This window comes from Pedobacter sp. AW31-3R (assembly GCF_052180285.1).
In the GTDB taxonomy this organism is placed as follows: domain Bacteria; phylum Bacteroidota; class Bacteroidia; order Sphingobacteriales; family Sphingobacteriaceae; genus Pedobacter.
Map to the genome: position 1 here is coordinate 4,498,376 of NZ_CP197475.1, position 115,343 is coordinate 4,613,718.

At 41.6% G+C, this 115,343-nt stretch carries 89 protein-coding genes and 1 tRNA gene (2 of these 90 running past the window's edge); 33 read left to right on the top strand and 57 right to left on the bottom strand.

All coding sequences use genetic code 11. The features are described from left to right. From ACSBL2_RS18505 to ACSBL2_RS18520, 4 genes are all read right to left on the bottom strand, one after another. Positions 1–730, bottom strand: partial view of an SDR family NAD(P)-dependent oxidoreductase gene (locus ACSBL2_RS18505; protein WP_442588039.1) — the 5' portion only. 71 nt of this gene lie to the left of the window's left edge; only the first 730 of its 801 coding nucleotides appear in the window; it begins with the start codon at positions 728–730; its stop codon lies off the left edge, out of view. Positions 731–810: 80 nt separating this feature from the next. After that, positions 811–1,716 carry a helix-turn-helix domain-containing protein gene (locus ACSBL2_RS18510; protein WP_442588040.1) on the bottom strand — a complete coding sequence of 302 codons (906 nt, stop codon included), beginning with the start codon at positions 1,714–1,716 and terminating at the stop codon, positions 811–813. A gap of 194 nt (positions 1,717–1,910) precedes the next feature. Next, positions 1,911–2,330 carry an ORF6N domain-containing protein gene (locus ACSBL2_RS18515; protein WP_442588041.1) on the bottom strand — a complete coding sequence of 140 codons (420 nt, stop codon included), beginning with the start codon at positions 2,328–2,330 and terminating at the stop codon, positions 1,911–1,913. 51 nt (positions 2,331–2,381) lie between these two features. Continuing rightward, positions 2,382–2,732, bottom strand: coding sequence for a GIY-YIG nuclease family protein (locus ACSBL2_RS18520; protein ID WP_442588042.1), 351 nt, complete (start codon positions 2,730–2,732; stop codon positions 2,382–2,384). A gap of 134 nt (positions 2,733–2,866) precedes the next feature. Between ACSBL2_RS18520 and ACSBL2_RS18525 the strand changes: the two genes are divergently transcribed. After that, positions 2,867–3,643, top strand: a complete 777-nt coding sequence (locus ACSBL2_RS18525) for an XRE family transcriptional regulator (protein ID WP_442588043.1) — start codon at positions 2,867–2,869, stop codon at positions 3,641–3,643. A 71-nt stretch (positions 3,644–3,714) separates the two neighbouring features. Beyond that, positions 3,715–4,107 carry a hypothetical protein gene (locus tag ACSBL2_RS18530; protein ID WP_442588044.1) on the top strand — a complete coding sequence of 131 codons (393 nt, stop codon included), beginning with the start codon at positions 3,715–3,717 and terminating at the stop codon, positions 4,105–4,107. Positions 4,108–4,197: 90 nt separating this feature from the next. On the opposite strand, the gene rplT is transcribed toward ACSBL2_RS18530, so the two are convergent. From rplT to thrS, 4 genes are all read right to left on the bottom strand, one after another. Beyond that, the gene (rplT, locus tag ACSBL2_RS18535; RefSeq protein WP_442588045.1) at positions 4,198–4,542 is read right to left on the bottom strand and encodes a 50S ribosomal protein L20; all 345 of its coding nucleotides are present in this window, start codon (positions 4,540–4,542) and stop codon (positions 4,198–4,200) included. A 74-nt stretch (positions 4,543–4,616) separates the two neighbouring features. Beyond that, positions 4,617–4,817, bottom strand: a complete 201-nt coding sequence (gene rpmI / locus ACSBL2_RS18540) for a 50S ribosomal protein L35 (RefSeq protein WP_041887185.1) — start codon at positions 4,815–4,817, stop codon at positions 4,617–4,619. A 26-nt stretch (positions 4,818–4,843) separates the two neighbouring features. Then, on the bottom strand, positions 4,844–5,413 hold the full coding sequence (gene infC / locus ACSBL2_RS18545; RefSeq protein WP_442588046.1) for a translation initiation factor IF-3: 570 nt from the start codon (positions 5,411–5,413) through the stop codon (positions 4,844–4,846). Between the two features lie 13 nt (positions 5,414–5,426). Further along, positions 5,427–7,352 carry a threonine--tRNA ligase gene (gene thrS, locus ACSBL2_RS18550; protein ID WP_442588047.1) on the bottom strand — a complete coding sequence of 642 codons (1,926 nt, stop codon included), beginning with the start codon at positions 7,350–7,352 and terminating at the stop codon, positions 5,427–5,429. 696 nt (positions 7,353–8,048) lie between these two features. Here thrS and ACSBL2_RS18555 point away from each other — a divergent pair. Continuing rightward, complete coding sequence (locus ACSBL2_RS18555; protein WP_442588048.1) at positions 8,049–8,258, top strand: KTSC domain-containing protein; 210 nt, start codon at positions 8,049–8,051, stop codon at positions 8,256–8,258. Here ACSBL2_RS18555 and ligD read toward each other — a convergent pair whose 3' ends face one another. The 13 genes from ligD to ACSBL2_RS18620 all read right to left on the bottom strand — a co-directional run bounded on the left by ligD (position 8,259) and on the right by ACSBL2_RS18620 (position 34,277). After that, entirely contained in the window at positions 8,259–10,736 is a 2,478-nt protein-coding gene (ligD, locus tag ACSBL2_RS18560) for a DNA ligase D (RefSeq protein WP_442588049.1), read from the bottom strand. Between the two features lie 316 nt (positions 10,737–11,052). Continuing rightward, entirely contained in the window at positions 11,053–12,399 is a 1,347-nt protein-coding gene (gene dgt, locus ACSBL2_RS18565) for a dGTP triphosphohydrolase (RefSeq protein ID WP_442588050.1), read from the bottom strand. A gap of 88 nt (positions 12,400–12,487) precedes the next feature. After that, complete coding sequence (locus ACSBL2_RS18570; RefSeq protein ID WP_442588051.1) at positions 12,488–13,036, bottom strand: GNAT family N-acetyltransferase; 549 nt, start codon at positions 13,034–13,036, stop codon at positions 12,488–12,490. Between the two features lie 88 nt (positions 13,037–13,124). Then, the gene (gene rpiA, locus ACSBL2_RS18575; protein WP_442588052.1) at positions 13,125–13,820 is read right to left on the bottom strand and encodes a ribose-5-phosphate isomerase RpiA; all 696 of its coding nucleotides are present in this window, start codon (positions 13,818–13,820) and stop codon (positions 13,125–13,127) included. A gap of 156 nt (positions 13,821–13,976) precedes the next feature. After that, positions 13,977–14,996, bottom strand: coding sequence for a fatty acid desaturase (locus ACSBL2_RS18580; protein ID WP_442588053.1), 1,020 nt, complete (start codon positions 14,994–14,996; stop codon positions 13,977–13,979). Positions 14,997–15,332: 336 nt separating this feature from the next. Continuing rightward, positions 15,333–17,732: a glycosyl hydrolase family 95 catalytic domain-containing protein gene (locus ACSBL2_RS18585; protein ID WP_442588054.1), complete on the bottom strand. Its 2,400-nt coding sequence runs from the start codon at positions 17,730–17,732 to the stop codon at positions 15,333–15,335. A 53-nt stretch (positions 17,733–17,785) separates the two neighbouring features. Continuing rightward, on the bottom strand, positions 17,786–20,212 hold the full coding sequence (locus tag ACSBL2_RS18590; protein ID WP_442588055.1) for a sugar-binding domain-containing protein: 2,427 nt from the start codon (positions 20,210–20,212) through the stop codon (positions 17,786–17,788). A 183-nt stretch (positions 20,213–20,395) separates the two neighbouring features. Then, entirely contained in the window at positions 20,396–21,283 is an 888-nt protein-coding gene (locus ACSBL2_RS18595; protein WP_442588056.1) for a hypothetical protein, read from the bottom strand. A gap of 26 nt (positions 21,284–21,309) precedes the next feature. Continuing rightward, a complete protein-coding gene (locus ACSBL2_RS18600; RefSeq protein WP_442588057.1) occupies positions 21,310–22,905 on the bottom strand; it encodes a RagB/SusD family nutrient uptake outer membrane protein in 1,596 nt (531 codons plus the stop codon). A 20-nt stretch (positions 22,906–22,925) separates the two neighbouring features. Then, positions 22,926–26,030 (bottom strand): SusC/RagA family TonB-linked outer membrane protein, encoded by a 3,105-nt coding sequence (locus ACSBL2_RS18605; RefSeq protein ID WP_442588058.1) that lies wholly within the window; start codon positions 26,028–26,030, stop codon positions 22,926–22,928. A gap of 79 nt (positions 26,031–26,109) precedes the next feature. Continuing rightward, positions 26,110–28,959, bottom strand: a complete 2,850-nt coding sequence (locus ACSBL2_RS18610) for a glycoside hydrolase family 31 protein (RefSeq protein ID WP_442588059.1) — start codon at positions 28,957–28,959, stop codon at positions 26,110–26,112. A gap of 123 nt (positions 28,960–29,082) precedes the next feature. Then, entirely contained in the window at positions 29,083–33,204 is a 4,122-nt protein-coding gene (locus tag ACSBL2_RS18615) for a two-component regulator propeller domain-containing protein (protein WP_442588060.1), read from the bottom strand. A 215-nt stretch (positions 33,205–33,419) separates the two neighbouring features. Beyond that, positions 33,420–34,277 carry a helix-turn-helix domain-containing protein gene (locus ACSBL2_RS18620; protein WP_442588061.1) on the bottom strand — a complete coding sequence of 286 codons (858 nt, stop codon included), beginning with the start codon at positions 34,275–34,277 and terminating at the stop codon, positions 33,420–33,422. Between the two features lie 108 nt (positions 34,278–34,385). Between ACSBL2_RS18620 and ACSBL2_RS18625 the strand changes: the two genes are divergently transcribed. Beyond that, positions 34,386–35,258, top strand: coding sequence for a 3-keto-disaccharide hydrolase (locus tag ACSBL2_RS18625; RefSeq protein WP_442588062.1), 873 nt, complete (start codon positions 34,386–34,388; stop codon positions 35,256–35,258). Between the two features lie 36 nt (positions 35,259–35,294). On the opposite strand, the gene ACSBL2_RS18630 is transcribed toward ACSBL2_RS18625, so the two are convergent. After that, positions 35,295–36,185 (bottom strand): DMT family transporter, encoded by an 891-nt coding sequence (locus tag ACSBL2_RS18630; protein WP_442588063.1) that lies wholly within the window; start codon positions 36,183–36,185, stop codon positions 35,295–35,297. 94 nt (positions 36,186–36,279) lie between these two features. On the opposite strand from ACSBL2_RS18630, the gene ACSBL2_RS18635 reads away from it, so the two are divergent. Both ACSBL2_RS18635 and ACSBL2_RS18640 read left to right on the top strand, forming a co-directional pair. Beyond that, a complete protein-coding gene (locus tag ACSBL2_RS18635) occupies positions 36,280–37,695 on the top strand; it encodes an aminotransferase-like domain-containing protein (protein WP_442588064.1) in 1,416 nt (471 codons plus the stop codon). 130 nt (positions 37,696–37,825) lie between these two features. Continuing rightward, positions 37,826–38,449, top strand: coding sequence for a flavodoxin family protein (locus ACSBL2_RS18640; RefSeq protein WP_442588065.1), 624 nt, complete (start codon positions 37,826–37,828; stop codon positions 38,447–38,449). A gap of 146 nt (positions 38,450–38,595) precedes the next feature. Here the strand turns inward: ACSBL2_RS18640 and ACSBL2_RS18645 are convergent, their stop codons facing one another. Then, complete coding sequence (locus ACSBL2_RS18645; protein WP_442588066.1) at positions 38,596–39,441, bottom strand: aldo/keto reductase; 846 nt, start codon at positions 39,439–39,441, stop codon at positions 38,596–38,598. 429 nt (positions 39,442–39,870) lie between these two features. Then, entirely contained in the window at positions 39,871–40,767 is an 897-nt protein-coding gene (locus ACSBL2_RS18650; protein ID WP_442588067.1) for a helix-turn-helix domain-containing protein, read from the bottom strand. A 168-nt stretch (positions 40,768–40,935) separates the two neighbouring features. Here ACSBL2_RS18650 and ACSBL2_RS18655 point away from each other — a divergent pair, with 168 nt between their 5' ends. Both ACSBL2_RS18655 and ACSBL2_RS18660 read left to right on the top strand, forming a co-directional pair. Then, positions 40,936–41,919, top strand: a complete 984-nt coding sequence (locus ACSBL2_RS18655; protein WP_442588068.1) for an aldo/keto reductase — start codon at positions 40,936–40,938, stop codon at positions 41,917–41,919. Between the two features lie 29 nt (positions 41,920–41,948). Then, on the top strand, positions 41,949–43,094 hold the full coding sequence (locus ACSBL2_RS18660) for an aldo/keto reductase (protein ID WP_442588069.1): 1,146 nt from the start codon (positions 41,949–41,951) through the stop codon (positions 43,092–43,094). A gap of 137 nt (positions 43,095–43,231) precedes the next feature. Here the strand turns inward: ACSBL2_RS18660 and ACSBL2_RS18665 are convergent, their stop codons facing one another. The 5 genes from ACSBL2_RS18665 to ACSBL2_RS18685 form a co-directional block, all read right to left on the bottom strand. Beyond that, a complete protein-coding gene (locus ACSBL2_RS18665; protein WP_442588070.1) occupies positions 43,232–43,555 on the bottom strand; it encodes a hypothetical protein in 324 nt (107 codons plus the stop codon). Positions 43,556–43,621: 66 nt separating this feature from the next. Further along, positions 43,622–44,308 (bottom strand): ClpP family protease, encoded by a 687-nt coding sequence (locus tag ACSBL2_RS18670; RefSeq protein WP_442588071.1) that lies wholly within the window; start codon positions 44,306–44,308, stop codon positions 43,622–43,624. A gap of 2 nt (positions 44,309–44,310) precedes the next feature. Continuing rightward, positions 44,311–44,571, bottom strand: a complete 261-nt coding sequence (locus ACSBL2_RS18675) for a hypothetical protein (RefSeq protein WP_442588072.1) — start codon at positions 44,569–44,571, stop codon at positions 44,311–44,313. Continuing rightward, positions 44,564–45,106, bottom strand: a complete 543-nt coding sequence (locus ACSBL2_RS18680; RefSeq protein WP_442588073.1) for an RNA polymerase sigma factor — start codon at positions 45,104–45,106, stop codon at positions 44,564–44,566. Before ACSBL2_RS18680 ends, ACSBL2_RS18675 begins: the two co-directional genes overlap by 8 nt. A 90-nt stretch (positions 45,107–45,196) precedes the next feature. Next, positions 45,197–45,736, bottom strand: a complete 540-nt coding sequence (locus tag ACSBL2_RS18685) for a Crp/Fnr family transcriptional regulator (protein WP_442588074.1) — start codon at positions 45,734–45,736, stop codon at positions 45,197–45,199. A gap of 214 nt (positions 45,737–45,950) precedes the next feature. Here ACSBL2_RS18685 and ACSBL2_RS18690 point away from each other — a divergent pair, with 214 nt between their 5' ends. Further along, positions 45,951–46,739: a type 1 glutamine amidotransferase domain-containing protein gene (locus tag ACSBL2_RS18690; RefSeq protein ID WP_442588075.1), complete on the top strand. Its 789-nt coding sequence runs from the start codon at positions 45,951–45,953 to the stop codon at positions 46,737–46,739. A 463-nt stretch (positions 46,740–47,202) separates the two neighbouring features. Continuing rightward, positions 47,203–48,339, top strand: coding sequence for a DUF4932 domain-containing protein (locus ACSBL2_RS18695; protein ID WP_442588076.1), 1,137 nt, complete (start codon positions 47,203–47,205; stop codon positions 48,337–48,339). Positions 48,340–48,415: 76 nt separating this feature from the next. Here ACSBL2_RS18695 and ACSBL2_RS18700 read toward each other — a convergent pair whose 3' ends face one another. After that, positions 48,416–49,990, bottom strand: coding sequence for a Na+/H+ antiporter (locus ACSBL2_RS18700; RefSeq protein WP_442588077.1), 1,575 nt, complete (start codon positions 49,988–49,990; stop codon positions 48,416–48,418). 291 nt (positions 49,991–50,281) lie between these two features. On the opposite strand from ACSBL2_RS18700, the gene ACSBL2_RS18705 reads away from it, so the two are divergent. Further along, positions 50,282–51,694, top strand: a complete 1,413-nt coding sequence (locus tag ACSBL2_RS18705; RefSeq protein ID WP_442588078.1) for an NAD-dependent succinate-semialdehyde dehydrogenase — start codon at positions 50,282–50,284, stop codon at positions 51,692–51,694. A 181-nt stretch (positions 51,695–51,875) separates the two neighbouring features. On the opposite strand, the gene ACSBL2_RS18710 is transcribed toward ACSBL2_RS18705, so the two are convergent. The 5 genes from ACSBL2_RS18710 to ACSBL2_RS18730 all read right to left on the bottom strand — a co-directional run bounded on the left by ACSBL2_RS18710 (position 51,876) and on the right by ACSBL2_RS18730 (position 58,284). Beyond that, the gene (locus ACSBL2_RS18710; protein ID WP_442588079.1) at positions 51,876–52,244 is read right to left on the bottom strand and encodes a YccF domain-containing protein; all 369 of its coding nucleotides are present in this window, start codon (positions 52,242–52,244) and stop codon (positions 51,876–51,878) included. A 100-nt stretch (positions 52,245–52,344) separates the two neighbouring features. After that, on the bottom strand, positions 52,345–53,301 hold the full coding sequence (locus ACSBL2_RS18715) for a hypothetical protein (protein ID WP_442588080.1): 957 nt from the start codon (positions 53,299–53,301) through the stop codon (positions 52,345–52,347). 194 nt (positions 53,302–53,495) lie between these two features. Then, positions 53,496–56,525: a TonB-dependent receptor gene (locus ACSBL2_RS18720; protein ID WP_442588081.1), complete on the bottom strand. Its 3,030-nt coding sequence runs from the start codon at positions 56,523–56,525 to the stop codon at positions 53,496–53,498. 120 nt (positions 56,526–56,645) lie between these two features. Beyond that, entirely contained in the window at positions 56,646–57,539 is an 894-nt protein-coding gene (locus ACSBL2_RS18725) for a FecR family protein (RefSeq protein WP_442588082.1), read from the bottom strand. Positions 57,540–57,693: 154 nt separating this feature from the next. Continuing rightward, positions 57,694–58,284, bottom strand: coding sequence for an RNA polymerase sigma factor (locus ACSBL2_RS18730; protein WP_442588083.1), 591 nt, complete (start codon positions 58,282–58,284; stop codon positions 57,694–57,696). A gap of 201 nt (positions 58,285–58,485) precedes the next feature. Between ACSBL2_RS18730 and ACSBL2_RS18735 the strand changes: the two genes are divergently transcribed. Then, positions 58,486–60,399 (top strand): DUF4153 domain-containing protein, encoded by a 1,914-nt coding sequence (locus ACSBL2_RS18735; protein ID WP_442588084.1) that lies wholly within the window; start codon positions 58,486–58,488, stop codon positions 60,397–60,399. 164 nt (positions 60,400–60,563) lie between these two features. Here the strand turns inward: ACSBL2_RS18735 and ACSBL2_RS18740 are convergent, their stop codons facing one another. From ACSBL2_RS18740 to ACSBL2_RS18760, 5 genes are all read right to left on the bottom strand, one after another. Continuing rightward, on the bottom strand, positions 60,564–62,099 hold the full coding sequence (locus ACSBL2_RS18740; protein WP_442587581.1) for an IS1182 family transposase: 1,536 nt from the start codon (positions 62,097–62,099) through the stop codon (positions 60,564–60,566). Positions 62,100–62,322: 223 nt separating this feature from the next. Then, complete coding sequence (locus tag ACSBL2_RS18745; RefSeq protein WP_442588085.1) at positions 62,323–64,878, bottom strand: adenosylcobalamin-dependent ribonucleoside-diphosphate reductase; 2,556 nt, start codon at positions 64,876–64,878, stop codon at positions 62,323–62,325. A gap of 243 nt (positions 64,879–65,121) precedes the next feature. Next, the gene (locus ACSBL2_RS18750) at positions 65,122–66,279 is read right to left on the bottom strand and encodes a DUF3095 family protein (RefSeq protein ID WP_442588086.1); all 1,158 of its coding nucleotides are present in this window, start codon (positions 66,277–66,279) and stop codon (positions 65,122–65,124) included. 40 nt (positions 66,280–66,319) lie between these two features. Next, entirely contained in the window at positions 66,320–67,501 is a 1,182-nt protein-coding gene (locus tag ACSBL2_RS18755) for a DUF418 domain-containing protein (protein WP_442588087.1), read from the bottom strand. A 138-nt stretch (positions 67,502–67,639) separates the two neighbouring features. Beyond that, positions 67,640–68,287 (bottom strand): Pr6Pr family membrane protein, encoded by a 648-nt coding sequence (locus ACSBL2_RS18760; protein WP_442588088.1) that lies wholly within the window; start codon positions 68,285–68,287, stop codon positions 67,640–67,642. 161 nt (positions 68,288–68,448) lie between these two features. On the opposite strand from ACSBL2_RS18760, the gene ACSBL2_RS18765 reads away from it, so the two are divergent. Then, positions 68,449–69,234, top strand: coding sequence for a DUF2625 domain-containing protein (locus ACSBL2_RS18765; RefSeq protein WP_442588089.1), 786 nt, complete (start codon positions 68,449–68,451; stop codon positions 69,232–69,234). Positions 69,235–69,354: 120 nt separating this feature from the next. After that, positions 69,355–72,063 carry a PAS domain S-box protein gene (locus tag ACSBL2_RS18770; protein ID WP_442588090.1) on the top strand — a complete coding sequence of 903 codons (2,709 nt, stop codon included), beginning with the start codon at positions 69,355–69,357 and terminating at the stop codon, positions 72,061–72,063. A gap of 37 nt (positions 72,064–72,100) precedes the next feature. Here the strand turns inward: ACSBL2_RS18770 and ACSBL2_RS18775 are convergent, their stop codons facing one another. Next, positions 72,101–72,886 (bottom strand): SDR family oxidoreductase, encoded by a 786-nt coding sequence (locus ACSBL2_RS18775; RefSeq protein WP_442588091.1) that lies wholly within the window; start codon positions 72,884–72,886, stop codon positions 72,101–72,103. 356 nt (positions 72,887–73,242) lie between these two features. Here ACSBL2_RS18775 and ACSBL2_RS18780 point away from each other — a divergent pair, with 356 nt between their 5' ends. The 5 genes from ACSBL2_RS18780 (at position 73,243) to ACSBL2_RS18800 (ending at position 79,410) form a co-directional block, all read left to right on the top strand. Next, positions 73,243–74,268 carry a substrate-binding domain-containing protein gene (locus ACSBL2_RS18780; RefSeq protein WP_442588092.1) on the top strand — a complete coding sequence of 342 codons (1,026 nt, stop codon included), beginning with the start codon at positions 73,243–73,245 and terminating at the stop codon, positions 74,266–74,268. A gap of 260 nt (positions 74,269–74,528) precedes the next feature. Continuing rightward, positions 74,529–74,602: transfer RNA gene (locus tag ACSBL2_RS18785), tRNA-Pro, on the top strand. A 244-nt stretch (positions 74,603–74,846) separates the two neighbouring features. Further along, positions 74,847–76,031 carry a S41 family peptidase gene (locus ACSBL2_RS18790; RefSeq protein WP_442588093.1) on the top strand — a complete coding sequence of 395 codons (1,185 nt, stop codon included), beginning with the start codon at positions 74,847–74,849 and terminating at the stop codon, positions 76,029–76,031. Between the two features lie 36 nt (positions 76,032–76,067). After that, positions 76,068–76,763, top strand: a complete 696-nt coding sequence (locus ACSBL2_RS18795; RefSeq protein ID WP_442588094.1) for a porin family protein — start codon at positions 76,068–76,070, stop codon at positions 76,761–76,763. A 1,108-nt stretch (positions 76,764–77,871) separates the two neighbouring features. Continuing rightward, positions 77,872–79,410: an MAC/perforin domain-containing protein gene (locus tag ACSBL2_RS18800; protein ID WP_442588095.1), complete on the top strand. Its 1,539-nt coding sequence runs from the start codon at positions 77,872–77,874 to the stop codon at positions 79,408–79,410. 341 nt (positions 79,411–79,751) lie between these two features. On the opposite strand, the gene ACSBL2_RS18805 is transcribed toward ACSBL2_RS18800, so the two are convergent. The 13 genes from ACSBL2_RS18805 to ACSBL2_RS18865 all read right to left on the bottom strand — a co-directional run bounded on the left by ACSBL2_RS18805 (position 79,752) and on the right by ACSBL2_RS18865 (position 95,113). Continuing rightward, positions 79,752–80,492, bottom strand: coding sequence for a hypothetical protein (locus ACSBL2_RS18805; RefSeq protein WP_442588096.1), 741 nt, complete (start codon positions 80,490–80,492; stop codon positions 79,752–79,754). Positions 80,493–80,511: 19 nt separating this feature from the next. Beyond that, positions 80,512–80,979: a hypothetical protein gene (locus ACSBL2_RS18810; protein WP_442588097.1), complete on the bottom strand. Its 468-nt coding sequence runs from the start codon at positions 80,977–80,979 to the stop codon at positions 80,512–80,514. A gap of 839 nt (positions 80,980–81,818) precedes the next feature. Then, positions 81,819–83,207, bottom strand: a complete 1,389-nt coding sequence (locus ACSBL2_RS18815; RefSeq protein WP_442588098.1) for a tetratricopeptide repeat protein — start codon at positions 83,205–83,207, stop codon at positions 81,819–81,821. A 238-nt stretch (positions 83,208–83,445) separates the two neighbouring features. Beyond that, complete coding sequence (locus ACSBL2_RS18820; RefSeq protein WP_442588099.1) at positions 83,446–84,033, bottom strand: hypothetical protein; 588 nt, start codon at positions 84,031–84,033, stop codon at positions 83,446–83,448. Beyond that, a complete protein-coding gene (locus tag ACSBL2_RS18825; RefSeq protein WP_442588100.1) occupies positions 84,030–84,734 on the bottom strand; it encodes a hypothetical protein in 705 nt (234 codons plus the stop codon). The genes ACSBL2_RS18820 and ACSBL2_RS18825 overlap by 4 nt, the downstream gene beginning before the upstream one ends. Positions 84,735–84,786: 52 nt before the next feature. Continuing rightward, positions 84,787–85,656, bottom strand: a complete 870-nt coding sequence (locus tag ACSBL2_RS18830; protein ID WP_442588101.1) for a hypothetical protein — start codon at positions 85,654–85,656, stop codon at positions 84,787–84,789. A gap of 184 nt (positions 85,657–85,840) precedes the next feature. After that, a complete protein-coding gene (locus ACSBL2_RS18835) occupies positions 85,841–86,413 on the bottom strand; it encodes a hypothetical protein (protein ID WP_442588102.1) in 573 nt (190 codons plus the stop codon). A gap of 440 nt (positions 86,414–86,853) precedes the next feature. Continuing rightward, on the bottom strand, positions 86,854–87,972 hold the full coding sequence (locus ACSBL2_RS18840; protein WP_442588103.1) for an XAC2610-related protein: 1,119 nt from the start codon (positions 87,970–87,972) through the stop codon (positions 86,854–86,856). A gap of 31 nt (positions 87,973–88,003) precedes the next feature. Beyond that, complete coding sequence (locus ACSBL2_RS18845; protein WP_442588104.1) at positions 88,004–88,438, bottom strand: hypothetical protein; 435 nt, start codon at positions 88,436–88,438, stop codon at positions 88,004–88,006. 172 nt (positions 88,439–88,610) lie between these two features. After that, positions 88,611–90,581: a sensor histidine kinase gene (locus ACSBL2_RS18850; protein WP_442588105.1), complete on the bottom strand. Its 1,971-nt coding sequence runs from the start codon at positions 90,579–90,581 to the stop codon at positions 88,611–88,613. After that, positions 90,581–91,333, bottom strand: coding sequence for a LytR/AlgR family response regulator transcription factor (locus tag ACSBL2_RS18855; RefSeq protein ID WP_442588106.1), 753 nt, complete (start codon positions 91,331–91,333; stop codon positions 90,581–90,583). The genes ACSBL2_RS18850 and ACSBL2_RS18855 overlap by 1 nt, the downstream gene beginning before the upstream one ends. Before the next feature lie 112 nt (positions 91,334–91,445). Further along, positions 91,446–92,651, bottom strand: coding sequence for a hypothetical protein (locus tag ACSBL2_RS18860; RefSeq protein ID WP_442588107.1), 1,206 nt, complete (start codon positions 92,649–92,651; stop codon positions 91,446–91,448). A gap of 290 nt (positions 92,652–92,941) precedes the next feature. Further along, entirely contained in the window at positions 92,942–95,113 is a 2,172-nt protein-coding gene (locus ACSBL2_RS18865) for an ATP-dependent helicase (protein WP_442588108.1), read from the bottom strand. 231 nt (positions 95,114–95,344) lie between these two features. Here ACSBL2_RS18865 and ACSBL2_RS18870 point away from each other — a divergent pair, with 231 nt between their 5' ends. The 8 genes from ACSBL2_RS18870 to ACSBL2_RS18905 all read left to right on the top strand — a co-directional run bounded on the left by ACSBL2_RS18870 (position 95,345) and on the right by ACSBL2_RS18905 (position 103,896). Continuing rightward, positions 95,345–95,707, top strand: a complete 363-nt coding sequence (locus tag ACSBL2_RS18870; RefSeq protein ID WP_442588109.1) for a VOC family protein — start codon at positions 95,345–95,347, stop codon at positions 95,705–95,707. 130 nt (positions 95,708–95,837) lie between these two features. Next, the gene (locus ACSBL2_RS18875; RefSeq protein ID WP_442588110.1) at positions 95,838–96,302 is read left to right on the top strand and encodes a MarR family winged helix-turn-helix transcriptional regulator; all 465 of its coding nucleotides are present in this window, start codon (positions 95,838–95,840) and stop codon (positions 96,300–96,302) included. A 236-nt stretch (positions 96,303–96,538) separates the two neighbouring features. Beyond that, positions 96,539–98,212 (top strand): glycoside hydrolase family 43 protein, encoded by a 1,674-nt coding sequence (locus ACSBL2_RS18880; RefSeq protein ID WP_442588111.1) that lies wholly within the window; start codon positions 96,539–96,541, stop codon positions 98,210–98,212. 594 nt (positions 98,213–98,806) lie between these two features. After that, positions 98,807–100,552: a circadian clock protein KaiC gene (kaiC, locus tag ACSBL2_RS18885; protein ID WP_442588112.1), complete on the top strand. Its 1,746-nt coding sequence runs from the start codon at positions 98,807–98,809 to the stop codon at positions 100,550–100,552. 1 nt (position 100,553) lies between these two features. Next, on the top strand, positions 100,554–100,841 hold the full coding sequence (locus ACSBL2_RS18890) for a circadian clock KaiB family protein (protein ID WP_442588113.1): 288 nt from the start codon (positions 100,554–100,556) through the stop codon (positions 100,839–100,841). Continuing rightward, on the top strand, positions 100,842–101,165 hold the full coding sequence (locus ACSBL2_RS18895; RefSeq protein WP_442588114.1) for a circadian clock KaiB family protein: 324 nt from the start codon (positions 100,842–100,844) through the stop codon (positions 101,163–101,165). 13 nt (positions 101,166–101,178) lie between these two features. Next, positions 101,179–102,894 (top strand): PAS domain-containing sensor histidine kinase, encoded by a 1,716-nt coding sequence (locus ACSBL2_RS18900; protein WP_442588115.1) that lies wholly within the window; start codon positions 101,179–101,181, stop codon positions 102,892–102,894. A gap of 288 nt (positions 102,895–103,182) precedes the next feature. Next, positions 103,183–103,896, top strand: a complete 714-nt coding sequence (locus ACSBL2_RS18905; protein ID WP_442588116.1) for a hypothetical protein — start codon at positions 103,183–103,185, stop codon at positions 103,894–103,896. A 415-nt stretch (positions 103,897–104,311) separates the two neighbouring features. On the opposite strand, the gene ACSBL2_RS18910 is transcribed toward ACSBL2_RS18905, so the two are convergent. Both ACSBL2_RS18910 and ACSBL2_RS18915 read right to left on the bottom strand, forming a co-directional pair. Next, the gene (locus tag ACSBL2_RS18910) at positions 104,312–105,130 is read right to left on the bottom strand and encodes a hypothetical protein (RefSeq protein WP_442588117.1); all 819 of its coding nucleotides are present in this window, start codon (positions 105,128–105,130) and stop codon (positions 104,312–104,314) included. 264 nt (positions 105,131–105,394) lie between these two features. After that, on the bottom strand, positions 105,395–106,564 hold the full coding sequence (locus tag ACSBL2_RS18915) for an ATP-binding protein (RefSeq protein ID WP_442588118.1): 1,170 nt from the start codon (positions 106,562–106,564) through the stop codon (positions 105,395–105,397). Between the two features lie 921 nt (positions 106,565–107,485). Here ACSBL2_RS18915 and ACSBL2_RS18920 point away from each other — a divergent pair. The 5 genes from ACSBL2_RS18920 to ACSBL2_RS18940 all read left to right on the top strand — a co-directional run bounded on the left by ACSBL2_RS18920 (position 107,486) and on the right by ACSBL2_RS18940 (position 114,484). Beyond that, positions 107,486–108,127, top strand: a complete 642-nt coding sequence (locus tag ACSBL2_RS18920) for a DUF6266 family protein (RefSeq protein ID WP_442588119.1) — start codon at positions 107,486–107,488, stop codon at positions 108,125–108,127. A 211-nt stretch (positions 108,128–108,338) separates the two neighbouring features. Further along, positions 108,339–109,238 carry an SDR family oxidoreductase gene (locus ACSBL2_RS18925; protein WP_442588120.1) on the top strand — a complete coding sequence of 300 codons (900 nt, stop codon included), beginning with the start codon at positions 108,339–108,341 and terminating at the stop codon, positions 109,236–109,238. 204 nt (positions 109,239–109,442) lie between these two features. Further along, positions 109,443–110,468, top strand: a complete 1,026-nt coding sequence (locus tag ACSBL2_RS18930; RefSeq protein ID WP_442588121.1) for a sensor histidine kinase — start codon at positions 109,443–109,445, stop codon at positions 110,466–110,468. After that, positions 110,465–111,157, top strand: a complete 693-nt coding sequence (locus tag ACSBL2_RS18935) for a LytR/AlgR family response regulator transcription factor (RefSeq protein ID WP_442588123.1) — start codon at positions 110,465–110,467, stop codon at positions 111,155–111,157. The genes ACSBL2_RS18930 and ACSBL2_RS18935 overlap by 4 nt, the downstream gene beginning before the upstream one ends. A 267-nt stretch (positions 111,158–111,424) precedes the next feature. Then, positions 111,425–114,484, top strand: coding sequence for a beta-L-arabinofuranosidase domain-containing protein (locus ACSBL2_RS18940; protein WP_442588124.1), 3,060 nt, complete (start codon positions 111,425–111,427; stop codon positions 114,482–114,484). Positions 114,485–114,580: 96 nt separating this feature from the next. Here the strand turns inward: ACSBL2_RS18940 and ACSBL2_RS18945 are convergent, their stop codons facing one another. Continuing rightward, entirely contained in the window at positions 114,581–114,763 is a 183-nt protein-coding gene (locus ACSBL2_RS18945) for a hypothetical protein (protein ID WP_442588125.1), read from the bottom strand. A gap of 88 nt (positions 114,764–114,851) precedes the next feature. On the opposite strand from ACSBL2_RS18945, the gene ACSBL2_RS18950 reads away from it, so the two are divergent. Beyond that, a protein-coding gene (locus tag ACSBL2_RS18950) for a rhamnogalacturonan acetylesterase (RefSeq protein WP_442588126.1) crosses the window boundary here: on the top strand, positions 114,852–115,343 show its 5' portion. 315 nt of this gene lie beyond the right edge of the window; 492 of the gene's 807 nt are visible here — the first part of the coding sequence; it begins with the start codon at positions 114,852–114,854; the stop codon falls past the right edge of the window.

Below are 115,343 nucleotides of genomic sequence, written 5' to 3' on the forward strand. Positions count from 1 at the left end.
AGGCAACTACACTTCCGATATCATCCGGCTGCCCGATACGGCCCAATGCAGTAATGCTACCGATATGTTCCTGCACCTGTTGGTTTTCTTTCAGTGCCCCGCCTCCAAAATCAGTTGCAATTGCCCCTGGAGCGACTACATTCACCCGTATTTTTCTGCCTCCAAGTTCCTTTGCCTGATACTTGGTCAGCGTTTCTATAGCCCCTTTCATCGCAGCATAAGCTGCATATCCCGGCATTGAAAACCTAGCCAGTCCCGTGGAGATGTTAACAATCCCACCACCATCGGCCAGCAATGGCAATGCTTTCTGCGTCAGGAAGAAAACACCTTTAAACTGAATGTTCATCAATGTATCAAACTGTTCTTCTGTAGTCTCAGCAAATAAACTATTGATTCCAATCCCAGCATTGTTAACCAGGTAATCAAAACTGTCCCTTCCGAATGTTTCGGCCAAAACAAACGATACCCGCTCAAAAAAGGCAGCAAAACTTTTTGTATTTCCTGCATCCAGTTGCAGAGCTACTGCCTGCTGCCCCAGCTGTTTAATAGCTGAGACCACTTCTTCAGCTTCTTCCTTTTGATTGTGATAAGTCAACAGTATCGCTACGCCTTTTTTGGCAAGGCTAATCGCCATATTTTTCCCGAGTCCCCGGCTTCCACCGGTAACCAATGCGATCTTATATTGTCCTTTTTCATTTGCTGTGAATTCCATCATGTTTTCTCTTTTCATATTGTCGTACAAATATGGGACAGAAAAGAACAAGGCAGTTTGCAAACATCAATCCATTGTTTGTAAAATTCAATCACAGCTCAGGAACGGAATGCAAGTGGGGAAAGAGAAGCTTCTTTCCTGAAGAAGTTGGAGAAATGGGCTACTTCCTCAAATCCCAGACAATAGGCTATTTCCGAAACACTCCAGTCTGTCTGCTTTAAAAGAATTTTAGCTTCCTGGATAATCCTGGAGCTGATGAGGGCAGTAGTGGTTTTTCCTGTATGCTCTTTGAGTATTTTATTCAGGTGATTGACATGAACAGATAGGGTCCCGGCATAATCTTTTGCAGTCCTCAACCTGAGCTTCTGATGTGGAGATTCAACAGGAAACTGTCTTTCCAATAATTCTATAAACAATGACGACACCCTTGCCGAAGCAGTATGCTTTGGATATAAAGCAGTTGCAGGCTGAAGTTTCTGCCCGTAATGGATAAGCTCCAGTACATAGTTCCGCAAGAGATCATATTTATAGACATAATCAGAAGACATTTCCTTCATCATCTTCTTAAATACGGCTGCAATTTCCATATGCTGTTCCTCAGAAATCTGGAAGATGGGATACCCACCGGCTTTAAAAATGGGAAGGTCGTCAGGAACGACACCACTCTTTGTCTGCGCAAGGAATTCGTCGGTAAAAATACAGAAAAACCCACCCTGATCCCTATCGTATGGAAGCCAGTGATAAGGAACTTTCGGACTCGCATATAACAGGCCATTCCTCTCAATTTCAATAACTTTATCAGCATATTCTGCCCTGTTGTGTCCGGCGATGAGACTAATTTTATAATATGCCCTTCTGTTATAGGGCATAATAGGTTTATCTCCGTGCCTGGCAATAAGCTCACCGACATCAAAAACATTGAAATGGCCTATTTCCTTGCTGATGTTTTCAGGAACCAATTCGGAAGTTTCCTTATAAAACTCTTCTACAGAAGTAACATTCATAATGTAATAGATTTGCAAAAATCAAATATACACAATTATGCGAACAGGGAATAACCTGGGGGTAAGCAACAGTAATCACCAACCAATAGCATAACACCACAGTCAGGATATCTTGATAGAATCAAAGAGCATAGGTTATTTTTTGCGCTACAAGCATTTCTGTAGTCGAAAAAATTGCACTAATACTCCATTCTTCATTCCAGGCTGATATCGGGATAATGATCGAGTATCTGCCTGATGTGGTAAAAAATGCGTATCACCCTGCAGTTTATTTTGTCTATGTGGTCGCTGGCAATGATGCTGGCCAGCATTGGAATTGCTTTTTCTGTAAAGGCCATACGGACAGTTCTGCCGTTCAGTCTTCTTTTCAGGGCATAATTCTGCTTATATAAGAAATTGAAATCATCAGCATTCAGCGCAAAGATCAGGTCTTCAGCAAAATGGCCGGGGTTCGTCATCACCTCCCCTACCAGCTGATGTGGGGCGATGTGGTATAAACCCGCAAGATCCACATCGATCATGACTTTCTGTCCCCTAACCACATAAATGCAATTCATAATCATTTCATCAGTGATCAATTTATCTTCTCCAATGCTCCCATTCATATTGGTCATCTTCTTTTTAAGAAACATATTCTTTATACACCTCCTGCGGTCAAGGCTTACTCAGGACATGATATTTAAAAACATCTTCACCTGATTCGAGATAGGACGATTAATGGTAATATGCTCAAAGTCCAGTCCGATGGTCAGGTCTACCCAGTCAGGGTTACAGGAACGCACCAGGCGTTCCTTCTGCATTCTTGTAAATCTGCTGACCAGTTTAAAGCGGCTGAGTGCCTGGCTCTCCATTTTAAACTCCTCAAAATAGACCAGACGGGTCAACTGCTGTCCACTATCAAAAAATAAACTTGGCATCTGTTTATAGAATTCAAGTGTCTTAATTAAATCGGAGCTCATGCCCACATGTAAACTCTTACGGTTCCTGTCAGTTACGATGTACACAAATTTTTTCATTGCTTTCAGCTTAAATGGTTACCACTAATTAAATTAGTATATATTTTGGTATAACAAATTAATATTACTAACTTTATTGGTACAATAATACTAACTATTTTAGTAAAAACAAATAATTATATAAAATATATTTTATGTCTAATATATCCGCTAATCTTAAATACCTGAGAAAGAAAAAAGGCCATACACAGCAACAATTTGCTGATTTAATGGGCATTAAACGATCATTGGTTGGTGCATATGAAGAGGACCGTGCCGAACCAAAATACGAATTACTAAAGAAAATAGCAGAATACTACGAATTGACCATGGATGAATTTATCAATGAAGTGATCAACGACAAGTGGAAACCGAAGTTAAAAAGCCAGGGTTCAAATCTCAGGATACTGAGCATCTCGGTAGATCAGGAGAATAATGAAAATATAGAAATGGTTCCGGTGAAGGCAAGTGCTGGTTACCTCAATGGATTTTCCGATCCGGAATATATCAGGGAGCTTCCAAAATTTCAATTGCCACTGCCCACCTTAAAACAAGGTACTTTCAGGGCTTTTGAAATTGTAGGTGATTCCATGTTGCCTATCCAGCCGGGAAGTGTGATCATAGGAGAATATATGGACAACTGGAATGATGTGAAAACTGGGGAGACCTATGTAGTTGTCAGTAAAAATGAAGGTGTAGTCTATAAGAGGGCTGGTAACCGTTTCAAAGAGAATAAGGATTTAAAGCTTGTATCTGACAATAAAATGTACGATCCTTACCTGGTACCTGCTGACGATATCCTTGAAATCTGGAGAGCCAAGGCCTATATCAGTTCAACCCTGCCCGATCCTACCCCAGAACCGACTATTGAAACGCTGACCAATATGATGTCGCAAATGCAGAAGTCATTGTCACAGCTCAATAAAAATTAACATAATTTTAACACTATGACTTTAAACTGTTTGTATCTTTTATCATCTATATCACCAAATAACAAAGAAATATGAAAAAGTTACTATTGACATTGGCCATTGTAGCAGCAGGACTTACTGCTACTTTCGCTCAGGACGGAGCTAAAGCAAAACTTACAGCAGAACAAAAAGCACAAAAAAATACGGATAAACTCCAGCAGGAATTATCCTTGACTGCAGATCAGAAACAGAAGATCTATGCAATAGAGCTCGACAAGGCAAAGAAAACTGAAGAATGGCACAAACAGTCGAAAGATGCCAGAAAAAATGCAAAGGCCCAGCATGATTCCTTTAAAAAAGAAACAGCTGCAAAGGTGGACAAAGTATTAAATGCCGAACAAAAGAAAAAACTGGATGCTTTCCAGGCAGAGAAAAAAGCAAAGAAGGACAAACATAAAGGACATAAAAAAGCAGATAAAGTATAACCGGAATAGGTTATACTTTTATAGCCGAGACCATAAGTACAGCGCAAAAAAAAGGGAGCCATAAGCTCCCCTTTTTTTTGTTATCTATTTCTATTTAACTGTATCAATTACTGCTTTGAAAGCTTCTGGATGATTCATAGCTAAGTCAGCTAAAACTTTACGGTTTAAACCGATGTTTTTGCCTGCTAATTTACCAATCAGCTGAGAGTAAGAAATACCATGTTGACGAGCTCCAGCGTTGATACGTTGAATCCATAATCCACGGAATTCTCTTTTCTTAACTTTACGGTCACGGTATGCATATTGCAAACCTTTTTCAACCGTATTTTTAGCTACAGTGAATACTTTACTTCTTGATCCCCAATAGCCTTTGGCTAAATTTAGGACTTTTTTCCTTCTTCTTCTCGAAGCTACTGCGTTTACCGAACGTGGCATAGTGTTGTTGTTTTTTGATAAACGGTGTTGCGTATTTCAGCAATCTTACTACCGGGTACCTGGTTAAAAATTAATTATTTACCGATTGCTAGCATACGTTTAACGTTGCCCATGTCAGCGGCAGACACCATACTAGTGTGGCCCAAATTACGCTTACGTTTAGTAGACATTTTTGTTAAAATGTGACTTTTGTATGCGTTTTTTCTTGCGATTTTACCTGTTCCAGTAAGCGAAAAACGCTTTTTAGCACTGGAATTGGTTTTCATTTTTGGCATAACCTGTTTTTATTTATGTAATTTATTTATTTTTTCACAACTTTTGGAGCCAGCGTTAAAAACATACGCTTACCTTCCAACTTAGGTAACAATTCAACCTTACCTATATCTTCCAGAGCCTGCGCAAACTTAAGTAAAAGGATCTCACCTTGTTCTTTATAAACAATTGCGCGACCTTTAAAGTGAACGTAAGCCCTTACTTTTTCTCCATTTTCCAGGAAACTCTGCGCATGTTTCAGCTTAAACTGAAAATCATGGTCATTCGTATTAGGCCCGAAACGGATCTCTTTAATTACTGTCTGCTTAGCGTTTGCCTTAATCTCTTTTTGCTTTTTCTTTTGTTCGTAAACAAACTTGCTATAATCGATTATTCTACAAACCGGAGGCACTGCATTTGGAGATATCTCCACAAGATCCAGTTCCAGTTCATCCGCAAGGGCTAAAGCTTTTGCCAAAGGATAAATCCCCGGTTCAACATTATCTCCAGCCAACCGGACTTCCTGAGCCCTGATAAACTGGTTAATATTATGTTCTGCTTCTTTTTTCTTAAAAGGAGGACGTGGTCCCCTATTAAATCCTGGTCTGCCTAATGCCAAATTTATATACTATTTAAACTGTTATTTCTTTAATTAATAATTCACTAAACGCTTCCAGCGTCATTTCGCCTAAATCTCCCTCTCCATGTTTCCGTACTGACAACTTGCCTTCCGCCATCTCTTTTTCACCGATTACCAGCATATAAGGAATCTTTTTCACTTCAGCGTCCCTGATTTTCCTTCCTATCTTTTCATCACGGAAATCAATCAAACCGCGAATATCGGAATTATTTAGTTCATCTGAAACTTTTTTAGCATATTCCTCATATTTTTCTGAGATCGGAAGAATGATAAATTGCTCAGGAGAAAGCCATAATGGGAAATTACCTGCACAATGCTCTATTAAAACAGCGACAAAGCGCTCCAATGAACCAAATGGTGCACGGTGGATCATTACCGGACGGTGTTTCAGATTGTCACTCCCCGTGTACTCCAATTCAAATCTCTCCGGCAAATTGTAATCCACCTGGATAGTTCCCAACTGCCATTTCCTTCCTAAGGCATCCTTTACCATGAAATCTAGCTTTGGCCCATAAAATGCAGCCTCACCCAATTCCACTACAGTTGGCAATCCTTTTTCTGCCGCAGCTTCAATAATTGCATCTTCAGCAAGTTTCCAGTTTTCATCAGAACCTATGTACTTCGACTTGTTCTCCGGATCCCTTAAGGAAACCTGTGCAGTATAGTTTTCAAAACCAAGGGATTTAAATACATAAAGCACCAGGTCAATTACCTTTTTGAATTCTTCTTTTACCTGGTCAGGCCTGCAGAACAAGTGGGCATCATCCTGGGTAAAGCCCCTTACTCTGGTCAACCCATGTAGTTCACCACTTTGTTCATAACGGTAGACGGTACCAAACTCAGCGAAACGCAAAGGAAGGTCTTTGTAAGAACGGGGTTTTACTTTATAAATTTCACAATGGTGAGGGCAGTTCATCGGTTTCAACAGAAACTCTTCCCCTTCCTGTGGTGTTTTTATCGACTGAAAAGAATCTTTACCATATTTCTCCCAGTGGCCTGAAGTGATGTACAGATTTTTATGTCCAATATGGGGAGTGATCACCTGCTCATAACCAGCTTTGGATTGTGCCTTGGTCAGGAAGTTGACCAAACGCTCACGCAAAGCTGTTCCTTTAGGCAACCACAGTGGCAAGCCCATACCTACCTTTTCAGAAAAGGCAAACAATTCCAGCTCTTTACCCAGTTTCCTGTGGTCACGTTTTTTTGCTTCCTCAATCATCAGCAGGTATTCAGAAAGCTCACTTGCTTTCGGAAAGGTCACGCCATAGATACGGGTAAGCTGCTTTTTAGTTTCATCCCCTCTCCAGTACGCTCCGGCAACATTCATCAATTTCACTGCTTTCACAAATCCGGTGTTCGGAATATGCGGGCCGCGGCATAAATCTGTGAATTCTCCCTGCGAATAGAAAGTGATTTTACCATCTTCCAGACCATCAATCAGGTCCAGTTTATATTCATCACCTTTCTCAGTGAAATAGGTCAATGCCTCTGCTTTTGAAACGCTTTCCCTTACAAAAACCTCTTTTTTCTTTGCAAGTTCTATGATCTTGTTTTCAATGGCTTTGAAGTCATCTGAAGAAAATTCATGGTCACCGAAATCTACATCATAATAAAATCCTGTTTCAATGGCAGGACCTATCCCGAATTTCGTTCCAGGATATAAAGCCTCCAATGCCTCGGCCATAATGTGTGCCGAAGAGTGCCAAAAGGTGGCTTTACCCGCTTGGTCATTCCAGGTCAGTAATTTTACCGCAGCATCAGTTTCAATCGGGCGGCTGGAATCCCAAACCTCTCCGTTAACTTCGGCAGCCAATACGTTACGTGCTAATCCCTCAGAAATTGAAAGGGCAATTTGATGTGCAGTAGTCCCCTTTTCATACGGGCGGACAGAGCCATCAGGAAGTGTAATGTTAATCATCTACAACTATGATTTATATGTGAATTAAAAAATTTTTATGTTCCAATCAATACAAATGATTTTTCCAGTTCACAAAGGTAAGTTTTTAAGCTGCATTTCAGGAAAGAATTTTAAAAATGGGAAGATCGTCACAGTTCAAATGAGCGGACAGCTATCATACTGACTTTTGGAGAGCTTGCGTCCATTCGCTGGCCTATTTTCCCCATGCTAAATGATGCTATTAAATCCACTCTTTTACAAAGAGCAGGCTTTCACAGCACCAATCCATTTTCTTTAGAGCCAGACAGAAATATTAAATATATAAATTATAACTACAAACATCAATCGTAAATTATATTTTAATTCAACAAAAACCAACCATACCTACTTGGTGAACAGCTCCTAAAGTTGTACAGGATGGAATTTCATTCAGATAGACCTATACGCTGCATGTCCATTTTTTCAGAAAAAAGCTACATAGAAGGTCTATCCATCATGCATTTATGGGACATCCATCATGCGGTATAGAGGAATGAATTATCCTTTACCACCCACCCTAAAAACAAAAACAATTGTGCCATAAAGGAGAAGTATCCTTAACCAATAGGTAACAGCAATTCTATTTGGATTTTAAGAAAAGGAATAGGTATTTTAGATGCAATTTTTTTAAAACTAATTCCCGGATAGGGAGTTATCAAACAATTTTAGCTTCAACTTATGCCATTAGTAGTAATAGACGAATTCAGTTATGATCACGATGCGTTCGAACTGACAATTAAGTTTTCAACAGGGAAAGTATACGTCTACAAGGAGGTTCCTGAGGAAACCTTTTTCGCTTTACAAAATGCAGGATCAAAAGGAAAATACTTCAGCTTTTATATCAAAGACAAATATAAAGGGGTCAAAGAAAAAGTGCTGAAAGCATGATCATATGCTTTCAGCACTTTTCCATAACTTCAGGCCCCTGATGAGGTTATTTTTTGTTCCAAGGATATCCTTCCATAAATCCCCTTTCTTTTCCATACGCCCTGCCATGTTAAAAATTGTATAATCCTTAAGGCTCAGGTGACTATTTACTTCATCCCATTCCAAAGGTGCTGAAACAGTGGCACCGCGCTTTGGACGAAGGGAATAAGGAGCAACGATGGTCTGTCCTCTTCTGTTTTGCAGGTAATCCAGATAAATTTTATGCTTTCTTTTCGAGGGACTACGCTCCAGACTTGTTGTTCCAGGATGTTCGGAATGGACAATCTGCCCCAGGTAATGAATAAAATCTTTAGCAACATCATAGTCATTGGAGGTACCAATCGGAATAAAGATATGCAGCCCTTTGGAACCTGAGGTTTTGATGAAGCCCTGAATCTTCATCTTGTCGAGCACAGCCTTTATCGTCTGCGCCACAGCAATCACCTCCCTAAAGTCAATATCATGCGGATCAAGATCCATTACCGCAAATAACGGACGTTCAGGTTTTTTATAGGTACTGATCCATGGATTGATTTCAATACAACCCAAATTAGCCATCCAGAGCAATGTAGCCTTATCATTGCAGATCAGATAGTCAATATTTTTATCAGTACTATCAGAAAACAGGGGAGCCGACTTAATCCATGAAGGAACTTTTTTCAAATCAAGATCTTTCTGGAAGAATCCAGGTGCATCTGCACCATCAGGGTGCCTATTTAAAGAAAGCGGACGGTGATGTAAATGCGGCAAAATATAGTCAGCCATTTCATCATAATACCGGATCATCTGCCCCTTGGTTATATTTTCCTCTTTCCAGTAGATCTTGCTGAGGTTTGTCAGTTTAACCTTACGTTTTCCAAAAACCTCCACCTTTTCTTTGAGTTCCGGCGCTGTGCTCTCCCCATCCTTCAGTACATCAAGGTCCTCTTTTACCACTTCTTCATTTTTCTTATCGATCCTTAATCCCTTAAATACGGGATGTCTCAAATTTCCATCAGCAGTCCATTCTGCGTAAGTAACCTCGCAGACCAATACAGGTTTTATCCAGGTCACGTTCTCTTCTTTACGAATGGCTGCCTTAACCGGCTTGTGACTGGTTTCTAAAGGAACCATAACCTGATGAACCGATTTAAGGGTAGCCGCATTAAATCCTGTACCACAATTGCCAATATACACAAGTTCAGATCCTTCATATATTCCAAGTACAAGTGCCCCGAAATAACGCCGGCTTCCCTGAGGGGATAAGTAACCTAAAATCACCGCCTCCTGGCTATGCTGAAATTTAAATTTAAGCCAGCTTCCGGAACGGGCATTACCCTGATAAGTACTTTTTCCATTCTTGGCGATGATACCTTCCCATCCCTCCTTTTCTGCTCTTTCATACAAAGCTTTTCCCTCTTCCCTGACATGGGTACTAAAGATCAGCAGATCGCTCTTTAAACCCTCCAGAACTTTCTCCAGCAGATCTTTCCTTTTGAACAGTTCCATCCCACAGAGATCATGTCCGTTTAAACTTAACAGGTCAAAAACATAGAATTTAATAGCCATCTTCTTTTCCAGCACATCATAATTTTGGAGCTGCTGGAAATAGCTTTTTCCATTTTTATCTTCCACCACCAGTTCACCATCCAGGACAGCGTCGATGCAAAGCTCTTTTAATGCTGTTGTGATTTGTTTGTAAGTATCACTGAAATCTATACCATTTCTCGAAATCAAGGCAGCTTCACCCTTTGCTGAAATATAGGCAAGTGCCCGGTAACCATCCAATTTTTTCTCATAGACCCATTCCGGATCATCAAAGATTTTATCGCTGAGTCTGGTCAACATGGGTGTATATCCATATACCGGCTCTTCCTGCTGAATTTCCTTTACCGCCTGTTTCTTAAAATCCAGCCCTTCCTTTTTAATTTTTGCAGAAACCTGGTCTTCAGCGGTGTAAATACTGCTGACAGCGAAATCATCCTTGTGCTTAATTAGTAGCCATGCATGATCTTCAGCATTTTTAAGCCGCACCAGGGCAAACTCACCTCTTAATACTTTACCATGCAGGCTGAATTTAAGATTACCGGCCAGCAAACCTTTCTTCAGGTCTTTTTCGGTTCCCCCATCAATTGCCTCATAAGTTCCCTCATCAAAAATATGTACTACACCACCACCGTACTCGCCGGCAGGTATAGTGCCTTCAAAGGAACGATAGTCATAGGGGTGATCCTCAACCATCATGGCTAAACGCTTGTCTTTTGGATTTAAGGAAGGTCCCTTCGGTACAGCCCAGCTTTTGAGCACACCATCCATTTCCAGCCGGAAATCATAATGCAACCTGGAAGCATGGTGCCGCTGTACCACAAATTTTAGCTTACCCTTCTCTTTGTTTTTTCCTGATTTTGGCTCAGCAGTCTTATCAAAGTCGCGTTTTTTGACATATTTATCCAGGCTCATAAGCAGTTGTTTTAGATCTCTTTGAGAAATTCACAACAATGAATACTGCCAAAAGTTTTACCCGCGTATTTTGTAGCCAGGAATGCGAACAGGTTCTATTAATTCAATATTTTCCGCCATCCCTTTAAACTTGTTTACCCTCTTTTCCGGTTTCAGACCGGAAAATTACACCTAAGGAAGATTTCAAAGGCAAGGAATGTTCAGCAACATGACTAACACCATTTTCCTTTTCAGTTAGTCTCTGAGAATATTATATTCGTTTAAATATAAATACGAGCGGTATTCATCCCCGGAGCAGCCGATAAAATCCTGAATACTAATTGATAGAAGGAAAGGAAATCCCCTTGATTTTGCTATACAATTCTACAGCATATAAATCCGTCATACCCGAAACAAAATCCAGCACGCTCTGAATTCTGGAATAAGTATCTTCTTTGTCCGTATGGAATTGCGAAGGAATCAACTGCACCAGCTTTTTATAATAATGGGTATTGTTGAACAGCAAAGCAGGAATGAATTCCTCTAGCAAACCTGCCATGACTTTATATCCTGCAACTTCTTTATGGATCACCGAGGCATAGTTGTAGATTTTCTGCACAGAAATTGTTTCAATCCTCTTCCAGGCAGTCAGGTATTTTTCAGGAAGGGCATCTGTCAGGCTCTGGTTATAATTTCCAGCCAATATTTCCTGCTGTGCCTCATAAAAGATCCTGGAACACTCCATGGTTAGGGTGTTGATGGCCTTTGCACGCATTAGGCTAACTTTTGCATCGTCATCAGCCTCATCTTTTTCCAATCTTGCATCGATGTGAGGATCATTGCATAGGGGAAACAACAATTCCCGTACTTCAGGAAAGGTCAGGATTTTTAAGCGGTGTGCATCTTCAAGGTCAATAATATTGTAACAGATATCATCTGCAGCCTCCACAAGATAAGTGAGCGGATGGCGTTTGTAGATTAAAGGATCATTGCTTTCCTTTTCAATTTTAAGTTCATCTGCAATCTGTCTGTAGGTATCCTGTTCAGATTGGAAGAACCCATATTTTTTCCTGTGCAGGATTCCTTTTTGTTTTCCGGCAATTGATGCACAGGGGTATTTCCCGATAGCAGCAATAGTAGAATATGTCAGAGAAAATGCCCCCAATCCCTTTCCTTTGAAAGGATGGGTTAAAATCCTGATCGCATTTGCATTTCCTTCGAAATTGATGAGGTCCTTCCACTGACTTTCCGTCACTTCTTTCTCATATACTTTACCATCACCATCCGTAAAGTATCTGGAGATCGCTGCTTCGCCGGAATGCCCGAATGCGGGATTACCCAGGTCATGCGCCAGACAGGCGGCAGCAACAATATTACCGACTTCACTGATCAGGGGGATATCCTGATCCAATGAAGGGTTATCTTTTTTGTATTGATTGTAAAATATACGTCCCAATGAGCGGCCAACGCTCGCTACTTCAAGACTATGCGTTAACCTGTTATGAACAAAAACACTTCCCGGTAAAGGAAATACCTGGGTTTTATTCTGTAGCCTCCTGAAAGGGGATGAAAAGATGAGCCTGTCATAATCCCGTTGGAACTGTGACCTTGCACTGTCGTCGTCTGTATAAATTCCAGTATCACTTCCCCAGCGTCTTGCAGACAATAAAGACTTCCATTCCATTTCGATCAGATATTTTTTTTAAAAGATTAATGCGATTTATGTGGCAATATAGCGAATTCAGCTAATTCAATCGGACTGGATTCCTATTCTATCTGTTAATCAATGAATAAACTTCTGCATCCAGAAAGCGACCTTCGAAAAAACTACTTTCTTTAAAATGGCCTTCTTTTACAAAATTGTGTCTCAGGAGCACATTTGCCGAAGCACGGTTTTCAGGATCAATAATAGCTTCCAGGGAATGAAACTTAAGCGTATGGAAGGCATAATCTACCACCAGTCCCACAGCCTCATTCATTATTCCCCGGCCATGAAACGCTGGATTCAGGATATATCCCAGTTCAGTCCTGAAATTCGCAGGCTGCATCCGTATCAAACAGATCATGCCGATCAGCACATTATCCTTTTTCAGTGTAATGGCCCAATTGATCCCCTCATTGTCCCTCAGCCCTTTATTCACCACGTCAATAAAATCCAATGCATCATGCCTGGTCTTAGCGAGCGGACGCGGAATATATTTCATAATCTCAGCACTCGACCTTAGGGCAAAAACCTCATTTACATCCTTCGGAGTAATTTGCCTGAGGTACAACCGTTTCGATTCTAAGCAAGGAAATGGATTAAAACTGATTTTGAGCATTGATAAGGATTAAACTGGAATAATTGAAAAATTAAACAGAGGCAATCAACGAATTAAAACAGAAATAATTAATTTCTGCTCAGCTTCCTTAACTTCTGTTAAAAGTTACCGTTTCATTTCCTTTACCCATAATCACTACCGATGCCATATTGACGAATAGCCCATGCGCAAGAATACCTTCAATCTGATTCAGGTTTTCTGATAACACTTCCGGATGGGTGATGAATCCAAAATCAGCATCAATAATATAATTGTGGTTGTCAGTAATAAATGGGGTACCGTTTTTCATTCTTACTTCTCCCAGGCCGTTCAGCTTGCGGAGTTCCTGTTTTACATAATTCAAGGCCATAGGAACAACTTCTACCGGAACTTTAAACTTACCCAGCCGTTCCACCTGCTTGGCAGAATCGGCTATGATCACCTCCTTTTTGGTTAAACAGGCAATAATCTTCTCCCGGAAATGGGCACCGCCACCACCTTTGATTAAGTTTAAGTCACCATCAAATTCGTCGGCACCATCAATAGTAATATCAATGACACTTACCTCATCCATATCCAGCAATGCTATTCCCAGGGAAGCAGCCAGTTTCGCCGTATGTTCTGATGTAGGTACACATTTGATCATTAAACCATTTTTCACCAACTCTGCCACAGCTTCAATGGCAAAAAAGGCAGTAGACCCCGTACCTAAACCTACAACATCATTATTTTTAATGTATTTAACGGCTTCCAGGGCTGCGATCTTTTTTTCAAGATCTTTGATATCGAGCGATTGCGTTTCCAAAATTCTTAAGTTTATCTAAAATAGTATGGCACCAGCAGCATCATTGCTGATAAATTATAATGCCCTAAAATTAATAAAAATAACAATAATGCAGGGATTAGTGAACCATTATTTCTTCAGCAAATGGAAGGCTATAACAAAGGCTCTAGGTAAGATTTATGGTTTTTTATTCACATGCTCATTATAGAATTCATTTTTAGAATCCCTGTAGGCTGTTACCGGCCCCAGTTTATACATCAGGTGTATATAATACCAGGCGATGTCAATCTGGTGTGGAAGGAATCCTGTCCTGGCACTTTTCGGAAACAGGTGGTGATTGTTGTGCCATTCCCCGGCAACAAATCCGGGCCATAACTGATTAATTGACATATCATCCCGGTTGTAATCACAATGGTCACGCCTCATATCCTTGCCCTTGCCATGACCTTCATAATTAAAGGTCCTGACACCAACTGCCCAGATCCCTGCGGCACCAAACAATGTACAGGCTAATCCATGTCCCCCGATCAAATAAAAAGCAGCATACCAGAATCCCCAGTTCAACACAGTAGACAAAATAGTCCTCATCGGATTGGCTATTGAACCCCATTCCAGGTATTGCGCATAAGTATTCGGGGTCACCCCAGTATGTTTCATCAAGCGTGTTGCACGGTAATAATCCTTTTCGGAAAGATCCTTCGCAATAGGCTGGTGATTCACATCCGCCAGGAAGCAATATAAAAATCCGCCAAATGCATTGTAAGGATCCCCCGGAGTATCCGATTTTGCATGATGTACATGGTGGGAAACCACATATATTTCTTCCGGGATCATAGAAATCGTCAGGTTCTGTGTAAAAAAGCGCCAGAATTTATTTCTGAAAGTATAAGCACCATGTGTACAATACCGGTGGTGCCAGATCGTACCATGGGTTCCCATCACAATCATACTGTATAAAAATGCAGCAATCAGCAATGGCCAGCTGAAATAATAGAAAAGAAAAAGGCAAAGCATCGGAATCGTGAGGATGACTTTAAGCCAGCTAAATAAGGGAAGCCAGTTTTTACGTGACCTGAAGATGTTCAAACGCGAAAAAAATTCAGTAAAAATCTGCTTTGCAGTAGGTTTGGCGAGTTCTCCATTTGCATCCTTCCAGCCATATGCAGGAGGATCGAGAACCACGTCTAGAAATGTCATAAAAATGCAATTATTATTATTCTGTGAATGTACATTATTTATCGCAACTATTGTAGCCTAAAATAAAATTTAACATACTCATAATAGCATTAAACAGAATATTATATTATCAAATAAATTGTTGAAGTATAAAACCTCCCCATTTCCCATACGAATTAAACAAAACACAGATTCCTCTATCACACCGCTTATAGCTGGACCGTCGATAAATTACAGTTTATGCAAATACCAAGTTCTGTAAAAACCAATAGTGGCTAAACCGGTATTAAAATTCTCCGGCAAACCGGCCGGATGTACCTGATCTGGTATAACTGGCTGGTTTTGTTTTCAGCTTATTCAGCGTGATAAGGTTAGTTTTTTCGGTTCATTCGCTTTCAGGACTGCTTTGAGGATTGAATTTCCACAATGCAACTCCACTTTTTGCGGAACCGGGGAAATTAATTCCAATTCAACACTTTTATCATCCCATTTCAGCTTATTTACTGTGATTTGTCCCCTTAGCAATAGTCCGCTTATCGTTCCTTCATGCCATTCTGCAGGTAAAGCGGGTAATACATAAATGGATTCCCCTGCTGAAAAACACAATAACTGGGTAATCAGATATGGAAGTCCGCCACTGATATCTGTATTAAACATCTCTTTTACATTATGAAAGGATCCCATTCCCTTAGACCAGTAAGTTGAGGCCAGCCAATTGGTCAGTTCAGCAGCTTTTACAGCATCTCCAAGATGTGCCGCAGCAGTTCCCAGCTGCACCAATCCGAAGGCCATTTCTCCCCCTCCTTCCGCCTGTCGGAAAGCCATTTTTTTATCCAATAATACTCCGGCAGCTTTCCGCAGTACCTGGTCATTCTTAAATTCCGGCTCCAGTCCATCGTATAGTGCATATAACTGGGAAGCATGTCGATGGCCATAATTATCCTCCAATCCCGGCCATATCCATTCCTTTAATGCGCCATCTGCATTAACTTCATAGGCCGGCATTTTCTTCAGCATTTGTTCCCACTGCCTTATTTTCAATTGATCCACCTTCAATACCTTCGCTGCTGCAATACAGTTCCGTAGCAACTGACTGGCAATCATCACATCCATCGTAGCATTAATTGTAGCCTGTGAATTGATTCCTTTGGGATTATTCTCCGGGGAATAAGAAGGAATAAATAAAAGTTTGCCATTCTCTCCGGTTTTTAGAAAATCTTCATAAAACAAGGCTGCTTCTTTCATAAAAGGATACGCGTGTTCTGCGAGAAACTTTCGGTCACCGGTGTATAAATAATAATCATTGAAATAGTTGGCCGTCCATCCTGCAGCACCAGTCCAGTAAGTCAGGCACCAGGTTTCACCAAAATCAGTCTCTACTCCCCTGGTGGTTACCTGTGCCGGAATATGGATACCGCGGGCTCCAAAAAGCTGCCTGGCCTCTTGGCGGTAATCGGCCATCAGGTTTTCATGAAAACTGAAAAAACCTTTCATCAGTTCCGGTGTATTTCCGGGCATCAGGATGGATATGGCCGTGGGCAGGTTTCCGTCGAGTGTGAAACCTCCGCTCCAGGGGGTTGTCCAGGTTCCCGACCATAATCCCTGCAGGTTTGGCGGTAACACCCCCGTTGAACTGATGATATTGTATCGTCCTGCATCAAAAACCCTTTCTATCAATGCAAGGCTTACCTTTTTATTCCCCAACTGGATCAGGGATTCATTGTTCATCCTTCTCTCTTCTTCCTTGGCCCGAAGATCCAGTTTTACCCTATTAAAAAGCTCCCCATGGATACGCACATGGCGTCTCAGCAATTCGTCATAGGAGGCCGGATGCAGTAGGTTCAAGTCTTTTCCCAAACTCGTTAAGACGGGATCTGCTGTGCTGTAGGAAGCTTTTATTTTAATCAGGAGCAATACTTCATCTGCGTCAGTGATAACCAGGCTCCCCTGGTCAACCTGATGCGTTCCTCCTTTTTGGTATAGCCTGGCCAGCCCTGCATATCCCGTAAGCCCCCCTTCATACACATGGTTGAATGCCGCAGAAAAGGTTAAGCCCTCAGCTTCCGCAGCCGCATGCATTTCCTTCATCCCATCTTTCACAAATTTGGATTGCAACCATTCCACCGGCCTTTGGGAAAACCGTAATACACTGTTTATTTTGTTATCCCCTTTAATGGATAAAACAATCACGCTATCTGCCCGGGAGACAAATACCTTTCTTTCGAAGCTCCCCTGCTGGTCAGTCCAATTCACGATGGCCTCTCCCGTCTCGAAGTTCAGTGCACGCTGATATGCCCTGATATCACCAGCCGTCTGTGAAATCTTTAAATCAAATGCCGGAATAAATGGATCCCTGATATCATCATATCCCTGGTCTTTTCTCAACCGGGCAGGAATAGCAGCTGCTTCGGGATATTTTCCTTCCATTAAAGTCTTCCTGATCCGGGTAAGTTCAGACTCCTGTTCAAATCGTTTGCCCGATCTTTTCTGAGGCATAAACAATTGCGAATGGCTCAGCAACAGCGTTTCGTCATAGGGCTGACCAATGACCATGGCACCCATGGTCCCATTGCCGCTCAGCAAGGAATGTTCCCAGGTTTCGGCCGGATGCCAGCTCGTAAAACCATGTGCCGGCCGGCTAAATGTTGTTTGCTGTGACTTCACAGCATTGATGTTCAGCAATTGCAGACAAAGGACAGAACAAAGGGAATAGATCAGTATTTTAACCATACGGAAGAATAGTTTGGAGTTGCGCATTAAGCTGGATAAATTTTAATAAAAGTTTATGGGTAAGCGAGCGTAACCCTTGATTACGGCTGCTGTTCAAGCGTTATTGTTGCAGGCTCCAATCCTTCGCTACTCGCCGTTAAGCTCAGCTTCGACGGATGTTTTCCTGCCCTGATAATGGCTAATGCCAATCCATTGAATGCCTCATGTGATGTTCCTTTAAATGATTCATGACTGACCGGACTCCCATTATCCAATCCTTCAATTCGCGCATCGCCTGTCAGCTTAAAACTGATCAGTGATTTCGCATCAGGAATCAGGTTCCCTTCCTGGTCTGTAACCTTAACAGTAACAAAAGAAAGGTCTTTTCCATCGGCATTAATTATGCTCCGGTCGGCATTCAGCACCAATCTGGCCGCATTTCCTGCTGTTTTAACCTGCTGTTCCAAAACTGTTTTTCCATCCTTACGGGAAACCGCTTTCAACACACCGGGCACATACTTCAGCCGCCAGCTGATTTTCATGTCCTGTCCCCGCTTACTTTTCTTACCCATGGAAACTCCGTTTACATACAGCTCGACTTCATCTGCCTGACTGTAGTAAGCCCATACATCTACCTCCTGCCCCTCTTTCCAGTTCCAATGCGGGAAAATATGCAGCACAGGTTCATTGGCCCACACACTTCGGTACAAATGGTAGACATCCTTAGGAAAACCAGCCAGATCAATGATTCCGAAATATGAACTTCGTGCAGGCCATACATATGGCGTAGGTTCTCCCAGATAGTCAAAGCCTGTCCATACAAAAATACCGGATACTGCCGGATTAAATTCAGCAGCCTGAAGCGTATGTTCATGAGTAGATCCCCAGGGCGACTGGCAGTTGTCATAGGCAGAACAGCTGAAATCAGCATTTCCCGTTAGCAGTGGTTTATCCCATGCCGTAGGCCATATCCTGATGCTGTCGGAAGGCATATCATAATGTCCCCTGGTTTGCAATGCTGAAGTTGTCTCTGTTGCAATTAACTTTTTACCGGGATAAGTGCGGTTAAAGTCCTTCCATTTGTCGTGGTTATAATTATAGCCGATGAGGTCCATTGCACCGGATTGGATCAGGTTATTGTACAGGTTCACATCATTGTTTCCTGTAGTAATGGCACGTGTCGTATCCAGATTTTTCACGATCCGGCTGAGTTCCCTTGCAATCACACGGCCTGTCGTATCGGCACCTGTACCCCATTGCTCCTGAATTTCATTCCCTATACTCCAAACAAATACCGAAGGGTGATTGCGGTCACGCAGAATCTGGTCTTCCAGGTCTTTTTGGTGCCATTTGTCCCAGTCCAGGTGATAGTCAAAATCATTTTTCTTCTTCACCCACATATCGAAAGCTTCATCCATCACGAGGAAACCCATGCGGTCGCATAAGTCCAATAAGGCTGATGCCGGTGGGTTGTGGGAAGTCCGAAGCGCATTGCAGCCCATGGCCTTGAGTATCTCCAGTTGTCTTTCCGCCGCACGTACATTAAAAGCTGCACCCAATGCTCCAAGGTCATGGTGATTGCATACCCCACGGATCTTAAGCGACTCCCCATTCAGGAAAAATCCGCTTTCAGCATCAAAACTGAAGTTACGCAATCCTACCGTAGTCGCATATTGATCTTCAACTTTATCTTTCAGGACAATCCGGGTAATTACAGTATACAAATAAGGATTGACGGGCGACCATAATTGGGGTTTTTCTATCTTCATTTCATCACTGACCAGCATATCGCCAGTGAGGCCAACTTTTTTAGCAGATGAAGCGACCAATTTGTTATTCCTGTCATAAATCATCGTTTTCACGGTCGCCTGCTGAAAGATTTTCCCTCCATATTTGATATTCACCTTAATGTTTACTTTCGCAAAACTTTCGTTAACAAAAGGTGTAGTGACAAACGTCCCCCACTGGTCCACATGTGTCTTCCCGGTAGTAACCAGTTTCACCTCTCTGTAAATACCGGAACCACTGTACCATCTTGAATTCGGCTGTTTTGAATTGTCTACTTTTACCGCAATTGTATTTTTACCTCCATAATTCAGGTAGGGCGACAATTCATAACGGAAGGAAATATATCCATTGGGACGTTTCCCTAAAAAATGCCCGTTAATCCAGACTTCACTATTCCGGTACACCCCGTCAAAATCTATGGCCAGGTATTTGCCTTTTGAACTTTTAGGGATGACAAAATCTTTACGGTACCAGCCTATACCTCCGGGCAAAGCCCCCCCTCCGAATGTTGCGGGATGATCCTTGCTGAAATTTCCTTCAATGCTCCAGTCGTGAGGAAGGTCGAGCACCCGCCAGTCTTTATCTGCATAACTGACTTGAGCAGCACCCGGCTTGTCTCCCAATGAAAACTTCCAGTTGTCGTTGAAATCCTGTACGAGACGAGGATTCTGCTGTGCGCAGACATCAATCTGTACACAGGAAATAAAAAGTAATAGCTTAAAAAATTGGGATAGTTTCATCAGTATATCTTTGTTTTTATTTGAATTCAAGAACCCTCAAACCCGGTTCTCCAACTGAGCGGTACGCCCATGAGAGGATGTTTATCAGCATATTTTAGATATGAAGAAACCTGCATTCCGTATCGTAAACACTTACCCTTCTGCAGGCTCCTTAATATCTGACAGTTTGAATCGTACTGTTCCTTATTTTTTAACAATAAAATTATATACCAGCTTACATTTGCCCTCACCATCTACATCCTTATCCCTGGTTACGGCAAGCTGCATCTTATCTTCTGTGAGAGACATAATCGTATAATTTGTCCAGTCACTGATTCCTGTAATACCATTTTTAAGCGGTTTATAACCACGAAGGATGGTACCATTATTTATCGTCAGTGTCTTGGCAGCAGCATTCAATATATAAGTCCCCCTATTTACGATGCCATTTTCCATCAGTTTCACCGCAGTAAATGAAGCGGAGCCTTTTAAACTAAAAGTCATTACTCCATAATCGCCTTTGGTCATGTTAGGTTTATCACCACCGTACATATCATTCAAACCCGCTTCCCAAGCCCAGCAGTCTGAGCCATAACATCCTTTATCACCTCCCAGCAGCCAGCCGTTACTTGTACCGTAAAAATACATAGGCCCATTAAATGAGGTTCCCTCAGTATCCAGTACCCAGCTTTTTTCATTGCCTGGCCCTCCGGAAATAGCGATCCATAATTCGTCGTTCACGTAATTCAGATTATCCGCTGTCACCTTTACCACAACAGAATCCATTTCTACCAATGACCCTCCGGAAGAAACAGTCAGTTTAACCACATGGTCTCCTGCAAAAGCAAAATGAACCGTATCTGTCATTTTATTGGAGGTACCAACCTCAAAATCCCAATAAGATAAAGTTGCGGGAGTGGTATTCTTAATAATCACGGTATTCCCTCCGGGATCAATCGCATAATCCTGGGTAACGGAATAGGTAATCTGAGATTTATTCAGCACGGTGCCCAAGCTATGCTCCGACTTTTTACAGGTGATAAACACCATAGGTATCACCAGTATTGCACATATTTTTTTATATAAATTCATCACTTTAAATATTAAATAATGGATAACTACCAGCCTGCATTTTGCTTCAGGGTATTATTTGATAAGGTAATCTGTGTATTCGGGATTTGCTGCAAACCTTTGGTACTGATAATATTGGAGGCTGAAATTGTTTTCGTCGTACTCACTCCGCCATTCAATACCGTAGTTGTTTGTGCTATCGTTTGTGCAGCAGTATTAATTCCCTGGCGCAGCAGGTCATAATAACGCAGACCTTCGAAAGCAAACTCCAGCCGGCGTTCCTCCATAATATTGGCCTGGCTGACCGGTCTGGTTACAAAAGCATCTCCAAAAGCCCTTTTTCTAACCAGGTCAAAATAGTTTTGTGCATTGGCACTCCCCAATTCTGCCGCCATCAGCAGTACATCTGCATAACGGATCACCACATAGTCCTGAAACTGACCGATCTGAAAATCTATATTCCCATAAAGACTTTCAGGCATAGGATGTCCGTCCTTATCTACCATGGGACTATATTTTTTCACATAATACCCTGTATATTCCCTTTGTTTAGACTGGCTGGTAAAAGCCAAACCTTCATCAACAATAGATGTAATTGAAGCCGTACGACGGGTATCATTGGCTGTATAAGCATTCCACAACCTTGGGTTTACAGTTTCAGCCCCCCATCCATTACCATATGGATAAATGGATTGTTCCCTAAGCCCAACCATAATCATCCAATAGTTCCCATCCTGATTGCCATTATAATCACTCGTAGAAGTGTATCTGATAGAAAAAATAGTTTCCGGATTCCGTTCGCCGGCATACAGTTCTACAGAGGCAGCAGGCCATAATTTAGAGAAATCAGCTAAAAGTGAGTATCCGCCATTATTGATAATATCTTCCTGATAGGCCAGTGCTTCAGCTTTGGTCACTGAACCTGCAAGGTCTGTCGCACTATAATATCCGGTATAAAAAAGAAATACTCTCCCAATCAAAGCTTCTGCAGCATATTTCGTCACCCTGCCAAAAGTACCTGCGGGCTGTGCGGCATAGTTTGTGGCGGCAAGGTTCGCGGCGGCAAACTTCAAATCATCACCAATGACTTTATATACTGCTGCAGGATCTGCCTGCGGAATATTCTCTGTAGATGGTGCAGTCAGTAAAGGGATATTCCCCCATAACCTTACCATATCGAAAAGGAGATAGGCACGGATAAACCGGGTTTCAGCTTCATAAGTTGCCCGAAGTTGCGTGTCATTTCCCCATTCCACCTGATCCAGTTTGCTCAACAGCATATTACAGCGGTAAAGCGCTTTATAATAGGCGATCCAGTTTGCAGCATACAGGTCCTGATCTGAGGGTGAGCGCGACCGGTCAAATTCATCAATCATCTGATAACCAAATCCATCGGCATTACCAGTACCCCCAAAAGTATTGTCAGACATGACCTCAGAAGCCACGGGTAAAGATACGCCGCTGGCCCAAATGATCTGCATTCCGTCATAACACCCAACCAGGGCAGTATAAATCTGAGAGGGTGTTTTATAGAAATTCTCTTCTGTTGGCGTAGTTAAAGCCTCAGTATCGAGATAACTTTTTTTGCATGCCCCTAAACACAAAAGAGACAGCGCTATGCTTAGTATTTTTATAGCTTTCATAATTTTCTAGATCAGGAGGGTTAAAATTTCAGATTCAGGCCCAGCATAAAAGTCCTTGGACGCGGATAATAGCCAAGATCAACACCGGAAGAAAAGGTTTCAGTGCCATACCCAATTTCAGGATCCATGCCATCATATTTAGTAAAGGTGTACAGGTTTAATGCTGCTGCATACAGCCTTACTTGTTTAAAATATCCCTTTTTAATGATCCTGCTAAAGTCATATCCGACAGTCACATTGCTGATCCGCAGGTAATCTCCATCCTGAATATATAAGTCAGAGAAAGTGGTGTAGTTACGGTTGTCATTGGTTACCCGTGGGACGGTATTCGAAGTACCTTCCCCATACCACCTGTCCAGGATTGCAGTGGTATAATTTCCATACTGGTTCGCCTGATTCCTGTAGGATTGTACAATTTTGTTTCCGGCAACTCCAGAGGCTACGGCAGAGAAATCCCAGCCTTTATAACTACCGGAAAGTGTGATCCCGAAGTTGTATTTAGGATTTGGATTGCCAATATTCGTCTTATCATTGGCATTGATGACCCCATCATCGTTCAGGTCTATAAAAATCACATCTCCAGGTTGGGCAGTAGGTTGTATGACTGTGCCGTTTGAGGATTTGTAATTGGCTATCTGCGCTTCATTCTGAAATACGCCACCTGTTTTCAATCCCCAGAAATAACCAATAGGAAAGCCATTTTGAGCACGGTAGAACTCTGTTGCGTTGTCATAAAGGACAGCATTTTCCCCATGGATAATTCCATCTTCTGTTGGAATAGCCCCTACAGTGTTCTTGTTATACGATCCATTCAGGCCTACATTATAATTAAATTCACCTATTTTGTTTTTGTAGCTCAGGGCCAGCTCCAGCCCTTCATTCACTACACTTCCTCCATTGATATAAGGTGCATCAGCACCTGCAGTAGCAAGTATCGGTGCCAGGATAATCCAGTCTTTGGTTGTTTTCTTATAGTAATCGAAGTTAACGCCAATCTTTCCTTTAAACAACAAAGCATCGAAGCCCAAGTCTGTTTGTTCTGAAGTTTCCCATTTCAGGTTACTGTTACTTATTCTGCTTGGATAGGCCCCTGCGGTGAGTGTCCCTTCATCGGTTCCAAAAATATAGTTGGTATTTTTTATGGTAATCGGAGAAAGGAATTGGTTAGCGGCGACATTCTGATTTCCAACCTGTCCCCAGCTCGCCCTGATCTTTAACTGATCCAGCCAGTCTTCCTGTCCTGCCATAAAATCTTCATTGGTGACCACCCATCCGGCAGAAACAGAAGGAAAATATCCCCAACGGTTCTCTGCTGAAAAATTAGATGACCCATCTGCCCTGAAAGTAACATTCAACAGATATTTTTCTTTATAATTGTAATTGATCCTGCCAAAATAAGAAAGCCTCCGGTCAGGATCATAAGCTGCTCCCGAAATACTGATCCCTTCAGAATCCTTGTTGGTGGCATTGTCTAACCAGGCATGGTCAAAATCATCAAAGAACAAATTGGTATTGGTACCCGATAATGAGGAACCGTCTTCTTTATAGGCAGACATCCCCGCCAGTACTTCGAAAGAATGATTTTCTTTCAGTTTGAAGCTATAGCTCAGTAAATTGTCCCAAATCAGCGACTGGCTCTTATTCATACTCTGGGTGGCCTTGGATACCCGGTTATAAGCATATGCCGATAATTCATAGATCGGTGAAAAAGCACGGTAATCACCCGAATAATAGTTGAGTCCCAGACTTGTCCTGAATTTCAGGTTCTTCACCGGCTCAATGATGGCGTAGATATCGCCCAAAAGCCGCTGGTTAGTACTTTTATTCTGTGTGGTATACACCATTGATGCATAAGGGTTAGCCTGCCCGGCATTAAAAGCATCATTTGTGCTGTTATGGAAATTACCATCAGCATCATAAACCGGCATCATCGGATGGGTATTAAAAGCAGCACGCAAGGTATTGCTGTACTGGTCACCCACACTTACACCATTACTTTTAATATCTGTATAGGTTAAATGCTGACCAATTTTAATGATTTCCTTATAGAAATTATGCTCGGAATTCAGTCTGAAACTGTAACGCTTGTAATTGGAAAAATCTGCCCCCCCAACCACACCTTCCTGTCCTGTATATGACAGTCCCATAGAGTAAACAGAAGCTTCTGAAGCGCCTGAAGCACCCAGCGAGTAATTCTGGGTAATGGCATTCTTTACCAGCATCTCATCGATCCAGTTTGTTCCTTCACCCAAGGCGTCTACCTGCGCCCTGGTAAATATCGGTGCACCTCCACTGTTAATTGCCGCTTCATTTATAATCGATGCATATTCGGTAGCATTAAGCAGCTCCACCTGTCTGGCTACACTTTGTATACCGGTATAAGCATCAAAAGTAATTTGTGAAGACTGTCCCCTTTTCCCTGTCCTTGTCGTTACCAAAACCACGCCATTTGCTGCCTGTGAACCATAAATGGCTGCAGAAGCCGCATCTTTCAATACGTCAATCGACTCAATATCCGCTGTATTCAGATAAGAGATATCATCTGTCAGCACCCCATCCACTACATAGAGCGGGCTGGAATTATTGATAGTTCCCAGACCCCGGATCGTTACTTTGATCCCCTCTCCGGGCTGGCCTGAGGTGGAGGCAATCTGCACTCCCGGTGTTTGTCCCTGTAATCCCTGTAAAGCATTCGTGGTACTCTGTTTCTGCAGTTCATCTCCTTTCACCTGAACCGTTGCTCCGGTGACAAGTTTCTTTTTCTGCACCCCATAGCCCACCACCACCACTTCATCGAGCCGGCGGTCTTCCTCGGCCAAAGTGACATTAAAGACATTCCCTGCAGTCACCGGAACTTCTTTTGTGACATAACCGATAGAACTGATCTGGAGGATATCACCTGTAGCTGCCGTCACTGCAAATGCCCCCTCATTATTCGTCCCTGTACCTCCCGTTTTACCTTTCACCTTGACCACTGCCCCTGGTATGGGCTGTCCATCGGCAAGCCCTGTAACCTTTCCGGTAATCTGCCTTTGCTGTGCAAACAGGGACTGACTAAAAACAAGCAGTGAGAAAAACACCAGTAGCATGATGCTTTCTTTTTTAATACTAAAATTCCTTTTCATGCCGTTCATACGTTTTAATAAATATTAGACTCATCATATTTGGATTTTTATTTGGTTACAATTCTTGACACTGGCAGCTTTACAGCCTCAAGACCAGCTCCTTGCCTGAATAATCAAGCGTATACTTTGTATTTTGCGCAAAGTTGAATGCTTTGGCCGACTTGGGTGTGATCACGATCACCCTGATGGTCCTGCTTTGCAGCATGCCTTTGAAGCTGCCTTTACGGTCCGCTATAGTTAAGGTTTTTGTACCCTCTGCGTAACTGAAATCTATCGTAGAAAAAGCCCCCTTTTCATAGTTATAGTTTGTGCCTTCATCCTCATACAGGGAAAAGGCAGCATCCTTACCGGTGTAGACAAAAAGAGTAAGCGGATCGGCAGGTTTCTCCGAAGTATATTGTAATTCGGGACCTGTCGGGATAATAGAACCCTCTTTTACATAAACAGGCATTTTCTCATAGGTTGCCGGAGCAATAATCTCCTGTCCCCCTTTAAAATACTTACCCGTATACAGGTCATACCAGCCTTGTCCCGCAGGAAGATAGACTTTTCTGGTTCTTTCTTTATACGTGTAAACCGGATTAATCAGCAGGGAAGGCCCAAAAAGGAACTCATCATTCAGGTTCAGGGCTTTCAGGTCTTCCGGGAAATCCATCACCAGACCACGCATTATGGTATAATCTTTCTGATAAGATGCCCCTGCCAGGGAATAGATATATGGCATCAACCGGTATCTCAGCCGATTATAATACAACATACTTTTATAAGCCGGATGATTTTCCGGTGCAATGTTGTAGACTTCACGGTACGGAAATTGTCCATGCACCCTAAACAAAGGCACAAAAGTGCCAAACTGGTACCATCTGGTATTCAGCTCCCTCCATTCATCCAATGCGGAATCATACCCTTCAGCGTATCTTTTTTCTACAGAAAACCCTCCGATATCCATCGTCCAGTAGGGCATTCCTGAAAGGGAGAAATTAATTCCCGCAGCAATCTGGTTTTTCATATCATCCCAGCGCGAGGCAATGTCACCACTCCATGCTGCTGCGGCATACCGTTGCAGACCTGCATAGGCAGAGCGGGTTAAAATAAATACCCTGTCCACCGGATTCACCCTGCGTTGTCCTTCATATACACCTTTGGCATTCTGTAAAGGGAAGGCATTAAACCAGGTCGTCGATGAACCTTCATAGGTCGGTGTCATGAGTTCTTTTCTGATCTCTACAGGAAGGTTTGAATGCATATCCGGTTCAGTTGCATCCATCCACCAGGCATCAATTCCCTTGCTGTACAAACGTTTATTCATCAGGTTCCAGAAATCAGTTCTTGCTGAAGGGTTAAATGCATCATAAAACGTATTGGAATACCCTTTGCCAATCCAGTCCAGGCGACCATCGGCAATATTTCTTTTATAAAGGAATTTTTTCTTGTCAAATTCATCATAGATATCAAAACCTTTATTGAACTTTGGCCATACCGAAATCATCAGGTTTACATGTTGCGCATGTAATGATTTGATCATTTCTTCTGGAGTGGCAAAACGGGCCGGGTCGAACTGCTGACTTCCCCACTCCGGTTCTTTCCAGTAGGACCAGTCGAGCACAATATTATCAAGGGGAATCTTACGGTCACGGAATTCTTTTACAGTAGTTAAAATATCATCCTGTGTTTTATAGCGTTCACGACTTTGCCAGAAGCCCATAGCCCATTTCGGCATCAGCACGGCTTTTCCTGTCACGGTACGGTATCCGCCAATCACCTGGTCAGCATTTTCACCAGATATAAAATAGTAGTTCACTGCTGCGCCGGATTCAGAGCTCAATGCAAATGTGTTCTTCATTTCTTCAGGTACCGGCGACAAACAGGTTAATCCCAGATAAGATTCCCCACCATCGGGCAGCCATTCCATTTTTACCTTTACCTTTTTGTCTTTTTCAAGCTGTAAATCAAGTATGGCAGAACCTGGATTCCAAGCCTGACGCCAGTAATCTGCAACCAGTTTCCCGTCAAACCAGATCTTTATATAACCTGCATACTTCAACTGCAACTGATACAAACCGGCAAGGCTACTGGATACCGCTCCCTCATAGGTGACTATAGCATCCGCCATATTAACTCCTGCAGGAAATTTATGCTGGTCGGTCAACCAGTTTTGTGAGATATCAGATACCGGCTGTGTAAATAGTACCTTTTCTGAGGCGGATTTTTGTGCATAGGTGGCGCTCAGCCATCCTTCATTATTGGTATTGGAAAACAGGCGTAAGGCCGACAGGGGCTGGTAATCTCTCAGGTCACCCGCACGTGTAATGGCATAGTTATCCCACAGAATGCCATATCCTTTACTCGACAATAAAAAAGGAACACCAATTTCAGTATTGTACTGAATCAGGTCTACCCTGCGTCCCTTATAATTTACCAATCCCTGCTGGTGCTGGCCCAATCCATAAAAAGCTTCATCCTTGCCGGCATTGAAAACCTGCGATACCTTATAGGAAGCTTCCCCATTATAAACTTCCGGAACCAGTGCAGGGTAAGGGACTTTACTTTGCGACAGGATCATGTGGCCATTCAGGTCGCGGTAGGTGATCAAACCGGTTTCCGGTGAAACTTCTACTTTCAGCGCAGCCGTTGTTAACACCACAAGATCATGGTCCGTAATGGCGGTAAAGGGCGTATTGCTGAACTGACTGACAGACATCAGGCTCCTGTCTGCAGGGAAATCTTCCGTCGCCACCGCAGTGACATGGATAATGCGGTCGCTCACCGGCTGAAGCCTTATTTTTTTAATTCCGGTAACTGAATTGTGTACAGGAATATCTATTCCTGAATCTGATTTAAGGAAACTTTCTTTTTGCTGTCCGCTGACTTCGAAGCAGCACAAAAGGCCACAAAAAAAGATCAGGGAGCTCACCCTCATTTTACGCATAGAGATATAATTTATATTCGGTTGGATTTTTAATAAAAGTATCAGGAAAGCAAAAAATGCAGGGCATTCAAATGATAACAATTGGGTACCAATATGTTAACAAAAACGCCCTGATTTAGTCTGTCAAGAGTTTTTTCCGGATTTTGAAAGGATGTAGGCCGATGGAAGCATATCAAATTCCTGCTTGAAATACTTACTGAAATGTTTCGGATTACTGAAACCTACGGCATAGGCCACCTGTGCAATAGTCATCTGGGATTTCAGCAATAGTGGTTTTGCCTTATGGAGCCGGTAAGACCGGATATAGGCTATGGGTGATTTTCCCGTCAGGGGAAGGATTTTCTTATACAGCCCCACCCTGCTCATATTCATGTCACTGCTCAGCTGGTCAACCGAATAGTCTGAATCCGACAAATGTTTTTCGATATGCACAGAAAGCTGCCTGATAAACTTATCGTCGACCGATTCAATTTCAGTCTCCGATGGCTTAAAGGCGATGTGTTTCTGGTAGGTCTTTTTGGATAAGGCCTGTTGCTGCAACAGGTTCCTGATTTTAGACAACAGGATTTCGAAGTTAAAAGGCTTCGTCATGTAATCATTGGCGCCGGTCTCCAATCCTGTAAGCTGCTGCTCCTCATTTGTCAATGCAGTTAAAAGAATAACAGGAAGGTGTGCCGTACGCTTATCCGATTTAATTTTCCGGCACAGCTCCATGCCGTCCATTTCGGGCATACTGACATCGCTGACCACAAGGTCAGGATGCTGGGAAAGGATCTTCTGCCATCCTTCTTTCCCGTCTCCTGCCTCGGCAATATGATAATAGGCTTTCAGGTTGTCCTTTAGATAAAAACGAAAGTCTTCATTGTCTTCCACCAGTATGACCACAGGTTTTTTATACTGTATCTTTGCATCGGTTTCTTCACCATAAATCAGTTCCTCTGTACTTGCCGGAAGCTTCTTTAATGGCATCTCCAGGTTACTCTGGGACTCTTCTGCCAGCACCAGGGTAACGCTGAAGGTACTGCCTTGATTCACCACGCTAGTTACGGATATCGTTCCCCCATGAAGTTTAACGAATTCTTTTGTGATGGACAACCCGATACCACTTCCCTGGTTCAGCATAGAACTGGGGAGATCACTCTGGTAAAAAGTGTCGAATACTTTTTCCAGCTTTTCAGGATCAATTCCTATACCTGTATCACTCACCTGCAACATCAGTATGGTGTCTGCCCCTTCATGTTTCGCTGTGCGGAGACTAACTTTTACGCTCCCCCCCGCAAGGGTGAATTTGAAAGAATTAGAAAGCAGGTTAAACAGGATACGTTCCACTTTATCGTGATCGAAAGAAGTCACCAGGTTTGCCCGGTCTGTTTCGAAGTTGAAGCTGATATTTTTGCGTTCTGCCACGTCACTGAAAGAAAGGGAGAGTTCCTTGATAAACAGAATGATATCCCCTTTCTGGGCATGAAGTTTTAATTCCTGTACTTCCATCCTTCGGAAGTCCAACAGTTGATTAACCAGGTTCAACAATCTCCTTCCATTCCTCTGGATCATCTGGAGCTGCGGCTTTTCTTCCTTTCCTGCCTGCCGGATCAATTTTTCAAGTGGGGTAATAATGAGCGATAAGGGTGTCCTGAATTCATGGCTCACATTGGTGAGGAATTTGATCTTCAGCAAATCCAGTTCGTGTACCCGTTTTGTCTGGATACGCTCCTGTTCCAATGACAGTTTCTTTTTGATCCGCTGGATTCCCCGGTGCCTGATGAGCAACAGGATTCCGGCGACAGAGAGGAAATAAAAAAGATAGGCAGTGCCGGTGCGCCACAAGGGGGGAGAAATCGTAATCAAAAGGGAGGTTTCATTATTTACCCAGTTCCCGGAAGCATTAGTAGACATCACTTTAAACGTATACCTGCCCGGATCAATATTGGTATAGGTAGCACGGCGGATATCTCCCTGCATTTCCTGCCAGTGCGTGTCAAACCCAACCAGCTTGTACCTGTATTTTATCTTCTGTGGATTAAAATAATTGAGTGCCGCAAATTCTATAGTCAGCGCATTCTGGTAATATTGCAAATCCAGGTACCTGGTAAAAGAAAGGGCTTTGTCCAGCAATACCCGGCCATTCACAGCTTCCCCTATGCCTACACTTTTGTTCGCAATCTGGAGGTCTGTGAAAACAATTACCGGTTTACTGTCATCCGTATGGATCTGTGCCGGATTGAACAGATTAAATCCATTCGCCCCTCCGAACAGCAATTCCCCATTCTTTAATTTGTACCCCGCATTCGCATTAAATGCAGCATCCTGCAAACCATCATGCTGGTCATATTTTCTGAAGGTATAGGAAAAATCCTTCTTTCCCCTCTTAACAATAATGGTGAACAGACCATTGGCCGTACTCAGCCACAAATTCCTGCTGTTGTCTTCTACAATCTTTAAAGTGGATTTTTCCTTAAGGCCATCTTTGGGTTCAAAATTCCTGAACTGGCCGGTTGCCGGATTCAGGCGGCTGAGCCCATCTTTGGTGGCTACCCAGATGAATCCGTAACTATCTTCCATCACATCGTAAACAATATTATTAATCAAGGAATTGGCCACACCAGGTTGGTTTTGATAATGAATAAAACGGCCACTCCATTCCATCTTGTCAATACCGTCGGATGTGCCGATCCAGATATTCCCCTTTTTGTCTTCCGTTAAAGAAGAAATGAAATTTGAGCGCACACTGTTATTGACGTCAGACTTATGGTGAATGAAAGTGTGGGTATTACGGTCAAGCTGGTCCAGTCCCCCGCTAAGTGTAGCCACCCACAACCTTCCCCTGCTATCTTCCATGATATCCCACACCCTGTCATCGGCGAGGCTGGATAGATCTTTGTTACTGTGTTTATAATGACGGAAATTCTGCCCGTCGAAACAATCCAGTCCGCCATAATAGGTACCAATCCACAATCTCTTTTGCCGGTCAAAAAATAAGCTTACAATAATATCATTACTCAGGCTGTTCGGATTGGAAGGCAAATGCTGGTATCTTTTAAAAATTCCTGTTTTACGGTCCAGATAAAACAGTCCCCCTCCATTGGTTCCTATCCAGATATTGCCCTTATCATCTTCAGCGAATCTGTTGATATCATTATAAACCAGACCATTGACCTGCTTGCTTTCATATCGGTAAACAGGAAACTTGATGATTTTTTCATGGTAATAGCTGATTCCTTTTTTAAATGTCCCAGCCCAAATAATCCCGGAATAATCTTTATACAAGCTGATAATACTATTTTGTCCACTACTCTGGAGATTGTCTTCCTGATTGATCAAGTACCTGATGCTAAAATCCTTTTTATTGAGCAGGTTAATCCCACCGTGGTCTGTACCTATCCAGATTAGTCCGTCTGCATCCTGTACAATGCCAGTGATGAGATTACTGTTTAATCCCCCGCTGCTTTTACCGATCACACGTTTCTGCCCGGTTGCGGTGGCATAAAAATAAAGCATCCCCTGATTGCTCATGGTGTAAATCCAGATATCTGTATGGTCATCAATAAATATTCTGAATTCCTCGCTTTCCTCGGGTTTCGATTGTCTGAAGGCAAGGATGCGTTTCCTGACAGCACCTGATTTCGGGTTGAGCATTTCAATGGTTTTATCCAGATGAATGATCCATATATTTCCATGAGGATCTGTCTGAATAGCAGATACGGGTGCTTTGGCTAAGGAGAATTTGTTTTTACCATCACATTTAAAATGTGTGGTTTTCCTGCTTCTGATATCATACCTGAACACACCATCTCCTACCGCATTAAACCAGAAGTTTCCATCACGATCTGTCAAAATACTTTTAATGGTACCGCTATTGATATTCAATGTCTTCAGGTAGCCCTTGACTTCCCTGCTGAAAGTCTCCGTCTCCTGGTTATAAATATTTGCACCGCTTCTTGTCTGCAGATATAATTTATGTCCCGGTAATTCGAAAACCTCAGTAATAAAATTATCGCTCACAGAATTTGTGTCACGGGGATCATGCTTAAAGATTTTAATGGCATAGCCGTCATAGCGGTTTAATCCGGAAAGCGTACCAAACCACAGGAATCCCCTGGAATCTTTAAAAATTGTATTGATCTGATTATGTGAAAGTCCGTCAGAAACATTAATCCTGGAAAACTGTATCTGGTTTTGCTGTGCAACGGCTAAAAATGAGATAAAAAAGAAGACAGGCAAGACAAAATATTTTCTTCGCAGCATCAGGATCTATATTTGGTTATGATCATCTATAAACATCATGTGCAATCACAGCCATGTGTAAACAGACAATCTAAATTACAATATTTTTGTTAGAATTAACAAATCTATTTAACCAGATTATATCTTTTAAGGAATGGATTGAAGAAAGCAGGATGGAGTAAGTAGCTTCTCTATTTTGCAATCCCAATCTGCCTCAAGCAAGCATCAGCCAGATGTCAATGGCAGGGGTGCTGCGTATTGTTTTTTTTCCTAAAAGCAGTTGGGGTAATTCCTGTATACTTCCTGAACTGTTTGCACAGATGACTTTCATCAGCATAATTAAATTCATAAGCAATATCAGTGAGGGTTAATTTGCTATGGGTCAATCTTGATTCAATCAGATTGATTTTAAATTTTGTGATGTACAGTTTTAGGGATTCGCCTGTCTGGCGTTTAAAAAAGAGACTGATATATGCAGGGGAATAATTGAATAGGCTTGCGAGGTGTTTGATACTCAGTTTTTCCGGATAAAAAATATGCTGTTTGATATACATTAAAATCCGATCAATCGACTCTTTGGGAATTGCAACCGGACTTCCCTGGGTAAACAGGTTCCTGGCCAGTATCACCAGCATGGTACGGAGGATACTGTCTTTAACAATCTCATAATACTGGGAACGCTCATTTTCGCCTTCGGCTTCCAGAACCATCAACAGCTGATGGAGCTTTTCCTTTTCTTTCTGGTCTTCTACGATAGATCCGCGGCTTTGTGAGGAGGTATGGAGAAGGGTATGGATTACTGGTCTCCAGGGCCGGTCCTGATTCCCTTCTATCTGACGATGCTGAGATTCATTGAAACGAACAAAGGAAAACTCTGTCTGCCGCAAAATATCAAAATGATGAAAATCCTCTGGCCCCAATAGAAATACATCTCCTTTATCGTAAGGAAAAGCATTTCCATTGATATGGTGGGTGCCGTTACCCTTCAGGATAAAAATGATTTCAAAATAAGTGTGCTTATGGACGGAATGTACCCATTCATCCGCAACAAAATGGTAAATGCTAAAAGGGGTATGCATTAAAAATCGTCTCATCAGTCGTAAATCTACCGATAAATGATGGATTTATACCATAATAAGATATCAATACTGATCTATTTTTGTCTTATAGAATTTGAAAAACAAATAAAAAAACTTACCTGTATGAAACGGTTATTTATCAACTTTTCAGCCTTTAGCATATTATTATCGCTATTATCGCTGAGCCCTGCCAGGGAATGGACACCATTATTGGATAAAAATCTCTCTAAATGGGAGACCTACCTGAGTTATGCACACCGGGAAGATTATAATGGAAATATACCTAAAGATGCTTCAGGAAGTCCTATTGCACCTTTAGGATACAATAAGGATCCCCAACAAGTTTTTTCCGTTTTAAATGAGCCGGAAGGACCGGTATTACGGATCAGCGGAGAGACTTATGGCTGTATCTTTACCCGCAGCTCCTTTAAAAATTATCACCTTAAACTTCAGGTGAAATGGGGGACTCAAAAATATACTCCAAGAAAGAATAAACTAAAGGATTCAGGTATACTTTACCATTCCAATGGGGAAGCAGGTGCTGAATACTGGCGTTCATGGATGCTTTCACAGGAATTTCAGGTGATGGAAGGACACATGGGCGATTTCTGGTGTCAGGCCGATGGAATGATAGACATCCGTTCTTTCCCTTCTGAAGGAATGATGAACAATGTGGCCGATGAGACACAGCCCTTCGTCACTTTCAAAAAAGGTGGAGATTTCTTTTGCATGAGATCTGAGAATCATGAACTTCCTTCCAATGAATGGAATACACTAGAGCTGATCTGTTATGAAGGAAAAAGCCTGCATATCGTCAATGGCCATGTGGTTATGGTGCTGAAAAATTCCCGTTACAAGGATCCAGCTGGTAAAGAAATAACAATGGATAGTGGAAAGATACAATTGCAGAGTGAGGGGGCAGAAGTATTTTATAAAAACATACTTATACAACCCCTACCAGCCATGCCAGCGGAATATACAGAACTGTTCAAGTAGAAAAATCAGGTCTTCAAGACAGTGAAGACCTGATTTTTACCTGGCAAACCTTTTTGTTCCTGCCACACAAAGAATGACACCTGTTGTGATGGCCATCATCCCCGGAGTAACCGCTTCGTGGAGAAAAGTCGTAGCCAGTACCAGTCCCAGGATAGGCTGTAATAATTGCAACTGGCCAATTCTGGCGATTCCCCCTTGTGCCAGTCCCCTGTACCAGAATATAAACCCGATAAACATGCTAAATAAACTGATATAGGCCAAGCCTGCCCAGGCCGTTACACTAACTTCCGTAAATGATTCCGGAAGAAGTAAAAATGTCAAAACCCCCATCATGGGCAACGACAACACCAGGGCCCAGGAAATCACCTGCCAGCCCCCCATAGTTTTTGACAGTTTCGCACCTTCAGCATATCCAAGTCCACAGACAATGATAGCCAGTAATAGGAGGATATCACCAACCGGACTAGAGGAAAGCCCCTGGGCAATAGCATAACCGACTACCAGAAGACTGCCTGCTATTGAAAAAAACCAAAATACCTGAGGGGGACGCTCTCCACCACGGATCACAGCGAATACTGCCGTTACCAGAGGTAACAACCCCATAAAAACCATACCGTGTGCTGAAGTTGTATATTGTAAGGCCATTGCAGATAATAAGGGAAATCCAATCACACAACCCAGTGCAACAATAATCAAAGACCTAAGATACTGTTGCTTTGGTCTTTTTTCCCTGTAAAACAACAGTACACAGAGTGCAAGCAGCCCCGCAATGGTTGCTCGTGATACCGTTAGGAACAGGGGATGAAAAGCCGATACTGCCAGCTTTGTCGCCGGCAAGGAACCGCTAAATATAACAATGCCTATACATCCATTCATCCAGCCACCTGAGTGTTCATTTACTGGTCTGGTTATTTCCCTCTGTTTCATTACATTTTAAATTGTTGCACAAAATTAAAGTACAACAACGAAGGACTACAGTACCAGTTTTATATATTTGGACAGACACAGTTGTAGAATTCAGATGGAAAAGGTATATATCTATAGTGAAATAGCGGGTAAGCTTGCTAGTCAGATCAGGAATGGAATCTTAAAGCCCGGAGAGAAATTGCCCTCTGTAAGGATGTTATGCCAGCAACACCACATCAGCATGAGTACTGCGAAACGGATATTTCTGGAACTGGAAGCACAGTCTTTAATTGAAGCAAAACCGCAGTCCGGTTTTTTCGTCAGTAAGCAGCTTTATCTGAAACTACCGCTTTCAGAAGTGAGTCGCCCCTCACTCACGGCTAAGGACAATGAACCGGATGAACTGATCACCAGAGTCTATTCCAATATGGGGCGTGAGGACCTGACACTTTTTTCCATTGGCGTGCCCTCAGGAAATTTACTCCCTATGGCAAAACTAAAAAAAGAGATTGTGCTTGCCACACGCTCCCTTAAAGAAGGAGGAACTGAATATGAACCTTTACAGGGCAACCTGAACCTGCGAAGGATGATTGCCACAAGATCATTGGCATGGGGTGGCAATCTGGATGAAAATGACCTGATCACCACCAGCGGGGGGATGAATGCACTTTCCTTTTGCCTGATGGCCCTGGGGAAACCTGGCGACACCATTGCATTGGAAAGCCCTTGTTATCCGGGCATCCTGCAACTAGCCGTAAGTCTGGGATTCAAAGTACTGGAACTTCCCACCCACCCGATCACCGGAATAGAAATGGAGGATTTCAGGAAATTGATTCCTAAAATCAACCTTTGCCTGTTAGTTCCAAATTTCAATACCCCTTTAGGCAGCTGTATGCCCGATGCACATAAAAAAGAGGTAGTCTCGCTCCTGGCCGAACAGAATATTCCACTTATCGAGGATGATATATATGGCGACCTTTATTTTGGTTCACACCGACCGAAATGCTGCAAATCTTTCGATGTGGAAGGCAACGTCCTGTGGTGCAGTTCCATTTCAAAAACCCTCGCACCAGGGTATCGTGTCGGCTGGATCGCTCCAGGCAAGTACAAAGACAAATTGCTGAAGCTGAAATTGGTTCATTCCATTTCTTCTCCCTCTATTATTCATGAAGCAGTGGGCAATTTCTTGAAAAGTGGAAGGTATGAAAACCATCTCCGCTACCTGCGCAGCACTTTGATGAGCAATTACCAAAATTATGTCAATGCCATAGCCGGATATTTTCCGGAAGGTACAAAAACGAGCAGACCGCAAGGTGGACTGGCGCTTTGGGTAGAATTTAACAAAGAGATGGATACCACAAAATTGTACGACCTGGCCATCAGGCAGCAGATCAGCATTGCCCCTGGCCGTATGTTTACCTTACAGGATCAGTTTGAAAACTGTATGAGACTGTGTATTGGCCTGCCCTGGACAGCTCATATTGAATTCAAGCTGAGACAACTGGGAAACCTGGCAAAGATGATCCAATAGTCGTGTCAAATCTTAACTACTGAGCTTATGCTTCCCATTTCAGTAACATTGGTAGGAACTGCAGTAATTGGTATAACGATCACTCAGTAAACATTGCCGAAATTTGCAAGAGAAACCTATACGCAGCAACATGAAAAGAACAACATCCCTTACCGTATTGACAATTGTCATGATGGGCTTTATGACTTCCTGTTTAAAGGCTCAGCCTACTGCTCCTGCAATGAAAGCTCCAACAGAAAAAATATTGATCGTATATCTGTCACGCACTAAAAATACCAAAGCAGTTGCCGAAATGATCAGAAGTTATGTAGGCGGTAATCTGGTCGAACTGGAATTGCAAAATCCTTACCCGGAAAACTACAAGCAAATTGTTGATCAGGTTGCAAAAGAGAATAGCACCACTGAGCTCCCTCTCTTAAAAACCAAAATTTCGGCTATTGAACAATACGATAAAATATTTGTAGGATTCCCAACCTGGGGAATGGAGTTACCTCCTCCTATGAAATCGTTTCTTAAACATTCCGCTTTAAAAGGTAAAACTGTGATCCCATTCAATACAAATGCAGGTTATGGAATTGGGAACAGTTTCAACACGTTAAAAAAGTTATGTCCCGGCAGTAAGGTGCTCGATGGATTTACGACAAAGGGTGGAATTGAAAGAGATGGAATACTGTTTGTAATGAAAGATGGCAGGGCAGTTGAGGTTAAAGCCGAAGTGCAGGAATGGCTGAAGAAAATTGGAATGCTCAATTAGCCTATAACAACCATTCAGAATTCTATATAGCAAAATGCCGGTGACAGAATCACCGGCATTTTGTGATTACAACAGTCTTTCAATTGACAAGCAGGACTTCTTGACACGCTGTTATATTTCTCGTCTGTTACCCTTTTTAACCAGATTCAAATTTTACGTTCCCCAAGCCATTTCACCATCGCCGGATCCCGGTGGTCAAAGAAACTGCTTTCCTTGGTATCCAAGCTTTGGATAGCCTCCATATCTTCTGTACTCAGTTCGAAATCGAAGATATCGATGTTCTCCATCATCCTTTCTTTACGTACTGTTTTAGGAATGGCAACTACTCCTCTTTGTATAAGCCATCCGAGGATAACCTGGGCAATTGATTTATTGTGTTTTGCGGCAATTGAGGCCAGCAACTCGTTATGAAAGATATTGTTCTTTCCCTCTGCAAATGGCCCCCAGCTTTCTATCTGCACATTATTCTCTACTAAAAAACTTTGAGTTTCGGTTTGCTGATGAAAAGGGTGCGTTTCAATCTGGTTTACAGCAGGCACAATTTCATGATGGATAATCAGGTCCGTTAACCTGTCGGGCTGAAAATTACTAACACCAATCGCTCTCACCTTACCCTCTTTGTAAAGCTCTTCCATGGCCCGCCATTCACCATATACATCCCCATAAGGCTGATGGATCAGGTAAAGGTCAAGATAATCCAACTGCAGTTTTTGCAGGGAGTTTTCAAATGCCTTTTTAGTTCCTTCATATCCATCAGACTGGATCCATAATTTTGTGGTGATAAATAATTCTTCCCTTGACACTCCACTACGTTTGATGGCTCTGCCTACAGCTTCTTCATTCATATAAGCAGCGGCAGTATCAATAAGCCTATATCCGGCGCTGATGGCATCTACGACACTTCTTTCGCACTCATCCAGATCCGTTACCTGGAATACACCAAAGCCAAGCAAAGGCATTTCTATTCCATTATTCAATTTTATTTTCTTCATCAGTTATTGTTTTTTAAATGTCTTCAAACTGCCTTCGGCGGTTTTCATTGATTGTTTTTCAGTTTATTTATTGTTTTCAATAAGTTTTCAAGAGCTCGGTTATTATTGCTTCTGCATTCAAATTATCGCAGGGGGGGTATCGCTGATGATGCTGTCATCAGCATTTTCTAAGGCTTTGTGACGCATCCCCTATTTATGGTAAACCTTGAATTTTCCCATTCAATTTTAACAGGTCAAATTTATTATGCTGCTGCCCGGCGCGTATGACAAAAGTCCTATGATTTCCTCAGGAAAAAGGTAGATGAATTACGGATTTTGCTACCAAGATTACTGATCTCGCCAGTCTGTGAATTTATTGAACAAAGTTGTGCTGAACTGGAATCCGGTAAGTGATTTCCACAGACAGGATGGCTGATTTGATCAGCATAATCAGTTCAATGCGCGGTACTCATTTGGAGAATACCCTACATGCTGTTTAAAAGAGCGGCTAAAATGCTGCGGATATTTGAACCCCAATTCATAGGCAATTTCACTCAACGACCTGGTCACATCAAAAATCTTCTCTTTTGCAAGATCCATAATTTTCAGCTGGATGTACTCCTGTGCAGATTTACCGGTTTCTTTCTTGATCAAATCACCGAAATAATTTGCCGACAGGTTTAGCTGATCAGCACAGTACGAGACAGAGGGCAAACCCAGCTCCTTTGGCTTATCCGAACTGAAATAATCATTCAGCAATTCCTCAAACTTTTGCAGAATACCCTTATTGGCATTGTCGCGCGTAATAAACTGACGGTCATAAAAACGTACGCAATAGTTGAGCAGCAGTTCAATAGTACTTACAATCAAAGTCTTGCTGTGTTTATCAATACCGCGTTCCAATTCATACCTGATCTTGGCATAGCAGTCAAATATGATCTTTTGTTCAGCTTCAGATAAATGGAGTGCCTCGTGTACTTCATACGAAAAGAAATTATAATCAGCCATGTGGCGCCCAAGAGAGGTTCCCCTGAGCAGATCGGGATGGAAGACCAGGGCCTCCCCTTTGGGTTGATAAAACTCACCGTTGTTCTCCACGCCAATCACCTGACCGGGACCGACAAATACCAATGTGCCCTCCTCATAATCGTAATAATTACACCCATAATGCAGGTCACCGCATTTGATTTCCTTTAAGAAGACGGCATAAAAACCATAATTAGACTTGCGGTTTAATCTTTTATCGGCCTTTGAAAGATCGACAATATTTACCAGCGGGTGCAGGGTGGTATTGTTATTTAAGGCACTGTATTGCCCCACCGAATCGATCATCATTACATTTTCCATATGATTTCCCTTTATCTTATTCAAAGATACCATTTCCAGGATCTTTCCTCCTTCATGAATCCCTCAATCAGTTATAATGGTATATATTCCTGTAATCCGTATAACAAACAGGCAAAATATACACCTGACATTTGTATAATCAATGAATAAGATTAAAAACGTATCACGATGAAAAATAGAATATTAGGAAATAGCGGACTTGAAGTATCTGCAATGGGTTTAGGCTGTATGGGGATGAGTTTTGGCTATGGTCCCGCTGGCGACAAAAAAGAAATGATTGCACTCTTACATGCAGCTGTTGAAAAAGGAATTACCTTCTTTGATACGGCCGAAGCGTACGGCCCTTTTACCAATGAAGAATTACTGGGTGAAGCACTGGCGCCTTTCCGGAATAAGGTCGTTATTGCCACTAAATTTGGTTTTCCTCAGGGCAATACCAACCTGGGACTCGACAGTCGCCCGGAGAACATCAGGGCAGTTGCTGAAGCTTCACTGAAAAGACTGAAAATTGATGCGATAGATCTGTTTTACCAGCATCGTGTGGATCCTGGTGTTCCCATGGAAGATGTAGCCGGAACGGTGAAGGACCTGATCAGTGAAGGTAAGGTTAAACATTTCGGATTATCTGAAGCTGGAGTAGACAGCATCCGTAAAGCCCATGCCGTACAACCGGTAACAGCTGTACAGAGTGAATATTCTTTATGGTGGAGAGAACCTGAACAGGCATTGCTCCCAGCACTGGAAGAGCTCGGCATTGGTTTCGTTCCTTTCAGTCCCCTGGGTAAAGGTTTCCTGACTGGAAAAATTGATGAAAAGACGGAATTTGATCAAACAGACTTCCGCAATATTGTACCCCGTTTTTCAGAAGAAAACCGCAAAGCCAACCAGGTAATGGTCGATTTGCTTACTAAAATAGCTGCAGATAAAAATGCCACTCCGGCACAGATTGCCCTGGCCTGGTTATTCGCCCAAAAACCCTGGATTACGCCAATCCCCGGCACAACAAAACTGCATCGCCTGGAAGAAAACATCGGTTCCGTAGACCTTATACTGAGCAGCACCGACTTACAGCAGATCGAAGATGCTGCTTCACTGATTCACATACAGGGTGCACGTTATCCAGAGCATCTACAAAAAAGAGTAGGCAATTAGACCATAAAATAACCTGTAAACCGAAAGATATGGAAATACAAGACCACAATGATCAGCAACATTCCGGATCATCAAACCGAAGAAACTTCCTGAAAACAGGGGCAACACTTGGAGCAGCAATCATCGCTGCACCGGTACTGGGGAATAGCACAACCTTTGTACCCCCATCTGCTGTTGATTCCAACAAGAAAAGAACATTAGGTTCCGGAAAAAACAGTCTGGAAGTATCCGCCTTAGGTCTGGGATGTATGGGCATGAGTTATCACCGCAGCTTTATCCCCGATAGAAAAGCAATGGTTACTTTAATTCGTACCGCAAAAGATTTGGGTGTGAGCTTTTTTGATACGGCAGAAGCCTATGGTCCATTTGTCAACGAAGAATTGGTTGGTCAGGCCCTTCAGCCTTTTCGTAAGGAAATTGTCCTGGTGACAAAATTCGGATTCAGGGAAGGCAAAACAACTTTAGGTCTGGATAGCCATCCGGCGAGCATCAGAAAGGCTGTGGAACAGTCGCTGAAGAGGCTGAATACCGACTACATCGATTTGCTGTACCAGCACCGGGTGGATCCGGCTATCCCCATTGAAGATGTTGCAGGGACAGTGAAAGACCTGATCAGTGAAGGTAAGGTTAAACATTTCGGCATGAGTGAAGCAAAAAGTGAATCCATTCGCAAAGCACATGCTGTCCAGCCCTTAACAGCTTTGCAGAGTGAGTATTCCCTGGTGACCCGTCAGCCAGAAAATGATGTCATTAAAGTTTGCGAAGAATTAGGGATTGGTTTTGTACCCTATAGTCCACTCAGCAGGGGACTGATCACCGGATATATCAATGAACGCACAAAATATAACCCTGCAAATGATAACCGGTCGACTTTACCACGTTACCGCAAAGAAGCCATTATCGCCAACTGGCCTCTTATTGATATCTTAAAGGAATTTGGTGACCACAGGGGCTTAACCGTTGCACAGGTTGCACTGGCCTGGCTGTTGGCACAGCAACCTTTTATTGTTCCGATTCCTGGTACAACCAAGCTTGCCCATTTACAGGAAAATATGTGGGCCGCCAACTATACGTTCACCGCTGAAGAATTACAAAAACTGACAGCAGAGGTGTCCCGGATCAAAATTGTGGGCGACAGGTATACCGGGGAGCAGGTAAAACAGACAAATAATTAAAAAATACTTGCTGAGGGCTTCAGTAAATTGAAAAATGAAGCGATTCAACTGCATCATTTAAAAGCTTCGACATGACTTAAAAATCGGTCATAAACCTCAGCAGGCTGTCTCCTACCAACGAGACAGCCTGCTGAGGTTTATGATTGCTTCACCGCCATCACACAAACACCACTGACAGAAGCGATTCCGCTTCCAAGAGGAGTGTAATTATAAGTAATTCCATTTTCGGCATAACTGTATGATACGCCGTTATGAAACACATGATGGAGTGCAGCAGTATTCATTGTACGGGTTCCCTGCCACAAATCCATCATTAAATCATTTACCGCTTCCACTTTAAATTCAACACCCCGGTAGATGCACATGGGTACTGGTGCTGACATCACCAGAGCCCGCAGGTCACGCTGAGACTGACTGGCAACCAACCGGTTAATTTCGCGTTCACAAACATCCGTTGCCATGACCAGAATCCCCGTTGTCCGACTACCATGAGTCGATATGGGCGTATAGCTATAATCCATAAAATCTTAATCCATATCCCCCAACACCTCGTCCACCATTCCCTGTTCTTTAGCTTCGGGCCCGGTCATCCAATAATCCCGGTCGGATGCTTTGTGAACCCAATCGTAAGTCTGGCCACTATGCTTAGCGATAATTTTATACAGGTCCTGCCTCACCTTTATCACCTGCTGAGCGGTAATTTCAATATCTGCGGAAACACCCTGAACCCCACCGGAAGGCTGGTGAATCATCACCCTTGAATGCTGCAGCGCAGCACGCTTTCCTGCTTTGCCCGCACAAAGTAAAACAGCACTCATGGAACAGGCCATACCGATACAAACGGTGCCCACATCGGGTGTAATCAGTTGCATCGTATCATAAATCCCCATCCCAGAATATACATCACCTCCAGGCGAATTGATATAAAGCTGAATATCCTTTTTAGCATCTACTGATTGCAGGAAAAGCAGTTGCGCCTGAATGATATTGGCCATTCGATCTGCAACCGGTTCACCTAAAAATATAATCCGGTCCATCATCAAACGGGAAAATACATCCATTTGTGCTACATTAAGCTGGCGCTCTTCAGTAATATAAGGCGTCATATTTTTCGGGATATGCAGGGTGCGCCCCAGGTATCTATCCACATGCTGGCTCCCTATACGGTGATGCTTAACAGCATATTTTCTAAATTCGTTATCACGTATATCCATAATTAATGCTTTTTAAAAAAGTTAGCCATGCGTTGCATAAAACCCTGATATTGAGGTTGAGTAGTTAAAGTATCCTGTACCGCCATAATCTCTGCCCTTATCTGTTGGCGGCTATATTTCCTGATCATGGCATAGGTTTCCTGTTGATACTGCACATCCTCCATTAAGTCACTATTCAATAACACCTTAGCTTGAAACAATAAGGCATCATCAGGCGCCAGCCGGCCAAAAAGATAATCGTCTATAGCTTTAATGTTATTCAATGAAGTCCGCATAGTGTAATGAATTTTGTTTAACTGTTTCCCTGACTTTTTCCAGGCATTTGTATTTTGCAACCGTTGCGGAATGCGTACCAGAATAGCCAAATAGCTTGGTGACTGTAGTTACCGGCAAGTGATCGTAATAATAAGCCTTCAGTAATTCCATGCATTTCTTGCCTGCAGTTTCCAGATAATGCAATATTTTGCCGGTTACAGGCCCTTCTTCAGGCATAACTTCAATGTCGAAATCATCCAGAGGCTGGTTTTGAATACTAGCCTTATAACGCTGTAACCATAGTTTTTTGGCAATCCCCAATAAATAGGCCTGCTCGTGGAGAATGGTTTCAGCCGGTCCTGAGCTAACTTTCTCGTAATAAATAACGAGCGTGTCCTGAAAAATATCCTGTGCTTCCTCAAAGCTACCGCCCATTCGTGCGATATGCCTTGCAACGCCAGGAAAGGCCTTTTTATAAAGCGCAATGAAGAAAGCTTCACGCAGTCCAGCCCTTGACAATGTGTGGTGATCCTTTGCTATCATAAGTGTTTATTATCAGGTGCATCAAATACACGAAATATCACCCATGAAATTGCAAAATATTTTAAAAAAGCGATAGCGTAAAAGGCAATCCTACAAACTTAGCCGGCTTAAGGTTTCCCTGGTTACGCCCAGATAGGCGGCAATCAGGGATTTTGGCACCCGCTGGAAAAGCGTAGGGTATTGTGCAAACAGCTGTTTATACCTGGAATGCGCATCATTTTTTAATAGTGCCATGACCCTTTTCTGCAGGTTAATGAATCCGGATGTCGTTTTTAAACTAAAGAAAGTTTCAAATTTATGGAGTTCAGCAGATAATTTCTGACGATCAGCAATGCTCAATACCAGTAACACGGTGTCTTCCAGACATGCTATAGAAAATTCGGCAGGTTCATGGCTGTGCAACGCATTATAATCCGATACCCACCAGTTTTCCATAGCAAACTGCAGGATATACTCTTTGCCATGATCATCCATCACAGAGGTTTTTAACAAGCCCTTAACTACAAAATATTCAGTGGTCACCAGATCTCCGGGATGACAGATAATCGCATGTTTCCTAAACTTCCTGACCTTAAAATGTGATGCGATATAGCCGAACTCTTCGTCTGTCAGTTCAACCATTTCGTTCATGTGTTTTTTTAACTCTTCATACATTAAGCTTGCATTCTATTCAGGAGATCTATTCATTCAGCAATTCATAAGCGTATATCAAATCAGGCTCCATGGTATTCATCTCATCAAATCAAAGACATCGCTGTGATGTAGGTCACTCGAAACCTGTGCGGTATGTCCTATCAAAGCGAAGGCCTTACACAGACCTTTGTCAGAAATAAATATTAAAACCATGAAATCAAAATTCAACTCCCTGCTGTTATTATTCGCTGTGATTGCCTTACCAGCATTCAGCCAGGCTAACAAAATTACAAATTTAAAAACTAAAAATATGAAGTCTAAAAAAGTGCTTATTGTCGTAACTTCCTTTGAAGATGTTGCCCCAGGAAAGAAAACAGGGATCTGGCTGGAAGAATTTACCACTCCTTATTATATTTTTAAAGAAAAAGGTATAGAGATGACCATTGCCTCACCAAATGGGGGTATTGTACCTATAGACCAGAAAAGTCTGCTGCCGGATTTTACCACTCCATCTACTACAAAGTTCTTAGCCGATGCTGCTGCCCGGGAAAGACTTCAAACCAGTGTGGAACTTTCAACTGTAAATGCTGCAGATTATGATGCCGTTTTTTATCCCGGCGGACATGGCCCGATGTGGGATCTTCCAAATAATTCCTACTCTATCGCCTTGATCAATACTTTCTATGAAAGTGGCAAGCCGGTTGCGCTGGTATGTCACGCCCCGGCTGCATTGCAAAATGTAAAAACAGCGGATGGTGAATACCTGATCAAAGGAAAAACAGTTTCAGGATTCACCAACAGTGAAGAAAAAACCGGACAGTCAGAGGATATGGCTCCTTTCCTGCTGGAAGATATGCTGAAAGAAAGAGGTGCTAAATATCAAAAAGGAGCAGACTGGGCTGCATTTGCAGTTCAGGATGGCGTATTGATCACAGGTCAGAACCCGGCATCAGCAGCGCTGGTAGCTGAAAAAATCCTTAATGCCCTGGGCGTTAAATAATACCTGATGACCAGCATCGACCTTTAATAGTTTATATACCTATTGGGTGTTAGCATTAGAAAAAAGACCTGTTGTTCCTTGCGGAAACAACAGGTCTTTTTTTGTGCATAGCTGAAAGCATGTCAGACTCATAAAAAAAATCAACAGTTCAGCTAATTTCATCAGAAATCACACAAAACAATACCTACTTATATAATTATTCTAAAGAAATACCTTCAATCCCCAAAAATCTATCTGAATTTAAACGTATGGACTTCTATAAAATCAAATATCCCATTAAGATCCACCACAAAGTTCAAATAACTCCTTTTTCTTCTAAAAACAAAATGTATCTTGTGGTGATTTAACCAAAACACAAATAGGACTGCATCTTTTTCATCAGTTGATAAGAGAAAGTGATCTTATTGAAGAAATATTCTGTTCAACACTACAAACAAAGCCACAAAAAACAAATATATAGCTAATGAAAAGAACCATATTATCCATTCTGTTATTCTCTGCTTCCACACTTTTATTCGCTCAGGACGGGCAAGTCAATTTCACAGAAAAATTCAAAAAGGAACATCAGGGTAAACACAAAATTGAAATCCATGAACTGAAAGAATTGATCCATATTATGATTGCCATAACTAAAACCGGGCAGGAAAATGATGATATGGTCCAGCAGAAAGGAAAATATTATCAGGATGTGTTAACGCATTTCAAAAAATATGAAAATGAGCAAATTATCAAAACCTTCGATTCGCTCATGATAAAAAGTCCGCTCAATTACGTCTATCTCACCGGCAACGCGATCAGTTATGATCTGAAAGACAATCAAATGGTCGCCAGCGATGTCTATATTTTTCCGGCACAACAAGTCTCCTCTAATGAGGCCATTACCGAAAATCCGGTGACTACCTATAAAAAGGAAATTGAGGAATTCGCTCAAAAATCAAACTTCAGGGAATTTTACAGCCTTCAAAAGCCATTTTATAACACACTGATTGAAGATTATGAGAAAAATGCAAATGTGGGTAAACAATGGAAATGGCTGGAAAAGAACTTCAAAACAAAAGTCAACAGTTACCTGATCCTCTGCTCTCCATTAATCAACGGACTAAATTATACAGAAGGCTACACGAATAATAAATTCAAACTGATTCAAATGGTCCTTCCTCCATTGGAAGACAATCCCAAACGCACAAAAAAATTAAATGACGCCTTTAATACCAGAGGAATGTTCACGGAGATTGACCACAACTACACCGGCACTCCAAGTGAGCATTACGAAAAAGAAATCAATGCTTCACTTGCAAACAGGGAAAAATGGGTGAACCCAAAAACCGAAGGAACACAGTATTATTCAAATCCAAAAGCAGTTTTTAATGAATACATGACCTATGCGGTTTTTGTGCTGTACTGCGAGTCCATTTACAAGGATGATCAGGAACTATTGGGTCAGGTCCGTGATGAAGTAAACAGTGTCATGAGCAATCAAAGAGGCTTTATAAAGATGAAAGAATTCAACACTTATTTAGCCGGACTGCACCAACAACATAAAAAGAAAAAAATAGACGACCTGTATCCGGAACTGCTGGAATGGTGCGCCAAACAATAACTAAACATCGTGTAATACAACACTATCCAGGCGTATTGCTGACCTCCGCATCCTTGCGGAGGTCAGCAATACGCTTTTAGACTGAACGGAGTTTTTCCTCCTCCAGATCGAGCGTAAGCAGGTTCTTACGGATAATATCTTCATCCAGCAGTTGTTCATTTCTATTCTTCGCCAACAGCCAGTTTCGTTGTTCCTCTAACAGGTCCTGGTAAATCCTTCTCAATTCTTCTGAAATTGCCACATCCTGGGTATCAAGTAACTTTTGTTCCCATTTCAGTACCATCTGTTGAAGAACCGGCTGCCCGACAAGCGCTTCACTATGATTTTCTTTCAGGTAATGCAGCACATGTGCGGCAAGTTCCTTTTTCAGCTGCTGGTCAGCCTCCTCTTCCGATAAAAGTTGATCCGGATCCGATAACTTCATCTTCCTGATCAGGACAGGTAAAGTAAGTCCCTGCAACAATAAAGTAAGAAGGATCACAATGAAAGTGATGAATAAAATCAGGTTCCGCTGGGGGAATTCGCGGCCATCAGACAATTGCACCGGAATAGAAAGCGCAGCAGCAAGGGAAACTACGCCCCGCATTCCAGCCCAGCCCAACACAGTGGGGCCTTTTATACCCGGATTTCGTGTGCTCGCCACAGTGATAAAGTTACGGGCAATCAGGGTGACAACAACGGCTCCATAAGCCGATAATAAGCGACCAAAAATCAGTACTCCGGTAATCAATACCCCATATCCGATTGCGGCAGGTAGTCCTACCCCACCCAGGCCCTCCATGATTTCAGGAAGCTCAAGGCCAATCAGCATAAACACCAATCCATTCAGCACAAAACAAAAGCTTTCCCATACGTTCGATCCGCGAAGGCGTGAACTGCTGCTCAGAAAGAGATGACGCTTATTCGACAGATACAGTCCACCGCACACCACCGCCAGCACGCCTGAACTGTGCAGTTCCTCTGCCGCGATGTACATCAGGTAGGGAGCAACGATGGTCAGCACAATATCCATATTTGAATTCGTAGGGAGATATTTGTGCATTTTCATAAAAATCAGACCTATCAGCACACCTATCCCAACACCACCGACCAGCATCCAGGCAAAACTTCCTAAAGCCTCAACCCATACAAACTGTCCCGTAGCCAGGGCGATTAGTGCAAAACGAAAAATAATCAGTGAAGAAGCATCATTCAACAAACTCTCCCCTTCCAGAATGGAATGCATAAACCTGGGGATCTTTACAAATTTTAGAATGGCACCTGCACTCACGGCATCCGGAGGGGAAACAATTGCCCCCAGCAGCAGGCCAAGTACCAAGGAAAAACCGGGGATAAAATAATTGGCAACAAAGGCTACCGAAAATGCGGTCAGGAAAACCACGATAAAAGCAAAACTACCGATGATCCGTCGCCAGCGCCATAATTCCTTCCAGGAGATATCCCAGGAAGCCTGGTATAACAATGGCGGCAGAAAAATGATAAAAATGAATTCCGGATCGACCTTGGTAACCGGAACGAAAGGGATAAAACTAATGAGCAGTCCACCCAGTACCAGGAGTATCGGGTAAGCAACCCTGATCTTCTCTGCCAGCATGATGAGCATGATAATAATGACAATGAGAATCAGATAAAAAGGAAAGTATTCGAGCATATTTAAATTTTATTTGTGTGCAGCTGATGTAGATCAGGACAAAACTCCGGGTCTTCCCATCGGAACCAATCCATTTTAAATTTAGCAAATCCGACCCCATTCTCCTAATGGTACATTGGCAAACCTTTTAACTCCAGAAAGTTCCGGTTCCAATTTACAATATAACAGTGTAATGACACACCATTTTCTATAGCTATACGTTTTACACTATAACTTCATCATACTTTCCGATATAAACTACCTTTCAGTAAGTATGATGGAAATTTTAATCTAATTACTAAAAATAAGATTATGGAAATTGTTTCAGAAAAGAAAAAATCGACTATTAAATCGATAAACCCCTTTGACAACAGCTTAAACAAAGAGTTTGAGGTATTTACAAAAGAAGAAGTGAACGAACGCTTAGATCTCGCCACGGATGCTTTCCGGTCCTGGAAAAAGACTTCGTTCAGCGAGCGGGCAGACTTATTGCATAAAGTCGCGAATATTTTCAGGGAACGAAAGGAGGAACTTGCGAAACTTGCAAGTTTAGAAATGGGAAAAAAAGTGAAAGAAGCAGTAGCTGAAGTAGAACTCAGCGCGAATATATTTGACTACTACGCGGATAAAGGAGCAGAATTTTTAGCAGATAAGGAACTGGAAACACCGGAAGGAAAAGCTTTCCTAAGTTATGAACCATTGGGGGTACTGCTGAGTGTTCAGCCCTGGAACTTCCCTTTTTATCAGGTCACACGTTCTGCTGCACCAAATATTATGGCAGGAAATACAATGGTATTGAAGCATGCCTCCATTGTGCCGCAATGTGCAGCAATTGTAGAAGAGATATTCCTGGAAGCAGGTGCACCGAAAGGGGTATACCAGAATCTATTTCTGCCCGGTGCCAGCGTGACTGACCTGGTATCGGATGAAAGGGTTAAAGCAGTAACCCTTACTGGAAGTGAGCCAGCAGGTGCAAGTATTGCCGCAGCCGCAGGTAAGAACATTAAAAAATCAACCCTTGAATTGGGGGGAAGTGATCCCTTTATTGTACTGGATGATGTGGACGTAGACCAGGTAGCCACTGCCGCTGTTTATGGAAGGATGTGGAACGCCGGACAAGTGTGTACTTCTGCAAAAAGGATCATTGTGCATGAGCGCATTGCGGACGCATTTTTAGCAAGGGTGAAAGACCTGATGGGGAAACTGAAAGTCGGAAATCCATTGGATGAATCGACGGATGTGGCTCCATTAAGCAGTGAAAAAGCAGCAGAAGAGGTCGTGAGACAAGTTGATCAGGCTGTCAGCGATGGCGCAACACTGGAATTGGGTGGAAAACGCGTAGCAGGTACTGCCGGAGCATTTGTTGAACCTACCCTGCTTACCCATATTAAAAAAGGAAACTCTGCCTACAGTGACGAAATCTTCGGTCCGGTATTCATGTTTTACGTGGTGAAGGATGATGAAGAAGCCGTTGCCCTGGCAAACGATACGGAGTTCGGCCTTGGAGGTTCTGTATTTAGTCAGGATGAACAGCGGGCTGTAGCTATAGCCAGACAAATTGATACAGGAATGGTGTATATTAATCACATGACCGGAATATCACCGGAATTACCTTTCGGAGGGACTAAAAAATCAGGTTATGGACGCGAACAATCCCCAGCAGGAATCTATGAATTCGTGAATCCGAAACTTATACGGATTACCAGCATCGATAAACCTTATTAGGAGATGAGCATCAGCAAAAAGAGGAAATCCGAACAGATTTCCTCTTTTTGTTTTTATACACTTTTCTATGAAAAGTTCTTTGCTAACGAACGACCTCTTAATGCAGTCCCAATACGATCTCCCATTGAACGCTTTTTGTTTTGGATGCTTTTTGCTTGGAATACTTTTTCTCTGCAAAAGATTAACTTATCGACTTCCCGAATGGCGAGAATGCCAGATTCATTAGCTTAAAGTGCTGCATTCCAAACGGAATACCTACAATCGTCAGACAGAAAAGGATACCAAACAGCAGGTGGGTCAACACAATCCAGAATCCACCAAAGATCAGCCAGATGATATTCATCACAGTCGACAGGCAACCTGTATTTGAAGCGATATCTGTAATTTTTACACCAAATGGTGCCAGTCCAACTACAGCAAACTTAATACATTGTATACCAAAAGGAATTCCCACGATGGTCAGACACAGGATTAAACCTCCAATGAGATACTCAAAAAAGATAAATATTCCTCCAAATACGATCCAGATAATGTTGCCTATAAAGTTCATTTCAAAAATTTAAAGTAAGACGAACAAACTGTCAATTCGTTACAGAAATTCTTGCTTCGTCTACATAAAGAAATTCTTTTCCTATGCCATTACGCCGTATTTACCTGCTGCTTTTACTGCTATATTCACTGATATAAGGTTTCTCTGCCGATTTTCTTTTGATCTCCGTGCTGGTAAAAAAACCTGTTCCATCCGGTTTAAAACAGATCCCTTCACTTTGGTTTTCTTTGAGATGAGGAATTTTTGAGGGAGCCGCAGCCATTGCTTCAGCAACAGAGACCTCCGCTTTTTTCTCCCACAAATAAATTGCTGAGCGGGACCGCAAGATGATCCTGGCTCCATCCCTGGAAATATCGCCCCCGGTGATTTTCTCAAACGGCATACGCAACATCGGCTGCGCCACCACCACATCAGACGTACTCCAGTTCAGTTTATACAAGGTTGCACCCGATGTTTCCTTACTGACTATCCAGATATCGGAACTGTTGTGGTCAACCAGGATAGTTTCCGCATTCACCGGACCATTCGGATAGACAATTTTCATCTGCTGGGGCACAACTTTAATATCTTTCCCAGGAAACATAGGTTCAGGGAACCTGAAAATCTGGACCTCCTCATATTTACGGCCATTGTCGCCAATATTTGCCACATAAATATAAGACGTAGAGTCTACAGCCGACCTGGCAACAGAGATATCCTCCCAGTCACGATTCTCCAGCCCTTCAAGCCAGATACTGCCCGTGTTTTTACCCAGCGTATTGATGATGCTGATCTTATTCGTACACTTACTGTCTTCATGGGTATATAAAAGACCCGGATGATTTACACTAAATGCCAGACCTGAAGATTCCATAAGGGAAGTATCTTCCAGTGCAAATATTGCAGGCACACTATCCACATAACTGTTACTGTCCTGCAAACCGCTGAGTTGATAGGTGACAACAGTAGTTTTTTCTGGTATCCGCTCTTCTTTTTTGGTCTTGCATGCTGTAAAACACATGGCTATACATAAATAACCTATTATACTTTTAGTATATATTTCTCTTGTAATTTTCATGTTTATCTAATTTGTTGTAAAGAGGATGAAGTTTTCATGAGGCAGTCGCACCAGTGTGCTATAAAAATCATGATGTTTCCTTCGTTTATTATTTTATTAAAATGGTGGGGCTTTCCTCAGGTATTTACGTTGCTGTGCATGGTAACTGATAAGCCCCACCTGTTCCTTTTGTTTTTATCAATTCCCTGATCCTTCTAGAATGCGGAATACCTGAATCCGATATTTCCCCACACTCCGTAATTCCGGTCATTGTCTGGTCGCCCATCCCTGTATCTCGTAGAAATCGGGGCATTAGTCAGGTTATTGAGTCCTGCAAAGACAGAAAACTTTTTATAGATCTTTTGCGAAGCGGAAAAGTCAAGCTGTGTACGTCCGTTTTCCATACTATCTTCAGCAGGTGTATTCCCTACAGATCTCACATAGGTACCATAAAAGTTGGCGGCAATCCTGCCGGAGAAACCATACTTCTGATAAGAGATAGCAATATTCCCCGAACTCGGACGGGCATCCGGCAATGCTACTTTACGTCCCTCATCTACATTTGGGGTACGCATTTCCGACCACACGCGCGTATAGTTTGCATATATTCCAAGTCCGTTCAAAGCACCGGGAAGGAAAGTAAACTGTTGCTGCCATGCAAACTCAAGGCCATAGACCGTTGCATTTTTACCATTCCTTGGTGTCTCAATGGTGTATCCATCCCACTCCCCGCCAATCTGATCTACCTTTTCCTTGTAGACTTTATTCTTTACATCTTTATAGAAGAATCCGGCCGACAGGAGTCCCACCGACTGAAAATAATGTTCAGCCATCAGGTCATAATTATTGGTAAAAGCCTGTGTCAGGTCGGGGTTTCCCCTTTTGATATTTCCATTATCTTCACGCACTTCTTCCCATGGTACCAGGTCAAAATATCCGGGGCGGGACAGGGAACGTGTTGCCGCAGCCCTCAGGTTGGTTCTTTTGGTTAGCGCATAACGCAGGTTCACACTTGGCAGGAAACCGTCAAAATCCTTATCAGCATGAACATTGATGGCATCCACATATACATCATCAGGTCCCAGGACCAGCATATTTCCGGTATACTTTAATCCCGTTCTTTCGTATCGAACTCCTGCAACCATTTCCAGCGCACCAACATTCCAGGTGGCCATCATATACGCTGCCTTTAAAGTCTCGGTACCTTCATAAGTATCAGGTGTAGAATTACGGATACTCCCCGTTTCATCAATTTCGAATGCTGCAGGATGCTGTAACCGGTAATTATTCAGCGAAAGCGCATCTGGAAAAAGGCTTAGTCCATAGCTGTCATGGAAAAAGTCAGAGCGGCTGAAGGGAGAAACAAAATTGGTAAGGGTCAGTTTATCCACTGCCGCATACTCATCTTCGCCACGGTTCCTGTTCGTCGACTTATGTCTGAAACGTCCTCCTACCTGGAAATATCCCTGATCTTTAGAGAAAATACGGAAAGGATACTTAAAATTCAGCTTCGCATTCCAGTCTTCATCTTCCGCTTCATCCCTCCGGTCACGCAGGTACTTGTAGGCAAACAACTCAGGATCCATCACCCCAGCTTTATCAAAAGCAATCTGAGGGGCTTCAGGATTCCCCAGATCAATATCCCCGGCAAGTTTCTTCTGTTCAAAGACAGTCCTTACATCTTTCTTACTCTTAAAAAATCCACCGGCATAACTCACATCATAATCCATTTGCAACCTTCCCAGGAACTTCTTTCCACCCGTTGAGAACATCATGGTATTACGGGCACTCTCCCTGTACCAGCCATTGCCTTCAAGGGTGATATTCTCTGCACGGTCGTGTGTCGTATAATCTTTTATGGAATAATTCAGGTTATGCTGCTGCTGAACATCCAGGTAGCCATTATAACTTCCTCTCAGATAGAACAATTCATTCTCTCTGGGATAAAAATTCAATTCTGCCTGCACACCAAAATTGCGGAGTTTCAAATCTGTCGCTTCCAGCTCAATACCTTTTAGTAAAGTATACAGCTCCTCATCGCCAAGCGCACTGCCGTACGACTTCTTGATCCTGTCCTCACCACGACCGGATTTACTATAATTTCCACCCACAATAAATCCCCATTTATCTTTCCTCGCCCCATAGGTAAGTCCCCCGTCAAAACTGCCCTTGGATGACATCATATTGTATCCTCCTGAACTTCTGATATCGAGAAACTGCGATTGTCCCGGCGGTGTCTTGGTGACGATATTAATCGTTCCTGCAGTACCATCCGCATCCATATCCGGGGTCAGTGTTTTCACCACTTCAATACGGTCTACCGTAGCCGCAAGGATCCCGTTTAAGTCGACCGTTCTGTAGCGTGGTTCAGTTGAAGGCACCCTGTTTCCATTGATCGTCACCGATCCGTCTTCAGCCTCCAGCCCCCTCATAATTACAGCCTGGGGGCGACCATAAGAATAGGCCATCGTTAAACCGGGAACACGTTGCAGGGATTCCCCTACAGTCAGATCAGGAAAACGTTCAATCTGTTCCTGCGACAACACATACTTCATATTCGTCGCTTCCTTCATCACACTCAGGGCGGTCGCTTCTCCACGCCGCATTCCAGTCACCGTAACCCCTGCCAATGCCTTGGTATTCGGGCTCAGCTCAATCCGGAGCGGTTGCAATTGCACACCTTCCAGTAAGGCAACGCTGATCTTCTGCTTTTCAAAGCCCATATAAGAAACAACAATTTCATAATTGCCATATTCCACGGGCGGAAAACTGAAAGATCCGCGTTCGTCAGTCGTAGTCACCAAAGAAGCAGGTTTCAGCTGTACACTGGCAAAAGGCAACTGATGACCTTCCCCATCCAGCACACGACCGGAAATCACTCTCGGGGCCTGTGTCTGTTGTTTTGACTTCTGATAAAGGACAATCCCTTTTCCCTGGATCACAAAATCTACTTCTTCCTTTTCCAGAAGGATTCGTAATGCCTGCGGAAGGGTCACATTCTTCAGGTTCAGCACCCTGGATTTCCGGCCTGCCTTAAACAGATCGGACTGATACTCCAGCGCATAATTGTTATCCTGTGCCAGTTTGCTAAGCTCTTCTTTCAGGCTTTGGCCGGAAGTCACCACATTGATGACAGCGGCCTGTTGGGCCCTGGTACTGTTCGGGAGCATTACATGGAATGCAGTTAAAAAGGCCAGCATAGAGATATAATGCCTGGCGACTCTGATTTTAAATAAAAAAAGCATAATTTTGATTGGATATCAATTAATTGATTTGGTAAACATTTATTCTTTACGCCCTGTTAGAGCAGGGCGTAATTTTATTTGAGGGGTTATTTGGTAATTTATTTATTCTTATTTATCTTCTCAGTCGGCTGATGCTTTAACATAAATGGTATCTGCTTTACGCGACATTTGCATTTCTCCCATCAGTTCCAGCTTACCTATCGCTTCCTGTAAGGTTATTTTATCCAGCTGAACCGTATAATTACGGGTAAGTTCCACACGTTTACTCACTTCAAATTTCACCCGATGAACCCGCTCCAGATCGGCAAGGATCTTTGAAAGCGGCTGGTCCAGGTAATGGTAAACCCCGGAAGTCCAGGAATCACTTTCAGCGGCTACAACTTTCTGCACATTCAGCCTCGCCTTTTCAGAAATCATAGACACCATATAACCGGGGGTAATGATCCTGCCCGACTCACTCTGGCGGCTAGCCACCATCACCTTTCCGGTTTTTACCCTGACTTCCTCCTTCTCATTCCTATAGGCACGAATATTAAAAGAGGTTCCCAAAACTTTAATGCTTAACATCTTTGTTGTTGCAACAAAAGGAACCTGTGGATTTCTGGCGACTTTAAAAAATACCTCTCCATGATCCAGAAAAACCTTACGGCGTTTTTTCCAGCCGTCAGTGGCAATTCCAACCCGCGTATCGGCATTTAACTGCAACACAGAACCATCAGCCAGTGTAACCGATTTCTGTTCCCCGGCCCGGGTCTGATAGTACTGGTAACCGGCTGAAGGATCCGCTGAAAGAAAATAAAAACTGACACTGCACAGCACAGCAACCAATGCCGCCGCAGCACTATAGCTGTACAGGCGTATCCTTCGTTGCCGCTGTTTCGATGCCAGGGCATGCCGCTCAAGGTTTTGCCAGATCGAATTCCTGAGTTCATGCCTTTTATGGCTGTCCTCAAGTTCAGGTATAAAAATATCGTTCTCCTGAAAACTTCCTGATGTATGCTCGCTTTTCTCCATTCTCATCTATTTCTTGTTCGGCTGCTTCCTGCAGCACACCATGAAGTGGCAGAAAATCCGGAAAGGTACTTTAAGCCAGTGTTAAGTCTACATTAAATTAGCAGCACAACAAAAGGCAAGGGATATTCCTTCGGTAAACAGCGCAGCAAGCGCATTAAAAAAACAGGAACAGGATGAAACCTGCAAAAGTATCCATATTCAGTATAGCCTCTTTCAATCGCTGGCGTGCAGCATGAAGATTATTTTTTACCGTCTGTTCAGAAATATTCAATTCTGCGGCCATTTCCCTGATTGCGGGACCTTTGTCACGGAACAATTCAATGCATTTGCGCATCGTTTCAGGCATCTTCCCTATCGTCTCCCGGATACAGGCTTCGGTCTCCCTGGACGCAATCAGTTCATCCGTATACGCTATACCCGATAATTCCAGGTGCAGCTCATCATCTAAAGACACCGGGATCTTATCTCCCTGTCTCCTGAAATAATTATTCACCTGATTTCGGGCCATCCCATACATATAGGCATCGAGCGACTTCACCTTCAGCTGCCGGCGTTTATCCCAAACGGCAATAAATAAATCCTGCAGGATATCTTTTGTCAGATCCGAATCGAGTACACGGCTATAGATTTTCCGGTAAAGGACAGGCCAGTATTGATCAAACAACTGCTCATAGGCTGCTATATCCCCATCAGACAGCTTATTTAATAAGATATGTTCACTGGCGTTCGAATCAGTCTGATACATCAACACAAAGTTAATTCACTCAGGTTAATTCGGTATTAAGCCTGAAGATTTGTAAAACGCAGCTAAAGAGGAATACATAACACCTGGATCTTTCCGGGATTCCAGACATATCACGCCCGTCATTTATCACAATGGTATAGAATTAGAGCGAAATACTATTTTATGATTAATTTTAAATAAATTCGTTAAAACTGATTGCATATGGCATTCCCATCATTACAAAGTTTATTATCAAGTACCCGCTACGTAGGGAAACGTTTTCCTTTCGAAATCCTGTTTGCCCTTGCAGGCACGATAGCTGCAAGTATCAATGTAGAAGTCAAAAACATTGAACCAGTGATGGAAAACTGGTGTATACGGGTGATGATGGTAGCCAACCTGGGTGTACTCCTCAGTATGGCTGCTACGCTCTATCTGGAAAGTAAGGGGGAGAAAAATTCAGGGAAGCTGATCTTTAAAATGGTCACTGCCATAGCTGCAGCTTCACTGATATTCCTGATCAATCCGATGGAACACCAGGCAGATGCCATGCGTTTTTTACTATTGTGCCTGGCCTCACACCTGCTTGTTGCCTTTACGGCATTCCTCAATCGCGGTACCATACAGGGCTTCTGGCAATTTAACAAAACACTCTTCTTACGGATCACCACCAGCGCATTGTACAGTGTGGTCCTCTTCCTCGGACTTGCAGCTGCAATAGGCGCCATGAACCTCTTGTTCAACTTTGATTTTAAATACGATACCTTTCTGATCCTCTTCATCTGGATAGCAGGGATGTTCAACACCATATTCTTCCTTGCCGGCGTCCCCCAGGACCTGCCGGCGCTCGACAAAGATTTCAGCTATCCCAAGGGACTTAAGATTTTCACCCAATATGTATTGATTCCATTGGCTACGGTATACGTAGCGATCTTATTGGCCTATGAGATCAAAATACTGATCCAGTGGAACCTGCCAAAAGGATATGTATCCAACCTCATTTTGGGCTATGCCGTGTTCGGCATTCTTTCCCTGTTGCTGGTCTTCCCCATTCGCGAACAGGAAGAAAACAAATGGATAAAAACCTTTGCCAACAGCTTTTATTTTTTAATGCTGCCCCTGCTTGCCCTGTTATTTTTAGCGGTAGGCACCCGGATATTCAGTTACGGCATTACCGAATCCAGGTATTTCCTGATCCTCCTTGCGGTCTGGTTACTGTTTATCTCCGTCTATTTTCTGCTTTCACGCAAACAGAACATCAAAGTCATCCCTGTTACCCTCTGTATCCTTGCATTGCTTTCTGTGTATGGTCCGCAAAGTGCTGAGTCGGTCGCAATCCTTTCCCAGAAAAGAATCCTCGTCAAGCAATTTAAAAAACATCGTGCCTTCAGCAATGGAAAGCTAAGCAAAGTAAAGAACCTCAGTAAAAAAGATGGCGAACGTGCTATTGCAACAGTAGATTACCTGGTCAGAAAATACGATCTGGAGGTTTTGCAACCCTATATCGACAAGGACCTGGAGAAGGTGAAAGACTCCTTAAAGAAAATATCAAAGAATAAATACAACCACGACAGATTTGACCGCTACCTGTTCCAGGAAGAAAAACTAAAATGGATGGAGCGTCATCTGGGTTTGGAAAAATTCGCCTATCCCGGTCTACCCAATATACAAGATCCCGAAAATACTTATTACAGGATTGGCACGCAGCAGGAGAATGCAGTGAGCGTGAAAGGATATGACATCATCGTGCAGGGAATATATTACAATAATGAGCTGACCAAAAGCAACATAGAACAGGTAACAATCAAACAGTATTATCAAAATGGCTCACTGGTAGTGGAGATCAATGGCGAACGGATCCGCTACGACCTGAAAAAACTACTGTCCGATCTCATTACAAATCACAAAAATGCGGCTGCCTACAAAGGTCAGCCGGATAAAGATCAGCTGAATACTGGTCCTAAATACGATTATATTTTTCCCAGGTCAATGATGAGTATGACTAAAAACACGAAGAACTTTAGTGTGACCTATACCATAAATTCTTTAAACGGAACCATTTATACGGGTGCAGATCAGGCTAAAACAAGTCTAAGTCAGGTGGATGGTATTTTATTGATCAGGAAAAACAAGTAACCAGAAAAGACAACACCTCAATATATACAAAAAGGAAGAGGCTGTATCAAATTAGATGATGCAGCCTTTTTTATTTTAATAAGTTTTGTACCATCTCTGGACACCAACGCGTTCATTTGCATTTTAGTCATCTGATTTTGAAAAAGGTCAATGAAACAGCTCTTTTAGGCTGCTTTTTTTCTGATATTTTGTGCAATTGCGAGTAAGCCCCATTCGATGGCCACTTTTTCCTTTCCACGGAGCCTAAAGCGGCGGAACCCGTGGTTCTGTTTGATATTTCCGAAGACAGGTTCTACATCATAACATCGTTTCTTTCGCCGCTGTATTCCTTCTTCGCTGTTCAGCTTTTCGAATGCGTTTTGCTTAAGCCTGTTCAGGTTTTCATTGATTTCAATGATGCGGTTCTCTTTTGATTTATGGCAAACTGCTCTCATAGGACAGTTTTCACAATTCCTTGCCTGGTATCTTTTAAGGGTTTGCTTAAAGCCTGTTGTCGTCTTTTTTGTGTAAGACCCGATTGACAGCATTTGCTGGCCCATTGGGCAGATATAACAATCCTGCTGCTGGTTATAAAAAAGCTTGTCTGCCCCAAAAGGAGATTTGCTGTTGTACTTACCCTTCTGCTGTTTATCGAACATGCCATATTTCACAAAAGCCTCAACTTTCTGATCTTCCAGCAGTTGGTAGTTTTCCTCAGAACCATAGCCTGCATCTGCTGTAAGTTTCTTTGGTGCTTTTCCAAAGCTGCTTACGTGTTGTTCCAGGTGGATCTTCAGGGTAGTCGTGTCGGTTGGGTTGGGATGTATCGTGTAATTGACGATAAACTGGTTAGAGGTAGATATCTGTACATTATAGCCGGGCTTCAGCTGTCCGTTTTTCATGTGGTCTTCTTTCATCCGCATGAAAGTAGCATCTGTATCTGTCTTGCTATAACTGTTTCTCTCGCCCAAAATAGCCTCCTGAGCTTCATATCTGGCTATATTCTGCGGATAATTTTTAGTTACATAATTTAGCTTATCCTTCACTTTCTTGTCTATATCTTTCCGCCCGGCAAGCTTTTCATTCAGCTGCTCTACAGCTTGCTTTACCTTCTCACTATCAATCTGTTTAAAATCAGGCGGCTCAGGCATCTTGTCTTCATCACTGGCCACCTGTTGCGCATATTCCCAAATGTGGGTCAGCTGCTTTTTCATTTTTTCCTTATTGGTCTGAATGGATTTCTTCCAGACAAAAGTGTACCTGTTGGCACTAGCTTCGATCTTAGTCCCGTCGGTATTGATTTCCTCAATGCTTAATAAGCCTTCAGCGGCAAGTAGTTTTACCACATCCTCAAATACACTGCGAAGGGCATGTTTCAGGCGTACACCCCGGAAACGGTTGATGGTATTGTGATCTGGGTAGCTCATGGAGCTCAGCCACATAAAGTAGATGCTTTCACGGCAAGCGGCAGCCAGCTTACGGCTCGAATAGATATTGGTGAGATAACCATAAACCAGAACTTTAAGCAAAAGTTGGGGATGATAGCTGGAACTGCCTTTAATGTGGTAGGCTTTTAGAAGAGGTTCTATACTAATCTTATTAATCACCTCATTTACAACTCTAACAGGATGGGAATCAGGAATTAATTCATCAAGAGTGGGCGGGATGGCAAGAATCTGCTGTTGGTTATAGGGCTTAAATACGGGTTCTCTGATTGCCATATCTAGTGTGTTTTAATACATTAAATATATGAAAATCAAATAATTGTGTCAATAGTGCTGCGAAAAAATGTTATAAAAAATAAGCAGAGACAGAAGCTATAAATAAAAAAAGAGGCTGATCATGATTTATGATACAGCCTCTTCCTTTTTTAATCATTTAGTATTTGCTGGTCTTCAGACTTTAAACAATCCTGACCATGATGAAACGACAGGCAGCATTACCTTATCCGCATTTGGAAGATCCGCAATCTTTGCAGGTCAGGCAGCCTTCCTGATAATGCAGGTTTGTGGAAGAGCAATTCTGACATTGTTGTTTTTTCGCTTCCGTACCGTCAGGAACATAACGTTTCAATGCACGTGCCACCCCATTTTTCCAGGTATTGATAGATTCATCCAATTGCAGGCTATTGATCAGATCAACCACCTTTTCTATAGGCATCCCATGTCGCAGTGTACTGGAAATCAGCTTCGCATAGTTCCAGTATTCAGGATTGAACTTATAAGACAAGCCTTCAATAGTGGTCTTATGCCCGCGTTTATTTTTATATTGAAAATCGTAACGTGAGCCACCATCAGCATCTCTATTTTTAATAATAGCCCCATCATTCACCCATCTTGGGATCAGGATGCCATCCTCATCATCAGCAAAACCTGTAAAAATCTCATAGGGTTTACCTTCAATCAATCCGATAAATGCAATCCATTTGTCCTTACTGTTCTGAAAACGTACAACATCCGCTTCCAGCACTGCCGGTCTGGTGGTGGGGAAGATCAGCTGACTTTCCTCAGTTTCTTCTTCCGTCTTCGTCTCTGTATTCGCGATCAGTACACCGGAACGGGAACCATCACGGTACACAGTTACCCCTTTGCAGCCCGACATCCAGGCTTCCATGTACAATTCGCCTACTACTTCTTCCGTCACATCGGCAGGCATATTAATCGTAACACTAATGGAATGGTCGATCCATTTTTGGATGCGGCCCTGCATCTTCACCTTTTTCAGGTAATCGACATCATTGGAAGTGGATTTATAATAAGGAGACTGTATAATCAGTTCATCCAATTCCTTTTGGGAATAATTTTTCGTAGTATCAAATCCGTTCACCTCCATCCATTGTTTAAAACGGTGGTGGAATACCACATATTCTTCCCATGAATCACCTACTTCATCCACAAAATCCACACGCACATCTTTATCACCGGGATTCACTTTTCTTCTCCTTTTATACACCGGCATAAACACCGGTTCAATTCCTGAACTCGTTTGTGACATCAGGCTTGTCGTTCCTGTTGGTGCGATCGTCAGTAAGGCTATATTTCTCCGTCCATATTCCAGCATATCATAATACAACTCCGGATCTGCTTCTTTCAGGCGCAGGATAAAGGGATTATTTTTCTCACGCTCTGCATCAAAAATAGTGAAGGCACCCCTTTCCTTTGCTGTTTTTACAGAAGCCCGGTAAGCCTCCACAGCAATCGTTTTATGGATTTCAACGGCAAAATCTGCCCCTTCATCACTGCCGTAACGCAGGCCCAGTGCAGCCAGCATATCTCCTTCGGCAGTAATGCCTATTCCGGTCCTTCTGCCTTCATTTGCTTTAGTCTGGATATTCAGCCAGAGGTTTTTCTCTGTGCGTTTCAATTCCTCACCTTCGGGATCTTCATCAATCTTCAGTAAAATGGCATCAATCTTCTCCAGTTCCAGGTCGATGATATCATCCATGATGCGCTGTGAAGCATGGATATGCGCTTTAAAAAGCTCCCAGTTAAAGTAAGCTTCCTGAGTAAACGGCTGTTCCACATAAGAAAACAGGTTAATGGCCAATAAACGGCAGGAATCGTACGGGCAAAGGGGAATCTCACCGCAAGGATTTGTCGACACCGTTTTGTAGCCCAGGTCTGCATAACAATCCGGCACAGATTCCCGGATAATGGTATCCCAGAACAAAATTCCCGGTTCGGCAGAACGCCATGCATTATGCACAATCTTTTTCCATAAGGCAGTCGGTTCAATATCTTTTTTGTACAGGGGCGATTTACTGTCGATCGGGTACTGTTGCCTGTAGGATTCTCCGGACTGTACGGCTTTCATAAACTCATCATCAATCCGTACAGAAACATTTGCACCGGTAACTTTTCCCTGTTCCATTTTTGCATCAATGAAGTCTTCCGAATCAGGGTGTTTGATGGCCACCGACAGCATCAGGGCTCCTCTCCTGCCATCCTGTGCCACTTCGCGGGTAGAATTGGAAAAGCGCTCCATAAAAGGAACAATACCTGTGGAAGTCAGTGCCGAATTTTTAACCGGCGAACCTTTGGGACGGATATGGGAAAGGTCATGACCAACCCCGCCCCGTCTTTTCATCAGCTGCACCTGCTCCTGATCAATTTTCATGATCCCTCCATATGAATCTGAATCGCCCTCATTACCGATCACAAAGCAATTGGAAAGTGAGGCAATCTGATAGGGATTACCGATGCCTGTCATAGGGCTTCCCTGGGGGATAATATATTTAAAATTTCTGATCAGCTCAAAAACCTCCTGTTCTGACAAGGGATTGGGATAGCGCTGTTCAATTCTTGATATCTCTTCTGCTATCCGGTGGTGCATGTCATCCGGTGTCCCTTCATAGATTATCCCATAGGAATCTTTAAGGGCATACTTGTTCACCCAGACCCGCGCCGCAAGATCATCTCCCTTAAAATAAGCTAATGATTGCTGGTAGGCCTGATCCGATGTGTAGGTTGTTTTTGTTTCCGCTGATTCATTAATTTCCATAGTAAATTTCTGTGTTTTAAATAAGGGCGTGTGTGAACTCAAAAGTACAAATTTGTAAATCAAGCACACCAAAAGAATTGTAAAGTTTCAAAAAATAAAACACAAAAATCTAATTTACAGCTATTTATTTTTTAAAAACAATCAAATTGTTTACAAATTAAAACAACAATAAAAAACTCACAAACAGATAAATGAGCAAGTTGTTTTAAAAAAATCAACAATTTAAGGTTAAATAAAAAAGAATTACAGACGGGAGATCAACTTGGATTTCAACATCGCAGCGGCCTGCGTATACCCTCCTTCAGATCCGTCAACAAAATGGATATGACCATCTTCCAAATCACGTACATAACAGGACATCACGGCATCTTTACTCACATGAAACCCATAGCAGATCTCTCCTTTGGCTTCAAGCGTATCCAACACTTTACACAGTCTGCCGCGTTGTAAAGAATTACCTGAAATCACAGTATTGATCTTTCCATCAATCACGAGGGTATCCGACATTTCCACCAGGCGGTCAAGGTAGTCTTTCCCCTTTCTGGTGCTGAAATAAATAAATCCATACAGGTTTGTCAGCCAGGTCCTGATCAATTCGAAAAGCCTGATCTTTCCCATTTTGGCGCGCATTTCGAGACTAAGCCTATTAAAAGTAGTATTCAGCCTGAGCTTGGCTACAGAAATAGGCTGTCTCTTCTGCGGGCTTCCATAAATATCATCAATATACCGGATTGCTTTGCTGAATGCAATGTATTGCGGCACACGTTCTCCGGCAATAATCAGGAGCGTAACAATCTCATGGCTATTTTCAGGGGGCTCAATCTTATCCCAGCGGCATTGCATACCACTCAGGTCCAGTTCATCAGTTGCGCCCACCTCTAAATTAAACAGGTAATCCTCCGCCTTGATCAGCTTCTCCGCATAATTCAGTCCATTTCCCAGTATTACCGGAATGAAAAAAGCGTCGGACACCCTGAATTTACTGATCTGCAGCTGATACTCCTGCGCATAGATCGCGGCTACCGGCAATGTACCTACACGAAGTTCCAGCCCGAAATTATCCATTGTACTCTGCCTGTACAAGAGCAGCGCAGGCATCACCTTTTCCATCACAGCGGGAGGAACAATAAAGGTAGCTCCGTCCCCACCAAAAAAGAAAGGCACAGTGATCCCTGCTTTAAATGACAGATTCAATACCGTGACTATACTTCCGGTAGCAATAAGATTGACCGATTCATGAAGCCCGTTTAAGACAGCGTGTGTAGATCCTTTGATATCTGTAATGATCACATGCCAGTCAGCCGGGACAGTGCGGAACACATCCGGTTTGATCAGCAGATCAGCAAGTGCCAGGCGACTTGCAGAGAGCTCATTATAAAACTGATCGCTGTTAACGGACATAAGTAAATGTAACGAATTATCTCCGATATTTTATCAGCTGTTATTTCTTCTTGTCAAACCAGGTAGCCCTGAACCATAGCTCTTCCAGCGGGCCTCTTTTATGGCCTTTAGCCCAGTAGGTACTTAAAATACCCAGCAAAATAGCAAGTAAAATCCCTATGACCAGGCTGAACGTAGCACCGGTATATTGGTACAAGGCAAAACCAAATCCGTAATAAAGGGTAGAACCCAGGACAGATTGCAGGATATAATTCGACAAACTCATCCGCCCTATCGCTGAAAACACATCCAGTGCACGATGAAGGGCAGCAGTTTGATACAGCAGGTAAAAACCGGCGATCAGAACCGTCATAAAGGAAATATTCGTCCATGATGTCTCAATAGTGGTAAACGGACGAAGAACTGCCTCACTTTTAATAAACGAAGCCGCATTTTCTTTAACCACATACAATACAGCGAACGATATCGCTGACACCATCAGTGTTTTCGTCCAGAAGCGTTTATTCTCTGGGGAATCAGCAAACAATTTCTTCCTTCCGGTAAGCATCCCGAAAATAAACAGGGAAAGAATATGAAAGAAGCGTCCATTTTCCCAGGACCAGAACACACAGGCCAATTTCCCATTCAGCAGGTTACCTTTTACCGTGGCAAGGAAAGAACTGCCCTTAATATATTCGTCCATCCTGCCAAAATACGTCCATGATGCAGGATCACTTAACTTCACACCAGGATCCAGCTGCAATCCATGTATCACATTCCACCATTCCAAAGGCTGGAGCAACAGGATAATCGCGATGTACAGAAGGGCACGGTCGCTCAGCTTTGCCAGGGGAATAATCAGAAAGCCCACCAGTGCATAAATAGTGAGGATATCCCCCTGATAAAACATGGAATTAATGGCTCCGAAGAACAGCAGCAACACCAATCTCCAGGCAAACCTGCCCCTGAAGTCTTCGCCCTTTTCCATCCGGGAGTTCAGCTGAATATAAAATGTCAACCCGAACAACAGGGCAAAAATTCCGTACGACTTACCGGCAAAAAGGAAGAACAGGCTATCCCATATTTTTTTATCCAGACTCAACAGCCATTCCGGTAAATGCGGCGGCAGAAAATACACGTCAAAATGTTCAAGATTATGCAGGAGCATAATAGAAACCAGCGCAAAGCCTCTCAGCGCATCAACAACATGTAATCTGGTTTTACCGGCAACAGGGTTCATCATCTAACTATTTTATGGATTCAAAAGACCATCACATGAAGATCAGCACCTGCAATACTAAATATAATTTTAATTTACAGAAATGATCTTACACACAAATTTCAACAATTCCTGAACAGGAAACAGCCAGAAAAAAAAGGCTTAAGCAAGGCTTTCATCCCTTTTCAATACACGATTGATGGTGATAAAAACTGCGCTGATCACCATAAAAACAAGAAGAACCAGCAGGGAATTGATGAATACCTGCTGATAGCCAATTTTAGCAGCATCAACAAAAGGATAAGGATAGTAGCCGGTAAAATATCCCCTGATCAAACTGTAAAATAAATACACCAGCGGAAACAGAGCCCAGGGAAAGACCCGCTTCCAGGGAATAAGCTGCTTCTTCACAAAGAAAAGCCAGAATAAAAGATACAACACCGGACTGGCAGTATGCAACAGATAATCGGCCAGTTTAAAAAGTCCTTCAGGCTTCCATAACCCTTTAAGAACAAAGGCATAAACCAATCCGACGATATTAATATAGACATTGATCGCTGTCAACACCGATGTCCTGGAGAAGAACCGCCCCCAGGAAGTCCCGGGAAGGATCAGGATGGAACTGAACGCCACTGCAATCAGCAAATTGGTCTGAATGGTAAAATAACTTAGCACCTGTACGATAGCCCCAGCTAAAGACCGCCCTTCTGCCATGTCTTTTCCGATAGAGATATAAAACTGCAAGCCAAGCGCGAACCACAACATCAATGCGGTCAGGGACAGGTAAATTAATTTTAGCTTACTTTTCATAGGATACAGTGTTTACCTGAGTAAAATATACGCGCTTATCTTCCTTCAGGTAAGTTAATGATTTTGTTTGTAATCATTTCATCTCTATTTTTTATTTCCACGATCAAATCGATGATTTTTTAATTTATCATTCTATATTTGAGAAACATTAGTAATTATCCATGAAAAGCATCATCAAATTCCTCTCTTTAGTTGGCTTAGCACTACTTACTTCAGGCACTTTTGCACAAAATAAAATGGTGAGCCTGGATGAATTGATTAACAAGACCGATCCGGCATGGCCATTGGTAAAAAAATGGATCGATGCTGCAAAAAATAAGATTGAGGTGCTTCCTGTAGATTCAGCGAAAGCCAAAGAAGCATTGTACAACATGCAGGTTTCCACCTATTCCACACTGGGTGCAATTATTTACAATACTGGTGGTATCATGATCGACAACGGCTGGGTAAGGATTTTAGGATCTGGAAGTGAAAGATTAAACCGTAATGTTCCGGAGTGGAACAGAGGAAAAACGATCAAAGACTATGGCGACAGACCGGGTTATGTACTCATCGCTGACGATGCTGTAGGCGGCTTTTTCGCCATTAACTATGGTGCTTTTGGTGATGATTTAAAGAACGTATACTACCTGGCTCCGAATAGCCTGAACTGGGAGCCTCTGGGTGCTGGTTATGGAGAATTTATCCTTTTCTGTTTTGACAGTAACCTGAATGACTTTTACAAAGGCCTGAGATGGACTTCCTGGGATCAGTTTATTTCCAGCCTGGATGGAAATAGCTCTTACAGCTTCCGTCCATATCTGTGGAAAAAAGAAGGAGCTGATATCAATAAGTGTACAAGAAAATTAGTGCCAACAGAAGTACTATTCAAGTTTAATATCCTTAAACAGCAAGAGCTTAGTTTAATTCCACCGGTGGAAACACCTCAACCTGCAGAACGTAACTAACCAGCTTACCCACAAGCATAACAGAATATTAATCATCAATTGTCCCAAAAATTTTAACGCTTAAAATATTAATCGCAAATTTGGCAATACATCGAATCGTGAATCTATAAATTCTCCTGAATGAGTCTTCCATTGCCTTTTTTATCCAACGAGCAACTTTTAGAAGTATTTAATTTAACAAAAACAGCAACGGCCATCCATATAACCGAAGATGCAATCATACAAAGCGCCAATGATGCCATGTTACGCATCTGGGACAAAGATAGGAGTATCATCGGCAAAACGCTCGAAGATGCACTGCCTGAACTCAAAGGACAACCCTTCATCGAAATGTTCAAAAGGGTCTGGAATGAAGGATTAACCCTTTCCGGAACGGACACCGCTGCAGATTTAATCGTTGACGGAGTTTTACAAACCTTTTATTTCGATTTTGAATACAGGGCCATAAAAGATGCAGAAGGCAAGACCATCTGTATCATGCACACCGCTACAGACATTACGGAGCGTCACCTGAACAGGGATCGTCTGGAAAAAGCCAGGGAAAAGGAAGAAGCCCTGCACCGGGAAAAAGAACTCAATGAACAGCTTGCCGCGGCAAATGAAGAATTAAGTGCGCTGAATGAAGAATACCAGATTACCCTGGAAAAACTAAATATACTCAACACCGAACTGGAAGACAGGGTTTACAGACGTACCCAGGCACTAGCTGACGGAATGGAACGCGAGCAAACCATGAATGAGGAGCTGTTGGCATCCAACGAAGAGCTGATTGCTGTAAACGAACAACTATCGGTCACCATAACCGAAATGAACCGGTTACAGGTAAGCCTGCAACTCACCAACAAAGAACTGTTGTACAGTGAACAGAAACTGGACGACATCTTAAATCAGCAGCCATCGCCGGTTGTCGTATTGCGGGGTCCCGATCAGGTCATTGAATTTACCAACCAGGCCCTCCTCTCCTTCTGGAATAAAGAGGAGGAGGAAGTGATCGGTAAACCGATATTACAGGTATTCCCGGAATTAAAGAGCCAGCCTTATCCCGAGCAATGGAAGCATGTGCTGGAAACTGGGGAATCCATTACCAACAAAGAAAAACCTGTTATCTTTCATAAAGCCAATGGTCCCCGATTATACTATGTAGACTATTACTACCAACCACTGATGGATGTGGAAGGGCTAAGAACGGGTGTTCTTGTTACCGTTATCGATGTCACCCATAAAGTTGATGCCCGGAAACAACTGGAACAAAACCAACTCAGCTTACAGGACCTGAACAACGAGCTGTCCACTATAAACGAGGAAATGACCGCTTCCAATGAGGAGCTGATGGCGACAAATGAAGAACTTGCCATCGCACAGGGAAACCTGCTGAGGTATATCGGGGAACTTGCAGAAAGCGAAGCCAGGTTCCGTTCATTAGTGGAACAGGCACCAGTAGCCATCAATATATTTCAGGGACGCGAACTGATCATCGACATTGCCAATCAAAAGATGTTTGAAATATGGGGAAAAACGAAAGAAGTCATAGGCAATCCGCTTGCGGAAGCCATGCCTGAACTTGACGGACAGCCTTTCTTACAGATCCTGGATGATGTAATCACCACTGGTCACACTTTCTATGGAAATGAGGTCAAAGCCTATATTGAACGCCAGGGAGAAATGGTCGAAAGTTATCTCAACCTGATTTATCAACCCATCAGAGACAAAGACGGGACTGTTACTGGCATTATGCAGGTGGCGAATGAAATTACTGAGCAGGTAAAGATCAAACACGAACTTCAAAAGACAGAAGAAATGATGCGCCTGGCCATAGATGCGGCTAAACTAGGTGCATGGCATCTTGACCCGGTAACCAAATCACTGAAGTATAACCCCATGCTGGCGAAGCTCATTGGTTATGAGGAGGAAGAACCTTTGACCTACGAAAAATCCCTGACCCACATTACTGACGACTATCGTCAGATCATCAGCGAAGAAATAGAGAAAGCTATTTCCAATGGCGGTGATTATGACATGACCTATTCGCAACACCGTTTTAACGACGGGGAACTGATCTGGCTCAGGTCCTTAGGGAAAATAAGCAAGGATGAGCATGGCGAACATACCCTGTTTTCTGGTTTCATGATGGACATTACTGAAATGAAAAAGGATGAACAGCGTAAAAATGACTTCATCGGGATGGTGAGCCATGAGCTGAAAACACCCTTAACTTCACTTAGTGGATACATACAGATCCTGCAATCCAAGGCCAGGAAAAATGAAGATAGCTTCGCATCGAATGCCTTAAGTGTAGCAGAAAAGCAAATCAGGAAAATGACCAGCATGATCAACGGTTTCCTGAACATCTCGCGCCTGGAATCGGGCAAGATTACACTCAACAAAACTTCCTTCCGCCTGGATGAGCTGGTTATCGTTACCGCGGAAGAAATATCGAGTCTGGAATCCAGTCACCAGATCAATTTTGCGGTTAATGAGCCGATAGAAGTCTTCGCCGATCCGGATAAGATCAGCAATGTCATCTCAAACCTGTTGAGTAACGCAATAAAATATGCGCCCAATGATAAAGATATTGACCTGAGGTGTGAAATTATTGATGGCATGGCACAAATCAGCATTAAAGACCGGGGAATGGGAATCGGACAAGAGGATCTGCAAAAGCTGTTTGAACGTTTCTACCGTGTAGAAAACAACAGTACAATTTCAGGATTTGGAATCGGCCTTTATTTAAGTGCTGAAATTATCCAGCGACATGCCGGTAAAATCTGGGTCGAAAGCGAATTAGGTAAAGGATCTACTTTTTATTTCAGCATCCCTTTACCCAATTGATATTTCTCCGGGATTTAAGGAGGCCCGGCACTTGCTGTCAGACCGTAGGTGTACGTCCTCCGTCGACAGGAATACTGGTTCCATTGACATAAGAAGCCGCCGGAGAAGCAAGAAAAGCAATCACATTGGCAACTTCTTCCGGCTGTCCGAATCTCTTCAGTGGCACTGTGGCCGTCATTTTTTCTGCCGCAGCTTCCTCATCTATCTGTTGACTGGAGGCTGAAGCCTGGATAAGACTTTTTAACCGGCCGGTTGCTGTTAAACCTGGCAATACGTTATTGATGGTGATGCCGAAAGATCCGATTTCATTTGAAAGTGTTTTTGACCAGGAAGCAACCGCAGCCCTAATGGTATTCGACACACCGAGATCAGATAATGGCGTACGTACTGAGGTGGAAATGATATTGATGATACGGCCATACCCTGCCTTTTTCATCCCTGGCAGGACTGCGTTGACCAGAATATGGTTACAGACCAGGTGCTGGCTGAAGGCCTGCTCAAACTGATCTGTCGAAGCAGCTATAATCGGACCTCCTTTTGGGCCACCCGTGTTATTGATTAAAACATGTACTGTATGGGTTGAAATAATCTCCTGTATGGCTTGCTGAACCGACTGTACATCAGAAAAATCAGCTACCTGGTAACTGTGCTGCTGACCAGCGTTTGTATCTAATTGTCCCAGCGCATCCTGAAGACGGGTTTCATCCCTTGCAATGAGAATGCAGTTTGCCCCTGATCCAGCCAGGACTTTTGCCGCTGCGAATCCTATTCCCTGTGAACTGCCGCAGATCACAGCTGTTCTGTCCCTTAGTGATATATCCATTTCCGTTTATTTAATAAATTACCAGTAACCGAAGTTACCGGTAATTTATTAAATTCAATAGTGGAAAGGTTTACCAATGGCCATGACCGCGATGATGACCATGTCCATGACCGCGTCCATGTCCTCTTCCCGGTCTACCTTCCTGCACTAAGCAAGAGCTGAGTAATGATACTGCCACGAGCAATAGCATTAAATTTCTGAATGTTTTCATTTGTGATGATTTAAAGTGTTTAATAACCTAACACCCTATAGACCCCATGGAGCGGGAAAGGATTAAAGCAGTTCTTAAACAAATTCTAATCCTTTTTAGAATCTGTATTTTGTGTATATTTAAATTTGTAAGAAGCTGTTTAGCTATGATGAACTATGTGAGCAAGTTTAGTATTGATGAATACGCTATCACGCCAAAATATATCCAGTTAATCAACTTTGTGCTTCAGGGTATGCAATCGGCCCAGATTAAAAAAGGTGATGTATTGCCCTCCATCAATGAACTTAGTCTTTACCTCGATACCCCAAGAAATACAGTAGAGCGGGCTTACAAGGAACTCAAAAAAATGGGACTGGTGAAGTCTATTGCCGGGAAAGGATATTTTATCATTGAAACCAACTATGATCAGCCACTGAAGGTGATGTTGTTGTTTAATAAGCTGAGTGTACATAAAAAGGCTATTTATGATGCATTTTCTGCTACTTTGGGGAATGATGCAGCTATAGATTTTTATATTTACCACAACGATTACCAGGTGTTCAAGCGGTTATTACAGGAAAAATCCAGTGCCTATTCCAAATGTTTGATTATCCCCTATTTTTCAGATTTTAAGGAAAAAGCTTATCGGCTGATCGACGCGATGCCGAAAAATAAACTGATCCTGCTCGATTATCTGGTGGATAGTGTGAAGGGTACTTTCGGAGCTGTTTATGAAGATTTTGAAGCGGATATTTTCTCTGCGCTGGAACAGTTGATGGCGTCATTGAAAAAGTACCATACCCTCATTATTATTTTCAGGAAAAATGGCTGCCGAACTGCACAGATCCTGGCCGGATTTACACGTTTCTGTGAGCTTTATGCATTCCAGTATAGAGTCATCGATTGTATGGAGCAGGAAGATATTGAATCCGGTTTCGCCTATATCAATGTGGAAGAGGACGACCTGGTGGACCTGGTTCAGAGAATCCTGGAGAAGGATTTTAAGGTTGGCCGCGATGTCGGCGTGATTTCTTACCACGATACGCCCCTGAAAAAGATTATTCTGGATGGGATAACGACGATTTCTACGGATTTTAGGATGATGGGAGAAAAAGCAGCAGAAATGGTGATGAGTAATTCTACAGCCCAGATTCAGGTGCCCTTTAGTGTCACCCTGAGAAATTCTTTGTAGGGAATATTCGGTCGGCATTATGACGAATGTATCTTATTCCATACAAACTGCGGAATATATTGAAGCGTTAGCCATATTTTTCACAAAAAAATCATTCCTTAATCAACAGATTTTTAGACAATTATAAAAGCAAAAGAATTGATTGCATTAAAAATGAGCAGTAAAAAATAAAATATATTTGCAGATATAAATAAATAGTGTACTTTTGCAATCCCAACAACGGGATAGATTAATTTTTAATTTAAAACGTTGGTCAAGTTCGGGGTGTAGCGTAGCCCGGTATCGCGCCTGCTTTGGGAGCAGGAGGTCGTAGGTTCGAATCCTGCCACCCCGACTTAAAGACTTTTAAAAGTCATTAAAACCCCTTTAATTGTATGGTTAAAGGGGTTTTTTATGTCAATCCAATTGGTCCAAAAAAGCGATCAAGACGGATCAAGCGGAATTCAAGACCTATTTTGTCACCACCTTAACCACCACAATTGAAGAACCAATTCTACCGGAATCTCCATTTGGTAAACATTGATTATTGTACTACTATATTTAGTAGTTTTACGCTATTAAATGCTGTGATAAATACTATGAAGAAAACTAAAATTCAACCCGACACATTCTTTCTGCCGGGTTATTGCAGGAACATACTCATCATTCTGGTTTCAATATTGGCTCTTTCCTGTAAAAAACAAGCTCCGGTGAACCTTGATGAAAATCCCGATAACTTCAGCAAAATATTTGTCCAATTTTGGGATAAAATGAATAACCAATATGTTTACTGGGATAAAGATAATACAGACTGGGATGCTATTTACAAACAATACAAACCCTTGTTTGATAATTTGAGTAACAGCAACAGTGATAAACTAAAAGCGGTAACGTATTTTAGAGAAATAACCAGCAATTTGATCGACAATCACTTTCGCATTAGGTTTAACGAGCCGGTGATTGCCAGCTTTACCATTAATCCAGCTACGGATAGGAAATCCAAAACAAGTAATTTTCACAGTAGGTTTAATTACGATGATGTTGTAAAAACATATTTGGATAATGGTTATTTAAGTGGAGATGGTACTGCAGTTATTGAAAATACGGTAATAAAGGCTACATCAGGCACCATAAACAATAACTTACTTTATTTCCATTGCAATTTATTTGCACTGAAACAATCATACGAATCAAACGATGGCAATAAGGTAAAACAAATTTTAGACTATTTCTTTGCACAGCTTAAAAGAACATCGAATCCAATTAAGGGAATTATACTCGATCTAAGGAATAATACAGGCGGCAATATTATAGACTTAAACTTTTTTGCCGGTAAACTCGCTCCTAAAGATATTACCTTTGGTTACACCAGAAGTAAAAGCGGATTGGGTAAACTTGATTATTTACCCTGGCTGGAAGCAAGATTAAAGCACGATACGGATTATTCGGTTAATGTACCCATTATATTACTTGGCGATAATTTTTCCGCATCCCTGTCTGAAATCACCATTATTGCATTAAGGAACAATAAAAACATCCTGATTGGCGAACAAACTTATGGTGCAACAGGCCCATTATCTGATACAGAAATTTTTAATTCGGGTAGTTTCAGCATTGGCAATTTTATGGAAGTAACTACTTCGACTACCGAATTTAAAGGGCTTAACGATACTTTTTATGAAAACGTTGGAATTAAACCCGATATCGTTTCTCCATTTAACCTGAGAGAATTATTGATTGGTAAAGATCCCCAGTTGGAGCTCGCCATCAGCCAAATAAAGTAAAATATTTTTGAACCAAAACCGTCCATCAGACTTTACATGAATATTAAAAAACAAATTTATCTCATCTGCATCGTTTCTATTCTTTATACCCTCAAAGCGAATGCCCAGTTTAGTCTTGGTTTTGATGCCGGTATAACATACAACAAATTAGATTATAAAATTAACAACAGCAACTTAAAGCTCCAGGAACGGAGTGGGTACATGGCCAGTGTTGTTGTAAGTTATAAATTAAATGAATGGTTTAGTGCCGAAGGTACTCCTGGTGTTATCCAAAAAAACTATGCGGTTAGCAATATCAATGGCCTTAATCAGCAGAGCAATAATACCTACCTGCAACTTCCGCTTGGTATAAACTACAACTTAAAAATTATAAAAAGACTAAAAGCCGCTGCAGTTATAGGTGGGTATTATGCCTATTGGATGAGCAGCAAGATTAATGGCATTGCACCTAATGTATTCGAACTTTCTAACAATGCCAATGGCGATGAAGTAATTAAACTGGAAAATATTAACTACACCTATCAGTTTAACGGAGCAAAAGATAAGCGATCAGAATTTGGATGGATGGGGCAAATAGCTCTGGACTATAAAATCATGAAAAACCTTTCGGTTTTAATAAAAGGACATTTCTACCAGTCGATAAGCGATCAACAAAAGAAAATAACCGAGCTGCAAACACCAAGGTATAACCAAACAATTGCTGCCACAGCAGGGTTAATGTATGATTTTTAGCAAGACAAGCTTTAAATCCAATGTATTTTAGCAGACTATTTTTTAAGTTGTATTAAGAATTGTTATGCTTAGACTAAACTCTTATTCGTTGTATGCCCCGAGAAATCCTTTATCAGCAATTGATCAATCATATAGTTGTTATAGCCACCGTGATTCTATTGCTTAACCGCAGTAGCTACAGCCAAAATAATATAGAATATATAGATGTACTTTATAGTGCTGAAAATGCTTTTGCAGGTGTTTAAGAAGACGCATCGAGATAATTAGATTGGATTTGAGGATGAAAGGGCGGGGTAAATTTAAATTCTTCCCCAATTCTGCTGGTGATGTTGGATTAAGTACTAGTCTCTTTCTAAGCAATTCAAAGCTTGCTTTGCCGTACATTAGTCTTGATACCTGCATTTCTTTAAACTATTTTCTTAGTGCACTTCCTTCAGGGTCGAGCAATAGACCTGTGATCTTTCTGGGATGTAGGTTTACGAGAATATTTCCCTATCTATCCCTTTTCTTGTGAGCCCACTCATCTACTCCAATTGCAGCTAAAGTTTGCTGTTCTGGGATTTGTTCTTTGTAGATTAGCCTTAACAAAGTGGTATCACTAATTGAAATCGAAAGTTGTTTACAAAGCTGTTCGGCTGGCTTACCTCCTGCATGTAGCGCAAGGTCCAACAGTTCATGCGAGATTTCAGTAACAATGGGATAGGCGAAATCTCGCAGACCGTAAGATTGTGGACTGGAGCATGGACAGTAGCATGTTTCAAGATCTTGAAGACAAAAATGATATACCATTCCAAGTTTAAAACTACAGCTCAGGCTCAGGATAAACTGGAGATATTCGATTATAAGGTGCGGTAGAACAGAAAGAGAAGGCATTCAGCATTGGACTATAACACTCCCGAAAAAGCCGAACAAATCCTGGTTAAGGAAAAACAGCAGCTGCATATAAATGCCTGTACTTTTCTATTGCGATGCTATATTTATTAATTCTATAATTTAAGTATCCACCTTAACAATCTATATATCCTTGCTTGTAAGCTAAATATAACTTAACGATAACAAATAGTTGTGATTTTGATTTTTTATTGGTTTTTTTGTTAAAAAAAATTATATGAATAACAATTACAAAACTAAAGTGATTTGCTTATTGTGTCTTTTTGCAACTTTATTCAGCAATTGTAAAAAAAGCGAACTTACGGAAGGCGGAAGTGTAATAACCAATCGTAATGGTTCTGCATATGCTGGCGACAAAAAATATCATGTATTGGGTGCGGGTTATGATGTAACCGGAAGGTTAGCATCCTCTGAATCTTCAAGGCTACAAGTGATAGATGTTGAAAAGTATATCAGTGAAAATCCAGGATTATATCTTCCTAATGAGGATGTACTTGATTATTATGAATTTTCATCTGGTGAAAACGTCTCAAGCTATTCAGATAAATTAAGCCAGGTGTATAAAGCAACATCGGAGTTTGGTTTATTAAAAATAAAGGTATTTAAAGCAGAAATCAATGCATCGTTTGCCAAAAAAGATAGTGCTTCATCTAAATATGTATATTCTACGATTAGAAAAATGATAAAGCAAAAGTCAATGAAGATTTTTTTCACAAAAGATGATATCATAAATAATTACCTGACCAATACGTTTAAATCAGATGTGGCTACATTACCAGCAACTGAATTAATCAAACGCTATGGTACCCATGTATTGACCGATATTGAGCTGGGGGCAAGATTTGATATGAACTACCAGGCCCAAACGAATAGTAATAAACGTGAAGAAGCTGCCGCAGCAGGTGCCAATATTAGCATGGGCAAAATTTTCAGCTTAAATGCGAATGTCAATGTTAACCGGGTAGAAGCCAGTTCAAATTTTAACCAGACGTTATATTATAATTCAGTTGGTGGAGATGGTACCAAAGGTTTGATTGATGAAGTAAATTTGGATAACAGTGCACCTAAATTAAGTATTAGTAATTGGCAGAGCTCGTGTACTAAAGACAATGCTGCTTTAATAAAAATTGGTGAAGATGGATTAATTCCGCTCGAAGATTTAATAGCTGACCCTGTAAGGAAGCAACAGATCAAGGAAGCCATTTTGCAATATTATAAAGATAATCAATTCAAGTCATTCGATGATTTGAGTAAGACATTTCCTGCCGATTGGGCATCAAGAGCATTATTAATGCCGTATGGTAAACCGACAAATGCAATTTGTACCAGCTTGCAACCCATATTAACTTCCAATGGAAACAATACGATCTCCTCTCCAAATGGTAAGTATAGGTTTGTTCTGCAGGGTGATGGTAATTTGGTGCTGTATAATTCGGCGAATGTAGGATTATGGAATAGCAAGACCAATTCAACAGCATCTGGTTGGGTTTATAAATTATATTATGCATTGGATGGTAATTTGATCATTAAAAAGGTTTCAGCTACCGGTACTGAACAAGATATTTGGGCTGCATATACCGAGGCGCGTGGAGGAACTGTTGGGGCAGAAAATGCGAACAGGGCTTATATGGTCGTACAGGATGATGGAAATGTAGCACTATATTACAGTGATTACAATGGGGCGCAATATTCGTTAGAATACTCAACAGCTACTGCTGGAGGAAAAATGAGTTCAAGACAAGGGAGCTTTAAGTAATTGTAGTCTTAATAATATGTTTTTGGAGCCATAGGTTATCAACCGCTATAGCTCATGTCAAGATGCACTCAAGTGTTAGCTTACAAACCAGCCAAACAAATTGTTTGGCTGGTTTTTTCAAGTCAAATTAACTTCAATACATTATTCAGTACCGGATGATGATCATGATAAGGTTTCCAGCGTATTCAACGCTTAATATGAATATAGGGAATCCCACCAGACTTACCTCCTGGAAGGTCGCCTGCATTTCCAGTCCCTCCACCAGTACCTAGAATTTGTCCTGTTGTAACTGTGGTGCCCCTACAGTAATCCAATTTGAAATACTACTGAGTTCAATTAGTTTACATTGCCATCTTAGCTAAATAATCAGTCAGAATATCATCGGTCAAAGTCGCCAAACTAAGCAGTTTAACCGGTTTTATCTTACTCCAGACTGTCTTGGGTTTGTTCGTTTCTTCAGAAAACACATTTCCTCCGGAAGTACTTTTCTTTTTGAGCGTAGAAAAATTAATGCTTGCTGAAGATTCCTCACCACTAGAGCGGTGCATACTGTAATAATCATAACCAATCAACTCAAACTTCTGATTCTGATACCTGAAAGAATAAGTATCTGTGGTTACTTCCCATCCACCACAACTGTAAAAATATTTATAGTTTATTTTAAGCAGCCCCTTATCAATAGTTACACCCTCACTTTCCAGTAACGGATCAAGAAGACAAGCACTTACGGTATCATTCTGCATGGGGATAAAAGCAATATTCTTCACCGCCAAATCATACTTTCCTTTTGCGTTTTTAAATACTACGATCAGCATTCTTGGATTAAAGTTTAGCGTATCATCTCCCATCCTGCCCTCCTCCTTAGTCCTTATGTTTTTCAGACTTGTATTCTGGATCACTATAGCCTCATCTGCAATACCATCTTTATTTAAATCGCCTTTGCTATTTGATATCATCTTCCAGCCCTTTGGGATGAATGATTTTATAGCAGTGCCTGAAACCGGAATAACAGGATCATCACTCTGCGCAAATAAATGAGAACTGATAGCACAAAACAGGATAAAGAATAAGTATGTCTTCATAAAATGTAACTTTTGTTGATTAAAAAAACCAGTCGCCCCCATAGCCAAATAAAACCGATACAATCAGCAGGATGATCAAATAAGCAGCAATCTGTTTCAGTAATTTAAACCTGGTCTGCCTGTTCAAAATGTAAAAATTTAAAACCATAAATATCAATGCAGCAATAATACCTGATGGGATACCCAACCAAACCGCAATAAAAGCTGCATAAGGCACAAGAGGATAGGCAACATAAAAAAAGACAGCGCCAACTATTGAACTTAAAACAAGAAATAGAATTCCTTTGAAGAAATACCTCCCCATGAGTCCAAACATCATCAGGAATAGTGCCAGCGCCAAGGAAGAATAAGTATACACGAACTCTTCTAAAAAGCTGTTCCGGCGATACTCTATTGGAAAAATGAAGCAAACGCTAATCAGAAATAGTATAACTCCTGCAATCAGGGGAACTTTCCTTCTGTTCTGTAAATTTTTTAATATGATCATATTTTCCATTTGCCAATTGCAAGTTAATAAGCCAGACGAACTGTACAATACATTAATTTTTCCTCCATGGTTTTATTTGTTTCACTATGCCAGGCGGTCGCCAAATTCAGCGTCCGCTTTTATAACAGTAAAGAACCGGCTTGCAAGAAAAAAATTCCTGTTGTTAACCGCTTGTTCATCTTAAAAGCCCTCCCAAGGAGGTTTTGTTTTTTAATGCTGATAACGCTTTGTGATCAAACCGCTTGCAGATCATATGTGAAAATAAACAAAAAATAATCACGCAAACGATGAGTGGTAAATAAGTCGTTATAAACACATAATACCAGATCTCCTGGTCTGAAAACGTACTCCATCCTGCTACCCGATTCCTAAATTCCCAATAATTGATGAACAACCAATATATCATCATGATCAGGGTCAGAACAATCACATGCATCCTGCTGCCTACATTATACCGATTAAAAAGTAAAACCAATAGGGTAATACCTACCATTGGATAAAGACATAACCACTCCAAATAATCAATTGGAGAACTGCTTAGGTCTACCGATGACAACGCATCTGGCGAAGCCCAAATCACTTCCATACTGGTGCTCGGGATGATCAGCAAGTTGATGTAAAAGATTCTTTTTATCATTTTAATTGGTTCAATAACACTTGCGCCCCATCCATCTATAATTGGTAAAGCAGGACTTGCCTATCTAATTGATAACCGTTAGTGTCTATTACGATGAGTACTAAGAATAAATATTTCATATCCACAGGTTTCTAATGATGATTTTTTAAACAGTATCCTGGTGGTGATTTTAATCAATTGATTATCTTATCGTTCTGCTTTTTTATAAATGGCAACCTGCTAACAGCGATGCTTCCACCTCTATCCCCATGTTTTTTGCTTTAATTAAATCCAGGCAATAATCTTGATCAGCCAACAGCTTTTTAAGCTGCCCCCTCACATAGTATGAAAAACCTATTGTACCATCCAGACTTATCCCCCTATTGCAATCTTCTACAGCTGCGCGCAGCGTTGGTGCTACTTTTTGCGGTGATGCTCCGGCTTTTAACACCAAATGGTTTTGAAATGATTCTTTAGCCAATCTGGCGCCAACCATAGTTGTTGATTTCTGAACTTTTTCCAAAAGGCTTACCTTAGCTATAGCCCTATTGATATAAGATACCGCATACTTTTTATTGATCTGTATACTCTGGTTGAAATCAGTCAGCGCCAGCTCGTATTTGTTAATTTCCATGTAGATTTCTCCCCTTCTGTTAAAATAAGTTTCTTTATCCAAACCAGCGGGCAGATCCGGAACAAGAGCAATCGCCTCATTAATATCCATTAATGCCTCATCAAACTGCCGGGCATAGATTTTACATGCTGCATCACTATAATAAATAGCAGCTACAGATGCATTATAGTAAGTCAGCAGTTCTTGCCTGTTTGCCGCTGCAAAGCGCGGATTTTTCTCAAACTCAACTAATAATCCCCGCTTATTTGCCAACGCAGGTTTATAATTTGCTTCCGCATTTTTATAATCCTTCAGGGCCAGGTAAGTATTTCCTTTAAATGATAAAATCATAGCATTATCCGGGAATTTGAGTAAACCCGAGGAATAAATAGCCAAAGCTTTATCATATTGTTTTAAGTTATAAAATGCTACACCACGCTGATAATAGTAGCTGGCCTTGCTGGCATCGCAAAAATCCAGCATTGCCTCTTCAATTCTTTTTAACAATTGAGGATCATGATTTCCTTGCTGTTGAACCAGCATTTTCGCTTTCGTATAATCCTGGCAGGAGGCATCCATATTTTCCAGTTCAAAATAAATTTCAGCCCTGTTACAATAAACCAGAACATCACTGGAATCTGCAATCACCGCTTTATCCAGATAGATTAAAGCCTGCTTAAAATCAGATTTACTGGCATAAATACGACCGATATTTAAATAACAACGGGCACAAGCCGGATTGACCACCAATGCTTCACGGTAATATTTCTCACCAAGTTCCAGATGGTTAACCTGCAGGTACCGGAAGCCGGTTAACCGCAATAACATTTCGTTTTTCGGCTCCTTTTTCACCTCCCTTTCCAGATAGGGGATGATTTCTTCCAGCCTGCCGGCCTGAGCTAAGGAGTCTACCTTTATTTCGTATACTGTTTTGCTTTGCCCAAAAAGGCGGACAGATATCAAAAGAAGAATTACATAAAGGGTGATCTTGAAATTCATCAGTATATAATTGTTTTTTAAAAGTGATGAAGCTATCATAAGCTTATTCATTACGGTTTTTGTAAGCAGTGAGTTGATGATAGTTTCCTCAGTAAATATTTGTTTTCTAAAGGGCACGAAGCTATCATAGGATAAAATTTCTAATTCAATATACCGCGAATCATGTTCCTATTTCCTGCACTTAATTAAACGCAAAGGTATATTGATGATTTGCCGGTAGCCCTTTATTATCCGCATATTAAAAATCCGATTCAAAAGGGACAAAATCCTGGAGTCTGGGTAATGGGCGGATCAGCCTTTTATCTCTCCTGTTCATGGTAACTTCCCCGGTATCATAACGTTCTTCTTTATAGTGCCGGATGCCGGTAGAGAGGTTAAAATCATCCAAAAACATCGTACCAATTCCATCAGAGCTCCTCTGGGTATATCCAATCAGTTCAAAATTCCCATGCTGATACCTGAATTTGTGAAATAACATACCTCTGCTGAGCTGATTATTGATCGTCAGCACATTATTGTTCACCGTAACTTGTTCAAAGTCGATCTCCGGCCTTAACCCCGTCTTACCATTGGGAAACTGCGCCGCAATAAGCTTGTCCGAAGATGCGATCAACCTGTATTTACCATTTTGCAGGCGAAAGAACACTTCCAGACGGAAAGGACCGGTATCGGCTACCGTATCCTGTGTTACCCGAACCAGATCTGGCAAACCGTCCTTATTCAAATCCCCTTTCGCTTCCCCTATTAATACGGTAAAAGGATTTTTGTGGGTCTGGGCCTTTATATTAACCGCAGCTAACAATAGTATAATAAGATACTTCTTCATTCTGTATTTGCTTTATAATAGCTGAATATTTTCTCCACCTTGTCATCAGTCTTATGGGTACGGCAAGCCTTTATGATAAAAGTTTTATCATTTAACCACCTGACCTCCTCAATGGCAAAACTATCCGTCTCAAAACTGAGTTTTTCTTTAAGTAACTGGCCAGATTTACCCTTCCTGTCTACCTGTAACAAACCTATAAAACAGCTATCCCCATCATACAGCCGGTTATAATAGTAGATGAGATAGCTGCCATCTGCGGAAGGGATGGGTGCTTCCACCGCACCGTCCCCAATAGAAATGATCGTGTAATAATTGGCAGTCAGGCTATCCACCAATCCCAGTGTACCGAAACCCAAATTATCCGACATGGTATTTTCCGTGATAGCATACATTTTAAGCCTGGAATAGTAGCCAAGATATTCATAACCATCAAAATCATTTTGCTCCTGATTGATCCTCTTTAAGCTTATATTTCTGTTTTTAACAGGGAGCGTGAAATGTGTTTCGCTTTGCTGGATTTTAACCTTCTCCAGTCCATTTGCTGTTTTGCAAAGATCATATTCGGCTGCACTACTCTGCGTAAATTTGATCTTCGGCAGTTTTGCAAACTTTGCAATATACCCCACCTCATTACTTTTACCCAATTGCGCAACCACAGGCATCGAAAATACCATCAAAATAAATAAAAGTAATTTTCTCATCCTCCCGGTAATTAATTATAATCCTATTATTCAACCCATTGGTTTCAGCGCCTTAATAATAAACTATCGTTCTTTTGATCAGTTGATTATCCGTCACCTCAGATTTCCCATTGCTTACAGTGATATATTTTTTTGTTTTTTCAACCCAGTTGCCATGATCATCATATTGATAAGTACAATTCATCTCTCCCCCGTCTTTATAGGTAGTTTTTAAGATATCCCCTTGGGCATTGTACACATAGATATCTTCTGCATCCTGGTTTTGATCCGTCCTGCTTTCCCTGATCAATTGGTTTTTATCATTATAGGTACTCCTGACCATTCGGTAAGGTTGGTTTCCCTCATCATAATCAGTTTCTTTAACCTGGTTGTTACGATTGTCGAATTCCTTTACGGTGCGATAAGAAAGTATAAACTTTCCTGTATTTTCATCAAACCTGTACACAGTTTCAGTCTGATCCTTGCCATAACTGTAAATGGTATAAAAACAGCTATTATTTAACACTTCATTACCATCTTCAATGATCTTTATCTCTTGTTTTTCGAGTTTTCCATCCCCATTATAACTGAAAACTACCTCTTTGTTCTTGACCCCTCCTCTTAAAACACTGAATTTCTCCATTTTACGCTGCTTACCATTCTCGTAATGGTACAGGCTCGATAAATTGACTGTTTCTTTACCGGTTTCCTGGTCTACGACAATGATAGATTCCTTAAGCAGGTTACCTTTTCCATCATACTCGTTAAGCACGTCCTTGCCAAAACCGTAACTCCTTTCATTTTTGATTGTGTGGATATCATAGTATATAATTTTCTCCGATTTGATCACGCCACTTTTTGTTTGGGCCTGTAAAGTTTTATTCTGCTGGCAAGAAAAAACACTCAAATTCAAAACCATGATTAACATATAAGTCGATTTCATTTTCATTGCTGTTTATGAGCGTTGTGCCCGTACTCGTTTTACCTGTGTATCTTATTATTTGTTATTTGTTAGACAGGGCCTGTTAAGTTGATAGTACACAATTTCGCAACTACAATGTGGAACCATCCTACTGCCAAATGCGATTTGGCAACACTGCGGCAACTACACCGTAGGCCCTGGCAACTCAATTTGCTTTGATCGTATACGGTTCTACCTTTTTGACATACTCATCACTGAAACCATCGGTTTCGAGAGATATTTCCTCTCTTTTTATAAAGGATAGATTTCCGTATCCAGTCAAATTGTAAACCGTTGTCATGATAGTAGGAAAATGATAATCAAACCTTTTGAAGGTAATGATCAGCGTCTTATCATTTACCAGGTAAGTACCTTCAGTTTCTATTTTATGATCCGCATTTCTTATTTTTTTAGGAAAGGTAAGTTCAAGGTTTTTCTTGCCATTACGGTTGATGGAATAAAGCGCATATTCTTCCCCGGTAGCTTTACGATCGTAATCCATCATTTTTTTTAGGGCAGTCACCACCTGTGGTGCGTCGGGATCTTCAGTAGGAATTTTGGGTTCTACCGTGGCTTTCCTGATATCTTTTTTATACAACTGATAATTAGTCCCACCAATCACTATCCTTTTAACCAGCAAACCATATGGCCCCGCTTTTTTAGCTGGCTCAATTTTTCCCTGGGCAGCAAGCAAACTGGCGCTAAAGATCAGGAAGAGTACGGGCATATATGTTTTCATGAGTAAATATTTGTTTTCTATCGGTTATGAAGCGATCATGTCATAACTGTTTTTCTCTTACTCCTAAGTAACAACCTTAAATAACCATTTTTTGGCGTAATGATAATTCGCCTGCGGGCAATGTAAATTTGTTCAAACTGCGTTATTATTCGCAGCCTACCTTACGGGATAAATACCACCGGGCCCGCAATATGAGCAGGAATAGATCGGTCAAAAAGAAAAATTTCCCATCTGTCACCAAATCATTATCTTTTATTTTCTATGTCGTTTCGGGAACCCCGGTAAGTACAGCTTCACTCTTCATCTGCTGCATACAGGAGGTCATTCCACCGAATGATAAAAAAACGTAGAAGAGTTTGATGTACTTGTTCATCGTTTCGAAATAGTATGCTTATGATCGCTTCATCAAAGACAATTACAGGCCAATAAAATCAAGATTTTCATTTCTGTTTCAACAACTTTTCAATTCTATTGTTCAGCTCTCCTGCATCACTATCAAATTTATCTTCAAAGCTTTCTCCTATTTGCCGGATTGTATGGTCAGCTGATATTTTATAAATGCTGTAATGATTAGTCCCTGCATAACCATAAGACACAATGACCTGATGCAGCTTATCGTATTGCGGATTAACTATCTTTTCAAAGTCCCTAACTTTGTGCAGCGTTTTTGTGTTCGGATTAACCAGGTACAGGTAGTAAAATTCGTTGGAACCGCGGCTACCGGTAGTAGAAAAAATGAGTAAATCCTTGGTACCATCGCCATTAAAATCTTCCTCATTCACCGTACTCTTCGGCTGGTTGATCACAATGTTTTCCTTCCAGATAGTTTGGGTACCCCGTACAGTCTGCCGTAAAAAGTAAATGGTACTCTTCCCGGTTAAGGGGTTATGTTTTATAGACACCACATCACTTTTATCGCTTAATGGATAATAGTTTGTCCAGACAACATGAGGATCAGGTTCTGAAACCGATGCTGTTCGTTTACTCTTTTCCTCCCCGTAAATCGCAGCACACTTCTCCATGTAACGGTAGACAATCTCATCATTAAAACTATCCAGGTAAGTCGCCGGAAAGACCATTTTTCTTTTGATCACAGGGATTTTTATCAGCTTAGAAAGCTCCTCATCATAATAACTCCACATCCCTTCGTACTGGTTTTTAAGTAAGTCTACACTGGATTCGCCGCTTCCATCGTTATTAGCCGGACCAAACTCATACCGGTCCATCGCCACCAGCTGGATTTTTTTAGCGGCCTGATTATATTGAAAGTCTGCATGATATCCAGATCGCATCGATGGAACAAAATAGGTAAAACCCTGTCCCGACTCCCTGATCCCCGCATGTAGCTCTTCAAATGCAAGTTCAAGGCTTTTTATGTTCTTAAATTTTTGCGTGGACAACCTGCACCGGATTTCTGCCTTTACACGATCAAAAATCACGGTGTCCCTTACCTGATCGTGGTCTAGGTCTATTCTTAAAGTATCATTTTCATTGAATTCCTGGGCACACGCCGCCTGGAAATAGAATATACCCATCAGGAATACTAACTGCTTCATCATATCCTATGCATTAAAATTTGAATTTTCTCCATTAACAATCATTATTCGAATAATGTGTCTGCTCTATATAATCATCCATCTCTGCTTTCTGTTTTCCTGTTAACACTTGTTTTTTCAAGAAAACTTTAAGCTGGGTTCTGCCATCCGGACTAATCCAAATCCCTTCAAGGGTATCGGCAGACTGTTTTAAGATCATCACGCCGGTAAACCGAAATTCAGTCATGCAGAAGTTGCCTTTCTTATTTTCGTCTATCCTCAGTTCAATCCAGTTTTTACCCTTACCATATTGATAAATACCAGTATATAAAAAACCCGTTTCCCCACCGCAGGGATTGGGTTCCTGTTTTAAATACATTCTTACAGACCTATTGTTTACCGTACCACTGTAAAGTGTGCTAACTACCTCCTGAGCAGTCAAAGAAAGAGAGCTGGTTAAGCCCAAAAAGAAAATAATTAAGAATTTCATAAGTTATCTTTTAAATACATGATCAAAAATGTCCAAATCGCTGAAGCATAAATACCTGTTAAACTTCAGCACAATACTAAAATACATTTCGTAAAAGCTATATATTAATATGATTACTATCCGTAAGAACAGGATCTGGAAGTGATCCTGTCTGGCTATTATCCGCAGCTCTTTACTCTGTAGCAGACCCTGTATAGGCCGACTTTACCGGAACCTTAATGGTGACTAAAGTGCCATTATGCTCATCAATTTTAATCTCAATTCCGGCAGCAGAACCACTTTCTTTGGCCAGAATAGCCAGCCGCTCTTTACTGATGGTGGTCGACAAAGATTTGTGTGCTGCAGGATCATTAAATTCAGTAATTCCCCTGCCGCTGTCTTTGATCCTCACTACAAGCAGGTCATCCACCAGATCAAAGTCAACCCTGATCATTCCGTTTTTTCCATTCGGATGAATACCATGTAAAATTGCATTTTCTACAAAAGGCTGTATCAGCATTGGAGGTACACAGATACCATCAATATCATGTTCTTCGTTGATATGAACCTGATAGGAAAAAGCATCATCATAACGCATCTGCTGTAAACTGAGGTAGTTGTTCAGGGTATCAATCTCTTCACTTAGTTTAACTGTGCTCTCCCTGGAAGATTCCAGGCTGCTCCGCAGCAACCTGCCAAATTGGTGCAGGTATTTTAAGGCTTTTGCATTCTCATTAAAACGGATAAAACTCTGCAGGGCAGACAGGGTATTAAAGATAAAATGGGGTTCCATTTGCGTACGCAGCAAACGCTGCTCCAGCTGTATTTTTTCAGTTTCAGCTTTAAACTTCCTTTGCCGCTGGATAAAATACAGTAAAAGGGCCACAGCAATAGCCAATAAAAAAGCCAGCAAACTTACCGTAAGCCACAAGCGGTTACGCTGCAGTTTTGTTTCCGATAAAACCACCGTCTCATTGAGGTGGTTAATGGATTTATCCTTCGCCTGCAACTGAAAAAGCGCAGCCATTTCGGCAATAGCCCTGGCATTCTCTGTCTCATAAAGGAATTTTGTACGCTGTGACAATACATTTTGTTCTTTTTCTGCTTCGGCATAACGCCTGGTTGCAAAAAGGTAATCCAACCGGTTTTGATTATACAGGATTAAACTTTCATCATCAATATTAGCGGGGTATTTCTTTGCAAAACCTTCACTTTGCTGCAAGTAAAACCGGGTGCTGTCCAGCTGTTTTAACTCCATAAAAACACCGGCAAGGTCTACATAACTCACATACAAGTTACCGGTACGGATACTGCTGGCTAAGGCGCCGTTTTCATCTGCATCTGCCAGATCCAGCGCCAACCTTTTGCGGCTATAAATTAAGGCAGAATCCTTTAGTTTAACTTTGATAAAGTAGGCGGCTTTTCTATCATAAACAAACCTCTTCTTTTCATCATCTGGGAACTCATTACTTATCTTTTCCATCTTTTTGATATAATGGTAAAGCGAATCTGAATTTTGACCGGAGGAAGAGTAACACCAGGCCAGCTGGCTGTAGGCCCTAAAAGCATCTTTAGGGTTGTTCTCCAGATCCGGCAGCAAAGCCATAGCCTTGCGGTTTAGCATAAATGCAATGTCGAACTGCCTTAACTGTGTGCAGGACTGCGCGGCAGAGAAATAAACGGTTATCTTTTGCTTGGGACTGAGGGTTAAACTGGTATCTGCGCTTAACATTTGAGCCGCCTTGTTATAATAGTAATTTTCCTGGTGAAGTTTCTGCTCTAAATGTGCCACATTTCCCAGACCGCTATAGAGCTGTACCTTTTCTTCACCATAACCCTCTTCGTTTTCCATGAATAGCCAGGCCAGCTGCATATGGTATTTGATGGAGTCCAGCTCGTTCATCGCATAAAATACACCAGCAATGTTATAGTGAATTTTAGAGAGCAGAACAGAGTCTGACCCAATTTTTGGATTACGCAATTGATTCCTCCAAAAACTGAGTTTGGCTTCCAAATCCGTGTTCTGGCTTTGTTTTTTCGACGCCTCTTTAAGCACCAGCAGCATTTTCTCCCTGTTGCTCACCTTGCTGTCCTTAATTTTCTCCTTACAGCAGAACAAGGTACAACTGCAAAGCATCAGCAAAATGACAACGCCAGACCTCATTAATCGATATGGTTGAAATGTTGGTGGATATAATCTTTTCTTCTGCTGGACACCGGAATTTCTGTTTGATCTTTCAATACGATTGTTCCGGATCTCAGGAATTTATCTACATATAACACATTAACCAGGTAAGATTGGTGCGGGCGCAGGAACCATTTTTCAGGCAGCAGTTCATCGTAAAACTTCAGCGGTTTAGAGATCATCACCCGGCGTCCTTCCGTTAGGAAAAACCTGGTATAACCACCTTCACTCTGGCAATAGATAATTTCCTTGAGCTGCAGCACCTGCACATATTCCAGGGTATGTAAAACGATACGGCTTTCCAAATCACTTTCCCTGTGTGTAGCCTGTGATTTTAGAATAGATATTTGCTGTTGCTGCTGCAAAAGTCCATTCACACCTTCTCCCGCAATTTTAGCCAGTGCTTCTTTAAACTCATTTTCTTCCAGTGGCTTTAACAGATAATCCAGTGCCCCAAATTTTATCGCTTTCACTGCAAAATGATTGTAAGCAGTGATAAAGATAATCCTGAAATTGATTTCATCCAGCTGGTTCAGAATATCAAATGCTGTACCGTCCGTCAGCTGGATATCCATTAAAATCAACGCTGGTCTGGTGGCTTTAATCAGGATCAAACTTTCCGATACACTGGTTGCAGAACCCAAAAAGTTAAATCCTTCTTCCTGTGCCAGCAACCATTCTATTTCTTTACGAACTGCGGGTTCGTCCTCTATGATTAAAGTTCTTATCATCCGGCATTCATTGGTTTAACAGGTAGCTAAACATCGTTATTTTTTTTGACTCTTTAATCCTGAGAAAAACAAAAACCTGTTTTAAGCCCAGGCTTTAATCAACAGGTAAAACCTATGGTTTCTCTTTCTTGTGTTTGATGATATAGAATTCTTGTGCATTCACACGGAGCAGACTGAAGTTGAGTTGTTCAGACTGGTAGTAATCCAGCCGCCTTTCCTGGCAATCCCCGTAAAGATCTCCTTCAGTATAAGTGCTGTTTAACTTAAACAACAGCATTTCATTGTTACTTTTCAATTCGTAGTACTTCATTCCATTATACCTCAGGGTATCACTATTCCTGCAATGAAATTCACTACTTTTCTCAAAATACACCATTTTTAAATTTGAATCCTCTTTCAATGAATCTATCACCCAATCATCCTGGAGCTGGATGTTATTCTTGTTTTTCCTTTCCCTCTCGCCATTAAAAATCCAGGTAATGACTTCTTTTCCGTCGTAATCCGTAAACAGCCCATCCTGAGCAATAAGCGGATAAAAGTTATCATTTGTGAGCTCATTGTCTTCAATTTTTTCAATGATATCCCCATCCTTATTTAACCTCCAGATCATTTGAACTGGTTTTTGCTTATCGTTACTGCGATGGTTTGACATAATAATCACCTGATGAGCATTCGGAAGCAGATATGGTTGCTCCAGGTGGGTATACTCGCTGGTTTCCAATAAGCGTGTAATTTGATTATTCGCAGAGAATGGTAGCTCATCAAGAGGCTTGTAGCTGTTATATTTCTCATCAAAAGCAGGCTGTTTGATTTTATTGGTGATATAGAACAGAAATACCATTGCAAAGAATACAGCAATGGCGATGACCAGAAAATTAAGGTTGCTCCGCAATGACGAGGGCTGAGTAATTACTTCTTTTGGCGCAGGATAGCTAATTGTCAGACCGATGGCCAGGGTACAAATTGCGATAAATAGTCCATGTGTAACAAAAAACTGTTTAAGGATGTTGAGGTAGTCGCGGGTGTTGCCAAATGGTTTGATAGACACCCCTGCATAAATCAGCCAGGCAATAATGAGGAAGACCATAAAAGGCAATACGATACGGAAGCCAATGTGCGGATATATTCCGGTGGAACTGGCGTACGCTGTTATTTTCACGACAAAGAAATAGGCAAAAAATATCAGGATACCGATCACACCTATCGCGATTGCCGCTACAGGAGACATAATGCTCCCAGGCTGCCTGACATAATAATGCTGCGTGAACATCAAGAGTATGACCGCAAGAAATGCAGCCTTTATATTTATGTTTTCCATATCTATTTTAATGTAAACGTATAGCTAAAACCAATTGACCTTCTTTTTCAGATGGGTTCAAATCTAAAATAGCGTTATGGGATTACATTATAGCAGAGAGTTACTATTAGCAGCAGGCCAATGGTTATTTGCCGGCATCCTGCCAGGATCCGTGCTACGCAAAAGGATTTCTATGAATTTTCACCGAAGGAAAATTTAGAGTTCGAATTCATTTGAGCCAGCTTTTTTTGGATCAAGCGAACAAAAGTTGGTCATATATTTTTCCCTCCCCTATATTAATCAATGTAATATTATGGGTTAGACCTTTGTTCGGCTGCTATTTTTTTTCCGCAATAAGGACAAACGAACCATAGCTTCTCCAACTGACTAAAACACTCTTCACATAAAATTACTTTTTCAACTACTGATTTTGAAAGGTTTGTTGTGCGAACAGTAAAAGTTTCAGGAATTTCTTTAAGAAAGCTGGATTCATTTCCTTTTTCTGTGATCAGAAACAATTTGTCCTTGGCTCTTGTGATGGCAACATAGAAAAGCCTCCTTTCTTCTTCCAGCAGCATATCATGATTTGCTTTTTTAATAACCTGGAAAATTCTGTCTTCAAGCCATATATCGGGGAAGCCCCCATTGCCTTCTGTCAAACCAATGATGAAAACAATTTTGGCCTCCAATCCTTTAGAGCCATGAATGGTCTTTCCCTGAACTCGAATCCCTTCATCTTTAAAACGATCAAAATAAGGTGTAAACATCTTACTCCTTCTGTATAAGAATAAGATTTCGTCATTATTTACCCCTTCTTTTAAAAGTTCTTTTACTTTATCAACGCAGAACTGAATATGATCGCCCTGACTGTCCCCGGCAAAAACTACAATTTTATGTTCAGATTTTTTTGAAGCATGAACATCTTTATCCACCTTAAATTTATTATGCTTGATGACCTCATTACTTGCCCCTACAATATTTTGGGTGCTTCGGTAATTTAGATTGAGTTTTATGGTTTGAGATTCTTCAAAGTGCTTTTCAAATTCGACAATATAGTTCACATTTGAGCCACGGAAGCCATAAATACTTTGCCAGTCATCACCTACACAAAATAGTTGCGTCTTATCTTTTAATAATAGTTTGATAAGGTCTACTTGCAGGTTGTTTACGTCCTGAAATTCATCAACTAAAATATAGTCAAACTTAGCCCTGTATTTATTGGTAATGTCCTGTTGGTGCTGAAATAAGGAAGTGCTCCTGGAAATTAAATCATTGAAGTCCAGGTATGATTTATTGGTGCAATAGCTGATGTATTCTTTTACAATGGGAATAGCCAATTCGTAAAAATTACGAACTCTTTCATGTTGATCTTTTTTTGCATTCTCCAACACAAGGTCAATTGAAATATTTTCGACTTTGATCATATCGGTTATTCGCATAACCTGTTGCACAAAGTCTTTGACATCTCCATGATAACCGTTAAATTCTTCTCTAAAACTTAAGGAAACTGTTTTATGATAGTTGGCCGGCAACCTGTTTTTTACAACTTTATCCAAAGTGTGATTGAATAAAGCAGAGTCTTTGGTCATGCTGTCAAAAGTCTTGACCAAAAGCAGATTTCCCTTTTGAAACTGTTCTTCTTTTTGTTGGGTTGAATAACTTTTGTCGCTAATATGCTCAATGTACAAATTCGCTTCAGGGACAAAAAAATCAGGATGAAAAGGAAAGTCTTTTACATTTAATAGGGGTTCGTATTCGTATTTGATACTGTGTCTGTAAAACCAATCCGCAATAAATTGTTCAGATTTTGAACGGACTTTTGTTCCGTCTAAAGTGGTAAAATATTTTCCATCTTTAGGCAGGTAATTTTGATCGTACTTTTTAAGATGAATTTTGTCTACGACATAATCGAGGATATACCGTTTGAGCTGAAGTAAATAACCGGTATCCTCGCAATGCTCGATTAGAATTTTATGAAAAACTTCAAAAGCCGTTTCCGGAGCAACATGCTTTCCCAGTTCATCTTCTTCGTCCTTTTTTTCATCTCCAATTATGCGGAATTTATTGTCAAACTCATTTACACCATCATTCCGCAAAATACTATAACAAAAGGAATGAAATGTTCTAACGGTTAGTCCGTCAATCCATTTATATTTTTTCTGTTGGTAAAAACGCTCTTTATCTTTATCTGCTTTACTTCTGCGTTTATCAAAAAGCTGTTTTTCATATCCCCCTGTGGTGTCCGCCGAAATGATAAGACGGTCTATCATTTCATTGGTAGCATTCTTTGTAAAAGTGATGGCAAGGATATGAGCGGGACTCACACCTTTTTCTTCTATCAGATAAATAAGCTTCTGCAAAAGTGTTTTGGTTTTTCCCGAGCCGGCACCCGCCAAAACTAAAATCCTGTTATTTTCACTGACAACAGCATCCCGCTGTTTATCGTTTAATGCACTTAAATCGGTTTTTGCGTTTGTTTCCATAATCCAGGGTAAATGGTTACAGACAAATATCCTAAATTATTTTCTTACAAATCAGCATATTTTTTTTCCGCCTTTAATTCAGAACAGAATAAAACCTGAATCCCAGGCCAATGTGCAGCCCGCTAAAAGCCATTATATTCCACACATACACTTATCATCAGACTGAATTTATAAAATAGTTGCACATTGTAGTCGCGATTACTATATTTGCAGCAACATTAAGACTTTAACATGAGAAAATTAGATTTTGCCTCTCTTCAAGTAAGAGATCTGGAAGTTTCAAAAAACTTTTACATCAACAAATTAGGCTTTGAACTAGCAGAACCAACAAATCCTGCAGCCTGTATCTTTAAGTACAATAAAGGCGAAGCCAGTTTTGCCATCAGAACGCCGATAGGCGATATAGAAAGTAAGGAACTTGGTGTAGGGGTATCACTATGGTTTGCGATAGATGGAGAGATAGAAGACTTACAGGCTAAGCTTTTAGAAAGAAACGTTCCATTAATGGCCCCCATACAAACCACCCCTTTTGGAAAAATGATCATTGCAAAAGATCCGGATGGGTATAACATTACTTTTTTACAGCCAAACTAATCAACTCATAGATATGGACAAGAATCAGGCAAAATATTGGTTATAATACCTTCAAAAGAACATGTTAAAAATGGTCAGGCAGAAGGTACTGTGCAGATTTTGATTTGATCTCTTCAAAAATGCTAAACAAGTGATAAATAAAGATATTGATTTCCATTTTAAAAGTCCGGAAGACAGTCCCGGTTATCTTCTCGGTCAATTAACCACCTTATGGCAACGAAAACAAAAACGGGTGCTGGATCCCTTAGACCTTACACAAACCCAACTGGTCCTTTTGGCTGCACTCGCCTGGCTTTCAAAGGAAAGTGATGCCGTTACACAAATTGATATCGCGAATCAGGGCAATGCAGACCGAATGATGGTATCAAAGGTGCTGCGTACCTTAGCAGAGAAGAAGTTCGTGACCAGAAAAGAGCACAAGACAGATACCAGGGCGAAAACAATCAAGTTAACCACATTGGGAGCTGAGGTCCTGCAAAAAGCACTCATCGCAGTTGAAAAGGCAGATTTGGAGTTTTTTTCACAGCCAGATGTGGATCTTTTCATCCTAAATGGCTCCATGTCAAAATTGATCAATAAAAACAAAGAACAGTAGTATTTCTATTTCAGCACCAGGAAGAATAAAGAAACCTTATGGGTGATGAATTTTGTAGTAAGAAATATTGTAATTTTAGCTATAAAGTCATCTAATCCTACTACAGTTGTGGTCACAGTTTAATTTTGACATTCTGTGAATTATGTTAACGGATTTGATGGCCCATTTTGAACATATGGGTCATATGTTTTGCTGTAGCCGCTATTTACATGATAACCAAATATTAAATCATCAGCATGAAAACTAAAACAATGGCCATATTACTGGCCCTGATCTGCCTGAAATCTACCAACCCGCTTCAGGCACAAACCACCACCCTGGTCAATCCGATCCTGATGGGTTTTTATCCCGATCCAAGTATTGTTCGTGTCGGCTCCGATTATTACCTGATCAATTCAACTTTTTCTTACTTTCCAGGCATCCCTGTTTTCCATAGTAAAGACCTGAAAAACTGGAAACAAATAGGCAATGGGATACACAGGACTTCCCAAATGAATTTTCTGGGGGCACCAATGACCAGAGGGCTTTTTGCACCGGCCATCAGTTACCACAAGGGCATATTTTATATCACCTGTACACAAATCGATAAGGGAGGAAACTTCGTTGTCACAGCGAAAAACCCTGCAGGCCCCTGGTCTGATCCGGTATTCCTGCCAGAGGTTAATGGTATCGATCCTTCCTTATTTTTTGATGAGCATAAAGCATATATCGTGTACAACAGTGATCCTCCGGCGAAAAAACCTTTATATGACGGACATCGGACTATCCGTATGTACGAGTTTGATGAGGTGCAGATGAAAGTACTGGGGGAAGAGAAAATACTGGTCAATGGCGGGGTCGATATCAGCAAAAAACCAGTATGGGTTGAAGGGCCGCACCTCATGAAGACCAAAGACTGGTATTACTTATATGCCGCAGAAGGCGGAACATCTGTAAATCACTCCGAAGTGGTATTCAGAAGTAAATCCCCTACCGGACCTTTTCTACCTTATGAACACAATCCCATACTTACACAAAAAGGTCTTCCTGAAGATCGCAAAGATCCCATCACCTCTGCCGGTCACGCCCAGTTTGTGGAGGGACCGGACGGAAAGACCTATGCGATTTTCTTGGCTGTACGTCCGTATACGGGCGACTATTACAATACCGGACGTGAAACCTTCATTGCCCCTGTAATCTGGAAAGCGGACTGGCCGGTCATCAATGCAGAAAGTAAAGAAGTACAGTATACCTATCAAACGGATTACAAAGAACTGAAACAAAAGAAAGCGCTTCCGCAGAGCAGAAATTTTGCCTATACGCTGACTTTTGAAAAAGAGCTGGATCCTGCCTTGCTGTTTATGCGGACCATAGACAGCAGTTCCTTCTCCCTTGGGAAAGCGAAAGGTGTGACCATGAAACTCAAGCCTGAAACCTGTATGGAACCGGGTAATCCCTCTTTTATTGGTAAACGCCAGCAGCACCTGTACTGCAGTACCGAAACGGAACTGGATTTCATCCCGTCTTCTGAAAATGAAAAAGCAGGTATCACCATCTTTCAGGATGAAAGTCATTTTTACTACCTCTGCAAGTCGCTCGACAAGGGGAAACAGGTACTGCAACTGTTCAGCAGTACAGCGGATAACTCTATGAAAATAATGGCAGAATCTCCAATAAACGCAGGAAAAGTGCCCATCTCCCTAAAAATCACTGCGGAAGGCGGTGTATATAGTTTTTACTATTCCCAGGGGAAGGGCGACTGGAAACTTTTGAAGGACAATGTTGATGCGAAATTCTTGAGTACAAGAGAGGCTGGAGGTTTTATCGGCTGTATCTTCGGTCTGTACGCCACATCCTCGGGTGTTCCTTCCACCAATTCAGCTTCTTTTAAATACTTAAAATATAAGGGTAATGACCCGATGTACCACTAACGCTTAACATTTACAATTTTACACTTGCGATTCCAAAAAAAAAAGCTTGGCTATAGTTATTCTTATCATTCACTATACCATTATCATCACTTCATTTGATGAATCATTAATCGTATCTCGTCCCTTTCATCAATTTTGGGAATACCATTTTATAGTGAGTCTTCATACGGGACTATTTTAATTATCTAATAAAAGAATAATACAAAATCACTGGTGATAGGATAAATTCTAAATTAAAACAATGATACTCACTCCAGAAAACGAAGAGCCGATTTAATATATTTTAATCAAATTGGAAATTAGACAAAATCAGCTGTATTTCACACTTATTTTATTAACTCATCCATAAATTGTGAGGCACGGCCGTTGTAAAGAAGCAAGCACCAGGTCAGTTAAGGTTGGTTCCCCTTATAAAGACAACCGGAATTCGTTCAAAAGTATTTACACTATTTGTGTCGAATTTATATTTATGATCAAAGAAATAATCACTTCCGATGATTTACAGGAGCTTCCCCTTACGATTACCTCCAATTTTCGTTTATATTCGATTAATGCAGCGATTTGTCCTATCTTGACTGATCTATATCTCATCCTATGTCGTCATTACTATCCTCAGAAGAAAATTCTGTTCAACATTTAAATACCTTACCCAAAACCCCTACGGGGATCAACGGGCTCGATCAAATCACTTTTGGTGGATTACCCACCGGTAGACCAACATTAATCTGCGGCAGCACAGGATGCGGCAAAACGCTTTTCTCCCTTGAATTTTTAATCAGGGGCGTCCAGCAGTTTGATGAACCCGGAGTGTTTATGGCTTTCGAGGAAAAACCTGAAGAGCTTGCCATGAATGTTGCCTCCCTGGGTTTCGACCTTCATCAACTTCAGGAGGAGAAAAAAATCAAAATTGACTACGTACACATTGACCGCAGTGAAATCGAAGAAACGGGTGAATACGATTTGGAAGGTTTATTTATCCGTCTTGGTTATGCGATTGACAGTATCGGTGCGAAAAGAGTAGTCCTTGATACCATTGAAAACTTATTTTCCGGCTTAACGGATCAGGGAATTTTGCGTGCGGAGTTACGCCGTCTTTTCAGATGGCTCAAGGAAAAAGGGGTAACAGCCATCATTACAGGAGAACGCGGTGAAAAAACACTCACCAGACAAGGCCTGGAAGAATATGTATCCGACTGCGTAATTTTATTGGATCATCGGATCATCAATCAAATTTCCACACGTCGCTTACGAATAATTAAATACCGCGGTACCTTACATGGGACGAACGAATACCCATTTTTGATTGATGAAGAAGGCATTTCGGTATTGCCGGTGACATCCCTCCAATTGGACAAGGAAGTATCTTCTGAAATTATTCCTACAGGTATTGATGCCTTAAATGAAATGTTTAGCGGTGGCGGATTCTATAGAGGAAGCAGCATCCTTGTTTCTGGTACTGCAGGAACGGGCAAAACAAGTGTGGCCTCCACCTTTGCAAACCAGGTTTGTGCTGATGGTGAGAAATGTCTTTATTTTGCTTTTGAGGAATCCCCTCAGCAAATCATCAGGAACATGCGTTCCATCGGGATGGACCTGCAAAAACATATCGACAGTGGTCATTTGGAATTTTATGCCTCTAGACCAACCTTATACGGATTAGAAATGCACCTGGTGGCTATCCACAAGGCCATCAAAAAATTTAAGCCCAGGGCTGTCATTCTTGATCCGATCACCAACCTGATCACCATCGGAACCGTGAGTGAGGTCAAAGCCATGTTGGTACGGCTTATCGACTTTTTACAGGAGGAACAAATTACCGTCATGTTTACGGCACTGACCTTGAATAATGTAATTAATGAACAGACAGACGAGGGCGTATCTTCATTAGTAGATGTATGGATGCTGATTAAAGACATTGAATTCAACGGGGAACGTAACAAAGGACTATACATCATGAAATCCCGTGGAATGAGTCATTCCAACCAGGTCCGCGAGTTTGTGATCAGTGGAGAAGGCCTAAATTTACTGGATGTGTATATAGGTTTAGATGGTATACTCACCGGATCTGCCAGGGAAGCACACAAATTGGAAGAAGAAACTGGCATAGTTTTACATTCAAATGCGCTGAACAGGAAGGAAAGAGAATTGGAAAGAAAGCGAAAAGTTTTAGAGGGAAAAATCGAAAGTCTGAGGGCGGAATTTGAATCTACAGAAGAAGAATTGAACAGGGTATACACCGAGGAGCAAATCAAGAAAGATGTGCTGATCAAAACCCGGGAAAAAATAACGAATCTACGCAGCGGAAATTCAACATCGGGTACAGGGGGTTCAACAAATTAGTATGAAACAATTATATGAGCTAAGGCTATACATCGCTGGAAATACAGTGAAATCGGTTACTGCACTAAACAACCTAAAAAAATATTGTGAAGAACATTTGACAGATCAGTATGTTATTGAGGTAATTGATCTGTTAATCAATCCGCAGTTAGCTGAAGGGGACCAGATTTTTGCGGTACCCACCCTAGTGAAGAAGGTGCCTGAACCCGTACGTAAGATTATTGGTGATTTATCCAATGAGGAAAAGGTATTGGTTGGATTAAATATACGCCCTAAAAAGCACCAATAAATGGATATGGCAACTGAAGACGACAAGAATTATGGCACTTTGTATAAAAATAATGAACCTGTTTATCACCTTCGTTTATTTGTAGCCGGCACCTCGTCTTTATCAATTCGCGCGATCAGTAATTTGAAATCCATATTGATGGAACACCTGGAAGGAAAATATAACCTGGAGATCATCGACATTCACCAACAGCCACTACTGGCCTTAAGTGAAGACATTACCGCGGTGCCGGTGATGATTAAAAAGTCTCCTTTGCCTGAAAGGAAATTGGTCGGCGATATGTCCGATACCACTAAAGTATTAAGAGGTCTTGGTTTGAATTAATAATCAGCTAGAATTGAAAACGGAGAAATCAAACCAGGAGCTTTTAAAATTACTGGAAGAAACGGAATACCGGCTTGAGGAAGCAACAGATACCCTGGAAGCCATAAGATCCGGGCAAATTGATGCCCTCATTGTCAAAGGTGATGATGGGCATTCTATCTATTCCCTGCAAACCGCTGATCATTCCTTTCGCATATTCATTGAACAAATGTCTGACGGGGCAGTAACGCTCAACAGAAACGGGATGATTATCTATACAAATTCCAGTTTTGCAAATATTGTCGGCCTCCCACTCGAAAAAATAGTAGGGAATTTATTTGATCAGTTTATTCTCCCTAAAGACCAGTCGGTATGGAATAACATTCAGCTGAGTGCATGGGACATTCATGTAAAAACTGAACTGCAACTCTTATCGGCAGACCAAACCATTATTCCTGTATTGCTATCCCTGACAAAACTTGAGCTCAGCGACGGAATTGCCATGAGCATCATTGTGACTGACCTATCGCTGCAGAAAAAAACAGAACGCCTCTTAAAGGAAAAAAACAGGCAATTGGAAGAAGCCCAACGGGAAACCAAACATTTAAATGCCAATTTAGAAAATACTGTTGAGGAGAGGACCAAGGCATTACAGCTGAATATAGCTGAAAAGATTGTAATCGAACAAAATTTAAGGAGCAATCAGGAACGGCTGGCACAGATCCTGGAGACAATGGCTGAAGGTGTCGTTATATTCGACCTGGAAGGTCAGTTGACCTATGCCAATCCAATGGCAAAAAAAATACTGGGAATTACGCAGAAGGATGCGGACGAATATATCGATCCGAAATGGGAATTATTGTTTGTCAATGGAGATCCTTTACCTGCTGAACACTATCCAATCCATAAAGCGATCAGTTCAGGCCAACCTGTTTATGATTATGAAGTCGCTGTCCAGCCACCTGAAGGCGACCGCTTTTTCATATCGGTGAATGCTGCTCCCATCAAAGATGCCAGGGGAGAAATTATTTCTGGTATTGGTACTTTTATGGATGTCACGCACCGTAGAAAATTGATCCAGCAGAAAGACGATTTTATTAGTGTGGCCAGTCATGAATTAAGGACACCTGTCACCGCCTTGAAAGCCTCTTTACAAATGCTGGACAGAATCAAAGACCGGGGTGATGCGGGCTTGATGACTAAAATGATTTTGCAGGCAAACAAGAGCATGAATAAAATGAGTACGCTGATTGAAGACCTGCTGAATGCGACAAAGATGAACGAAGGCCAGCTACATTTAAAAAAATCCTGGATCAATCTGGAAAGTTTAATCCGCAGCTGTTGCGATGATACACTTTCGAATACTCCTTTCCATGTGATCATTGAAGGCGATCTGAGCCTGAATGTGTTTGCCGATGAGCAAAAAATTGAACAGGTCATTGTTAATTTTATCAGCAACGCAGCTAAATATGCCCCGCTGGGCAAAGAGATCCATATCTCCATTCATGAACATGAAAATATGACCAAAGTAGCCGTTATTGACAATGGGCCGGGCATTTCTGAAGACAAACTGCCACATATTTTTGATCGCTTTTATCGTGTTGACAGTGCCGGAACCCAATATTCGGGCCTTGGCTTGGGCTTGTATATCTGTTCTGAGATCATCTATAAACATGGAGGCCAAATTGGAGCAGACAGCGAAGTTGGTCAGGGCAGCACTTTCTGGTTCACCCTACCCTCCCCTGCCTAGTTTTAAAGGTACATTCATAGCAGAACTACCGCTTATCCATCTTAATTTCATTATCACGCGAAAAATTCCTATTAATAAAAAGCCATTTTTCGCGTTGGCCTGCCGTGCTTTTAGGTATTGGTTTGTGTGAATGTGTGCCGCCACCTCATGTTAAATTGTCTCATTACCTTATATAATTCACCTTCTTGACAATTTCCCCCTCTTTTAATGGGAAATACAAAGAAAATCAGACACTTATTATTGGAGGTTTTAAAACAAATTGATTAAAATAAACAAACTTTCAAAAAAATGAACGCCCTCAATCTTCATGTCCCATTGAAATTTGAAATCGCATGTAACATTGCAAATGTTGAATTATCGGAAGCAGTGCAGACCTTCATTAATTATGTTTCGGCCATAGATATTATTGGCGATAACCGTATGCCTTATTGTGAAGGCTATTCTGAAGCAGCACATGTTATACAAACCTTCCTATTCGAAAAAGAAAAATCCAGATCACTGAAACACCTCAGTTTTTCAGAAATTGAAATCGTAAATACGATTTTGACCCTCTCTAACAGTACTAACCTTCCATCACCAGTGAAGCGTCATGAGGCATATTGCCATATGAGCAGATTTAAATCAGCTGTACCGGAGCATAAAGATTTGGTGCATAAGATAATGGTAAATGGACATCAATTAGATCTGGCCACAGATTTTAAAGCCATTTGCAAGATATTTCAAGTTATCCCGGGCGAGGTTCTGGAATACTTTATAAATAATGTATCCTTTGCGCTGAATACAGCTGTAGAGCAATTGAAATGCGAATTTAATACCGCATCAAACAGGTTTTTCGCTACAGTGTTAGACACTGAGATCAATCTGCTCATCAATCCGAAAAGGATGATGCTGAAAAAGTTACTGGATACCATACTGCCGGAACTGCAAAAGAATGAGATCAACAAAATGATTGATCAGCTGGATGAATTCTTAAAATGGTACCATGTCAATATCGCCCAGTAGTTATAAATAACGAAATCGGGTACATATTTAGTCCCTAATTATTTTTCAATAAGTACAATAGAACAAAAATGGTTGTTACCACTAATCGATCGGCTTTTTATACTTATTTATCTACCTACACCTATTCTGCAACTGGCTATCCTGAGAAAAGAACTACTACTCAGTCTCCCGGTAGTTTTAAGTCCGAGACTTCCTATGAGTATTGGTAGGTGATTAAAACGCTTATTATAAATAATCCACAGATAAGGCGAATAACAGCATATCACCCCATTATAAAGGGAATCTGAGCACTCGGACTCTGTCCGGCTCTAAAACAATGTAAAGACTAAACAAATAGCTATCCCTATTAAATATAATCCCAAAGGAGTAAAAATGATTTTTTTCATGACCTTCTGTTTAACAAATTGTCTATTTATCAATTCAAATACTCCTTCCATTTACCATATTTATAAAAACCTTTTTCCGTATCTTCAAAGTATAAGGCCAAGCCTTCTCTTTTTAGCCTACCAGTTTTTGTATCATATTCTTTCCTATAAGACATAATAGGGGACTTAATCCACGTGCCATCATTGCTCCTTACTTTCCTTTCCTTATTCACACCTTTTATATCTTCTATCAAAAAAACCTCTCCATTTTCATTAAAAAAAAACCATTCTCCAAATGGTTCATTGTTCTTATAATAGCCTAAAACCCTTAATTCACAGCTAAATTTGTAATATTTTTTGAATAAACCATCCTTTTTACCATTCCTGTAGTAGGTTTCACTATATCCATTGATTTCTTCCTTTACTAATCCATTTTTAAGTTTTGTCTTATCCATTACTGGCTTGGGAAGAGCGATGGAATTTAAAGACCTCTCTTCAAAGAGAGAAAGCATTTCAACATCTGTACGGTTTTCATCTGACAAAGTCAGATCTCTTAATATTTTCCTCTTGTCAATTTGAGTATATTTCAAAAATTCCTTAACAAATCTACGGGCACTGTCTAAAGTTGGCATTGACATTTTTTGTGACAACACATCACTCCTTCTGTCAATAAAAAATAATTTATAAAATCTATACTTTTTAATTAATTGCGCATGGCAAATCGTAACAGCATATAAATTTTGATCAGGATATCCATTTTCTATCATGCAATTACAATATTGGTCTGATGCTTTTTTTGCATCATTTTGACGCGTACATGAGCTCCATAAAATGGCTGATATGACAATAAGAAATAGTAATAATTTCATATAAAATTTATTTTCAATGGTTTTTAGGCAATCCTCTATTTTATCTGTTACTCATATCCTCCGGATTAATTCCATTTGATTCAGGTGCAGCTGAGTCTTTTAAAAAGAATTGATGAAAATTATATAAACCAAAGTTGGGCATCAAGCCCATGCAACTCATTGTTATAGAGGAACCTGTTTGACACTCAAATCTATTAGCAAATATTGCAGTTTTGCTTAAAAACGAAAATCTGGCTTAAAAAAAATTGAATAACCATCTGCGAATTACAAGCCACCTAAAATATCCATCAAGAAAAATTTCAAACCACAGATCGTCGTCTTTTCATCCAGGGCGTATTGCTTTTCACCTGGTGTAATTACAAAAGCTTTACTGATCTCCAGATCATCCAGCACATGATAAAATCCCCTGGAAAGAGAAGGAACCTCTGCATATTTAATTTCAACAGCTGCTACAGGTTTAAGTCCATCCACCAATATGACATCACATTCAGCACCATGCTGCGTTCGGTAATAATAAATTTCAAGGTGGCGGGGTTTCAATTGATAAATCTGCTCAATAACATAGCCCTCCCAAGACGCACCTACAATCAGATTTAACGGAAGTTCAGCACTACTCTTAATGCGATTTAACTGATGCAATAGTCCACTATCTCTAATATAAACTTTAGGCGCTTTGACCACACGCTTTCCTACATTAATATACCATGCAGGCAATTGCCTGATCATAAAAGCACCTTCCATAAAATCCAGGTATCTTTTTATTGTCGTACTGCTTACCCCCAATGCTCTTGCATAGTTTTCTGCAGTCCATATACTCCCTGTATTTGCAGCCAGCATGTACCAAAAATTACGGATAAGTACTTCTGAAAGATTGACTCCAAAAAGCAGGCTAAGATCTCGTTCTATATATGCCCTGATAAAGTTTTCTGCCCAAAGTGAAAATTGCTGATCAGTGGCACTTGTCAGGGCAGTAGGAAAGCCCCCCCTAAACCAGTGCTGTTCTTGAGAAATACCGCTATGAATTGCTTCCAGTAGATTTACAGGAGACATCTCGGCAAAAGCGATGCGACCAGCCAAAGATTCAGAAACACCTTTTACTAATGCGGGTGATGCAGATCCTGTAAGAATAAATCGTCCGACTGTCCTTTGCTGATCGATAATCGGTCTCAATTGCCGGAAAAGATCCGGCATACGCTGAACTTCATCAAGTACTATACATACATTTTTATATTGATCAAACAAAAATGCAGGATTCTCCATACGGGCGATATCATCGTCATTTTCAAGATCAAAATAAACAATATCCTGTAGACTACTTTTTAATAATTCACGCGTAAGCGTAGTCTTTCCTACCTGTCTTGGGCCTAACAAGGCAACTGCTGGAAAGGATTTAAGGAGCAAAGCCAATTCTTCTTGTATTTTGCGTTTGATCATGAACAAATATACGTAATTAACCGAGTAATATTCAAATACTATTTGAGTATTACTCGGTTAATTGACTCCAAAACTACCAAAGAAGTAGTCCGTTGTGTAAAAAAACCACCCGCATTTATGACTTTAGTTGCATTGCCCCATCAATAGCTATTTACCTTGCCATAGATGTCAATCCATGCGAAATTTTGACGGAGGTTTGCGGGCACATAAAATTGGAACTTTAATTCCTGTCTATCTGAAACACCATAGCTACATCCAGCTTTTCTTACATTTCACGATACCAGGGCAACCTGATTCGATCTGATATGTTGAGCAATACTTATAACCTGCTCATTCCAGCCTCCCCTCTTCGTTTTCTTACCCCAAAGCACTGCAACGGTTCGGTAAGCGTTCGCCATGAATTTTGCTAGTGACCTGGTTATAGCTTGGTTGTAACCTGATCATAAGTACCCCATATGTAGGACAAACTTACTACAACTTTACACTAAATATACTTCTATGTATGTTTAGTGTAAGAATAATGTAGTTATGGGGTACTTATGATCAAACCACAACCAGGACAAGACCAAACCACAAACAAATTTGAATACCTACCGTCTCCGAACCAAGGCACCATAAAAGCCGACCCCGGGCTTAAACCGTCCTGAAAATGATTCTACCTCGCAAAAAACACGGACTTTTTCGCAAAACTAACTGAACATAATTCATTGGAAATTTTATGAAAAATTATTACCTAATTATTTGCAATTAATATTCTTCATTGTTTATATTTGTAATGAATGAATATGACAACAACAAGCAAAAATTATATTCAGCTATAAATTCGACACCGACACTGCCCTTTAAAGACCCCGTCTGATTTCGATTTTAAGCTGCATAATTGGTTAATTAATTATAAAACTTAAATAAATATTTAAAATCATGGCAAGAGTTAAAAGCGGACCTTATGTGGGCTTTTCCGGTACTGTAGATGGGATCACGTATTACCAACTTCCCAATGGCAATACCTACGCAAAAACAAAAAACAAAAAAAGAACTGTAAAACCCACATCAAAACAGCTTGTCGTGGAGACAGACACCAAGGTATTCACTAATTTTATGAAACCTCTGAAGCGTTTTACCACTGTAGGATACGGACTGGAAGGAAAAAAACTTGGTATGAATTCCTACAATGCCATGGTTTCCTGCAACAGAAGGAATTCCATCCAGGGCGAATTTCCAAATCGGAGTGTCGACTGTGCTAAAATCCTGATGACGAAAGGATCCTTACCCGGAACGGCTGCTGCCGAGGTGAAAGTTACCGAGACAGGGCTGGCCTTTACCTGGGATACAAAGGCCTCTTCTCCTGCCCATATCAGTGACCAGGTGATCCTGATGGCCTATTTCCCGAAATTAAAGGAATCCAGGTATACGACAGGTGGCGCGAAACGCCTTACCGGAAAAGATGTGCTGGATCTCGCAGGAATCAGGAAGGGAAGTACTGTGGAGGTGTATATTTCCTTTGTGAGCGATGACCGTAACCAGATCAGCGATAGCTTACATCTCGGAAAATTTAACTGGTAGCTATAGCTTCAGAAAGAATACTTATATGATCAATTCCTGATGTGATCCAATCACTAAGGGAAGGAGTATATCATTTTGAAAAAAGATTGAATACCATAAACCTGGGCCTGAGTATTTCAAAATTTCTCTGAACAATATCCATTGATCCATGTTGAATTAGAGAATTCCATTGGAATCAACCAGTCTATCTATTCATTTGAAAAACGAAAGCATGAGCGAACAACATCTCAGAAAAATCGACAACCCCGTAAACAAATATCCCAAACCACCTTTTAAAAAACAACCCCAGGAAGTTCCCGGATTGGCTTCAAAAATGGATCCCATTCCAGATCATGGTGAAAAAAGCTACAGAGGATCTGGCCGTTTACAAGGTCGTAAGGCCCTGATCACCGGAGGAGATTCAGGTATCGGCAGAGCCGCAGCTATTGCATACGCAAGAGAAGGAGCTGATGTGGTCATCAATTACCTTCCTGAAGAGCAGTCCGATGCAGATGAGGTACTTGCATTGATCCTTGCCGAAGGCCGTAAAGGGTATGCCATTCCGGGAGATATCAGAACGGAAGAGTTTTGTAAGTCACTGGTGGAACAAGCTGTCGAAAAACTTGGAGGAATTGATATATTGGTCAACAATGCCGGTCATCAGCAGGCGGTAGATTCTATTCTTGATATCAGCTCAGAAGCATTTGATACGACCTTAAAAACGAATGTTTATGCCCCTTTCTGGATCACAAAAGCTGCCCTTCCCCATTTACCTGAAGGTGCATCGATCATTGCCACCAGCTCGGTACAGGCCTACGATCCGTCAGAGAACCTATTTGATTACGCACAGACAAAAGCGGCCAACGTAGCTTTTGTGAAATCCTTATCCAAACAACTTGGACCAAAAGGAATACGTGTGAATGGTGTTGCACCAGGTCCGGTATGGACTCCTCTACAGATCAGCGGCGGACAGCCCCAGGATGCCATTGTAAAATTCGGGGAAGTGACTCCTTTAGGACGTCCGGGACAACCAGCTGAACTTGCCTCTATATTTGTACAACTGGCAGATAGCGATGCGAGTTACGCAACCGGACAAATTTATGGCGCCGCAGGCGGTGGGGGTCACCCTTAATTGATATAGGAAAACATCATTAGCGATAGAAGCGGGACATGTAATGGTCAGCGCATATCGCTAATCCCTCCACATCTGTAAATTTATATGCAATTGTTGAGCGATCATAGCTGCATCCGTTCATCTACGAATTACTGCAATTGGTCGCAGATTTTTTGAGTTGAAAAAATTTTACATTTGTTTTGCCAGATACATTCGTCAGTCATGAAGTTCAAACGTATTTCCATAGCGGTCCATTCCCTCATTTGGTTGTTGTTGCTCGTTATCCCTTATGCTTCCACAGATCAGGTATTCAGCGCCCTTGATCCGGAATCTGACCTGAAATATCTGTTGCTGTGTTTTGGTTTGAGTACCGTATTGCTCTCCACCTTTTACCTGAATTACTTTTTTCTCATTCCCCGGTACCTTCTTTTGAAAAGGTACGGGCGCTACTCCTTATTTTTATCCCTGGAAATCGCTTTGGTACTGTCAGTTTCCAGCGGATTATTTTTCTTTCCCGACCTGAATGAAAAAACATTGCTCAGTACGGATCCGATCATTGAAAAACTGGTTCCGGTAATTATTATCAATGCGATCTCCTTGTGGTTCCTTGCTATTGTATCCTCTATTTTATGGATGGTATACGATAAATTAAAGCAAACGGAAAGCGAAAAGCTTACGGCGCAGCTTGCTTCCCTGAAGTCACAGATCAACCCCCACTTTTTATTCAATACGCTAAACAATATTTATGCGATTGCCATTGACACTTCACCGAAGGCGGCAGACATGGTCGACAGACTTTCAGAGATGATGCGCTATACGATGAAAGACACGCAGCAGGATTTTGTATGGCTGGAAGATGAAATCAATTACGTCAATAATTTTATCGAATTGCAAAAACTACGTTTAGACGGAAGTGTCAGGCTGGAGTTTAACACCCTAAACAATGTGCCTGCAGTACGTATTGCGCCAATGCTGTTAATTCCCTTTATAGAAAATGCTTTCAAACATGGCGTGAATGCCGAGCAGAAAAGCAGGATTAAAATCGATATTACCTATAATTCAACCGAACTGGAATTACAGGTAGTGAATAACAAAGTAAGTGTACAAAAAGAGATCACTGAAAGAAGTGGACTGGGGATCGAAAATACCAAGCATCGCTTAAACCTGATTTATCCCCTGAAATATTTGCTGGTAATTCATGATCAGGAAAAAGAATTCTCTGTTACTTTACATATCAATTTACAATGATCAATGCCATTGCCATAGATGACGAACCATTAGCACTTCAGGTGATTGAATCCTTATGCGCCAAACAAGGGGAGGTTAATTTACAGCGGACTTTCACCAGGCCCAGTGAGGCATTGAAACATTTGAATAAATTCCCCACCGATCTGATCTTCTGCGATATTAACATGCCAGCCATGACCGGGATCAACCTGGTCAAATCATTGCAGCAAAATACGATGGTGATCTTCACGACTGCCTTCAGTGAATATGCAGCAGTCAGCTATGAGCTGAACGCCATTGATTACCTGCTCAAGCCCATCAACCTGCGACGCTTTACACAAGCGGTAGTCAAAGCACAGGATTACTATGCATATATCAATGGAAAAGGGATGCAGGTGGATAAAAACATTTATATCCGCGCCGATTTCAGCTTGGTCAAGATTCCCCTGGCTGATATATTGTATATCGAAGGCCTGGCAGATTACCTCAAGATTTATGTCAAAGACCGCAAGACCATCGTGGCCAGGATGTCGATGAAAGAGATGATGGAGAAGTTAAATGCTGCCGATTTCATTCGCGTACACCGCAGTTTTATTTTACCCTTCCACAAGATCGAGCTGGTCAGGGGAACAACAGTGATGATCGGCAACCAGGAATTCCCCATCGGAAAAACATATACCGAAGAGTTTTTTTCACGTTATTCATCCTGAAGAGCTGGGAACAGGTAACCGAACCGGCAGCCTTCCCGGCCCTATGGCTGCTTTACGCGGATACCAGTTAATATCATGTGATTATTAGCTAAAATTGACTTATAGAGACCAACAGATTCTTCCTAGTTTAGCTAATTATAGAACCATGAGTGATCTATCTGAATAGATTGATTTAAATGTGAATACCTCTGGATTTCCAAAAACACACCGTTTCAGGAATAAATCATGAGGTTGATCAACTTAAACCCAAATTGTATACATATGAAAATGAACAAAGTATTCTTGCGTGTCATCCTGTTTATCGCTGTTTTGACCAGATCTGTTAGTCCCGCTCAGGCACAAAATGGCGACCAGATACTGGACGGGATTGGGGAAACAGGAATGATTGCTCGTTATGTGTTTGACGGCGACCTTAAAGACTGGTCCCGAAATAATTTGCATGCCAAATTTCAAGGCAGCGCAGTCAAATTTGTCAAGGATGATCAGTTTGGAAAGGTGTTGTCACTCTCCGGGGAGAACAATACTTTCATCACCATACCGGGAGAAACACTGGCAGATATAGAATCGCTGAGTATATCAGGATGGATTTACCTGCGTTCCGATAAAGCCGGACAGCGTTTTTTTGATTTCGGAAAGGATGCTACCAAACATTTTTATGCAGCGCCGGCTGGAACGAAAGTGCAAAAAGGCTACCAGACGCTGATTACAGCGAAACAGAATGACAAAAAAGGAGCAGTTTCTCCGGCCATTGTCACCAATAAATGGGTTCACCTGACTATAGTCATTGATGTTCCTTCAAAAACGATGACTTCTTATGTGGACAGTAAGCCTGTCGGAGAAACAAACGATATTCCCCTGGAGCTGGCCGAGGTATTGGGTCAGAAACCAGGAGAAAAGAAACTGCTGTACATCGGAAAATCACTATTGCCGCAAGATCCTTATCTGAATGCACTGATCCATGATTTCCGTATTTACCGCGTTCCCCTGACCGGAAAACAGGTGTCAGGAATTTATCACAATGCACTAAAAGATATCCACGAAGATGTGGAACATATGGGTAAACCGGAAGATGACCTGCCGAAGTTCGCACAAAATACGCCACAACTTTACAATACGTATTTGGTTGGTGTGTCTGATGTGGCAGTAGCAACCGAAGTAGGGAATTTACCGCAATTGCCAAGTTACGTGGATGGAACTTATAAGGATGGTATACAGGGGCCAAAAGTGCGTGTGCTCTGGCCTTCTCCTGCCGACAATAGTCCAGTCCTTAAAGCTGGAAGTTATACAGTTACAGGTCGTGTGGCAGGAACGGATTTACATCCGAAAGCGAACATCACTGTAAAAGAAGCCGGCAAATCAGCTACACCGGCCTTGAAATTGGAAGCATTCCATCTGGACCAGGTTTTTCTGGAAGCAGATTCGCACCAACACGAAACCAAGTTTATTGAAAATCGCAATAAGTTTATCGATACACTGGCGAAGACCGATCCGAATTCCTTTCTCTATATGTTCCGCCATGCTTTTGGACAGAAACAACCTGAAGGTGCAAAACCTTTGGGCGTATGGGATAGCCAGGATACCAAATTAAGAGGGCATGCGACCGGGCATTACCTGACGGCCATTGCACAAGCTTATGCCGGTACAGGATATGACAAAGCCTTACAAGCCAAATTCGCCGAAAAGATGGAGTATATGGTGAATACCCTGTATGAGTTGTCCCAGTTATCCGGAAAGGCGAAAGCAGGAAGTACGGCACAGGTGTCTGATCCGAAAGCAGTGCCTTTTGGTCCTGGAAAATCGGCTTATGATTCTGACCTGAGCGACGAGGGTATCCGCACGGATTATCAGAACTGGGGAAAAGGGTTTATCAGTGCTTATCCTCCGGATCAGTTTATCATGCTGGAAAACGGAGCCAAATACGGAGGCCAGAAGAACCAGGTTTGGGCTCCATATTATACCTTGCATAAAATTTTGGCCGGCTTGATCGATGTATACGAGGTGAGTGGTAATAAAAAAGCACTTGAAGTTGCTACTGGTATGGGCGACTGGGTGTATGCCCGCCTGAGCCAGCTGCCAGCAGATACACGGATAAAGATGTGGAATACCTATATCGCCGGTGAGTTTGGTGGAATGAATGAGTCGATGGCCCGTTTGTACAAGATTACCAATAACGAGAATTACCTGAAAACAGCACAATTGTTTGATAATATCCAAATGTTCTTTGGTGATAAAGAACATTCACACGGACTGGCTAAAAATGTGGATACTTTCCGTGGCCTGCATGCCAATCAGCATATTCCCCAGGTTGTCGGCAGTATCGAAATGTACCGGGTGTCTGACCAGCCGGAATATTACAATATCGCGAATAACTTCTGGCATAAAGCGGTTAATGATTATATGTACAGTATCGGAGGGGTTGCAGGTGCACGTAATCCGGCCAATGCGGAATGTTTCATCAGTCAGCCGGCAACCTTATATGAAAACGGCTTGTCTGCCGGTGGACAGAATGAAACCTGCGCTACCTACAACATGCTGAAACTGACCAGTGACCTGTTTCTTTTCGATCAGCGCACAGAGTTAATGGATTATTATGAGCGTGGATTGTACAACCATATCCTGGCTTCTGTAGCAGAAAATAGTCCTGCAAATACCTACCACGTACCGCTTAGACCCGGTGCGATCAAACAATTCGGCAATCCGGACATGACAGGGTTTACCTGCTGTAATGGTACGGCGATAGAGAGCAGTACCAAGCTGCAAAATTCGATCTATTTTAAAAGCAAGGATAACCAGGCGCTGTATGTCAACCTGTATATCCCTTCCACCCTGAAATGGACTGAACGTAAGGTTACTGTAGAGCAGACTACAGATTTTCCAAAAGAAGACCATACGCGTCTGACGATTAAAGGAAGTGGAAAATTTGATGTCAATGTACGGGTACCGGGCTGGGCGACCAAAGGGTTCTTTGTAAAGATCAATGGCAAAGAGCAGAAGTTCCAGGCTACACCGGGTACTTACCTTAAAATAAGCCGCAAATGGAAAGATGGTGATGTGATAGAATTGAAAATGCCTTTCCAGTTTCACCTGGACCCGATCATGGACCAACAGAACATCGCCAGTCTCTTCTACGGCCCAATCTTACTGGCCGCTCAGGAGCCAGCAGCGAGAAAAGAATGGCGCAAAGTAACCCTGGATGCTAATGATTTAGGCAAGTCCATTAAAGGTGATCCTCAACAACTTCAGTTTACCATTGATGATGTGGTTTTCAAACCATTTTATGAAACCTACGGACGCCATTCTGTTTATCTGGATGTGACCTTGAAATAAGCCCTGAAGGCAAAATAAAATGATAAAGCCCCTTATATTTTAGGATATAAGGGGCTTTATCATTTTATACTACAAGGATTTACTACCCTATAATATTTAATACTGATCCATATCCCTGATCAGTTTTTGTAAAATCACCGTGGTCGAATCTCCTGGAAACCCATGCAATGACTGTCCGGCCCAAAGGCCTAAAAAGTTAACGTTTTTATTGGCTTTTGCTATTTTCCGAAGCGCCCCCGTGACCTTATTCTGGTAAGCATAGGGTAATATCTGTCCCAACTTATCCCCGGTTTCGATAAAAGATTTATTTTCTTTTTAGAGAAAGTATCGAAAGTTCTGTTTCTATCTGCAAAACCAAATAAAAAAAATGAACTTCAAACCACTGCTCGTCATTCTATTGACCTTAACCTGTATACTCTTCCCAACTGCACAACAAAAACCCGTACTGTACCTGATCGGAGACTCCACTGTGGCTTCTGCCTCAACAACAAATCCTATTCAGGGCTGGGGAGGAAAATTAGCCCAATTTTTTGATACCTCTAAAATTGAGATCCAGAACCGCGCTGTCAGTGGCATCAGCAGCAGAACCTACCAGACTGGAATCGTCCATGATCCAGGTATGTTAAAGAACGGAATGTGGAAAGGCATCATGAATACCCTCAAGCCGGGCGATTTTGTCATTATGCAGTTTGGACATAACGACGAAAGTCCGGTTGCCGATACCCTACGCATGAGGGGCAGCCTGAAAGGAACCGGAAATGATTCAGTTCTGGTCCTCAATCATTTTACAAAACAACAGGAAGTAGTGTACAGTTATGGCCATTACCTGAGAAAACTGGTCGCTGACATCAAAAGTAAA

Coding starts and splice junctions, on each gene's coding strand:
- ACSBL2_RS18510 (WP_442588040.1), bottom strand. CDS start 1,716: ATGAATGTTACTTCTGTAGAAGAGTTTTATAAGGAAACTTCCGAATTG.
- ACSBL2_RS18515 (WP_442588041.1), bottom strand. CDS start 2,330: ATGACCAATATGAATGGGAGCATTGGAGAAGATAAATTGATCACTGAT.
- ACSBL2_RS18520 (WP_442588042.1), bottom strand. CDS start 2,732: ATGAAAAAATTTGTGTACATCGTAACTGACAGGAACCGTAAGAGTTTA.
- ACSBL2_RS18525 (WP_442588043.1), top strand. CDS start 2,867: ATGTCTAATATATCCGCTAATCTTAAATACCTGAGAAAGAAAAAAGGC.
- ACSBL2_RS18530 (WP_442588044.1), top strand. CDS start 3,715: ATGAAAAAGTTACTATTGACATTGGCCATTGTAGCAGCAGGACTTACT.
- rplT (WP_442588045.1), bottom strand. CDS start 4,542: ATGCCACGTTCGGTAAACGCAGTAGCTTCGAGAAGAAGAAGGAAAAAA.
- rpmI (WP_041887185.1), bottom strand. CDS start 4,817: ATGCCAAAAATGAAAACCAATTCCAGTGCTAAAAAGCGTTTTTCGCTT.
- thrS (WP_442588047.1), bottom strand. CDS start 7,352: ATGATTAACATTACACTTCCTGATGGCTCTGTCCGCCCGTATGAAAAG.
- ACSBL2_RS18555 (WP_442588048.1), top strand. CDS start 8,049: ATGCCATTAGTAGTAATAGACGAATTCAGTTATGATCACGATGCGTTC.
- ligD (WP_442588049.1), bottom strand. CDS start 10,736: ATGAGCCTGGATAAATATGTCAAAAAACGCGACTTTGATAAGACTGCT.
- dgt (WP_442588050.1), bottom strand. CDS start 12,399: ATGGAATGGAAGTCTTTATTGTCTGCAAGACGCTGGGGAAGTGATACT.
- ACSBL2_RS18570 (WP_442588051.1), bottom strand. CDS start 13,036: ATGCTCAAAATCAGTTTTAATCCATTTCCTTGCTTAGAATCGAAACGG.
- ACSBL2_RS18580 (WP_442588053.1), bottom strand. CDS start 14,996: ATGACATTTCTAGACGTGGTTCTCGATCCTCCTGCATATGGCTGGAAG.
- ACSBL2_RS18585 (WP_442588054.1), bottom strand. CDS start 17,732: ATGCGCAACTCCAAACTATTCTTCCGTATGGTTAAAATACTGATCTAT.
- ACSBL2_RS18590 (WP_442588055.1), bottom strand. CDS start 20,212: ATGAAACTATCCCAATTTTTTAAGCTATTACTTTTTATTTCCTGTGTA.
- ACSBL2_RS18595 (WP_442588056.1), bottom strand. CDS start 21,283: ATGAATTTATATAAAAAAATATGTGCAATACTGGTGATACCTATGGTG.
- ACSBL2_RS18600 (WP_442588057.1), bottom strand. CDS start 22,905: ATGAAAGCTATAAAAATACTAAGCATAGCGCTGTCTCTTTTGTGTTTA.
- ACSBL2_RS18605 (WP_442588058.1), bottom strand. CDS start 26,030: ATGAAAAGGAATTTTAGTATTAAAAAAGAAAGCATCATGCTACTGGTG.
- ACSBL2_RS18610 (WP_442588059.1), bottom strand. CDS start 28,959: ATGCGTAAAATGAGGGTGAGCTCCCTGATCTTTTTTTGTGGCCTTTTG.
- ACSBL2_RS18615 (WP_442588060.1), bottom strand. CDS start 33,204: ATGCTGCGAAGAAAATATTTTGTCTTGCCTGTCTTCTTTTTTATCTCA.
- ACSBL2_RS18620 (WP_442588061.1), bottom strand. CDS start 34,277: ATGAGACGATTTTTAATGCATACCCCTTTTAGCATTTACCATTTTGTT.
- ACSBL2_RS18625 (WP_442588062.1), top strand. CDS start 34,386: ATGAAACGGTTATTTATCAACTTTTCAGCCTTTAGCATATTATTATCG.
- ACSBL2_RS18630 (WP_442588063.1), bottom strand. CDS start 36,185: ATGAAACAGAGGGAAATAACCAGACCAGTAAATGAACACTCAGGTGGC.
- ACSBL2_RS18635 (WP_442588064.1), top strand. CDS start 36,280: ATGGAAAAGGTATATATCTATAGTGAAATAGCGGGTAAGCTTGCTAGT.
- ACSBL2_RS18640 (WP_442588065.1), top strand. CDS start 37,826: ATGAAAAGAACAACATCCCTTACCGTATTGACAATTGTCATGATGGGC.
- ACSBL2_RS18645 (WP_442588066.1), bottom strand. CDS start 39,441: ATGAAGAAAATAAAATTGAATAATGGAATAGAAATGCCTTTGCTTGGC.
- ACSBL2_RS18650 (WP_442588067.1), bottom strand. CDS start 40,767: ATGGAAAATGTAATGATGATCGATTCGGTGGGGCAATACAGTGCCTTA.
- ACSBL2_RS18655 (WP_442588068.1), top strand. CDS start 40,936: ATGAAAAATAGAATATTAGGAAATAGCGGACTTGAAGTATCTGCAATG.
- ACSBL2_RS18660 (WP_442588069.1), top strand. CDS start 41,949: ATGGAAATACAAGACCACAATGATCAGCAACATTCCGGATCATCAAAC.
- ACSBL2_RS18665 (WP_442588070.1), bottom strand. CDS start 43,555: ATGGCAACGGATGTTTGTGAACGCGAAATTAACCGGTTGGTTGCCAGT.
- ACSBL2_RS18670 (WP_442588071.1), bottom strand. CDS start 44,308: ATGGATATACGTGATAACGAATTTAGAAAATATGCTGTTAAGCATCAC.
- ACSBL2_RS18680 (WP_442588073.1), bottom strand. CDS start 45,106: ATGATAGCAAAGGATCACCACACATTGTCAAGGGCTGGACTGCGTGAA.
- ACSBL2_RS18685 (WP_442588074.1), bottom strand. CDS start 45,736: ATGAACGAAATGGTTGAACTGACAGACGAAGAGTTCGGCTATATCGCA.
- ACSBL2_RS18690 (WP_442588075.1), top strand. CDS start 45,951: ATGAAATCAAAATTCAACTCCCTGCTGTTATTATTCGCTGTGATTGCC.
- ACSBL2_RS18695 (WP_442588076.1), top strand. CDS start 47,203: ATGAAAAGAACCATATTATCCATTCTGTTATTCTCTGCTTCCACACTT.
- ACSBL2_RS18700 (WP_442588077.1), bottom strand. CDS start 49,990: ATGCTCGAATACTTTCCTTTTTATCTGATTCTCATTGTCATTATTATC.
- ACSBL2_RS18705 (WP_442588078.1), top strand. CDS start 50,282: ATGGAAATTGTTTCAGAAAAGAAAAAATCGACTATTAAATCGATAAAC.
- ACSBL2_RS18710 (WP_442588079.1), bottom strand. CDS start 52,244: ATGAACTTTATAGGCAACATTATCTGGATCGTATTTGGAGGAATATTT.
- ACSBL2_RS18715 (WP_442588080.1), bottom strand. CDS start 53,301: ATGAAAATTACAAGAGAAATATATACTAAAAGTATAATAGGTTATTTA.
- ACSBL2_RS18720 (WP_442588081.1), bottom strand. CDS start 56,525: ATGCTTTTTTTATTTAAAATCAGAGTCGCCAGGCATTATATCTCTATG.
- ACSBL2_RS18725 (WP_442588082.1), bottom strand. CDS start 57,539: ATGGAGAAAAGCGAGCATACATCAGGAAGTTTTCAGGAGAACGATATT.
- ACSBL2_RS18730 (WP_442588083.1), bottom strand. CDS start 58,284: ATGTATCAGACTGATTCGAACGCCAGTGAACATATCTTATTAAATAAG.
- ACSBL2_RS18735 (WP_442588084.1), top strand. CDS start 58,486: ATGGCATTCCCATCATTACAAAGTTTATTATCAAGTACCCGCTACGTA.
- ACSBL2_RS18740 (WP_442587581.1), bottom strand. CDS start 62,099: ATGGCAATCAGAGAACCCGTATTTAAGCCCTATAACCAACAGCAGATT.
- ACSBL2_RS18745 (WP_442588085.1), bottom strand. CDS start 64,878: ATGGAAATTAATGAATCAGCGGAAACAAAAACAACCTACACATCGGAT.
- ACSBL2_RS18750 (WP_442588086.1), bottom strand. CDS start 66,279: ATGTCCGTTAACAGCGATCAGTTTTATAATGAGCTCTCTGCAAGTCGC.
- ACSBL2_RS18755 (WP_442588087.1), bottom strand. CDS start 67,501: ATGATGAACCCTGTTGCCGGTAAAACCAGATTACATGTTGTTGATGCG.
- ACSBL2_RS18760 (WP_442588088.1), bottom strand. CDS start 68,287: ATGAAAAGTAAGCTAAAATTAATTTACCTGTCCCTGACCGCATTGATG.
- ACSBL2_RS18765 (WP_442588089.1), top strand. CDS start 68,449: ATGAAAAGCATCATCAAATTCCTCTCTTTAGTTGGCTTAGCACTACTT.
- ACSBL2_RS18770 (WP_442588090.1), top strand. CDS start 69,355: ATGAGTCTTCCATTGCCTTTTTTATCCAACGAGCAACTTTTAGAAGTA.
- ACSBL2_RS18775 (WP_442588091.1), bottom strand. CDS start 72,886: ATGGATATATCACTAAGGGACAGAACAGCTGTGATCTGCGGCAGTTCA.
- ACSBL2_RS18780 (WP_442588092.1), top strand. CDS start 73,243: ATGATGAACTATGTGAGCAAGTTTAGTATTGATGAATACGCTATCACG.
- ACSBL2_RS18790 (WP_442588093.1), top strand. CDS start 74,847: ATGAAGAAAACTAAAATTCAACCCGACACATTCTTTCTGCCGGGTTAT.
- ACSBL2_RS18795 (WP_442588094.1), top strand. CDS start 76,068: ATGAATATTAAAAAACAAATTTATCTCATCTGCATCGTTTCTATTCTT.
- ACSBL2_RS18800 (WP_442588095.1), top strand. CDS start 77,872: ATGAATAACAATTACAAAACTAAAGTGATTTGCTTATTGTGTCTTTTT.
- ACSBL2_RS18805 (WP_442588096.1), bottom strand. CDS start 80,492: ATGAAGACATACTTATTCTTTATCCTGTTTTGTGCTATCAGTTCTCAT.
- ACSBL2_RS18810 (WP_442588097.1), bottom strand. CDS start 80,979: ATGATCATATTAAAAAATTTACAGAACAGAAGGAAAGTTCCCCTGATT.
- ACSBL2_RS18815 (WP_442588098.1), bottom strand. CDS start 83,207: ATGAATTTCAAGATCACCCTTTATGTAATTCTTCTTTTGATATCTGTC.
- ACSBL2_RS18820 (WP_442588099.1), bottom strand. CDS start 84,033: ATGAAGAAGTATCTTATTATACTATTGTTAGCTGCGGTTAATATAAAG.
- ACSBL2_RS18825 (WP_442588100.1), bottom strand. CDS start 84,734: ATGAGAAAATTACTTTTATTTATTTTGATGGTATTTTCGATGCCTGTG.
- ACSBL2_RS18830 (WP_442588101.1), bottom strand. CDS start 85,656: ATGAAATCGACTTATATGTTAATCATGGTTTTGAATTTGAGTGTTTTT.
- ACSBL2_RS18835 (WP_442588102.1), bottom strand. CDS start 86,413: ATGAAAACATATATGCCCGTACTCTTCCTGATCTTTAGCGCCAGTTTG.
- ACSBL2_RS18840 (WP_442588103.1), bottom strand. CDS start 87,972: ATGATGAAGCAGTTAGTATTCCTGATGGGTATATTCTATTTCCAGGCG.
- ACSBL2_RS18845 (WP_442588104.1), bottom strand. CDS start 88,438: ATGAAATTCTTAATTATTTTCTTTTTGGGCTTAACCAGCTCTCTTTCT.
- ACSBL2_RS18850 (WP_442588105.1), bottom strand. CDS start 90,581: ATGAGGTCTGGCGTTGTCATTTTGCTGATGCTTTGCAGTTGTACCTTG.
- ACSBL2_RS18855 (WP_442588106.1), bottom strand. CDS start 91,333: ATGATAAGAACTTTAATCATAGAGGACGAACCCGCAGTTCGTAAAGAA.
- ACSBL2_RS18860 (WP_442588107.1), bottom strand. CDS start 92,651: ATGGAAAACATAAATATAAAGGCTGCATTTCTTGCGGTCATACTCTTG.
- ACSBL2_RS18865 (WP_442588108.1), bottom strand. CDS start 95,113: ATGGAAACAAACGCAAAAACCGATTTAAGTGCATTAAACGATAAACAG.
- ACSBL2_RS18870 (WP_442588109.1), top strand. CDS start 95,345: ATGAGAAAATTAGATTTTGCCTCTCTTCAAGTAAGAGATCTGGAAGTT.
- ACSBL2_RS18880 (WP_442588111.1), top strand. CDS start 96,539: ATGAAAACTAAAACAATGGCCATATTACTGGCCCTGATCTGCCTGAAA.
- kaiC (WP_442588112.1), top strand. CDS start 98,807: ATGTCGTCATTACTATCCTCAGAAGAAAATTCTGTTCAACATTTAAAT.
- ACSBL2_RS18890 (WP_442588113.1), top strand. CDS start 100,554: ATGAAACAATTATATGAGCTAAGGCTATACATCGCTGGAAATACAGTG.
- ACSBL2_RS18895 (WP_442588114.1), top strand. CDS start 100,842: ATGGATATGGCAACTGAAGACGACAAGAATTATGGCACTTTGTATAAA.
- ACSBL2_RS18905 (WP_442588116.1), top strand. CDS start 103,183: ATGAACGCCCTCAATCTTCATGTCCCATTGAAATTTGAAATCGCATGT.
- ACSBL2_RS18910 (WP_442588117.1), bottom strand. CDS start 105,130: ATGAAATTATTACTATTTCTTATTGTCATATCAGCCATTTTATGGAGC.
- ACSBL2_RS18915 (WP_442588118.1), bottom strand. CDS start 106,564: ATGATCAAACGCAAAATACAAGAAGAATTGGCTTTGCTCCTTAAATCC.
- ACSBL2_RS18920 (WP_442588119.1), top strand. CDS start 107,486: ATGGCAAGAGTTAAAAGCGGACCTTATGTGGGCTTTTCCGGTACTGTA.
- ACSBL2_RS18925 (WP_442588120.1), top strand. CDS start 108,339: ATGAGCGAACAACATCTCAGAAAAATCGACAACCCCGTAAACAAATAT.
- ACSBL2_RS18930 (WP_442588121.1), top strand. CDS start 109,443: ATGAAGTTCAAACGTATTTCCATAGCGGTCCATTCCCTCATTTGGTTG.
- ACSBL2_RS18935 (WP_442588123.1), top strand. CDS start 110,465: ATGATCAATGCCATTGCCATAGATGACGAACCATTAGCACTTCAGGTG.
- ACSBL2_RS18940 (WP_442588124.1), top strand. CDS start 111,425: ATGAACAAAGTATTCTTGCGTGTCATCCTGTTTATCGCTGTTTTGACC.